Here is a 113,638-nt window from a genome sequence, read left to right as displayed (position 1 = left end):
CACACGGCTGTCCGCATCGGCCCGGCCGAAGCGGCGAAGAGCTATCTGTCCATTCCCGCGATCGTCCAGGCGGCGCTGGACACGGGCGCGCAGGCGGTCCACCCCGGTTACGGCTTCCTCGCGGAAAACGCGGAATTCGCCCGCGCCTGCGCCGAAGCCGGCCTGGTCTTCATCGGCCCGCCGGTCGAGGCCATCGACGCCATGGGCGACAAGATCCGCGCCAAGGCGACGGTGTCCAAGGCCGGGGTCCCGGTCGTGCCCGGAGCGTCCGATGTGGACATCCCTGATGGCGGTTTCGCCGCCGCCGCGGAGAAGGTCGGCTTCCCGCTGTTGCTCAAGCCGTCCGCCGGTGGTGGCGGCAAGGGGATGCGGCTGGTCACCGAACTGTCCGAATTGGACGCCGCGGTCGAGTCCGCCCGCCGCGAGGCCAAGGGTTCTTTCGGCGACGACACGCTGCTCATGGAGCGGTTCGTCACCACGCCGCGCCACATCGAGATCCAGGTGCTCGCCGACAAGCACGGCAACGTGATCCACCTCGGCGAGCGTGAGTGCAGCCTGCAGCGGCGGCACCAGAAGATCATCGAGGAGGCGCCGTCGGTGCTCCTCGACGAAGCCACGCGCGCGAAGATGGGCGCGTCCGCCGTCGAGGCCGCGCGTTCGGTCGGGTACGTCGGCGCGGGGACGGTCGAGTTCATCGTGTCGGCCACCGCGCCCGACGAGTTCTTCTTCATGGAGATGAACACCCGGCTGCAGGTCGAGCATCCGGTGACCGAGCTGGTCACCGGGCTCGATCTCGTCGAGTGGCAGGTCAAGATCGCCGCCGGCGACGTGCTCACCGTGGCGCAGGACGACGTCCGGCTGGACGGCCACGCCGTCGAAGCCCGTGTCTACGCCGAAGATCCCGCTCGCGGTTTCATCCCGACGGGTGGCACCGTGCTCGCGGTCCACGAGCCGTCCGGCGAAGGCGTGCGCGTCGACTCGTGGATGAGCGAGGGCGCGGTCATCGGTTCGAACTACGACCCGATGCTGGCCAAGGTCATCGCCTGGGCCCCGGACCGCGCGGCCGCGTTGCACCGGCTCGATCTGGCGCTGGCGGACACCGCGTTGCTCGGCCTCGGCACCAACGTCGCCTTCCTGCGCGGGCTGCTAGCCGACGATGACGTCCGTGACGGCAAGCTCGACACCGGCCTCGTCGACCGCCGACTGTCCACTTTGGTCTCCGAAGAGGTGCCGCCGGAGTTCTTCGTGGCAGCGGCGCTCGACCGGCTGCTTTCCCTGCAGCCGCAGGGAGACGTCGTCGATCCGTGGGACGTTCCGGACGGCTGGCGGCTCGGCGGTTCCGGCGGGATCGGCTTCGCGTTGAAGTCGGGCAGCTCCGAAGTCGTCGTCCGGGTGCAGGGCACCCCCGCGAACGCGCTCGTCAGTGTGGACGACGCCGAGCCGGTGAGGGTGTCCGCGCGGCGCCTCGGCGATCTGCTGGAAGTCCGTCATCCCACCGGTTTCCACCGCTACCGGCACGCGGCCGGGACCGGCCGGACGGTGTGGCTCGCGCGCGACGGGCACAGCTTCGCGATCGGCGAGCGTGAACGGCTGCGTTCGGCCGCCGGTGCCGCGGGCGGCGCCGGACCGGTCACCAGCCCGATGCCGGGGACCGTGCTCGTGGTCAAGGCCGCGGCCGGTGACGTGGTGACCGCCGGGACCCCGCTCGTGGTCGTCGAGGCGATGAAGATGGAGCACACGATCACCGCGCCGATCGACGGCGTGGTCAGCGAACTCCCCGTCCGGGCAGGCCAACAGGTCGCACTGGACGAGACGGTAGCCGTCGTGACACCCCAAAAGGATGAGCAATGATCGACTTTCGGCTGGATGACGAGTACGAGGCGCTGCGCAAGACCGTCGAGGAATTCGCGCGCTCCGAGGTCGCCCCGGTCATCGGCGACCTCTACGAGCGGGAGGAATTCCCGTACGAGATCGTCGCGAAGATGGCCGACATGGGCCTGTTCGGCCTGCCCTTCCCCGAGGAGTACGGCGGCATGGGCGGCGACTACTTCGCGCTCTGCCTGACCCTGGAGGAGTTGGCGCGCGTCGATTCCTCGGTCGCGATCACCGTCGAGGCGGGTGTTTCCCTGGGTGCCATGCCGATCTACCGGTTCGGCACCGAGGAGCAGAAGGAGAAGTGGCTTCCGGAGCTGTGCGCCGGCACCGCGCTCGGCGCCTTCGGGCTCACCGAACCCGGTGGCGGCTCGGACGCGGGCGCCACCCGCACGCGGGCGAAACTCGACGGCGACACCTGGGTGATCAACGGCAGCAAGTCGTTCATCACCAACTCCGGCACCGACATCACGAAACTGGTCACGGTCACCGCCGTCACCGACGTGAAGGAGAACGGGCGCAAGGAGATCTCGGCGATCATCGTCCCGTCCGGCACGCCGGGCTTCGCCGTCGCGCCGAAGTACTCCAAGGTCGGCTGGAACTGTTCGGACACGCACGAGCTCTCGTTCGACGACGTTCGCGTCCCGGCGGAGAACCTGGTCGGCGAACGCGGCCGGGGCTACGCCCAGTTCCTGTCCATTTTGGACGAAGGCCGGGTCGCGATCGCGGCGCTGAGCGTCGGGCTCGCGCAGGGCTGTGTCGACGAATGCCTGCGGTACGTCAAGGAACGCGAGGCGTTCGGGCACAAGATCGGCGAATACCAGGCGATCCAGTTCAAGATCGCCGACATGGAGGTGCGCACGCACACCGCGCGGCTGGCGTACTACGCGGCGGCGTCGAAGATGCTGCGCGGTGAGCCGTTCAAGAAGGAGGCCTCGATCGCGAAGCTCGTCGCGTCGAACGCCGCCATGGACAACTCGCGCGACGCGACGCAGATCTTCGGCGGGTACGGCTTCATGAACGAGTTCCCGGTGAGCCGCTTCTATCGCGACGCGAAGATCCTGGAGATCGGCGAGGGGACCTCGGAGGTGCAGCGCATGCTGATCGCGCGGCACCTCGGCGTGGCCTGACACCCTTGACCATGCCGATAACTATACCGGTATAGTTATCGGCATGGTCGAGTTGAAATCCGCCGCCGAGCTGGACGCCATGCGCGAGTCCGGCCGTGTCGTGGCGCAGACGTTGCAAGCGGCGAAAGAGTCGTCGGCGATCGGCGTGAGCTTGGAAGAGCTGGACGAGATCGCCGCGCAGGTGATCAGGGACGCCGGCGCGAAGCCGTCGTTCCTCCATTACCGCCCGCATTCCGCGCCGACCCCGTTCCCCGCCGTGATCTGCGCGAGCGTCAACGACGCCGTGGTCCACGGCATCCCGTCGGACTACCGCCTGCGCGACGGCGACCTGGTCAGCATCGACGCCGGCGCCTACATCGACGGCTGGCACGGCGACGCGGCGATCAGCTACGTCGTCGGCGAGGCCGATCCCGCCGACCTCGAACTCATCGCGACCACCGAACGCGCGCTGGCCGCGGGGATCGCCGCCGCGCAGGTGGGCGGCAAGATGGGCGACATCTCCCACGCTGTCGGCACCGTCGGTCGCGAAGCGGGCTACGGTCTCCTCGCGCACCACGGCGGCCACGGGATCGGCCGCAGCATGCACGAGGACCCGCATCTGCCGAACGAGGGGAAGCCGGGTCGCGGCATGCGTCTCCAGCCGGGGCTGGTGCTGGCGATCGAGCCGATGCTCATCGCCGACGGCCGCGACGCCTACCGGACCGACGACGACGGCTGGACGCTGCGCACCGTCCGCGGCGCCAGGGCCGCGCACGTCGAGCACACGGTCGCGATCACCACAGAAGGTCCGCGCGTCCTCACGATGTTGTAGAACGGGAGGATGAGCGACTTCATCATCCGCCAGGGTGGTTCTGGGGATTTCCAAACGTTGCTGGACATGTTCGACGAGGTCGTCGCGTGGCTCGCCTCGCGCGGCAGCGAAGGGCAGTGGGGAAGCGAGCCGTGGTCCACGATCCCGAAGCGGGTCGAGCGGGTCCGCGGGATGGCCGACGGACCTGGGCTGTACCTCGCCGAGATCGACGGCGAGGTGGCCGGGGCGATCATCCTCGGCGACCGTTTCCCGCATGTCTCACCGGTCGACGAGCCGGAGATCTACATCGGCCTGCTGCTGACCTCGCGCCGGTTCACCGGGCACCGGGTCGGCTCGCGGCTCATCGAGTTCGCGCTGGCGGAGGCGCGGGAACGCGGCATCGGGCTGGTGCGGGTCGACTGCTGGGCAGGCGGCGACGGCGACCTGCAGCGTTATTACGAGAGCCAGGGCTTCAAGCCGACGGAACGCTTCGACGTCAAGGGCTGGATCGGGCAGGTGTTCGAGCGACGTCCGTAGGACTGGCGTCGCCGCGGCTTCCGGTGCACCATAGTTGACACATCGCCAACAGTGCCCCGGACAGTGCAGTCGCAGAGGAGACCGGCATGGCCAAGCGTGAACGTTCCCTGGCGGGCAAGGTCGTCGTGATCACCGGAGCGGCGCAGGGCATCGGGGCCAGTACCGCGACGGCGCTGTCCCGGCTCGGCGCCAAGGTGGTCATCGGCGATCTGGACCAGGTCCTCGCCGAGAAGACCGCGGCCGAACTGGGCGCCGAGGCGCTGCCGCTCGACGTCACCGACACGAAGGGCTTCACCGAGTTCCTCGACGAGGTCGAGCGGCGCGTCGGCCCGATCGACGTGCTGATCAACAACGCGGGCATCATGCCGCTCGCGCCGCTCGACGAAGAGGACGACGCGGCGACCCGCAGGCTGCTCGAGATCAACCTGCACGCGGTCATCCACGGCACCAGGGAAGCCGTGAAACGGATGCGCCCGCGTGGCACCGGCCACATCGTCAACATCGCCTCGATGGCGGGGAAGGCCGGATTCCCCGGCGCCGCGACCTACTGCGCGACGAAACACGCCGTCGTCGGCCTGTCGGAATCGGTGCATCTGGAATTGCACGGGACCGGCGTGCTGGTGTCGTGCGTGATGCCGGCGGTGGTGCGCACGGAACTGGCCAGCGGGCTCGGCGAGGCGAAGTTCTTCAAATCGGTGCAGCCCGAAGATGTGGCGCAGGCCATTGTCGATGCGTTGCGCCGTCCCAAGTTCGACGTCTTCGTTCCCGCGTCGCTGGACGCCATGGGCAGGATCACACGACTGCTTCCGCGTCGCCTCGGGGAAGGCCTGCTCAGGGCCCTCGGCGGCGACAAGATTCTATCCTCCGCAACGCATTCCGCCGCCCGGGCGGAGTACGAATCGCGGGCCGCGCGGAGTGCCCCGGCGGCGGAAAAGGGCGCCGATTCTTAACTCGGACGGCCTAGCGACTGTCCGAAATGGACGGCGTGTGACGGCGGCGGTGTTGAGTCGTGCGCTCCCAAGCGGCAAGATTACGTCTTACCGCGTTGATTCCCCAGGAGGCACACCATGGCCACACCGCCGGCACGGCTCGCCGCCGCCGCGTCGAACGTCGTCGGGAAGGTGCTGCACGGTGGTGTCGCGGATCTTCGCCCGGTGCCGCGCGTCCTGATCGACCAGGGCCCGAATCGTTCCCTGTACCGGCTGACCAACGGTAAGGGAGCCCAAGAGGGCCCGCCGGTGCTGCTGGTGCCGCCGCTGGCCGCGCCCGCCCTGTGCTTCGACCTGCGCCGCGGGTGCAGTCTCGCCGAGCACCTGGTCGAGGGCGGCCGCAACACCTACCTGGTCGACTACGGGAACGTCGCCTTCTCGGACCGGCGCCTCGGCATCGAGCACTGGATCGAAGAGGTGCTCCCGCGCGCGATCCGCAAGGTCAGCGAGGACTCGGGCGGCCAGGGCGTGCACGTCGTGGCCTGGTGCCTCGGCGGGATCTTCTCCCTGCTGACCACCGCCGACCAGCCCGACCTGCCGATCGAGTCGATCGCCACCATCGCGTCGCCGTTCGATTTCACCGCGATCCCGCTGATCGCCCCGTTCCGCCCGCTGGTGGACCTCACCGGCGGCCACCTGCTGACCCCGTTCTACCGGGCGCTCGGCGGCGCACCGTCCTATTTGGTCAGCCGCGTCTTCCGGGCGACCGGGATCAGCAAGGAGATCACCAAACCCCTCGCCATCCTGAAGAATCTCGACGACCGGGACTATCTGGCGCAGATCGAGGCCGTCGACCACTTCATGGACAACATGATCGCCTACCCCGGGCGGACGTTCGGCCAGATCTATCACCGGTTCTTCCGCGCCAACGACCTCGCCGAGGGCACGGTCGACCTCAACGGCCGCATCATCGCGCTGTCCGGGGTGAAGGTGCCGACGCTGGTCATCGCCGGGCAGAACGACACGATCGCCCCGCGCGCCGCGGTCGAACGGCTCACCGAGCTGCTGGACAACTCGCCGTCGGTGACCTTCGAGACCGCGCCCGGCGGGCACCTGGGCGTCCTCACCGGCCGGAAGGCCCGCGGGACGACCTGGCGCTACCTCGACCGTTTCCTCGACGAACAGGCCGCCTGAGCCTCGTCGTCGTGCTGGGTGATGGCGCTGCGCAAGGACTGGCGCGGCGCGATCAGGTCCACCATCTCGGTGATCTGGCGCCAGGCGTCGGCGATCTCGGCCGTCGCGCGGTCGCGTTGCAGGACGATCGTGGACAACGTCAGCGCGGTGAGCCCGACGGTGGCGTCGTAGGCCTGGACGTGCAGCATCCTGGTCGCCAGCTCGTAGGAACCGTAGGGCCCGAGCCCTCGGATCGCGGCGAAGATCGTGACCGTGCAGACGCACAAGGAGCACAGCAGCGCTCCGGCTTGCCGGAAGCGCAGCGCCGCCCAGATGAGCACGGGGAAGACCACGAACAGCTTCGGCGTCGTCGTGGACGCGAGGGCGGCCGTGCCGAGACCGAAGAGCGCGAGCGCCGCCGCCTCACCCCAGCGGACGAGCGGAACCCGCCTGGGCAAACGGAACCTCGGCGCCAAGAGCAGCAGCGGCGTGATCGTCAGGACACCCATCGCGTCGCCCGTCCACCACACGAGCGCGGTCGCCCAGAACTCGCCGGGGCTCAGCGCGCCGCTGGAGACCAGCACGCCGGTGCCCAGGACGGCGCTGACGGCCGTGCCCCCGATCGCTCCGATCACCACCAGGAGGACGGCGTCGGGAAGCCGGTCGAGCTCGTTGCGGAAACCCAGCCGCCGCATGACCGCGTACGCCAGCATCGGGCCTGCCGTGTTTCCCAGGGAGATCACCAGCACCGTGCCCACCGAGGGCCCGAGCGCGATGTTCGTCAGGAGCGCGCCGAGGACGATCCCCGGCCAGAACCGCGGGCCCAGCAGCATCGGCGTGGCCAGCGCGACCCCCGCGGCGGGCCACAGCGGCGAGATCTGCTCCCGCACGATCGCCCACTGGATTCCGATCTGGGCGGTGGCGAAATAGCAGACCGTGACCCCGAGGACGATGAGACACCAGCGTGAGGCAGGGGGAAGCGGTCTCATCGCGACTCCTGCCTTCGCGGGCAAAGGAAAGTTCGAGAGTACCTCTGCCCGGGCGCCACGAAGGTGTTGTCGAAATGGTGGAAATAAACGGGCTCGTGGGCGGCAAGGACGATTGCCACCCACGAGCCTCGCTTCTTACTTGAGCTCCGCGCTCGTCTTGCCCAGGATCCGGCGCGCCACGATCAGCTGCTGGATCTGTTGCGTGCCTTCGAAGATGTCCAGGATCTTCGCGTCCCGGCTCCACTTCTCCAGCAGCGATTCCTCGGTGTAGCCCAGGGTTCCGGCCAGCTCGACGCATTTCAGCGTGATCTCGACGACCGACCGGCCCGCCTTCGCCTTGGCCATCGAGGCCTGCAGCGAGTTCGGCTTGCGGTTGTCGGCCATCCACGCCGACTCCATGGTCAGCAGGTACGCCGACTCGTAGTCCGCCTCCAGTTGCAGGAACGTGGCGGCCGCCGCGTGCTGGCTGTGGACGGGCTTGTCGTAGTCGATGGTCACGCCGGCGTCGGTGAGGATCTTCCGGGTCTCTTCCAGCGCCGCGCGGGCGACACCGATGGCCATCGCGGCGACCAGCGGGCGGGTGTTGTCGAAGGTCTGCATGACCCCCGCGAAACCCTTGGCGGTGTCGATCTCCGGCGTGCCGAGGAGATTCTCCTTCGGCACGCGGACGTTCTCGAAGCGCAGCACGGCGGTGTCGGAGGCGCGGATGCCGAGCTTGTGCTCGACGCGCACCACCTCGAAGCCGGGAGTGCCCTTCTCGACGACGAACGACTTGATCGCCGCGCGGCCCTTCGTCTTGTCCAGGGTGGCCCAGACGACGACGGCGTCGGCGCGCTCGCCCGCGGTCACGAAGATCTTCTCGCCGTTGATCACGTACTCGTCGCCGTCGAGGCGCGCGGTCGCGGTGATCGCGGCGGAGTCCGAGCCACAGTCCGGTTCGGTGATCGCCATCGCGGCCCACAGCCCGGAGAACTTCTTGAGCTGCTCGTCGGTGGCGACCGAGCCGATGGCGGCGTTGCCGAGCCCTTGCCGCGGCATGGACAGCAGCAGACCGACGTCGCCCCAGCACATCTCGATCGTGCCGAGCACGATGTTGAGGTTGGAACCGTTGCGGTTGCCCGGTTTCTCGTTCTTCTCGGACCGGCGGACCCCCGCCGCGCCCGCGCCGCCCTCGCCGGAGGAGTTCAGCCCGTCCAGCAGCGCGGCGAACATGTCCAGTTCGGCCGGGTAGGTGTGCTCGGCGCGGTCGTACTTGCGCGAGATCGGCCGGAACACCTCGGCCGCGGCCTGGTACGCCTGGTTGATCAGGGTGCCGGCCTTCTTCGGAACCTCAAGGTTGATCATGATTGCCTTTCGAAAGTCCTAGAGAAGGACGGCGCCTTCCATGACGCCGATCGCACGGAGGTCGCGGTACCAGCGCTCGACCGGGTGCTCCTTGACGAAGCCGTGCCCGCCGAGCAGCTGCACCCCGGCGCTGCCGATCTGCATTCCCTTGTCGGCGGCCAGTTTCCGGGCCAGCGCGACCTCGCGGGCGTACGGTTTGCCCTGTTCGGCGCGAGAAGCGGCGCGCAACGTCACCAGCCGCAGCCCTTCCAGCTCGATGGCGATGTCGGCCACCGAGAACGCGACGGCTTGGCGGTGGCTCACCGGTTCGCCGAACGCCTTGCGCTCGTTGACATACGGGACCACGTAGTCGAGGACGGCCTTCGCGGTACCGGCGGCCAGCGCGGCCCAGCCGAGCCGCGAGAGCCGGACGACCTCGGTGAAGACCTCGGCCTTGCCGCCGCCGAGCAGCGCTCCGGCGGGCAGCGCGACCTTCTCCAGGTGCAGTTTCCCGGTCGCCGCGCCGCGCAGGCCCATCGCCGGTTCGGACTCGATGGTGACACCGGCGTTCGAAGACTCGACGAGGAACAGCGCGGGGCCGCGGCCTTCGAGGTCGGCCGACACGATGAACAGTTCGGCGTCCGCCGCCCGGGGGACCAGCGACTTCACGCCGTCGAGCTGGTAGCCCTTCGGCGTGCGGCGGGCCTTGGTGGCCGGCTTGAACGGGTCGAACAGCGCGGTGCGCTCCTGCAGCGCGAGCGCCGCGGCCGGGACGTTCTCGCCGACGAACGCGGGCAGGTAATCCGCCTGCTGCTGCTCGTCGCCGTAGGACACCAGCGCGGTGCTGACCGCGGACGGCGCGAGCACCGCGACCGCGAGCCCCAGGTCGCCGTGCGCGAGGGCCTCGGCGACCAGCGCGTTCGTGACCACCGACCGCTCGGTGCCGACGCCGCCCAGCTCCTCGGGGATACCGACGAGCGTGATGCCGAGCTCGGCGGCGCGGCTCAGCAGACCCTCGGGGGCCTGGAGCTTCGCGTCGGCGTCGGCCGCTGCGGGCCGCAGCTGCTCGGCCGCGAACTCCGTCACGGTCTCGACGATGAGCTGCTGGTCCTCACTCGGGGTGAGGTCGAACAGTCCCGTGTCCTCGGCAGGCGCGAGCCGCGCGGGCTTGCCGAGCTTCTGGGCGGATTTGAAGGTCCGTCCCGCCGCGCCCGCGACCCGGAAGCCGTTGCGCGTCCCGGCACTGACCAGGTTCTGCACGGGCTTCCGAAGTCCGGCCCGTTCAATGACCTTGCTCCCGGCCAGCCGGGTGAGCGCGGACAGGCCAAGGCCCATCGCGTCTCGTTTCCTAGGCGCACCCACGGTGAGTCTCCCTGCCTCGCTTACCTACTCGTGAGTAGGTTAACTCTCCTCGGGCGGATGCGCCACCACGGGGGAGGCGAACGTCACGCCGATGAGTGATTCCGGGGGTGGAGGAGTCCCGGATTACTCACAAGCTTGCGCCTCTCGAGCAGCACCAGCGCCACCGCCGCCAGTGCCACCACGCCGACCAGCACGATCGCCGGCACCAGCTCCAGCAACGGCGTCGCCGCCAGCAGGAGCACCGCGAGCACCAGCCGTTGCACGTTCCACGAGCCCAGATTCCGCCGCCGCAGCCCGCTCAACGCGATCAGGTACAGCGCGAGCCCGCCGGTGAGCGCCCAGATCGGCGTCCCGTGCAGACCGTCGGAAAGGCTGTGGTGCTCGGTGTCGGACACGTACAGCAGCGACTTCTTCAGCCCCAGTGCCACGAGCACGATCCCGGCGATGAGCGGGAGGTGCAGGAACGTGTACGTGTCCGTCCCGATCCGCACCCGCTCGACGCCTTCGGCGCGCTTCAGATTGTGCTCGGAAACGTGCGAGACGACGGCGAAGTACATCCACCACATCGCCGAAGCGAGCGTGAGCCCGAAGACGGCAGCCAGTGTGATCGGCCACGACATCGGGTACGAGCTGATCCCGATGCCGATCGCCACGATCGACTCGCCGAGCGCGATGATCACGATCAGCCCGAACCGCTCGGCGAAGTGGCCGGGCTGGTGCAGCCGCCAGTCCGAGGAGCGGGTCCGGAAGACGTTGACGTAGTCGGCGAGCAGCGCGATGGCCCAGATGCCGAGCTGCACCCAGCCCGAGAAGAAGGCCGCGACGGTCAGCAGCGCGACGCTCGGCAGCAGCCCGACGAACATCTTCAGGACGACCTTGCGCAGTTCCGGATCGGTCCGGGCGGCGCCGAAGTACGCGGTGAGATGCAGCAGTCGCACCAGGAAGTAGCAGCCGACGAACATCAGCGGCGCGTACAGGCCGCCGGGCAGATCGGTGAACGCTTCCGGGATGGTCAGCGAGACCAGGAACATCGTCCCCATCGCGGCGAACATCGCGAGCTGCGCGATGCCACGGTCGACGTGCAGGGTGTTGGCCAGCCAGGCGTAGGCGCACCAGCACCACCACAGCACGGCGATCATCGCCACGCCCTGTCCGATGCCGAGCGGGCTGAGGTGATCGGCCATCAGCTGCGTGGTCTGGGTGATGGCGTAGACGAAGACCAGGTCGAAGAAGAGCTCCAGCGTGGTGACCTTGTGGTCTTCGTCCCGGGTCACCAGATGCAGGCCGCGTTTCGTGGGCACGCGCATATCGTGCCCGGCGGGTCTTTGCGGGACACGCGAGTTTGCTAAGAGCTGACTTTCAGGACCGCGTGCGTCAGCGTGGTCAGCTCGGCCTCGAAGTTCGGGCGGCCGTTGACCCGCCGGGTGCGCGCGAGGTCGTTCGCGATGGTCAGCGCCGCGTGCACGGTGATCTTCACTTCGCGCAGGCTCAGTTCCGGGTGGACTTCCGAAGTCAGCGCGATCCAGCGCGCGACGTAGTCACGCTGGACCCGGATCAGATCCGCCTTGTCGCGTTCCGGCAGCTCCATGGGGCTGCCGGAGAAGGACACCAGCAGTTCGGGCGTGCGCAGCAGCGTGTGCACATAGGACGCCGCCAGCCTGCGGAGCGCGTCGCGTTCGTCGTCGGTCCGCAACGCTCGTTCCGCGGCGAGCGCCAGCCGGTCGGCCGCTCGATGTCCGATCGCCACCATCAGCGCGGCCTTGCTGGGGAAGTGCCGGTACACGCTGGGCCCGGCGATTCCGGCCGCCGCGCCGATCTCCTCCATGCTGACCGAACGGAAGCCGCGTTGCCCGAACAGCCCGGTCGCCGCCGTGAGGATCTGCTCGCGGCGGGACGGCTCGCCGAGCGCCATCGACGGCGTCTCCTCCGGTGTCTCCTCGGGTTCGGGGAGTGTGACATGCAGCACCGACTCCGCCAGCTGCACGAGGATCTGCGCGAAGCGTTTCTTCGCCACCGACGTGTGATGCACGGAGACGCTGCCGAACACGCTCAGCCCCGCCCAGCACAGCAACTCGGCGTCGTCGGCGGTCAGTTCCGGACGCAACGCGCGCAGCGCCTTGGACCACGCTTCGAGTACCGCGCCGGACCGGCGGCGGATCTCGCGCCGTTCCTCACGGGGCAGATGCCTGCCCTCCCAGCGCCACAGCGCGGCGACCTCGCGCCGCTCCACCGCCTGTGCCGCGAGGGTGCCCAACAGGGCGTTGACCTGGGCGGGAACGGGAAGACCGTCGGCGAGCGTCTCGGTGGTGGCCGCCTCCATGTCGTCGATACCGGACAGCACGACGTAGGACAGCACGGCCTGCTTGTCCGCGAAATGCCGGTACAGCGCGGGCCCGGTGATCCCGGCCGCGGCGGCGATGTCGTTGATGCCGACGCCGTGGAACCCGCGGGCGCGAAAGAGCTCCGCGGCGAGGCCGGCCAGCTGGGCCTTGCGGTCGCGCGGTCGAGGGGAACGCTCGGTCGGGTGATCCATAGGTGAACCCACGATAGCGCCGGTTGCGTGCATCGCAACCCATTGACACCATGGGGTTATCGCGGTTTATGTTAATCGGCATTAGCATGACTACTGGCCGGTACGTTTCATCTTGATACAGCGCCGTACGCGGAGGAGTTTTTCTGTGAGTAGCGAGGCCTACATCTACGAGGCGATCCGTACGCCTCGCGGCAAGAACAAGGGCGGTGCCCTCCACGGCACCAAGCCGGTCGATCTCGTGGTCGGCCTCATCGAAGAACTGAAGGTCCGGCACCCGAACCTCGACCCCGCCGTGATCGACGACATCGTCCTCGGCGTCGTGTCCCCGGTCGGCGAGCAAGGCGCCGTGATCGCGCGCACCGCCGCGCTGAACGCGGGCCTTCCCGAGTCGGTTGCCGGTGTACAGCTGAACCGCTTCTGCGCCTCCGGCCTCGAAGCCACCAACACCGCCGCGCAGAAGGTGCGCTCCGGCTGGGACCAGCTGATCATCGCCGGTGGCGTCGAGTCGATGTCGCGGGTGCCGATGGGCTCCGACGGCGGCGCGCTGTTCATGGACCCCGCCACGGCGTACGACAACTACATCGTCCCGCAGGGCACCGGCGCCGACCTGATCGCGACCATCGAGGGCTTCTCCCGCGAGGATGTCGACGCGTGGGCCGTGCGTTCGCAGGAGAAGGCCGAAGCGGCCTGGTCCGGCGGCTACTTCGCGAAGTCCGTCGTCCCGGTGAAGGACATCAACGGCGTCACGATCCTCGACCACGACGAGCACCGTCGCCCGGGTAGCACCATCGAGGGCCTCGGCAAGCTCAAGCCCGCCTTCGCCGGTATCGGTGAGCTGGGCGGCTTCGACGCCGTCGCGCTGCAGAAGTACCACTCGGTCGAGAAGATCGACCACGTCCACACCGGCGGCAACTCGTCCGGCATCGTCGACGGCGCCGCGCTGGTCCTGGTCGGCAACGAGCAGATCGGCAAGGACTTCGGCCTGACCCCGCGCGCCCGCATCGTGGCGACCGCGACCGTCGGCTCCGAGCCCACGATCATGCTCACCGGCCCGACCCCGGCCACCGAGAAGGTCCTCAAGATCGCCGGCCTCACCCCGGACGACATCGACCTGTGGGAGCTGAACGAGGCCTTCGCCTCGGTCGTCCTCAAGTGGATCAAGGACCTGCACCTCGACGAGGAGAAGGTCAACGTCAACGGCGGCGCCATCGCGATGGGGCACCCGCTGGGCGCCACCGGCGCGATGCTGGTCGGCACCGTCGTCGACGAGCTGGAGCGTCGTCAGGCGCGCCGCGCCCTGGTCACCCTGTGCATCGGCGGCGGCATGGGCGTCGCGACCATCATCGAGCGGGTCTGAGGAAGAGACAATGACTGAAGCGAAGACCATCCGCTGGGAGCAGGACGCCGACGGCATCGTCGTGCTCACCCTGGACGACCCGAAGCAGTCCGCCAACACGATGAACGCCGACTTCCGCGAGTCGCTCGGCGTCGTCGTCGACCGCCTGGAGGCGGAGAAGGACAACATCACCGGTGTCGTCCTGACCTCGGCCAAGAAGACCTTCTTCGCCGGTGGCGACCTCAACGACCTGATCCAGGCCAAGCCGGAGCACGCCGCCGAGATCACCCAGAGCAGCTCCCTGATGAAGGGCCAGATGCGCCGGCTCGAGCAGCTGGGCAAGCCGGTCGTGGCCGCCATCAACGGCGCCGCGCTCGGCGGCGGCCTCGAACTCGCGCTCGCGACGCACCACCGCATCGCGGCCGACGTCAAGGGCAGCCAGATCGGCCTCCCCGAGGTCACCCTCGGCCTGCTCCCCGGCGGCGGTGGCGTGGTCCGCACCGTACGCCTGCTGGGCATCCAGAGCGCGCTGCTGAACGTGCTGCTGCAGGGCCAGCGGCACCGCCCGGCCAAGGCCAAGGAACTCGGCCTCGTGCACGAGCTCGTCGGCACCGTCGAGGAGCTGATCCCGGCCGCTAAGGCGTGGATCAAGGCCAACCCCGAGGGCGGCGTGCAGCCGTGGGACGTCAAGGGCTACAAGATCCCGGGCGGCACCCCGTCGAACCCGAGCTTCGCGGCGAACCTGCCCGCGTTCCCGGCGAACCTGCGCAAGCAGATCAAGGGCGCCAACATGCCGGCCCCGCGGGCGATCCTGGCCGCGGCCATCGAGGGTTCGACGGTCGACTTCGACACCGCGATCACCGTCGAGACCCGCTACTTCGTGCATCTCGCCACCGGTCAGGTCTCGAAGAACATGACGAAGGCGTTCTTCTTCGACCTGCAGAGCATCAACTCCGGCGGCTCGCGGCCGGAGGGCTTCGAGAAGTACACCGCCAAGAAGGTCGGCGTCGTCGGTGCGGGCATGATGGGCGCCGCGATCGCGTACGTCTCGGCGAAGGCCGGCATCGACGTCGTGCTCAAGGACGTCACCCTCGAAGGCGCCGAAAAGGGCAAGGGCTACGCGGTCAAGCTGGAGGAGAAGGCTCTTTCCCGCGGCAAGACCACGCAGGAGAAGTCCGACGCGCTGCTCGCCAGGATCAAGCCGACCGACAAGGCGGAGGACTTCGCCGGCGTCGACTTCGTGATCGAGGCCGTCTTCGAGAGCGTCGAGCTGAAGCACAAGGTGTTCCAGGAGATCGAGGGCATCGTCAACCCCGACGCCGTGCTCGGCTCCAACACCTCCACGCTGCCGATCACCGCGCTCGCCGAGGGTGTCCAGCGGACCGAGGACTTCATCGGGATCCACTTCTTCTCGCCGGTGGACAAGATGCCGCTGGTCGAGATCATCTGCGGTGAGAAGACCTCGCCCGCCACGCTGGCGAAGGTCTTCGACTACACGCTGCAGATCAAGAAGACCCCGATCGTCGTCAACGACAGCCGCGGCTTCTTCACCTCGCGTGTCATCGGCACCTTCCTCAACGAAGCCGTGGCCGCGCTGGGCGAGGGTGTCGAGCCGGCGTCCATCGAGCAGGCCGGTTCGCAGGCCGGGTACCCGGCGCCGCCGCTGCAGCTGATGGACGAGCTGACCCTGACGCTGCCGCGCAAGATCCGCAAGGAGACCCGCGAAGCGATCGAGGCCGCCGGCGGCACCTGGAACGCGCACGCGTCCGAGGGCGTCATCGACCGGATGGTGGAGGAGTTCGACCGCAAGGGCCGCTCCACCGGCTCGGGCTTCTACGACTACGACGAGTCGGGCAAGCGGACCGGTCTCTGGCCGGGCCTGCGCGACGCGTTCAAGTCGGGCAGCGCCGAGGTTCCCTTCGAGGACCTCAAGGAGCGCATGCTGTTCGCCGAGGCGCTCGAGACCGTGAAGTGCTTCGACGAAGGTGTGCTCACCACCGTCGCGGACGCCAACATCGGCTCGATCTTCGGCATCGGCTTCCCGGCGTGGACCGGTGGTGTCATCCAGTACATCAACCAGTACGAGGGTGGCCTGCAGGGCTTCGTCGACCGCGCGCGTGAGCTCGCGGAGCGCTACGGCGACCACTTCACCCCGCCCGCTTCGCTGGTCGAGAAGGCCGCGAAGGGCGAGATCTACGAGTAAGCACGTGCTATGAAAGGCCCCTTCATTGCGAAATTTGCAATGAAGGGGCCTTTCATGTCATCCGGGGGCTAACGCGACGCCGGTTCCAGCGCCACGTGCGGCAACCGCCGGTCCAGCCACCGCGGCAGCCACCAGGCGCGTTCCCCGAGCAGCCGCATCACCGCGGGCACCACGAGGCACCGGATCACGAACGCGTCCACCAGCACCGCCACCGCCAGTCCGAGCCCGAACTGCGCCAGCATCCGGTCGGGGTTCAGCAGGAACGCCCCGAACACCACGATCATGATCGCCGCAGCGGCCGTGATCACCCCACCGGTGGAAGCGAGCCCTTCGCGGACGGCATGACGCGCGTCGCCGGTGCGCCGCCACTCCTCGTGCATCCGGGACACCAGGAAAACCTCGTAGTCCATGGAAAGCCCGAACACGATCGCGAAGATCAGCACCGGCACGAAAGCCTCGATCGGTCCCGCCTGCGCCCCGAACAGGCCGTCGCCGAACACCGCCGTCATCACGCCGAGCGCGGCGCCGATGCTCAGCAGGTTCAGCACGGCCGCCTTGAGCGGGATCAGGATCGAGCGGAAGACGACCATCAGCAGCAACGCCGACAGGCCGACGACCACCAGCACGAACAGCGGCAACCGGTCGCCGACGGCGTCGGCGAAGTCCACCGCCGCCGCGACACTCCCGCCGACCAGATACTCGCCCGGCAGTCCCGGCAGCACCTCGGTCCGCAGCCGTTCCACCAGATCGGCGGTCGCCGCGTCCTGCGGTGAAGACGTGGGGAAGGCGAGAACCGTCGTGACCCCCTGGCCCATCGGTGGCGTCACCTTGGCGATTCCCGGTGTGGTCTCGAGTTTTCGTTGCAGCGCGGCGCCATCGCCGTTCTCGGTGACCACGATCAACGGCTCGCTGAACCCCGGGCCGAAACCCTCCGCCATCAGGTCGTAGGCCTGGCGGGTGGTCGACGTCTCCGGATCCGTGCCCGAATCGGCGAACCCGAGGCGCATGCCGAGCGCCGGCAACGAAAGTCCGATGAGGACGAGCAGCCCGATCGCGAGCGGCACCATCGGCCGCCGCTGCACCGCGTCCCCGAGCTTGCCCCACGCCTTGCCGTGTTCGCGTTTCGCGGCGTGCTTGCGGATGCCCTTTTCCAGGCGGCGCCCGAAAAGTGAGAGCAGCGCCGGAAGCAGGGTGATCGAGGCCAGCATCGTCACGAGCACGGTCAGCGCGACCGCGAGCGCGACCCCGCGCAGCGAACCGAGGCCGAGCGCGAGCAGGCCGAGCAACGCGATGATCACCGTGCCACCGGCGAACAGCACCGACCGGCCCGCGGTGTCCAGCGCCCGCCTCGCCGCCTGATCGCGGTCGAGGCCACCAAGGATTTCGCCGCGATAGCGGGAAAAGATGAGCAGCGCGTAGTCCACGCCGACGCCGAATCCGACCAGCATCATCAACGGCGCCGTGTAACTCGCGATGTCGACGAACCTGCTGACGAGCACGATGACGCCGAGTGTGCTGCCGACGGCGAAGATCGCCGTGATCACCGGGAGCCCGGCGGCGAGGATCGAGCGGAACAGGAAGACGAGGATCACCAGCGCGGCGAGCAGCCCGACGCCCTCCGACGGGCCGCCGCCCCCGCTGGTCCGCTTGATCGGGTCGCCACCGAGTTCGACCTGGAGCGCGGCCGTCTCCGCCTTCTTCGCGGTGTCGACGACTCGCACGATGTCGTCGTACGGCAGATCTTTCGATTCGAGGTCGAAAGCGACCGCCGCGTAACCGATCGTGCCCTCACGCGAGATGGCCGACGGGGTGTCGAAAGGGCTCGTCACCGACTTCACGTGCGGCTGGTTCCGCACTTCGGCGAGCATCGTGTCGATCGGCCCGCGTGCGGTCGCGAGTCCGCTCTCGGTCTTGAAGACGATTTCGGCCGTCGCGCCGGTCTGTGCGGGAGCCTGTGCTTTGAACAGGTCCATGATCTGCTGGGATTCGGTACCCGGCAGGGAATGGTCGTCGTGATAGGCGCTGCCCGCCAGTTGCGAGCCCAGCGTGACACCGACGAGGGTGAGCAGCCAGAGCGAAACGGCGAGCCAGCGGTGGCGCTGAGACCATCCCGCCAGCTTCGAGAGACCGCCCCCAGGCCGCCTCTCGGAGAGAGTGTTGGTGTCCATGCGGGACAGCATCGGCTTTCCCCGGCCGCATATCGTCGGGCTCGGGCGGGCACCCGGGCCGCAACTTCCGGCTACCCCTAAGGCGCTTCCCGTACTACCGGGGTTGTGGTCACGGGGTCAACCAGCGCGGGGTGACCATGCCCGATTCGTAGGCCAGCACGACAAGCTGCGCGCGATCACGGACGTCCACCTTGGTCATGATCCGGCTGACGTGCGTCTTCGCCGTCGCCGGGCTGAGCACGAGTTCCTTCGCGATCTCGTCGTTGGACAGTCCGGCCGCGACGAGGCTCATCACCTCGCGTTCCCGCTCGGTGAGCCGGTTCAGGGTGGGCGAGGGGGCGGGCCGGTCCACCCGCCCGGCGAATTCGGAGATCAGGCGGCGGGTGATCGACGGCGCGAGCAACGCGTCGCCCCTCGCGACCACCCGGACGGCGTGGATCAGTTCCTCCGGTTCGGTGTCCTTGACCAGGAACCCGCTGGCGCCCGCACGCAAGGCGCCGTAGACGTCCTCGTCGAGGTCGAAGGTGGTGAGGATGACGACCTTGGTCCCGGCCCGTGCCGGATCTCCGAGCAGATGCCGGGTCGCGGTGAGCCCGTCCATCACCGGCATCCGGATGTCCATCAGGACTACGTCGGGTTCGTGTTCGCGCGCGGCTTCGAGGGATTCACGTCCGTCGGCCGCTTCGGCGACCACGCTGATGTCGTCCTCACTGTCCAAAATGGATTTGAAGCCGGCGCGGACCAGCCGTTGATCGTCGACCAGCAGTACCCGGATCATCTCTTCACCCGCAAGGGAAGCCGGGCGCGTACCCGGAAGCCGCCGTCCTCGCGCGCGGCCGCGGTGAGCTCGCCACCGAGTGCCTCCGCCCGTTCTGTCATGCCGCGGATCCCGTTGCCGGGTACCGCCGCGCCTCCCCGGCCGTCGTCGTCGATCTGCACGGACACATCATGGGGCGTGTAGCCGATCCGCACCACGACGGTGTTCGCGGCGGCGTGGCGCGCGACGTTGGTCAGCGCCTCCTGGACCACGCGGAAGGCGGCGTGTTCGACATCGGGTGGCAGCTCCGTCGCCGTGCCGTCGATCTCGGTCCGGACGGTGAGCCCGTGCGCGCCCGCCGACTCGGCCAGTTCGGCGACCCTGGCCAGGCTCGGGGTGTCCGCCTGCCGCAGCATGCCCAGGGTGGCGCGGAGTTCGCGCAACGCCTCCTTGCTGGTCTGTTTGATCGTGGTCAGCGCCTCCTCGGATTTCGCCGGATCCTTGCCGTGCAGGGCCGCGCCGGCCTGGACGTTGATGAGCGCCAGGTTGTGGCCGAGGACGTCGTGCAGTTCGCGCGCGATCCGGAGACGCTCCTCGGTGGCCCTTCGCTGCGCCTCGGCCTCCTTGGTGCGCTCGGCTTCCCGGCGGTAGTACGTCACGGCGCCGACCGCGACCAGCGCGATGAACCAGCCCGCCATCAGCAGGAACGCGAAGTTGTCCACCTGCCGTGCCGCGCCGGCCCCCATCTCGCCGATCGCGACGCCGCCCATCGAGGCCGCCGCGACGACCGCCGCGCTCCGGATCCGCCCGGTCGAGGCGTTGTTGTACAGCGCGAAGGCGAACGCGAGCAGGACGAACCCGTCCGGATCGGTCTGCGGGTAGTAGACCGCGCAACACACCGCGGTGAAGATCGCGACGGGGAGCGGGTACCGGCGGCGCAGGAACAACGACGCGCACGCGAGCGCCACGCAGGTCCAGCCGACGGCCGCGTTGCGCGGTGTCTCCGCGTCGTCCCCGAGCGAGACCACGACGGAACCCGCGATCACCGCCACGGTGACCGCGATTTCCGCCGCGTACCGCCGCAGGATCGCCACACGACGAGAGTAGCGCGATCCGGGCCGATTGACAAAATGGATTTTTACGTTCAAACTGATTTTTGTGATCAAGGGTGTGGCGTCGTGAAGGATGTGGAGTACCTCGATCGGCTGGACCAGGCGGAGGCGTTGCTGAAACCGCAGCGGGTGGACGTCCTGCGGCAGCTGGCGGAGCCGCGGTCGTGCACCGAGGTGGCGACGGTGCTGGATCAGACGCCGCAGCGGGTCTATTACCACGTGAAACGACTGGTGGAAGCCGGTCTCGTGAAGCAGGTGTCGGAGCGGAAGGTGCGCGCCGTCAGTGAGGGCGTGTACCAGGCGACCGCTCGTTCGTACTGGCTGTCACCCGGGCTGGTCGGGCGGCTCGGCCCTCGGGTGGCGCGGGACGAGCTGAGCCTGGGCTACCTGGTGGACCTCATGGAGGAGGTCCAGGCGGACGTCGCCGCGCTCGACCGGGCCGCGCCGGAGCTGCCGTCGATCGGTGTTTCCGGCGAGATCCGGGTGGCGCCCGAGCGGCGCCAGGAGTTCCTCGACGAACTGAAGACGACTTTGCAGGACCTGTTCACCCGCTACGGCGGAGCGGAAGGCGACGCCTTCAAGCTCGCCGTGGCCTGTTACCCGAAGGGAGATGCCCGTGACTGAACCGACGAGGTTCCAGGTGCGCCTGCGTGCGCCGATCGACGAGGTCTGGCACGCGCTGACCGATCCCGGGGCGCTGCGCGAGTGGCTTTCCGAACACGCGGAAGTCGATCTGCCGTCCCGGTACGAGTTCTGGGGCCGCTACACGCCGGAGGGCGATCGTCCGCGCCAGCGACTGTTGCTGGCCGAGGACAACGTCCTGCGGTTCGCGTGGACCGTCGGCGGGAAGGAGACCGTCGTCGAGATCGCGCTGACGGAAGACGGGGACGGGACGTCCTTGTCGTTCAGCCAGAGCGGTCTGCCGGACTACACCGCGATGCTGGAAGACCCGGATTCGTCACTCGGCCTGATGTACACGTTCTGGGCGCTTTCCGTCTCGAACCTCGCCGACCACGTCGAAGGACGGCCGCTCACCGCCCGCTGCGACCTCACCTCCCCGCTGATGAGCGAAGAGGTGCGGATCGACGCGCCACGCGGTGAGGTCTACTCCTCGATCGCCGATCCCGCCGTGTTCACGCGCTGGTTCGGCGCCCGGATCGAGGCGGAGACCGAGGTCGGCGGCCGCTGGGCGATGGGGTCGCTGGAGAACGACCCGAATCCGGCGAAGATCGTCGACCTGGTGCCCGGCTCGAAGATGTCGCTCGCGTACCAGGACGGCGTCGTCGCCACGTGGGAGCTCGAGGATTCCGGCGGCGGCACCAAGCTCACGTTCGTCCAAAGTGGATTCTCCGACGAGAAGCCGCCCTACGGCTCGTGGATGGGCTGGCTCAGCGGTTTGGCGGAATTGCGCCGGTTCCACGAGATCGACCCGTGGCTCCCACTGTGGGCCGACGTTCAGCTGGAAGGAATGCCCGAAGGTCTCATCACACTGGATGGAAAATAGGAGGAAGCGATGTTGCTCGAAGGCAGGAACGCGATCATCTACGGTGCGGCGGGCGGGATCGGGAGCGCGGTGGCACGCGGATTCGCCAGGGAGGGCGCGACCGTCCACCTCACCGGCCGCACCCTGAAGAAGCTCGACGCGCTGGCCGACGAAATCCGGGCGGCGGGCGGGAAAGCGGAAACGGCGGAATTCGACGCGCTGGACGAAGCCGCCATCGTCGAGCATGCCGCTTCGGTGGCTTCCACGGCGGGCAGCGTCGACATCTCGATGAACGTGATCACGCACAATGACGTCCAAGGCACTCCGCTGGTCGAAATGTCGGTGGAGGACCTGGAAAGCCCGGTCCGGACGGCGGTGCGGACGAACTTCCTGACCGCGCGGGCGGCCGCCCGGCACATGATCGAGCAGGGGTCCGGGGTGATCCTGATGTTCGGCGGCGACGGTGATCCGCTGCCGGGACATCACCTTGGTGGGCTCCAGGTCGCGTTCAGTGCGCTGGAGGCGTTGCGGTGAGGGCTGGCGTGCGAGCTCGGACCGCAGGGCATCCGTGTCGTGACCCTGCGCACCGGCGGGATTCCGGAGACGATCCCGGCGGACGCCGGGCTCGAAGACGCGATCCGTGACATGGTCGACGCGACGATGCTCAAGCGGACGGCGTCGCTCGAAGACGTCGCCCGGGTGGCCGCCTTCGCCGCATCGGACCACGCGCGCAGCATGACGGCGACTGCGCTGAATATCAGTTGCGGCACGATGGTCGACTGACCCGCGGCCGCCGTTAACACCGGCGAACGATCTCCCGACTACGCGGCACTACCAGGTGCTGGGGAGGTTGTTATGCCGAAGAGCGCAACGAAGCTGGGCATGGCACTGGCGATCGGACTTCTGGTCGCCGGAGCCTGCGGGGTGGAGACCGTGCCCACCGGGCGGGTCACGCCGGCGAGCAGTCGGATGTCGACGCCGGCGACCAGCACGTGGACACCGCCGACGACCACGACCACGGCGACGCCCACGCCGACACCTCAGCAGTTCGTTCCGACGACCACAGCCGCGGTCGAGGTACCGAAGCAGGTCGAGCCGAAACCGACGAAGACGCGTCCGAAGACCACGCAGGCGACGCCGAAGGCACCGAATCCGGCGGAATGCGGAAGCGACTACTACCGCAACACCGACGGTGTGTGCGTCCATCGGCCGGCGAGCGGCCCCGGCGCGGCCGACGGTGCGACCGCCCTCTGCAAGGACGGTTCGTACAGCTACAGCCAGAACCGCCGCGGCACCTGCTCCGGGCACGGCGGGGTCCGTACCTGGCTGTGATCCCGTCCGTTGTTCATTCACTGGGAAGGGTGGTGCTGTGTAAGGTCGGATCATGGGATGCGCATGGTGAAACCGGCCGGACGGGCACCTTCGCCCCGGATCTTCGTGGTCGTGCTTGCCACCTGCGGGCTGGTGGCCTCGTTCATGCAGACGCTCGTCGTCCCGCTCATCCCGGCGTTCCCCCGGCTGCTCGACACGACCCCGTCGGACGCGTCGTGGGTGGTGACGGCGACCCTCATCGCCGGAGCCGTGGTGATGCCGGTGAGCGGCAGGCTCGGCGACCTCTACGGCAAGCGCCGGTTGCTGCTGATCAGCCTGGGGTTCCTGGTCGCCGGTTCGGTGGTGTCGGCGCTGACGAGTTCGCTCGCGCTGATGGTCGTCGGCCGAGGGCTTCAGGGCTGCGCGATGGGCGCGATCCCGCTGGGGATCAGCATCATGCGCGACGAACTCGCACCGGAACGGGTCGGCGCCGCGATCTCGGTGATGAGTTCGACGCTCGGTGTCGGCGGTGCCATCGGGCTCCCGGTATCGGCGCTGGTCGCGCAGAACGCCGACTGGCACGTCCTCTTCTGGGCGTCGGCGGGGCTCGGGCTCGTTTGCGGGCTGCTGATCCTCTTCGTGGTGCCGGAGTCGCCGGTGAAGACGCCGGCGCCGTTCGACTACCTCGGTGCGGTGGGGCTGACCGTCGGCCTGGTCTGCCTGCTGTTGCCGATCGTCAAAGGCAGCGAATGGGGCTGGGGTAGCGGCCGCACGCTGGCCTTCGGCGGGAGCGCGGTGGTGATCCTTCTGGTCTGGGGCGCCTACCAGCTGCGGCGCCGGGATCCGCTCGTGGACCTGCGGGTCTCCGCGCGGCGCCCGGTGCTGTTCACCAACCTCGCGTCGATCATGATCGGTTTCGCGCTGTACTCGATGGCGTTGTCGTTCCCGCAGCTGCTGCAGGCGCCCGCGTCGACCGGCTACGGCCTCGGCCTGACGATGGTGCAGGCCGGACTCTGCCTCGCGCCGAACGGTCTGGTCATGTTCATGCTGTCGCCGGTTTCGGCCCGGCTCATCGAGCGCTACGGACCGCGTACGACGCTGATGGTCGGTGCCACCACCATCGCGACCGGGTATGTCTTCGCGACCATGTTGATGGACAACGCTCTCGAGCTGATCACGGCGTCGATCATCATCGGCGGTGGCGTGGGCATCGCTTACGCGGCCATGCCCGCGCTGATCATGGGCTCGGTCCCGGTCACCGAAACCGCGTCCGCGAACGGGCTGAACTCGCTGATGCGCTCCGTCGGCACGTCGACGTCCAGCGCGGTGATGGCGTCCATGCTCGCGTCGCTGGCGATCACCGTCGGCGGGGTTTCCGTCCCGTCCGCGGCCGGATTCCGGCTGAGCTTCGTGGTCGCCGCCGGTGCGGCGCTCCTGGGGCTCGTCTTGACCGTTTTCGTGCCGAAGCAACGTCAGCCCGAGCCGCTGGTCGCTTCGGTCCACTAGCGCGCCTTGCGTTGCGATGAAAGGATTTCATCGCAACGCAAGGGCACTCCGCTCAGAACAGGGTCGGGACGATCGCGTCGATCAGGTGCGGTCCCGGCTCGGCCAGCGCGCGCTGGAACTGCTCGGCCAGCTCCTCCGCGGTCGTCGCCCTGGTCGCCGGGACGCCCATGCCTTCGGCGATCTTGACGAAGTCCATGTCGGGCCGGGAAAGGTCGAGCAGTTCGTTCGCTTTGGGGCCGTTGGCGTCCGCGCCGACCCGCTGCAGCTCCAGCCGCAGGATCGCGTACGCGCGGTTGTTCAGCAGGACCGTGGTGACGTTGAGATTCTCCCGGGCCTGCGTCCACAACGCCGAAATCGTGTACAGCGCGCTGCCGTCGGACTGCAGGTTGATCACCGGCCGGTCCGGCGCGGCGACGGCGGCGCCGGTCGCGACGGGCATGCCGTAGCCGATCGCGCCGCCGGTCAGGGTCAGCACGTCGTGCCGGGGCGCACCCGCGGTCGCGGCGGGCAGCAACAGCCCGGACGTGTTCGCTTCGTCGGCGATGATCGCGCGTTCCGGCAGCAGCGCGCCGATCACCTCGACCCAGTTCTGCGGGGTCAGCGGCCCGGAAGGCAGGGCGGGCCGGGCGGCCTCCTGCAGTACGGGCTCGGTCTCGGCCGCGACCAGTTCCGCCACGTCGGTCAGAGCCCGCGGCACGTCCTGCGCGACATCGGCGAGCACATGGACCTGTGCGCCTTCGGGCACCAGATTGCTCGCCTTGCCGGGGTAGGCGAAGAACGAAACAGGTGCCTTCGTGCCGGCGACGATCACGTGCTTGATCCCGTCGAGCTGGTACGCGACCTGCTCGGCGAGATAGCCCAGCCGCTCGATCGTCGGCAGGCCTTCGCCGCGTTCGAGCCGGGCGGGGAAGGTCTCGACGAACGTCTTCACCCCGGTCGCGGCCGCGATCCGGCTGGTCGCGCGCAGTCCGGCCTCGCGACAACCGCTGCCACCGACGAGCAGGGCGACCGGTTCACCACTGGTCAGCACTTCGGCGATGTTCTTCACCGTCGTCGCGTCGACGACCTGCGGGATCCGAGGCGGGATGGGCGCGCAGGTTTCGCCGCCCTCGCCCCAGGACGCGTCGGCAGGGAGGATCAGGGTCGCCACCTGTCCGGGGGCGTCTTGGGAGGCCGCGACCGCCGCGGCGGCATCGGCGCCGACGTCCTTCGTGTGCTCCGAGCGGCGGACCCAGCCTTCGAGCGAACCGGCGACCGCCTCGATGTCCGATTCGAGCGGGGCGTCGTACTGCTTGTGGTAGGTCGCGTGGTCGCCGATCACGTTGACGATCGGAGTGTGGGCGCGGCGCGCGTTGTGCAGGTTCGCCAGCCCGTTCCCGAGTCCGGGGCCGAGGTGCAGCAGCGTCGCGGCCGGCTTGTCGGCGATGCGCGCGTATCCGTCCGCGGCGCCGGTGACGACGCCTTCGAACAGGCCGAGCACGCCGCGCATCTCGGGCACGGAGTCGAGCGCGGCCACGAAGTGCATCTCCGAGGTGCCCGGATTCGAGAAGCACACGTCGACGCCCGCGTCGACGAGCGTGCGGATCAGGGACTGGGCGCCGTTCATCTCACTCACTTTTCAAGCCCTCTCAGCGAAAAGAACGCCGGGGTTGAGGATCCCGGCCGGGTCGAAGCTTTCCTTGATCCGGCGCATCAGCGCGATCTTCGCCGGGTCCTCCAGGTCGAGGAAGTAGCCGGCCTTGGCCCTTCCGAGGCCGTGTTCGCCGGAGATCGCGCCGCCGAGTTCCATGCCGAGCGCGAAGATGTCGGTCAGCAGCTGTTTCCGTTTGTCCGCGTCCTTGCAGAAGATGGCGAGGTGGACGTTGCCGTCGCCGGCATGGCCGCAGCCGAGCGCGCCCGCCTCGCGCGACAACGCCATTTCCCTCGCCTTGCGCAGGAACTCGGGCATGGCGGACCTCGGGACCACCACGTCGATGACGTCGTCGGCGCCGGCCGCCTTGGCCGTCCAGAACGCCTTTTCGCGTGCCTCGATGAGCTTGCGCGCCGAAGGGCCTTCGAGCACGTACACGTCCATCGCGCCGAGGTCTCCCAACAGCCCGCCGAGCTCCTCGATGTCGGAGTGCAGCCGGTCGCTGTCGCGGTTTTCCAGCGCCACCACCAGATAGGCCTGCGCGGTGTCCCGGATCGAGTCCGGCACGCCGAGGCTGAGTTTCTCGTTGTAGCTGATCGCGGCGAGCGTCAGGTTGTCGATGTACTCGAGGATGTGCGGCGCGAGCCCGCTGGAGATGATCTTCGGGACGACGGTCATCACCTCGTCGAAGGTCTCGAACGGGGCGAACACCGTGGCACCGTGCGGCAGGCGCGGGTACAGCTTCACGATGACCTCGGTGGCGATCGCGAGGGTGCCTTCGGAGCCGATGATCAGCTGGGTCAGGTCGTATCCCGTCGACACCTTCGAGGTCTTGCCGCCGGTCCGGATGATCTCACCGGTCGGCAGCACGGCCTGCAGGCCGACCACGTTGTGCCGCGTGACGCCGTATTTGACCGCACGCATGCCGCCCGCGTTGGTGCCGACGTTGCCGCCGACACTCGCGCTCAGTTCCCCGGGGTAGACGGTGTAGCCGAGTCCGGCTTCCGTGGTCTTTTCGTCCAAATCGGACAGTGTGACGCCGGGCTGAACGACGGCGACGTGGTTTTCGGTGTCGATCTCAAGCACGGCGTTCATCCGCTCGAAAGAGATCACCAGGCCGTCTTCGCGAGGCCGCGCGGCACCCGAAAGGCCGGTGCCCGAACCGCGCGCGGTGACCGGCACGCCGTGTTCGCCTGCCGCCTTCAGCAGCTCCGCGACCTCTTCGGTGCTTCCTGGTTTCGCCAGGTAGGCGGGCCTCTGCGCCGAGGTGGTCAGCGCCTCGTCGTGTGCGTAGTCCTCGGGGATCGCCTCGCCTGACAGCAAGTTCGCGTCCCCGACGATCTTGGCGAACCGTGCCGCAACATCGCCCATCGACTGCCCTTCCTCACGCTTCTTTGCCTGGTTACCGAAGCGTAGTACGTCGTGGGCGGGGATGGCCATGAATCATTTTCATGTTTGCTTCCGCTGGTCACAACCTCACGACAACCTCACTCGGTTACCCATGTCGCAGCGGGCCACGGCGGCCCGTCGGAAGGGGAGGACGCTCGATGGGATCAAGGATGAGGCGGATCGCGGCGCTGGGGGCGTCGCTCGCGATCGTGTTCGGGCTCGCGGTGCCGGTGGCCGAAGGCGGGGAAGCGGGCTGCACCGTGCCCGTGGTGAACGTCAGCGGCGTCAGCCAGGCCGAAGGGACAAGCGCCGGGTACACCACCCTTCTGTTCACCGTTTCACTCGCCGACGGCGGTTGCGCACCGCAGGGCTCGGTCGAGTACCGGACGATCGAGGGCAACGGCTCGCCGGTCGATTCGGCCTTCGTCGCGAAGGAGAGCGTCGATTATCTGCCGCGCGCGGGCACGCTGACCTGGGCCGGGCGGGCGGACACGCAGACGGTCGCGGTCAAGGTCCGCGCCGATTCCTTCGTCGAGAACGACGAGATGTTCTCGCTGCACCTCTACGGCGGGAAAGGCCTGCGGATCGGGCACAGCGTCGGCGTCGCCTGGGTGGCCGACGACGACAAGGTCAAGACCGTGCCGCTGGCCACCACCCAGGAAGGCGAGATCTGCTGGTCGATCCCGCCCAACTTCGCGCAGGCCGCCACCTGCAAGGTGCCGCTCGTGCTTTCCCGGCCGTGGCTCGCGGGACCGCTCACGATCCGCTATCGCACCGAAGGCTCCGCCCACGAGCCGGTGAAGGACGGTGTGGTCACCTTCCAGCGTGGTGAGACCAGGGGATACGCCGAGCTCGCGGTCGTGCCCGGGCAAACGGGGAAGGCGCGGGTCGAGTTCTTCGAGCCGTCGCAGGGCAGGCTCGTGTACGCGACCTCGACCGTGGTGATCAGCCCCGCCGGGTGACGAGGTCGGCGTCGGCCGTCGCGTTCGCCCGCCGGTACAGCTCGATCGCTCGAGCCCAGTGGGCGGCCGCGGCGGCCGTGTCCCCGCACCGTGTCTCCAGGTCGCCGAGGTCGCGGTGCAGATGAGCCTCCTCGTACGGATCAGGGACGCCCGCCCGGACCGCGATGCCGCGTTCGAGGCTTTCCCGCGCCGCCGCCAGATCGCCGAGCCCCAGATGGGCACGGCCGAGCCGGTCGAGCGCGGCCGCCTCGCTGTGCCGGTTCCCGACGTCCCGGCTGATCAGCAGCGCCTGGTCGAAGTCGTTCCGCGCGGCCCGGAAGTCCTTGCGGGCGAGGTGGACCTGGCCGGCGTGCAGCAGCGACTCCCACTCCTGCCAGCGGTCGCCGATCGCCCTGGACGCGGCCAGCGCCTTGCCGAGGTGGTCCAGCGCAACGTCGTGATCGCCGAGTTCCTCGTAGGCCTCGCCGAGCGTGTCCAGGGTGGCCGCTTCCAGCCGGGCGTTGCCGAGTTCGCGGAACGTCTCCAGCGCGGCCGTCAGGGGGCTGAGGCCGTCCATCGGCTGGCCGCGGCGAATATAGGCGTGGCCGAGGTTGCGCTGGGACAGGGCACGCCCGAGCCTGTTGCCCGCCGAGGTACATCGCTCCACGGCCAGCTGGTACGCGGTGATCGCCTCGTCGAACCGGCGAAGCGCGGCGTAGGCGTTCGCGGTGTTGTTGTAGATGTGCCCTTCGCCTTCGAGATCACCCGCCGCGCGGGCGGCCTTCAGCGCACGGGCGTTGGTTTCGAGCGCGTCCGTCAGCCTGCGGGTCATGAAGTAGGCCGCGCCCAGCGCACGCAGCATTTCCGCCTCCGCCAACGGATCGTCGAGCTCGACGGCCGCCGCGGCGCCCTCGCGGCAGAGCCCGATCCGCTCGTTCCAGCCGCCGGTGGTGTCGTAGAAACTGGTGAGCAGGTAGGTCAGCTGCCAAGCGGCGGTGTTGCGGCCGTGTTCGCGGGCGAACCGCACCACGGGCAGCAGATTCGCCCGCTCGGCCCCCAGGAACGCCAGCGCCGCGCGTCTTTCCGCCGGGAACGGCAGCCCGGGTGCCGGATGCCGCAACGCCAGGGTGACCAGATCGCGGTTCGGGTCGATGATCCGGTTCGCCTCGGCGGCGACGTGCAGGTACCAGTCGATCAGCCGGTCCGCCGCCTCGGCGCGGCTCGACGTCGTTTCGTCGGTGCGGGCGCACGCGACGGCGAACTCGCGGATCAGATCGTGGAGACGGTAGCGGTCCGGGCCGGCAGGGGTGATCAGGTGCGCCGCGGACAACTCGGCGGCCGCGGCCCGGCCCGCTTCGGCTGGCACCCCGCACAGCGCGCCGCCGAGCGCCACGCTGAACGATGTGCCAGGGATCAGCCCGGACAGCCGGAACAGCCGGGCCGAAGCACGCTCCAGCGGCAGGTAGGCACTCGCGAGGACGGTTTTGACGGTCCGGGAATCCCCTTGTACCGCAAGGGTTTCCAATCGTCCGGCGCCGGTCAGCTCACGGGTGAGCTCCGCGATCGGACGGCTCGGCTCGCCGGTCAGGCGCGCGGCGGCGATCCGCAACGCCAACGGCATCCCGTCGCACAGCCTGGCCAGCCGCGCGGCCTGCCCGGGTTCGCGGGCGACGCGATCGGCACCCAGAACCCGGGTGAGCAGGGTCATCGATTCCGGATCGGCCAGCGCGTCGAGGGCGAACACCCGCACGGCGTGCCTGCTGCCGAGCGCCGCCAGCGTCTGCCTGCTCGTGACGATCAGCATCGTCTTCGCCGTGCCGGGAACGAGCGGAAGGATCTGCTCGACGCCGCCCGCGTTGTCGGCGACGATCACGCAACGCCTGCCGTGCAGCAATGAGCGGTAGAGCGCCGCGCGTTCGGCCGTCGCGTCGGGCAGCCGGTCGTCAGGAAGGCCGAGCCCGCGCGACAGATGCGCGAGCGCGTCGCCCGGCGAGACCGCCTCGTGCGGGTCGTGCCCGGCCAGATCGAGGAAGAGCTGACCGTCGGGGAAGCGGTCCGCGATGCGGTGCGCCCACTGCACGGCGAGCGCGGACTTCCCCATCCCCGCCGCCCCGGAGATCACCACGACCGGCGGCTCGGCCTCGTCGAGAAGCTCGTCGAGTGAAGCGAGCTCCTGCTGCCGCCCGGTGAAGTGCCCGACACGGGCGGGGAGCTGTGCGGGCGCGGTGCCCCGGGCGGGTGCGTCGAGTTCGGGCGCGCGTCGCAGAATCGACGTGTGCAGTTCGACCAGTTCCGGTCCGGGATCCACGCCGAACTCGTCGGCCAGTCCTCTGCGTACGGCCTGGAACGTCTCCAGCGCCTCGGCATGCCTTCCGCAGCGATGCAGGGCGAGCATGTGCAGTGCTGCGAGCCGTTCGCGGTACGGCTGTTCGGCCCGGAGCCGCGGAAGTTCCCGGAGGACCTCCTCGTGTTCACCGAGCCGGAGCTCTGCGTCCCAAAGTTCTTCCCAGGCGGACAGCCGTAGCTCTTGCAGCCGCTCGACCTCGCGCAGGCCCCAGCCGTCGAGTTCGGCGTCCGCGAAGGCCTCGCCGCGCCAGAGCCGCAACGCCTCACGCAGCGCCGTCACCGCCTGACCGGGATTACTCCGCTTGGCGGCACGAAGTTCTTCTTCGAAGCGGAGAGCGTCGACAGAGGACTGTGCGATCGTCAGGACGTACCCGGGTTTGCGCGTCTGCAGGACCAGCGGGAATCCGCAGTCCTCCAGTGCCTGCCGGATCCGGGCGACATGGCTGTGCAGGGTCTTCACCGCGGTGCGCGGCGGATCCTCACCCCAGAGCACATCGACCAGCCGGGGGATCGGGACGACCGAGCCCGCGTGCAGGGCGAGAACGCCGAGCACGGCTCGCTGGCGGGCGCCGTGCAACTCCGCCCGCCCGGTGGGGCCGATCGCTTCGACCGGGCCCAGCACCCGCAGTTCCCCTGGCCCGGGCACCCTGCTCCCTCCGGCATGTGACCTCGGTGAGCGTATCCGGCCGAAGACCCACCGAAATCGGCCGATTAGGGCACACGATCTCGACAACCGCGCCACAACCGGTGTGGCCGACGGTCGACGGGTCGAACGTTTCGCCCAAGGAGGGGAACATGATCAGCAGGAATCCGCGGCGCAGGCGAACACTGCTCGCCTCGGCCGTCTTGGCCGCCGCGACACTGTTCGCGGGGGTCGCGCCGGCGGTGCAGGCCGCCCCGGCGGACCGGAGCGACGTCTTCATCCGCGACAACACGGCCGATGTCGGGTTCGAACCCTCGACCGGTTCGCTCTACTCCAGCCCCGACATCCGGGTGTGCAAGGGACAGATCCCTTGCGTCACCGACGCGCCGGTCGTCGCTGGAGAAACCGTCTACATCCACGTCAACCTGAACAACCCTGGTCCGTACGGGGACAAGCTCGAGAAGGGGACACTGCAGGTCTACTACACGAGCCAAGGCACCGTGGCCCAATGGCCGAGCCAGTGGAACTACATCGGTTCGCTTTCCAATGTGAGCGTTCCCTACGGCACCAAGACGGTCGTCATCCCGTGGAAGGTCCCGCTCGGCTCGCACTTCTGCCTGCTGGCACGGTGGCTTTCGCCGACCGATCTGCCGACCGAAGGCCTGAGTACGTCGGCGAACGCACGGAACAACAACAACATCGGCTGGCACAACGTGAACGTCCTGCCGTTCCGGATCAAGATCCCCGAGTACCGGCCGATCGTGTTCGGCTGGGACGGTCCCGACCCCACCGCGGTCGGCGACATCGTCTTCACCCAGCCGGGCAGGCCGTTCACCGGCCCGGGACGGATCACCATCGATCTCGGCCCCGACCTCGCCGCGCGCTGGCGGGCCGCCGGCGCGAAGGGTGAAGGTGTCGCACGGATCGGCGAGACCGAGCTGGCCATCGTCGATCCGCAGAGAGCCCGGATCAGCGGTTTGACGTTCAAGTCCGGCGAACAGGTGGGCGCCAGACTGAGTTTCACCGCGGGAGCGGAGGCGGCAGGGGGACAGCAGTACACCGTCAACGTGACCCAGGTCGACCAGCGCGGCGAAGAGGTCGGTGGCGTCGAGTACCGGCTCTCCGAAGCGCGACAGTAAGCCAGGGAGGGGTGCCGGCCCGTGGGCGGTGAGGGTGGAAACCCGCACCGCCCACGGGTTCACGCGCGGGCGAACGAAAGCGTCTCGCCCTCGACACCGCGCAGCCAGAGATCCTGCGCGGCTTCCGCCATCTCGGCCAGCCCCTCTTCGATCGTCGCGAACACGTTGCCGGGCACCCAGCCCGCGTCGCCGTTGATCAGCAGGTTGTTGCGGCCGTAGAAGATCGCGAGATCCGTCGCGCCCTGATCGCTGTGCGCCTCACTGCCCTCGTCGTAGCCGTACGCCGGGTTGCCGATCTCCCAAGCCTCGAAGCCGAAGTACACGACGTCCCCCGGAATCGGGGTCACCGTGGGGTTTTCGCGGCCCGGTTTCGGCTCGGCGAAGGGCGGCACGAGCGTGTAGACCTCGTTGCGCGCGTACTTCGCGTGGTATGCCGAACCACTCTGCGGCAACGCGTCCCACACCGCGCGGCAGGTTCGCGGGGCTTCGGCGTCGAGCAGCCGGGCACGGCAGGAGACCCCGCGCTTGTCCAGGGTGATCGTGATGTACCGGGCCATCACTCGACCCCCGCCACGACGTCGCCCCAGATCCGCAGCGCCTCGTCGACCTGTTCGGAGTCGACGATCAGCGGCGGCACCATCCGGACGACGTTCATGTACGCCCCGCAGGTCAGCAGAAGCAACCCGTTGGAGGACGCGGCTTTCTGTGCCGCCTGGGCCTTCGCCGTGTCCGGCTCGCCATCCGGCGTGGTGAATTCGGATCCGACCAGCAGCCCCAGCCCGCGTACGTCACCGATCGACGGCGACTTGTCCGCGATCACCCGCACGCCTTCCAGGAGCTGACGTCCTCGTTCGGCGGCGTTCTCGACCAGACCTTCGCGCTGGATCACCTCGAGTGTGGCGATCGCCGCGGCGCAGGCCACCGCGTTGCCGCCGTAGGTCCCGCCCTGGGAACCGGGGAGTGCCTTCGCCATCAGCTCCTCCGACGCGGCGATGCCCGAGATCGGGAAGCCGCTCGCGAGCCCCTTCGCGATGAGCACGATGTCCGGGCGTACCCCGAAGTGCTCGTGCCCCCAGAACCGCCCCGTCCGGCCGAAGCCGGTCTGGATCTCGTCCATCACCAGCAGGATCCCGTGCTTGTCGGCGCGTTCCCGCAACCCGGCGAGGAACTCGGCGTTCGCCGGGACGTACCCGCCTTCGCCGAGCACTGGCTCGATGAAGAACGCCGCCGTCTCGTTCGGCGCGCAGACCGTCGCGAACAGGTAGTCGAGCTCGCGCAGGGCGAACTTCGTCGCCGTCTCCTCGTCCCAGCCGTAGTGGAAGGCGTACGGGAAGGGCGCGACGTGCACGCCGGACATGAGCGGCGAGATCCCGGCGCTGAACCGGGTGCCCGACGTCGTCATCGTCGCCGCCGCGACGGTCCGGCCGTGGAACCCGCCCTGGAAGACGATGACGTTGGGCCGCTTGGTCGCCTGCCGTGACAGCCGGAGCGCCGCCTCGACCGCCTCGCTGCCGGAGTTCGCGTAGAAGAGTGAGTCCAGGCCCTCCGGCAAGACACCGCCCAGCTTCTCGGTCAGCTCCAGCATCGGCTTGTGCATGACCGTCGTGTACTGCCCGTGGATGAGTTTGCCGATCTGCTCCTGCGCCGCGCTCACCACGTGCGGATGACAGTGGCCGGTGCTGGTCACGCCGATACCGGCGGTGAAATCCAGGTGACGTTTGCCATCGGTGCCGTAGAGGTAAACCCCTTCACCGTGGTCGACCACGACCGGCGTTGCCTGCTTGAGCAGCGGTGATAGCTGGGCCATGGGCTGCGCTCCTAGGTCGGCTGAGCTGTTGTCGATTGTTGACAATATCCATAGCATGGCGTTCGGGACAACATGGAGGAGCGTTGGGATGAGCTCGATCAGTGAGGCCGGCGTGGTCACGTCGGTCGGCAAGGAACTGTTCATCGGCGGCAAGTGGGTGCCCGCAGCGGACGGGAAGACCTTCCCCGTTCTCGACCCCTCGACGGGTGAAGCCCTGTGCGAGGTGGCCGACGCGTCACCGGCGGACGGTGTCAGCGCACTCGACGCGGCCGTCGCCGCGCAGGCCGACTGGGCGAACGTCGCCCCGCGTGAACGCGGTGAGATCCTGCGCCGCGCCTACGAACTGCTGATCAAGCGCGCCGACGAACTCGCACTGCTGATGACCCTCGAGATGGGCAAGCCGCTCGCGGAGTCGAAGGGCGAGATCACCTATGCGGCCGAGTTCTTCCGCTGGTTCGCGGAGGAAGCCGTCCGGATCGACGGTGGTTACGCCGTCGCTCCCAACGGGACAGGCCGGTTCCTCGTGACCAAGCAGCCGGTCGGTCCGTGTCTGCTGATCACGCCGTGGAACTTCCCCATGGCGATGGGCACCCGCAAGATCGGGCCCGCGGTGGCGGCAGGCTGCACGATGGTCATCAAGCCCGCTGCTCAAACCCCCCTTTCGATGTTGGCCCTCGCGGCCATCCTCGCCGAAGCGGGATTGCCCGAAGGCGTGCTGAACGTGCTGACGACGTCGGACTCCGGCGGCGTGATGGAGCCGTTGATCCGGGACGGCCGCGCCCGGAAGCTGTCCTTCACCGGCTCGACCGGCGTCGGCCGGAAGCTGCTGGAACAGTGCGCGGACAAGGTGCTCCGCACTTCGATGGAACTCGGCGGCAACGCCCCCTTCCTCGTATTCGAAGACGCCGACCTCGACGCGGCGGTCGAAGGCGCGATGACCGCGAAGATGCGCAACATCGGTGAGGCCTGCACGGCCGCGAACCGCTTCTATGTCCAGCGGGGCATTGTCGACGAGTTCTCCCGGCGCCTCACCGAGCGTATGGAGGCCCTGCCCATGGGGCGTGGCACCGAGGAGGGTGTCGTCGTCGGCCCTCTCATCGACGAAGCCGCCGTCGAGAAGGTCAGCGGCCTGGTCTCCGACGCCACCGAGCGAGGAGCGCGCGTCCTCACCGGTGGGTCCACTGTGGACGGCCCGGGTAACTTCTATCAGGCCACGGTGCTTACCGACGTTCCGAAGGACGCCAGGCTCGCTTCGGAAGAGATCTTCGGGCCGGTCGCCCCGATCACTCCGTTCGACAGCGAGGACGAGGCCATCGCGGCGGCGAACGACACCGAATTCGGTCTCGTGTCCTATGTGTACACCTCCGATCTCAAGCGGGCTCTGCGGGTTTCGGAACGGCTGGAGGCCGGCATGATCGGCCTCAACCAAGGGCTGGTCTCGAATCCGGCGGCGCCGTTCGGCGGGATCAAGCAATCCGGACTCGGCCGCGAGGGCGGCACCGTCGGCATCGACGAGTTCCTCGAGACCAAGTACATCGCGGTGGCTCTGTGACTTCTTCGTATCGGATCGCGAGTATCCCCGGCGACGGGATCGGTGTCGACGTGACGGTCGAGGCCCGCAAGGTCCTCGACCGCGCGGCGGCATCGCACGATTTCTCCTTGTCCTGGACGGAGTTCGACTGGAGTTGTGAGCGGTACACCAAGACCGGCTCGATGATGCCGGACGACGGTATCGAGCAACTCTCCCGGTTCGACGGGATCTTTCTCGGTGCCGTGGGCTTTCCCGGTGTCCCGGATCATGTTTCGTTGTGGGGCCTCCTCATCCCGGTTCGGCGTGCGTTCGGTCAGTACGTCAACCTCCGGCCGGTCCGGCTGCTGCCGGGGACGACGTCGGCATTGGCCGGCCGGAGCGCCGACGAACTGGAGATGGTGATCGTCCGGGAGAACTCCGAGGGCGAGTACTCGGAGCTCGGTGGCAGGCACAATCGCGGTCTGGGCAACGAGTTCGTCTTACAGGAGTCCGTGTTCACGCGGGTCGGGGTGGAGCGGATCATCCGCTATGCCTTCGAGTTGGCGAAGACGCGGACGGGGCGGGTCTGCTCGGCGACCAAATCCAACGGGCTCATTCACTCGATGCCGTTCTGGGACGAGATCTTCGCCGAGGTCTCTTCGGAGTATCCGGACGTGCACGCCGAACAATGCCATGTCGACGCGCTCGCCGCGCGGATGGTGCAGGCGCCGGACCGGCTCGACGTCGTGGTCGCTTCCAATCTGTTCGGCGACATCCTGAGCGACCTGGCGGCGGCCGTGACGGGTGGGCTCGGGATGGCGCCTTCGGGCAATATCAATCCGACCGGTGAGCTTCCTTCCATGTTCGAGGCGGTGCACGGCAGCGCTCCCGACATCGCCGGACAGGGCATCGCGAATCCGGTGGCGCAGATCCTGGCGGGGGCGATGCTGCTCGAACATCTCGGGGAAACCGTTGCGGCACAAGATGTACGCGCGGCCGTGGAAAAGGTTCTCGAGGAGGGGACCGTGCAGACCCCAGACCTCGGCGGGAAGTCCACCACCGCCGAACTCGGGTCCGCGGTGGTCGCCGCTCTATCTTGAACCATCCTCCTGGTGGCGTGTCAAGTCCCGGATGTCATGAATGGTCCATTCACGATTTCGGTTAGTACGTTAAGGCCCCTTCGCTGCGTTTAACGCAAGGAAGGGGCCTTCACGGTCTAGATGTCGAGCGGGTTGGATTCACTTCGCAGGGCATGTAGTGCACGACAGGCCGCTGAAGGTTGCGAAAGCCACTTTCCCAACCTTCAGTGTTGCGAAAGTGGCTTTCGCAACACATCACGTTCGCCGTACCCCTCGATAGTGCCGACCCCCGCCGCGGCCCCGGCCGTTGAACTCCGCAGGTTCTTCCTTCTCGGCAATCAGCATATTTTCTCAAGACGAAAAACGTTGCCACTAAAGGGAATCTCGGCGCGAAGTCCAGTATGAAAGCCCGTTCGCCGCCCGTGCGCCGATCCGGGGTGTGGGTTTTTGTCGGTGCCGCGGTGCACAGTGTCGATCATCGGATTCGACGACTGGAGGAGTGCCGATGTGCTGGCATTGCGACAACCCCGGAAAGACCCGCGACGACTACCTCGTCGAGGAGGTCCGTCCCCTGATCCGCAAGTACGGCTGGATGGTGCAGACGGTCGAGCGCGGAATCGTCCAACCGGGCTTCGCGTACACGGTCGGGCTCACCGACGCCGGGCTTCCGGAGCTCGTCGTCACCGGCCTGAGAGAACGAAGATCCGGCCAGCTGCTGAATTATTTCGCCCAGCAGGTGGTCCGGTCGGGGCCGCCGGAGCCGGGAGAGGTACTGCCCGCGGAGGTGGGTTGGCCGTCGTTGGAGGTCGTCCCGCTCAGTTCTCCGTCGGCGCACCTGCTCACCGCTGTTCTGCTGTACGGCGAGAACTTCCGGGCCCTGCAACTGGTCTACGAGGACGAGCACGGCAATTGGCCGTGGGACAGGGAGTTCCGTGGCGGGACCGGTGGGCAACCGGTGCTGGGGGCGCGGGGCCGTGGCTGACTCTTTAAGGCACAGCGGGAGCTTCGCCCTCCCGCAGGCTGGTTCCCGGGGCCAGCCGTTGGACGGCGTCCTCCATATGGGCCTCCAGCAGCGAAAGCGCGGTCTCTTCGTCGCCCGCCCGCAGGGCCTCGATGATGCTGGTGTGCTCGGTGACCCGTTCTTCGACCTGCTGATAGGTCCCCTGCAGCGCGGTGAGGCACATCCTGGTCTCGATCAACAGGGTCCGCGCCATGCGCACGAGCCGTTTGCTGCCGGAGGCGGCGATTAGCGCCTCGTGGAAACGGAGGTCCGCCCAGGAGAGCGCGGTCGGGTCGTCCTCGTCCGCGGCGGCGGCCATGGCGCGCACGGCCTCCTCGAGTTCGGTGGCGACCCGTTCCCGGTCCCCGCGCAAGGCGCGCAGCATCGCGGCTCGTTCGATGGCCGAGCGTGCCGAGTAGATGTCGTAGACGTCGCCGGGTTCGAGGTCGATCACGAACAGTCCGCGGTGCCGCTCGCTGCGCAGGAGCCCTTCGGACACGAGATGCTGCATCGCCTCGCGCAGCGGTCCCCGCGAAACCTGGAACCGGGAGGCCAGATCCGTTTCACCGAGCTGGGTGCCGGGTGGGAGGGCGCCGGTCATGATCGCGTCCCGCAACTGGCGCGCGATGATCCCGGCGGTCGATTCCCGGCTGACCGGCTCGATATCCGGCAAGGACATGGCTCAGCTTCTCCTCTGTCCGAACAAGGCGCCCAAGGTGCGGACGAGCGGGGACTTCCCGGTGAGCCGCAGGCCCTCCCACACGGTGACCTGGTTGGCGGTCAGCACCGGCTTGCGGATCCGGGTTTCGAGTGTGTTGATCTCGCCGAGCGTCCGCATGGCGGTGTCGGGGACGAGCAGGGCGTCGGCGGCCGGATGGTCGCGGCTCACCGCGAGTTCGACGACGGCCTCCGGGCTGAGATCGCCGACTTCGGCGGCGGTGTCGATATCCGCGCTGCCCATCGAGACCACTTCGATCCCGCCCGCGCCGAGGAACTCGACGAACAGCCGGGCGACGTCGTCCGGGTAGCTGGCGGCGACCGCGACCCGCCGGACGCCGAGCGCCCGTGCGGCGTTGACGAAGGCGAAGGACGTGCTCGACGCCGGGACACCGGCGACGGCGGCCAGCCGGTCGGCCTGGTCTCGGGCGCCTTCCCAGCCGTAGACGAAACTGCCGCTCGTGCACGCCCAGACCACCGCGTCCGGTTCGTGCTTGGCGAGCAGCGCGGCGCCGTCGGCGAGCCGGCTTTCGCTGCCGAGGTCCAGTAGCTCGGGCACGGCGTGGAGATCGGTTCCGTAGATGTGCTCGACCGGCAGTTTGATCCCGGCCATGTCCCCGCCGAGGAGCTGTTCCGCGAGCGGGTAGTCGTCTTCGGCCGCGTGATCGGGGTAGATGAACCCGATGGTGGTCGTCTCGGACGGCGGCTCGGGTGGGGCGAACGGCGTGATGGGCACGGAACCTCCGGAGGGCAGATTGTCGACAATCGTAAGGGAAGAGGTCAGTCGACCTCCCGGAGCCACTTGCCGGGCCCGACGATCGGCAGGTTCATCCGCCGGAGGCAGGCCCACATCGTGAGCTGGTTGGCAGTGAGGACGGGTTTGCCGAGCGCGCTTTCGAGCGGCTCGATCAGATCGTAGGTGGGGAGGTTGGTGCAACTGACGAAGATGGCTTCCGCGTCGGCGTGGTCGGCGGCGAGGATGCGTTCGGCGATGGTCCGGTAGCTGACCTTCCAGATGCCGCCGCCCAGGCCGAGGTGGTCGCTCGAAACGGTGCGGACGCCGAGTTCGGCCAGGAAGTCGTGCAGCTTCCCGGTCAGGTCGCCGTCGTAGGGCGTCAGCACCGAGACCCGGTGGAGGTCGAGCTGATGCAGGACCTCCGCCAGCGCTCCGGACGTGGTGACGGCGTCCGTCGCGCCCGCGTCGCAGATCGCCTTGGTCAGAGAACGTTCGTAGTCCACACCGTTGACGAAACTGCCGGAGGTGCACAGATAGGCGACGACTTCGGGCTCCACGTGGAGCACGTCCCTCGTGGCGGCGGCGAGATGCCTGCTGTCGCTGACGAGCTGGGCCATCTCCATGCTGACGGGCACCGGCTCGTACGGCGTGCGCGCCAGATGGAGGGAGACCTCCATGGGTACCCAGCGCCATAGCTCGCGTTCCAGAGCGAGGTCGAAGGGGGCGATCACGCCGATACCGCGCTGCGCCAACGGGCCTTCGAACTCCAGTAAGTCGAAATCCAAGTCTCAGCCTCCGGAAAGCTTCTGCTGTCACAGGTCCGGTGCTCCGGGGGTCGTTCCTCGGATTGTTGACAATCATACGAGCCACTTTTACGGTGTCAACGTGATCGCCTCGGAGACCCCTGTGCTGGCGGTGCTCTGCGGAGACACGCGCCCACCGGACATGCGCGCTATCGAAGCCGAAGCGGTGGTTCGTTACACCGACGCGGCCGGGTTGGCCGACGCGTTATCCGGCGCCGACGCGTTCTTCGTCTACGACTTCCTCTCCACCGCCGTCCCGGGTGCCTGGCATGCGGCCGACCGTCTGCGCTGGCTGCACATCGCCAGCGCGGGCGTCGACCCGGTGCTCTTCCCCGGGCTGCAGGAGAGCGACGTCGTGCTCACCAACTCGCGTGGGGTGTTCGACGGGGCGATAGCCGAGTACGTGCTCGGGGTCGTCCTCACGTTCGCCAAGGATTTCGCCCGGTCGTGGGACCTGCAGAAGCAGCGGCAGTGGAAGCACCGGGAGAGTGAACGGATCTCCGGCCGCCGGGTGCTGGTGGTCGGCACCGGGCCGATCGGCCGGTCGATCGCGCGGATGTTGCGGGCGGCCGGGATGTCGGTGGCGGGTGTCGGACGCCGTCCTCGTGCGGGCGATCCCGACTTCGGTGACGTGTATGCGTCGTCGGAGCTGTCTCGGCATCTTCCCGGAGCGGACTACGTCGTCGCGGTCGCGCCGCTGACCGAGCAGACCAAGGGCATGTTCGACGCCGAAGCCTTCGGCGTGATGAAACCCGGCTCGCGGTTCGTCAACGTCGGACGCGGCGAACTGGTCGTCACGTCGGACCTGATCGGCGCGCTGCGGGACGGGCCGCTCGGCGGTGCGGCACTCGACGTCTTCGACACCGAGCCACTGCCCGCCGAAAGTCCTTTGTGGACTATGGAGAACGTGCTGATCTCGCCGCATATGTCGGGCGACTTCGTCGGCTGGCGTAATACTCTGGTAGAGGTGTTCGCGGACAACTTCCGTCGCTGGCGCGCGGGAGAGGCACTGCGCAACGTCGTGGACAAGCAGCTCGGATACGTGCCGTCGGAGACGCTTCGCCAAGGTTAGGGGCCGGATTGAACGACACCAAGTTGACCGCGAGTGAGCTCGTCGCCGCGTATGCCACCGGAGAGCTGTCACCGGTCGAGGCCACCCAGACCGCGTTGCGTGCCATCGAGGAGCGCGACGGTGAGACCAACGCCTTCTGCCTGGTCGACGCCGATGGCGCGCTCGAGCAGGCGAAAGCGTCCGAGGTCCGGTGGCGGGACGGTAATCCGATCGGCTGGCTCGATGGTGTCCCGGCCTCGATCAAGGACATGTTCCTGACGCAGGGCTGGCCGACGCTGCGCGGTTCGCGGTGCATCGACCCCGACCAGCCGTGGGACGTCGACAGCCCGGTCACCGCACGACTGCGTGAGAACGGCTTGGTACTGCTGGGAAAGACCACGACGCCGGAACTGGCGTGGAAGGGCGTCACCGACAACACGCTGACCGGGATCACCCGCAACCCGGTCGACCCGTCGACTACGGCGGGCGGCTCCAGTGGAGGCAGCGCCGCGGCCGTCGCGGCGGGGATGGGCGAGCTTTCCGTCGGCACCGACGGTGGCGGCTCGATCAGGATCCCGGCTTCGTTCTGCGGAATCGTCGGTCTCAAACCGACACACGGCCGGATCCCGCTGTTCCCGGCGAGCCCGTTCGGGCCGCTTTCGCACGCCGGCCCGATGGCGCGTTCGGTGGACGACACGGCGCTGCTCCTCGACGTGCTCGCGATGCCCGACTATCGCGACCCGGCCGCGCTCGCCCCGCCGGTCTCGACCTACCGCGAGGCTGTCCGCCGGGACGTGCGCGGGCTGATCGCGGCGTACTCGCCGACGCTCGGCTATGTCGACGTCGACCCGGAGGTCGCGGAGATCGTCAAGTCGGCGGTCCAGTCGCTCGGGGACGCGGGCCTGCACATCGAAGAGGCCGATCCCGGTTTCGCGGATCCCAAGCCCGCCTTCGACATCCTGTGGTCGACGGGGGCGGCCAAGTGGCTGGACACCTTCCCCGCCGGTTCGGAGACCAAGGTCGACCCCGGGCTGCGGAAGGTCTGGGAGCTCGGCAAGACCTTCTCGGCGAGCGACTACCTCGGCGCCAACGCCGAGCGGGCCGCGCTGGGCATCCTGATGGGCGAGTTCCACACGCGCTACGACGTGCTGATCACGCCGACCCTGCCGATCCCCGCCTTCGAAGCCGGGCACGAGGTGCCGCCGGGCAGTGGGCTGAGCGGCTGGCCGGACTGGACGCCGTTCACCTACCCGTTCAACATGACCCAGCAGCCCGCGATCAGCGTGCCGGCGGGCCGCACCTCCAGTGGCCTCCCGGTCGGTCTGCAGATCGTCGGCCCGCGGCACTCCGACGACCTGGTGCTCGCGGTCGCGAAGCTCCTCGAGGAGGTCCGCCCCTGGCCGTGACCTGCGGAAAGGGAGCAATGGACCTTTGCTACCACTTTCGCGGGCGGGTGGTCAGGGCTGGGCGGCGTGGGTCTTCCGGACCAGTCCGCGCACCTGACCGCTGCACAGGGCGAGACAGGTGGCGGCCACGACCAGGGCGGCGCACGCGAGCAGGGTCGTGCTGACTCCGAAGTGGTGCGCGGCGGGTCCGGCCGCCATCTGGCCGAGCGGCAGGGCGATGAAGGAACCGAGCATGTCGTAGGAGTAGACGCGCGCGAGTTTGTCCTCGGGCACGTTCTCCTGCAGCGAGACGTCCCACGCGACCACGAACTGCTCGATCGCCAGGCCGGAGACGAACATGGCCGCGAGCAGCAGCGGGAGCAAGGGCGCCTGGCCGAGAAGGATCAGCGGCGGTGCTTCGAGGAGGATCACCGCGACACCGACGAACAGCGCGCGCCGCGGCTGCCATCGGGCCACGAGGATCCCGCCGACGAGCGAGCCGATCGTCTGCGCGGCGAGGGCGAAACCCCAGCCGGAGCGTCCGAAGGTGCTGTCGGCGACGACGGGACCGAGCACCGCGATCCCGCCGGCGATGACGGCGTTCACCACCATGAACTGCACGACCACGACCCACACCCAGGTCCGTGACCGGAATTCGCGCCAGCCTTCGGCGAGCTCCGCCAGTGGACGGCTGCCGGGGACGCGTTCCCGGCGGTTGAGGCGGATGCACCGGTACGACAGGGCCGAACCCAGGAACAGGAGCGCGTTCCCGGCGAGCGCCCAGCCGGGGCCGACCGCGGTGACGAGGATGCCGCCGAGTCCGGCACCGGCGATCCGGCCGGAGTTCGACAGCAGCCTGGCCAGCGCGTTCGCCTGCGCGAGCTGGGTGGCGGGCACCGTCAGCGGGGTGAGTGACGCCGACGCCGGGGCCGAGATCGCGGCCACCGCGCCGTTGACCACGCTCAGGGCGACCAATAGCGGGATCGAGGCGAATCCACAAAGGACACTCGCGGCGATGACGGCCTGGGTCAGGGTGGCGGCGACTTCGGTACCTTGCAGGATCACCGAGCGCGGCAGCCGGTCCGCGAGCACCCCGCCGAACAGCAACAGCACCACGCTCGCCACCGAGCGGGCGCCGACGACGATGCCGATGTCGACGGCGGAACCGGTCAGGTCGATCACGGCGAACGCGAGCGCGAGCGGGGCGACGGCGTTGCCGAACTCCCCGAACGTGCGGCCGGCGATCAGCCAGCGGAAGTTGTGGTGGCGCAGTGGTTCGCGCAGGGTGGTCACGGTCGCCTCATCTCGAACATCGCCACCGTCGCGCTGACCGGGATCGTGCCGCGGGTGCGGGGTGGTTTCGCGGCCGAGTGCAGCAGATCGCTCAGTTCGCGAGCGTGTTCGAGCGCCTTCTCCCAGGTCTCGCGGTCGACCCACATCTCCGCGTCGCTGATCGACCCGCGTTCGTCCGGCAAGCGGAATTCGCTGCGGCGCTTGAGTTCTTCGACCATCGCCGCGATGAGAAGCTGCTCCTCGTCCGGATGCTTCGAGGTGAACCGCATCCCGGACTCCGGATCGTGGCGGTAGCGTTTCGCCAGCCCGCCCCGGATCCGGACCTCCTCGGCGACGTCGAGCAGCCCGGCCTCGTGCAGCCGTCGCACGTGATAGCTGACATTCGCTTGTGTCTCACCGAGTTCGCGCGCGGCTTCGGCCGCGCTCATCGCGACACCGGTCAAAAGCGACAGAATGCGCAACCGCAAAGGATGGGCGAGGACGCGAAGCCCATCGAGGCTGGGGGACTCGGACATGTCACGAGTATCGACTGCCGGGACGGCAACCGTCAAACAGTTATTTGGGGGTTTCATTGGCCGGGAGAACCGGTGCGGTGATCCGATGTCTGTGCTCTGCTGGAGTCATGCGTACGACGACATTGGGCAGGAGCGGCCTCGAGGTGTCGAGGATCGCCTTCGGCACCTGGCAGCTCGGCGGGGACTGGGGTTCGTTCGACGAGGACACGGCGATCGCCGCGATCCATCACGCCCGCGAACTCGGGGTCAACCTCTTCGACACCGCCCAGGCCTACGGTTTCGGGAAGTCCGAAGCCATGCTGGGAAAGGCGCTGCGCGAGGAGCTCAAGCGCGACCGGGACAATCTCGTCATCGCCACCAAGGGCGGCATCAAGCCGCGCTCCGAACGGCCACGCGACTCCCGGCGCGAGTGGCTGACGCAGGGCGTCGAGGACAGCCTTCGTTTTCTCGACGTCGACCACATCGACCTCTACCAGATCCACTGGCCCGACACCGACGCCCCGGCCGAGGAAACGGCGGGGATCCTGCAGGAGTTCGTCGACGCCGGGAAGATCCGGCACGTCGGCGTCTCGAACTACGACGCCGCCGGGCTGGCCGCCTTCGACGAGACCCGTCCGGTGGAAACCCTGCAGCCGCCGTATCACCTGTTCCGCCGGGACATCGAGACCGATCCTCTGCCGTACGCACGCGAGAACGACATCGGCGTGCTCGTGTACAGCCCGCTCGGCAGCGGTTTGCTGACCGGAGCCTTCACACCCGAGACGACGTTCGAGAAGACCGACTGGCGGTCCCGGTCGTCGGCGTTCACCGGAGACACCTTCCTGCGCAACCTCGCCGTGGTCGACAGGCTCAAGGAATTCGCCGCGGGCAAGGGGATCTCGGTCAGCCAGCTCGCGATCGCGTGGACGCTCGCCCAGCCCGGGGTACACGTCGCGATCGTGGGCGCGCGCAAGGCGGCCAACGTCGAGGCCAGCTTGGCCGCCGCCGACATCGACCTGTCCGCGGACGAGCTCGCGGAGATCGATCGTCTCACCGCCGACGCCGTTCCTGTTTCGGGAGCGAGCCCCGAAGGCGTTGCCTAGAGCTTGAATTCCGTACCGTCCAACGGAAGCGAGGCGCCGCCGGCCAGCACGGCGGCGTGTTCCGGCGAGGCCGGGTCGATCACCGGGTTCGTGTTGTTCAGATGCGTGTACACCCACCGTGGGCCCGGCCGGAGCTTCGCGAGGCTGCCGGTGATCGGCAGATGCCCCATCGCCAGCTGGGCGCCGTCGCCGACCTCGGCCGCGGTGGCGCCCGACATCTCATCCGGCGCGTAGAAGGTTCCGTCCAGCAGCACCAGGCCCGCGTCGCGCGTGAAGTCGTCGAATCCGTCCGGCCAGCTCTTCAGACAAGGTGCGTACACGAAGACGCCGCCGGTCTGGACGTCTTCGATCCGGTACGCCACCACCCACGGTCCGTCCTCAGTGGACGAACGGGCGTACTTCGGCCGCTTGTCGCTCACGGGAAGCATGCTCACGCGGAGACCGTCGATGGAGACATCCGACGACGGCAGCCACTCCCAGCCGCCATAGCCGTCGATGATCGCCCTCGCGGGAAACTGTTCGGACAAGGCGCCCAGAACGGCGTCAGGCGCCCACACGGGAAGTCCGCCCGCCTCCCGCAACAGAAGCAGGCCGAGCGAATGGTCGAGTTCGGCGTCGGTCAGCAACACCCCGCGCAGCGGGATCTCCCGCGGCCCCGGCCCGGCGCGCAAGGGCGGCGTAGCGAGGATCTGTGCACGGATGTCCGGGGACACATTGAGCAGGTACCAGCCCTCGCCGTCCGCGCTCACCGCGACACAGTCCTGGGTCCGCGGCGGCGCGTCCGACACGCAGAGCGCGCAGGCGCAGTTCCACTGCGGGAAACCGCCGCCCGCCGCGGTACCGAGCAGGATCACCCTCATCGCGGTGCCCGCATCACGAGTTCGTCCGTTTTCGTCGGCGTGGCGAGAATGAGGTCGACCACGCCGCGATGCGGTGAACGCGAGCACACCGGGTCCGTCGCCGTGGGGTCACCGGTGAGCTGGAACGCCTGGCACCGGCAGCCGCCGAAGTCGATCGCGCGCCGCTCGCAGGTGCCGCAGGTGTCCGACATCCAGTCCTCGCCGCGATAAGCGGTGAAGGAAGCGGACTCGTACCAGATCCAGGCCAGCGGCTTGTCCCGCACGTTGTCGAATTCCAGGGTCTCGATCGCCGTCGACGCGGGGCACGGCAGCACGTTCCCGTCGGGTGCCACCGTCAGTTGCCGCGCGCCCCAGCCGTACATGCACGGCTTCGGGTACTGCTCGTAATAGTCGGCGACGACGTAGATGATCTCCATGCGGCCGCGCAGCCGGTCGGTGGCCGCGCGCACGATCGGCTCGGCCTCCTCGAGTTGCCGCCGGGTCGGCATCAGGGCGTCGCGGTTGCGCAGGGCCCAGCCGTAGTACTGCGTATTGGCCAGTTCGAGCCGGTCCGCGCCCATTTTCTCGGCCAGGTCGATGATTCCGGCGAGCTGGTCGTGGTTCTGCCGGTGCAGGACGACGTTGACCGAAAGCGGCAGCCCGGCCTTCGTGATCAGTTCGGCGGTGACCAGCTTCCGGTCATGGGCGCGCGCACCGGCGAGCCGGTCCGCGCGGTCGGCGGTCGCGCCCTGGACGGAGAGCTGGACATGCGCGAGGCCACGTTCGACGAGGTCGTCCAATCTGGACTCTGTCAGCCCGAGCCCGGACGTCACCAGGTTGACGTAACACCCGAGTTTCGTGGCGTGCTCGACCAGGATGGGAAGATCCGGTCTGGCGAGCGGCTCGCCGCCGGACATGTGTACCTGGAGCACGCCGAGTTCCCGCGCCTGCGAGAGCACGGAAATCCATTCCTCTGTGGACAGTTCACCGTCACGGGCGATCAGCTCCACCGGATTCGAGCAATACGGGCAATGCAGCGGGCAGCGATGGGTCAGCTCGGCCAGCATGCCCAGCGGTGCCGCGGTGTTCAGGTCCATTCGACGATCCGCCGATCTCCGAGCCGGGACAGGACGTCCAGGATTTCTTCCTCGCGAACACCGGCGTAGCGCTCGCGCAACGCCGAAGCGATCGCCGCGACGTCCCCCACGCCGTCGCAGAGGGAAAGCACGGCCGCCGCCGTGGGATTGGGGACGAGCACGCCTTCGGGGAACAGGAGGACGTGCGTTTCCCTGGTCTGGTCGTAGCTCAGCCGGACTCCGCGCCGCAGCCGCGGCACCGAGCCCAGGTCGAGGGTGGTCATGGCTACTCCTTGGCCGCCGCGCGCTCGATGGCGTCGAGCATGGACCACAGCACGTCGGTCTTGAACGACAGCGCGGCGATCGCCTTCTCCTGCTGCTCACGGGTGACGGCGTGCCGCACCACGATGTCGAGCGTTCCCTTGCCCTCGCCGGAGACCTTGTCGATCCGGTTGGTGAAGTAGGCGAGGTCTTCCGGGGCGATCCACGAATAGTTCGCCAGCATGTCGGCGACCCGCCGCTGCATGAGATGGCCGGCGAACATTTCGGTCAGCCCCGAAGCGACCGCTTCGAGCCAAGGCTTCGTGCGGGCGAAAGTCACGTAGGCGTCGACGGCGAACCGCACGCCGGGGGCGACGTGCCGCTGATCGAGAACCTCTTCGCGATCCAGCCCGACCGCGGTGCACAACCGGAGCCATCGCTCGATTCCGCCGTCCCCGGCCTTCGCGCCGTCGTGGTAGACGATGCGGTCGAGCCATTCACGGCGGATCTCCGGCAGCGGGCAGTTGCTGATGATGGCCGCGTCCTTCTGCGGGAGCACACATTGGTAGTACCAGCGGTTCGCGGCCCAGATCTTCAGCTCGTACTCGGACAGCTCGCCGTTGTGCATCCGCACATGGAACGGGTGGGTGCCCCAGTAGCGGTGCGAAAGCCCGCGCAGAGCCGCGATGAACTCCGACGACGACATGACGGACACCGTGCTGCCTCCAACGGCTCGCTGATCGGGACGACGGCGCGGTGGTGGGGGACGGCCCCCACCACCGGATGCGGTTTCAGTCCTCCATGCGGGCCGCGTAAGCGGTGACCTCCATGGGGGTTTCGTACTCGACGAAGTCGGGCGTGGTCCATACCTCGATGGTTTCGGTCATTTCCTGCTCCTAACGTCCACATGGGATCGAACGGGGCCGAGCCCCGCCACCCTAGAAGCGTGTCCCCGATTCTGACCAGACGTAAGGGGCGACTTCCGCTGGCATTTTGTAAAGTTTCCTACCTATGGCCGATCGGGCCGCCCGATTCGTCACGCTCGGCGCACACAACGGTTAACAGCCCGCGCCGCCGATAGCCCGTCCAGTGGTGTCCGTTTCGTTATGTTGTGTGTTTCTATCCAACTTCGCGGGGCTCCAGGGGTGTAGCTGAAGGAGGCGTCCCATGTCCTTACGTCGTATTCTCGCCGCCACGTTCGCCGCGGCGACGGCCGTGTCGATCGCGGCCGTCCCGGCGGCCGCCGAAACGCCGCCGTCGGCCCAGGCGATCAGGCAGCTCGCGAGCGGCCTCAACCAGGCCTGGTCGATCGACTTCCTGCCCGACGGCACCGGCGTCTTCACGCAGAAGGACGCCAAGACGATCAGCAAGATCGACAAGGCGGGCAAGGTCACCACGGTCCAGACCATCCCCGGCGTGAGCGTCACCGCGGAGGCAGGCCTGCTCGGCATCGCCGTCTCTCCGAAGTACGCCACCGACGAGACGGTCTTCATCTACTACACGACCAGTTCCGACAATCGCATCGCCAAGCTGAAGCTGGGCCAGCCGCCGACGCCGATCGTCACCGGCATCCCGCGTGGCTCGCAGTACCACCACGGCGGGCGGATCCGCTTCGGGCCGGACGGCTACCTCTACGCGGGAACCGGTGACGGCCAGAACGGTGCCAACGCGCAGAACAAGAACTCCCTCGGCGGCAAGGTCCTGCGCGTCACCACCGACGGCGCGGCCGCGCCCGGCAACCCGTTCAACAGCCGCGTCTACTCCTACGGCCACCGCAACGTCCAGGGGCTGACCTGGGCGAACGGGCAGCTGTACATCTCCGACATCGGCGCGAACAAGCTCGACGAGCTGAACAAGATCGAGCCGGGCAAGAACTACGGCTGGCCGACCTGCGAAGGCCCGTGCAACACGGCGGGGATGACGAACCCGGTCAAGTCGTGGCCGACGTCCTCGGCGACGCCGAGCGGGCTCGCCGCGTACAAGGGTTCGCTGTACATGGCGTCGCTCAAGGGCGGCACGTACAAGCTCGACCTGAACGGCAACGGCGGCAAGCTCTGGACCAACCTCGGCCGCACGCGTGACGCGACCGCCGGCCCGGACGGCCAGCTGTACACGATCACCCCGGGCGGCCTGTACGTCTCCGACGGCAGCTAGCCCCCCCGGCGCGTTTAGTCCTCTGGATGCGGTGGGCTACCGCATCCAGAGGACTAAACGCGGGGCAGGGAGACCGCGTGTTCCAGTTCGACGAGCGCGGTGTCCAGGTGGGTCAGGATGCGCTGCAGATGCGGGACGCTCCGGCGGCAGCCGGTGACGCCGAAGTCGAGGTTGTCGCCGTTGCTGGTCAGCGTGATGTTCAGCGCCTGCCCGTCGAGCAGCACCGACGCCGGGTAGATGCCGTCGAGCGCGGCGCCGTTCCAGTACATCTGCTTGCGCGGCCCCGGCACATTGGAGATCACCAGGTTGAACGGCGGTTTCGTGTTGTTCACGAAACCGGGGATCGGTGAGATGCCGAGCTGCGCGACGTTGATCCCGGACAGCAGCAGCGTCTGCAGCGGGGTCAGCTCCGAGAAGAGCTTCTTGCCGTTTCGCATGGAGGCGTTGATGGTCGCGAGCCGCGCGGCCGGATCGGTCAGATGGGTGGCGAGGTTGCACAGCAGCGCGCCGATGTTGTTGCCCGCCGCGTCTCCGCTGTCCTTGCGCCGCAAGGAAACCGGGACCATCGCGGTGAGCGGCGCGTCGGGGAGCGCGTTCTGTTCGATCAGGTAGTCGCGCAGCGCGCCCGAGCACATCGCCAGGACGACGTCGTTGCGCGACACCCCGGCCGCGGTCGCCACCTTGCGCACCCGGTCCAGCGACCACGACTGCGCGGCGAACCGGCGGGCCCCGCCGATCGGCACGTTCAGCATCGTCTTCGGCGCCTGCGCCGGCAGCGTGAGCGTGTGCTCCTGGAACGCCTCCCGCGCCACCTTCATCGCGGCGGGCGCGATCCCGGCGAGCTGGTTGACCGTCTTGCCGAAAGCGCTGAGCACCGAGGGCGACGCCTTGCCGTTGCGGCCGCCGTCCGGTTTGGCGCGGCGTCCCCACGGCGGCGGGCAGTCGAGGTCGGCCGGGTCGTCCGACAGCGTGCCCTGCAGATGCCGCAGCGCCGAGACGCCGTCCATCAGCGCGTGGTGGATCTTGCTGTAGATCGCGAACCGGCCGTCCTGCAGGCCCTCGACCAGGTGGATCTCCCACAGGGGGCGGTGCCGGTCGAGCAAGGTGCTGTGCCAGCGTCCGGTCAGCTCCAGCAGTTCGCGGATGCGGCCGGGCTGAGGCAGCGCCGAATGGCGGAAGTGGTAGTCGAGTTCGAGGTCGGTGTCGGTCGACCAGGCGAGGTGGCCCGCGGTGTTGACCGGCCGGGCGGGACGGCGGCGGAACACCGAGCGCATGTTGTCGGACTCGAGCATGCTCTTGCGGATGTCGCGAAGGTAGTCGGGACCGGCGCCCTCGGGTTTCTTGAACAGTTGCAGTCCGCCGACGTGCATCGGATGTTCGCGGGTCTCCACGAGAAGGAACATCGAATCGGTCACGGGCATGAACGGCATCGTCGGGACCACCTTCCGCGCGGCGGCGTGCGGACACGCCGGGTGCCAGAGTCTACGCACACCGAAACCACCATCTCACGCTTTAGGGTGGCTCACATGACGATCCCGACCGATCCGCAGACGGGTGAGTTCCGTCGGTCCGCCAACCATTTCGACGCGCGTGTCACCGCCGACGGCCGCGACGGCTGGCCGGTGGAGGCGGGGAGATACCGGCTGGTGGTCAGCCGGGCCTGTCCCTGGGCGAGCCGCGGGCTGATCGTCCGGCGGCTGCTCGGCCTCGAGTCCGCGTTGAGTGTGGCCGTGGCCGACCCGATCCAGGACGAGAAGAGCTGGCGGTTCACCCTCGATCCCGGTGACCGGGACCCGGTGCTCGGGATCAAGTACCTCGCCGAGGCCTATCACGCGGCCGACCCGCACTATATGGGCGGGATCAGCGTTCCGGCCATTGTGGACATTCCGAGCAAACGGCTGGTGAGTAACGACTATCCCCAGATCACCCTCGATCTGTCCACCGAATGGACCAGCTTCCACCGGCCCGGCGCGCCAGACCTCTACCCAGAGCGACTGCGCGGCGAGATCGACGACGTCAACGCGGGGGTCTACGCCGACGTCAACGCCGCCGTGTACCAAGCCGGTTTCGCGACCAAGCAGGCCGCGTACGAGGACGCCTACACCCGGCTTTTCACCATGCTGGACGTGCTTTCCGAACGGCTCGAAAAGCAGCGCTACCTCGTCGGTGACACGATCACCGAAGCGGACATCCGGTTGTTCACCACGCTCGTCCGCTTCGACGCCGTCTACCACGGGCATTTCAAGTGCAACCGGAACAAGCTGGCCGAGATGCCGGTGCTGTGGGCCTACGCGCGCGACCTCTTCCAAACGCCGGGCTTCGGTGACACCGTCGACTTCGACCACATCAAGCGGCACTACTACGCGGTGCACGAGCAGGTGAATCCGACGCGGATCGTCCCTTTGGGACCGGACCTGTCCGGCTGGACGCCGCATCACCGGGAGCAGCTGGGCGGGCGCCCGTTCGGCGACGGCACGCCGCCGGGACCGCCGCCCGAGGACGAACGGATCGGGGACACGGATGGAGTCACTGCCTGAACGCACCGACGTCGTCGTGATCGGCGGCGGCATCATCGGGGTCGCCTGCGCGTACCGGCTCGCCGCCGCCGGGGTCTCGGTGCTGCTCCTCGAACGCGACACGCTGGGGGCGGGGTCGACGGCGAAGGCGGCGGGCGGGATCCGGTCGTCGTTCACCACCCGGGTCAACATCGAGATCGGGCTGCGCGGGCTGGCCGAGTACGCGTCTTTCGCCGAGACGTACGGGACCGAGATCGACTTCCGCCGCGACGGCTATCTGTACCTGGTCACCGACCCAGCGGATCTGCCCGAATTCGAACGCTGCGCCGAACTGCAGAACTCCTACGGCGTCCGCAGCCGTCTCGTCGAGCCCGCCGAGGCACGGCGGTTCTCCCCGCTGATCGACACCGAAGGCGTGGTCGCGGCGCTGTGGTCGCCCGACGACGCCAAGGCGACTCCGGACTCGGCGGTGCAGGGCTACGCGCGGGCAGCCCGCGGGCACGGCGCGGTGCTGAAGACCGGCGTCGAGGTCGTCGGGATCGAACGCGACGGCGACGAGATCACCGGTGTCCGGACGTCGGCCGGTTTCGTGCGGACGGACGCGGTGGTCTGCGCCGCGGGCGCGTGGTCGGGACGGATCGGCGAGCTGGCCGGTGTCGAGCTCCCGGTGCGGCCGTACCGGCGGCAGGTCGTGTTCACCGGACCGGTCACGGACTTGCCCGAGCGAGTGCCGCTGACCATCGAGATGCCCTCGGCGTTCTACTTCCACCGCGAGGGCCTCGGCCTGGCGATGTCCTTCTGCGACGGTGACGGCGACCCCGGCTTCGACACCCGGTATCAGCCGGGCGAGTGGCTGCCGAAACTCGCCGAGATCGCCGCGCGCCGGGTGCCCGCCGTGCTCGGCGCCGGGATCCGCGGCGGCTGGGCCGGGCTGTACGAGGTGACCCCCGACCGCAACCAGATCGTGGGGGAAAGCGTCCACCTGTCGAGGTTCTTCTACGCGACCGGGTTTTCGGGACACGGGTTCCAGATGGGCCCGGCCGTGGGGGAGCTCGTGCGGGACCTCTACCTGGGGCGGGTCCCGGCCATCGACATCACCGGGCTCGACGTCCGCCGGTTCGCCGGCGACCGGGCCGTGACGAGGGAGCACAACATTGTCTGAGTTCGTCGAAGTCACCACCGAGGCCGAACTGCGCGAGATCCTGCCGCCGCCGCTGGAGCGGACCGCGAACAAGGCGCGACCGAAGCTGCACGAGCTGGACCGGCAATGGCTCGCGGAGTCGCCGTTCGTGCTGATCGCGACCTCGGCGGCCGACGGCACCTGCGACGTATCGCCGAAGGGCGACCCGGCCGGGTTCACGCTGGTGCTGGACGACACGCGGATCGCCATCCCGGAGCGGCCGGGCAACCGGCGCGCCGACGGGTTCCACAACGTGCTGTCGAATCCGCACGTCGGGCTGATCTACCTGATCCCCGGCCGCGGCGACACGCTGCGGATCAACGGCCGCGCGCGGCTCGTGCGCGAGGCGCCGTTCTTCGACGACATGATCGTGAAGGGCAACCGGCCGAAGCTCGCGCTGGTCGTCGACATCGACGAGATCTTCCACCACTGCCAGAAGGCGTTCATGCGGTCGAAGCTGTGGTCGCCGGAGAGCTGGACGCCCGGCGCGCTGCCGTCGCGGGCGGCGATCTCGAAGACCTTTGAGCGGCCGGAGGAGAGCATGGCCGACCTCGAGGCGTACTACGAGCCGGGACGATACGCGGCGGGCCTGTACTGAGGGGCGTCCTGCTGCCGTAGCGGGGCCGATATCGGCGAGTGTGGAGGTCGGAACAGCCTCCGACGATGTAGGAATCGGGAACACTCAACGTCCTGATTCCTACACCGTCACCCTCCTGGCACACCGGGTAGCGCGATCCTCGCGCAGGTCAGGTGATTCGAGTGTGGAGGATTTGGGACATTCAACGTCCCGAATCCTCCACACTCGACGTGCCGGAGTGAGCTGGCGGAGCCTTCACACGCCGTGGCTGGTTGCTGGATCGTTGAACGATCTGGCACTATCGGCGGGGTGCCTGCACCCACCGGAGCCCAGCATCTCGCCGACGCGCTGACCGCTCTGGGGACCGAAGTCGTCTTCGGTCTCCCCGGGGTGCACAACCTGCCGTTATGGGAGGCGCTGGCCGATACGGACATCCGGCTCGTCGGGGTCCGGCACGAGCAGACGGCCGGGTACGCGGCCGACGGGTACGCCCGCGCCACGGGCAAGCTCGGGGTCGCGCTGGTGACCACGGGGCCGGGCGCGGCGAACACCCTCGCGGCGGTCGGTGAGGCCATGGCGTCGGCGGCACCGGTGCTGATCATCGCCACCGACATCCCGTCCACGCTGCGGCGGCACGGCGTGGTCCGCGGCGTCCTGCACGAGACGTCGGATCAGCAGGCGATGTTCGCGCCGGTCACGAAGGCCGGGTTCACCGTCACGAGCGCCGACCAGGTCGCCGCCACGCTCCACCGCGCGGCCCGGCTCGCGCTCCAGCCGCAGAGCGGGCCGGTCTACCTCGGCATCCCCACCGACTTCCTGTCCGAGCGCACGCCCGCGCGCCGTCCGCCGCGTTCGCACGCCCGGCCTGCCGAGATCCCGGATCTCACCGAGGCCGAGGCCCTGCTTGCCGCCGCGGACCGGCCGCTGATCTGGGCGGGCGGCGGCGCGCTGCGTGCCGAGGCGGGGGAGGCGATCGGGAAACTCGCCGAGCGGCTGGCCGCGCCGGTGCTCACCACGTTCGGCGCCCGCGGGCTCCTGTCGGTCGATCATCCCTGTCTCGCCCCGAATCCGGTGCACGCGCCCGAGGTCGGCGCGCTGTGGGACGAGGCCGACGTCGTCCTCGCGATCGGCACCGACTTCGACGGGCTGATGACGCAGAACTGGCTGATGCCGCGGCCGAAGAAGCTCATCGCGATCAACGTCGACCCGGACGACGCGGCCAAGAACTACCAGCCGGACATCACGCTGGTCGGCGACGCCCGGGTGCTCGTCGAGGCGCTGAAGGTCGAGGAGCGGTCCGGGATCGCGGCGCTCGTCGGCAGGCTCGCCAAGGTCTCCGCCCGGGTCCGGCAGCGGATCAAGGAAGAGGAGCCGCAGGCCGCGGACCTTCTGTCCACTTTGGACGAGGTATTGCCGCCCGACGCGGTGGTGGTCGCGGACATGTGCGTGGCCGGGTACTGGATCGGCGGATTCCATCGGGTCCGTGCGCCGCGCAAGCTCGCGTATCCGATGGGCTGGGGCACGCTCGGCTACGGTTTCCCCGCGGCGCTCGGTGCCGGCGCCGCGGGCGGCGGCCGCGCGATCTGTGTCACCGGGGACGGCGGCTTCCTCTTCGGCTGCGGTGACCTCCACACGCTGGCACAGGAACAGTTGCCGGTCACGACGATCGTCGTCGACGACGGCGGGTACGGGATGCTTCGCTACGACCAAGATCGCGCCGGGCTGCCGCGCCGGGGCGTCGATTGGGACAGCCCCGATTTCGTCGGCCTCGCGAGGTCTTTCGGCGTGCACGCGGATCGCGTCTCCGGGTTCGGGCGGGCGTTCCGGCGGCTGCTCGGCGAGTTCGTCGAGTCCGACGAGCCGAACGTGCTGGTCGTCCGCGCGAAAATGGCGCCGCCGCTCAACACCTCGCCGCGCTGGTACCGCAAGGAATCCCCGTGACCGGGCTTCGGGTCGGCGTGGACATCGGCGGTACGTTCACCGATCTCTGCGTGCTCGACGAAACCGGGGTCGTCGCCGTCGGCAAGGTGCTGACCACGCACGACGAGCCCGCCCGCGCGGTCGAGGAAGGTCTCAAAAGGACACTCGCCGACGCCGGGCTGGACGCGGGCGACGTCGAGCAGTTCGTGCACGGCACCACCCTGGTCACGAACGCGCTGATCGAACGCAAGGGTGCCCGCACCGCGCTGCTCGCGACCGCCGGTTTCCGTGACGTACTGGAGATGCGGCGCGAGCACCGGTACGAACTCTACGACCTGCTCATCGAACTCCCCGACCCGTTGGTCCCGCGTCACCTGCGCTTCGACGTCCCCGAGCGGATCCTCGCCGACGGTTATGTCCACACAGGACTGGACGAGGAGTACGTCGCGCGGCTGGGCCGCGAGCTCGACGCCCGCGGGATCGACGCGGTGGCGATCTGCTTCCTGCACGCCTTCACGAATCCCGTGCACGAACGACGCGCCGCCGAGGTGCTGAGAGAGGTCGCGCCCCGGTTGAGGGTCGCGCTGTCGAGTGAGGTCGTTCCCGAGATCCGCGAGTTCGAGCGTGCCTCGACCACGGTCGCGAACGTCTACGTCCAGGACCTCACCGAGCGCTATCTGCGTGACCTGGAACGGCGTTTGCACGAGGCCGGAGTGCGGCCGTCGCCGCACATCATGCTTTCCAACGGCGGGATCGCGACCGTCGACACCGCCGCCCGCCATCCGATCCGGATCCTCGAATCCGGCCCGGCGGGTGGTGCGCTGGCCGCGTCCGCGATCGGGGCCGCGGCCGGTGTCGGCGACCTGCTGGCCTTCGATATGGGCGGCACGACGGCGAAGCTGTGCATGATCTCCGGCGGCGCGCCGCTGGTGACGCACGAGTTCGAAGTGGACCGGAAGTACCGGCTGCTGCCGGGATCCGGGCTGCCGGTCAAGGTGCCGGTCACCGACATGATCGAGATCGGCGTCGGCGGCGGCTCGATCGCGCGTATCGACGCGCTCGGCCTGCTCACCGTCGGCCCGGATTCGGCTGGGTCCGAGCCAGGGCCGGTCTGCTACGGACGAGGCGGCACCGAGCCGACCGTGACCGACGCCGACCTCGTGCTCGGCTACCTGGATCCGGGTTATTTCCTCGGCGGCGGAATGACTTTGGACGCCGAGGGCGCGCGTGAGGCGATCCGCTCGAAGATCGCGGGGCCGCTCGGCGTCAGCGTCGAAGAGGCCGCTTGGGGTATCCACACCAGTGTTAACGAGGACATGGCCAACGCCGCCCGCGTCCACGCCGTCGAGCGCGGCAAGGATCCGGCGAAGCTGCCGATGTTCACCTTCGGCGGCGCCGGACCGGTGCACGGTGTCGGCGTGGCACGGGCGCTCGACGCGCCCGAGGTGGTCGCACCGCCCGCCGCGGGGGTGCTGAGCGCGGCGGGATTCCTCACTGCGCCCCTGGCCTTCGACTTCGTCCGTTCGGCGCGTTCGGCGGTGCTCGATCTCTCCTGGGACCAGGTCGACGCCTTGTTCGCCGAGATGGAGGCCGAGGGCGCGGAACTGCTGCGGAAGTCCGATGTGGAGGATGTGACGCATCGCCGGATCGCCGAGATGCGGTATTCCGGGCAGGGCTACGAGATCCGCGTGCCGGTCGAGCGGGGAAACTGGCCGGAATCTCTGATCGGCGCGTTCACCGAGACCTATCGGGCGCTGTACCGGCGGACCGGGCCGGACGTCGGGATCGAGGTGCTCAACTGGCGGGTCGTCTCCAGCGGGCCGGCGCCCGAGGTCACGCTGAAACTGGCGGGTGCCAAGGCCGAGGGCGACGCGCGCAAGGGGAGCCGCCCGGCCTACTTTCCCACCGCGGGTGGATTTGTCGACACGGCGGTGTTCGACCGGTACCGGCTCAAGCCCGGTGACCGCGTCGACGGGCCCGCCATCGTGGAGGAACGAGAGTCCACTGTGGTCGTTCCGCCGGGCGCGCGCTGCGTCGTCGGCGAAGACGCCGGCCTGGTGGTGACGGTATGAGCGTCGACCCGATCCTGGTGGGTCTGCTGGGGAACCGGCTGCACTCGATCCTGGCGGAGCAACAGAACGCGCTCGTCAACACGGCTTTCTCGTCCGTGGTGCGGGAATCGCTCGATCTGGCCTGCGCGGTGTTCGACTCGCGCGGTGAGATGATCGGCCAGTCCGTCGGCGGGACCCCCGGCCACATCAACGCGATGGCGACCGGGATGCACCACTTCGTCGCCGCGTATCCACCGGAGACCTTGGCGCCGGGCGACGTCCTGCTCACCAACGACCCGTGGCAGACCGCCGGGCAGATCAACGACATCACCATCGCGACGCCGGTGTTCCTGCGGGGCAGGCTGGTCGCCTGGTTCGCTTCCTGTTGCCACGCCCCGGACATCGGCGGGCGGCTGGTCTCCGCCGAGGCGCACGAGGTCTTCGAAGAGGGGCTGCGCCTGCCGATCATGAAGTTCCTCCGCGCGGGCGAGGTCAACGCGGATCTCGAACTGCTGATCCGCGCGAACGTCCGCACCCCCGAGGAGACCATCGGCGATCTGTACGCCCAGGTCACCGGGAACGAGGTCGGTGCCGCCGGGCTGGTGCGGCTGCTGGAGGAATTCGGTCTCGATTCGCTGGACGACGTCGCCGCGGAGATCATGAACCGCTCCGAACGGGCGCTGCGCGACGCGCTGGCGAAACTGCCGGACGGCACGTACACGAGCGAGTTGGCGACAGACGGTTTCGACGACGAAGAGGTCGTCCTCAAGGTCGCGGTGACCATCGACGGCGAGGACATCCACCTCGACTTCGCGGGATCGTCGCCGCAGAGCCGCCGCGGGATCAACGTGGTTCTGAACTACACCAGGGCGTACGCGTCGTTCGCGGTCAAGGCGGCCATTTCGCCGGAAGTACCGCACAACGCGGGTTCGTTCCGGCCGGTACACGTCACCGCGCCGGAGGGATCGGTGCTCAACTGCCTGCCGCCCGCGCCGGTCGCGTCGCGGCATCTGATCGGGCACTTCCTGCCCTCGCTGCTGATGAGCGCTCTGCCCGGCAAGGCCATGGCGCACAGCGCGGACGCGTTGTGGATGACGATCTGGCGCGGTATCGACGCCGAGGGCGGCGAGTTCATGCTCAACGTCTTCCAAACCGGCGGTATCGGCGCTCGATCCACAAAGGACGGACTCAATACGACCGGGTTCCCGAGCGGCCTGCGCTCGACGCCGACGGAGGTCATCGAGACGATGGCTCCGCTGATCCAGCGCGAACGCGTGCTGCGCTCGGACTCGGGCGGCGCCGGAAAGTGGCGCGGCGGCCTCGGCCAGCGCACGACCATGGCCGCCCGCGGGGAGATCTCGTGGAGTGTCAACGGGAATGTCGACCGGTTGCACCGCCCGGCGTCCGGTGTGGACTCCGGGCACGACGGGGCGGCCGGCCGGTTCGAGCTCACCCGTGGTGCCCTGCCGTCGAAGAGCCGGGTGAACCTGCGGCCGGACGACGTGGTGAACGTGGTCCTGCCCGGTGGCGGCGGTTACGGCGACCCGAGGGAGCGGGCCACGGAAGCCGTGCTCGCCGACGTCGTCGACGGATACATCTCGGTGGAGGCGGCGCGCGAGCTGTACGGCGTCGAGGTCACCTATCACGGGGAACCCGGGGCGCTGGTGCGTCTTCCGGAGGATTACACGGCGGTTCCGTCGAGAGGGAGGAAATGAGCATGGGCCGGCTGGCAGGCAAGGTCGCGGTGGTCTTCGGGGGAGCGAGGGGTATCGGGCTCGCCACCGTGAAGGAGTTCGTCGCCGAAGGCGCGACCGTGTTCTCCAGTGACATCCGCGAACCCGCGGAGGCTGTCGAAGGGGCGCGACACTCCCTTGTGGACGCGACCGACGAAGGACAGGTCGACGAGTTCGTGCGCGGCGTGGTCGCCGAGACCGGCCGGGTCGACGTGCTGTTCAACAACGTCGGCATCCACCTCGGGAAACCGCTGGCCGACACGACGTTGGCGGAATTCGACAACATCTTCGCGCTGAACGTGCGGGCCGCCTTCCTCGGCACGCGGGCCGTGCTGCCGCACATGATCGCGAACAAGGCGGGCAGCATCGTCACGACGTCGTCCAACGGCGGCGTGATGGGCCGCCCCGGCGACCCGGTGTACAACGCCACCAAGCATGCGCTGGTCGGCATGATGAAGTCGATCGCCGTCGCGCACGCGCACCAGGGGATCCGGGCGAACACGGTCAACCCCGGCGCGATCGACACGGACATGCTGCGCGGCACGCTCGCGTCGCCGGAGGACTTCGAAGCCAAGCAACACCAGCTGGTCGCGAGCACGCCCGCCGGGCGGGTCGGCGAGGCGTGGGAGGTGGCGAAGGCCGTGGTCTTCCTGGCCAGCGACGAATCCCGGTTCGTCAACGGGGTCGCACTCCCGATCGACGGCGCGAAGGCCGCCGGTGCCATGCCGGGCAACCGGTACAGCCTCGACTTCGAACTCGGCGTCAGGTAGCGCCGTGTCCACCTCTGCCGCCGAGGAGACGCTGGCCCGCGACAGACCCTTGCTCGAACGGAGCGGGACCGCGGAACGGGTCGCCGAGATCCTGCGTCAGCGCATCACCGAAGGCGTCTTCCCGCCGGGGTCGAGGCTTTCCGAACCGTCGATCAGCGCCGCGCTGGGCGTTTCGCGCAACACCCTCCGCGAGTCCTTCCAGCTGCTGGCGCACGAACGGCTCGCGGTGCACGAACTCAACCGCGGCGTGTTCGTCCGCGAGCTGACCGCGCAGGACATCTCGGATCTGTACGTGATGCGGCGCGTCACCGAATGCGGTGCGCTGCGGCGCGCGGCCGAACTGTCCACTGTGGATCTTTCGGCCGTCGCGGCCGCGGTGCGGGACGGCCGTGCCGCGGCCGACGAAGGCGACTGGCAGGCCGTCGGGACCGCGAGCATCGCGTTCCACCAGGCGGTGGGCGACCTGGCGGGCAGCGAGCGGGTCAGCACGACGATGCGCCAGGTGCTCGCGGAGACGCGGCTCTTCTTCGTGCTGGCGGAGAACACGCGCGCGTTCTTCGAACCGTTCTTGGAACGGCACGAGCGGATCCTGCGGGACCTTGAGCGGGGACGTTTCGGGCCCGCCGAGACCGCGCTGGAGAAGTACCTGCGGGAGGCCGAGAAGCAGCTTCTGGCCGCTTACGACCGCCGGGACTCGTGAGTCGGCGACTACAAGCCGGACAAGTCCGCGGCGCGAACTGTGCACGATGGAGTGGTCGCGTCCCGGGCGGATCCGGGTGAGGATGGGGGCACGAGCACGAGGAGGAAGATCATGGTTTCGTCGGCGTCCGCGCGCAATCCGCTGTGGCACCCCTTCGCGGACATGGGAGCGGTCGACGGCGACCGGCTCGTCATCACCCGCGGTGAGGGTTCCTACGTCTGGGACGACGAGGGCAAGCGGTATTTCGACGCGACGGCGTCACTCTGGTACGCGAATTTCGGGCACGGGCGCGAGGAGATCGCTCAGGCCGTCGCGGACCAGCTGCGGACGCTCGACTCGTACAACCTGTTCGGCTACAACGCCAACGAGCCCGCGCTGAAGCTCGCCGAGCGCGTTTCCGCGCTCGCCCCCGAACCGGGCTCGAAGGTCTTCTTCGGATCGGGCGGCGGTGACGTCATCGACACCGCGGTCAAGATCGCCCGTTCGTATTTCGCGCACACCGGGCGCCCGGAGAAGGTGCACGTCATCGGCCGGGTGCAGGGTTACCACGGCACCCACGGTTTCGGCACGGCCGTCGGCGGGATCGCGGCCAACGCGGCGGGCTTCGGACCGCTGCCCGGCGACATCTCGCACGTTCCCTATGACAGCGCCGAAGCGCTCGAAGCGGAGATCCTGCGGGTCGGCCCGGAGCGGGTCGCGGCCTTCTTCTGCGAGCCGGTGATCGGCGCGGGCGGCGTCCTGCTTCCGCCGGACGGGTACATCGAGACGGTCGCCGGGATCTGCCGCAAACACGACGTGCTGTTCGTCGCGGACTGCGTGATCGCCGCGTTCGGGCGGCTCGGGACCTGGTTCGGGATCGACCGGTGGACGGTGAAACCGGACATGATCACCACCGCGAAGGGCATCACCGGCGGAACGATCCCGCTGGGCGCGCTGATCGTCGCGCCCCGGGTGGCCGAGCCGTTCTTCACCGGCGCGCCGGGTGCGCCGGTGCTGCGGCACGGCGCGACCTACGCCGGGCATCCGGTGGCCTGCGCCGCGGGGAACGCGACGCTGGACATCTACGAGCGCGACGGGCTCATCCCGCGCGGGCGGGAACTGGAGAAGCCGTTGGCGGACGCGCTTTCCGGGCTGGCTTCGCATCCGCTGGTCAAGGAGGTCCGGGCCGGGCTCGGCTTCCTCGGGGCGGTCGAACTGAAGGCGGACGTCGTCGCGGCGAACCCCGGCGCGGCGAACCGGCTGCAGCGGCTGGCGCGGGACGAAGGTGTCCTCGTGCGGAACCTGGCCAAGGGGATCGCGGTGTCGCCGCCGCTGATCGCCGGGGAGACCGAGCTCGACCTGCTCGCGACGGCGTTGCCGCGCGCACTGGACAAGCTCGCCTAGGCGAAAGCCTCGTGAGTGGTAAGGACGGTGGCTCACCGTCCTTACCACTCACGAGCCGCGCACGAGGGCCGCGCGCTCGGTCATGAAGGGCACAGCCGACGGGACCAGGTCCCTTCATGACACCCCCAGTGACGGGCCCTCGTGGGCCCGCCTCAGGAGAGGCAGAGTTCGTTGCCTTCCGGGTCCGCGATCGTGATCCACTCGGCGGGACCCTGCTTGCCACGGTGCAGGAACGTCGCACCGCGCGCGGTCAGCCGCTCGAGCTCGGCCTCGATCTTGTCCGCCCCCATCCGGATGTCGAGATGCAGCCGGTTCTTGACCGTCTTCCCCTCCGGCACCAGCTGGAAGAGGAACCGCTGCTTCGTCTCCGGATGGACGATCGCCGCGCCGTCCTTCCACACCAGGACACCGTTGTGCGTGGTGGTCGCCTCTTCCGGGGCATACCCCTTCGCGACCATCTCGCGGATGAACTCCTCGTTGCTCCCCTCGACCTGCCAGCCGAGCATCTCGGCCCACCAGTCGGCGAGGTCGTGCGGATGAGCGGAGTCCACGGTCACCTGGAAGTCATACGCCATACCGGCACATTAACGACCCGCCCCGACAATTCCGGGCGCTCATGCCCGCTGACCACGGTGAACCGCCATTTGTCGACCCCGCCGCCGATGATCTCGGCGTAGCGCCGGGCGCCGTCCGCGTTCGCGAAACGCACCTGCTGCCCGTTGGTGAGATGGGTGATCTTGACCGCCATCCGTGCCTCCCTGAAGTCCGGTGCCGGCCCGCGGAGCTTCCCCCTCCGGGACCGGCGCGGACAGTAGAACACATGTTCGATGTCCGTCGTCAACCCAGGCCCCCCACGCGGGTGGCTTCGCGTGATCGAAGCCGGAACTCGCGTGATTGAAGCCGCAACTCGCGTGATCAGAGGCGCAACACCGAGTGCGGCGTCCAATCACGCGAGTTACGTGCCTGATCACGCGAGTCACGGCGCCGAATCCGGACATCGCGTCGCCCGAGATCGCCTCCGTGCGGGTTACCGGCGCATGGTCACCCGAGGCCACGCGTCCAGGCCGCGGGCGATTTCGTGCTCGCGGACGGCCCGCAGACCCTCCGTGAGACTCGCCTCGTCGAGTGTCGCGAAGCCGAGGCGGGCGTAGTACGGCGCGTTCCACGGCACCTCGGCGTACGTCGTCAGCGTCAGCCCGGCGAGCCCTTCGCGCGCGGCCCACTCCGCGGCGTGCTCGATCAGCCGCCGCCCGAGGCCTCGCCGCGCGTGATCGGGATGGACGGACACCTGCTCGATGTGGCCGTGACCGTCGAGGACCTCGGCGAGCAGGTATGCCACCGGGCCGCTGCCGGTGTCCCAGACCCAAGCCCGGCCGTCGAGCTGGAAAGCCGCGAGGTCCGCGATCGACGGCGGATCGTCGTCGGCGATCGCGGCCATGCCGAGCGCGCGGAACGGTTCGCCCGCGGCGCGTTCGACATCCTGGAGCGCGGGCAGGTCTTCGGGAGTGGCGAGTCGGATCACGGATCGAGTTCTACCCCGCCGCGGTGCGCGGCCGCCCGTGATTTACAGCGAGAACGACGAAACGGCTCGGTGGATCCTGCTCGCGTACGACTGGAGTGTGACGATGGCGGCCCGTTTCGCGTCGTCGCCGATCCGGGTCGCGGGGGCGGCCAGGGTGAGCACCGCGGGCCGGTGCCCGGTGCTCGGGATCGGCACCGAACACGACCAGACGCCGTCGTCCAGTTCGCCCCAGCTCACCGAATACCGGTTCACCCCGGCGCGTTTGACCTCTTCCCGCACGCTCGGACCGCGGCGCTGGACGATCGAGGAAAGCCGTCTCTCGCGTTCGGCCTCCGGCAGCATGGCGAGCAGCATCTTGCCCGACGCGCCGGTGCCGAGCGGCACGGAATGCCCCGGCTGGAAGGTGAAGCGCATCGCGCGTTCGCATTCGACCCGGTCCGCGCAGACCGCGGAATCGCCGAAATGCTGGAACAGCAGCACCGTCTCGCCGAGGTCGCGGGCGGCCTCCTCCATCGACGGCCGGGCGAGGCGGGCGAGATCGTTGGCCAGCTGCGCGGCCCGCGCGAGCGGCATCACCTGGCTCGTCACGTGATAGCGCCCCGTCTTGCCCTCCTCCAGGAGCTGGAGTTCCTTCAACAGCGCGACATAGCGGTACGTCGTGGCGACCGGGGTGCCGATCCTCGCGGCCAGTTCGGCGACGCTCGCGTCCCAGCGGCGTTCGGAAAAGGAGAGCAGCAGCTGGAGGACCTTGCGTGAACTGCTGGCGCCGGGAGTGCGTTTCGGCGGGGCGGTGGTGTCCAGGGATCGTGCGGCAGGCGTCATCTCGACCTCTCGCCGGGGAATCACGAAGAGTCAAGAAAGTAGCACATTGTGTGAATTGCGGACCAGGGACTTTGGTCCACGAACAAGCGGACTTCTTGCTAGGTTCGGACCATGGAAAAGCCATTGGCGGGCAAGATCGCGTTGGTCGCCGGGGCGACTCGCGGAGCAGGCCGGGGAATAGCGGTCCAGCTGGGTGCCGCCGGCGCGACCGTTTACGTGACCGGCCGCAGTACCGCTTCCCGGCGGTCGGAAATGAATCGCCCGGAGACGATCGAGGAGACGGCGGCGCTCGTCGACGAAGCGGGCGGGCGCGGGATCGCGATCGGTGTGGACCATTTGGCGGCGGACCAGGTCCGCGAACTGGTGGAACGGATCGACGCCGAACAGGGCGCGTTGCACGTGCTGGTCAACGACATCTACGGCGCGCCCATCGAATGGGACAAGACCGTCTGGGAGTCCACTTTGGACATCGGGCTGCGGACGCTGCGGCTCGCGATCGACACGCATGCGATCACCAGTCATTTCGCGCTGCCGCTCATGATCAGGAATCCGGGCGCGCTGGTCGTCGAGGTCAACGACGGCACCACCGAGTACAACTCGGAGAACTACCGGGTTTCGTTCTTCTACGATCTCGCGAAGACCGCGGTGAACCGGATGGCGTTCGCACTCGGGCACGAATTGGCACCGCATGGCGGTACCGCGGTGGCCGTCACGCCGGGGTGGTTGCGTTCCGAAGCGATGCTCGACGCTTACCGGGTGACGGAAGAGAATTGGCGCGACGCGACGAAGGTGCAGCCGCACTTCGCCATTTCCGAAAGCCCCGCGTTCGTCGGCAGGGCGGTCGCGGCGCTGGCCGGTGACGCGGAAGTCGCCCGCTGGAACGGGAAATCGATGTCCAGTGGCGAATTGGCGAAGGAATACGGATTCACCGACCTCGACGGCAGCAGGCCCGACTGCTGGCGTTATCTCGTCGAAGTCCAGGATCCCGGCCTGCCCGCGGACGTCACCGGCTATCGCTGAGCATCCCGGCGAAGGAAGGGCGTGAGCAGACCGGGCGCGGCCCGCTCGGCCATCGCCAGCCCGGCCGATTCGCCGACGTCGACCACCTGATAGCCGCCCTTGCCCGCCGCGATCGGGGCCGTCACGGTGATCAACCCGGCGCGGCGCTGGAAGAACGAGCGGCTTACGACGACCCCGGTGAGGCCCTCACGCCGGATCGCCACCGTCGCCCGCGCCAGCGAACCGGACCGGCTGACCAGGTAGCGCCCGACGATCGCGTGGCCGAGGTTGCGGTAGCGGTCCCAGCCCACCAGGGCGGCGAACGGCACCAGGCCGAGCGCGACCCGCCACATCCACGACGGCAGGAAATCGATCCAGGCGAACCCGAACAGCGCCGCCGCGAGCAGCAGCACGCCGCCGATCGCGCGGGTCAGCCGTCTTGTCAGCGCCCGTCGCGGATGCCGGTTCAGCGGCACGGTGGCCGGGTCGAAGTTCTCCCGCAGCACCTCGGCCGCGACCTCGTGGACCCGGCCGACGGGGGCGGGCGGCAGCAGGAGCCCACCGCCCTTGTCCCCGCCCTTGCCCTCGCGCAGCCCGCCCGCGATCGCGGTGAGCCGCGCCCCGCCCGCGATCCGCAGCGGCAGCGGCTCCTTCACCTCGACGCCACGAAGCCGTTCTTCTTCGATGGACACCGAACGCGTGGTGATCAGCCCGCGCCGGACGTGGAGGGTGCCCTCGGATTCCCTGGTGAGCTTGAAGTTCCAGAACGAGAGCACGTAGCCGCCGACGGACAGCAGCGAGACGACCACGAGCAGGCCGGCCGCCGCGACGACCACGATCAGCCACAGCGCCGTGTTCGCCAGATCGTCCAGGAGATCCCGCAGCGGCCCGACGTTCTCCGGGGCGATGTTCAGCTGGTGCGCGAAATGCCAGACCGCGGCGAACATCGCGCCCACCACGGCGAGCCCGGATAGCGTGAACGGCGCGTATCGCACCCACTTCCGGTCGACCTCGGCCACGACCTGTTCCGGCGGCGGGGCGGCCGCGGAGATCTCCTTGCGGTGCAACAGAACCGTGCGCAGCCGGTATGCCTCGGCCTGGCTGACGGCGTCGAGCACGAGCTGGTCGTCGCCCGCCCCCTGGGCCAGCGAATGCCGTCCGGTGCCGATACGCACGGCGCTGAGGGAGAACAAGCGGTGCTTCGGTTCCGACGTGACGTCGACCGTGCGGATCCGGTCCAGCGGGATCGCGCGATGTTTGCGCAGCAGCAGGCCCGTGGTCCATTCCACCTGGCCGTCCGCGACGCGGTACCGCGACGTGAGGACATGGGAGACGCCGACGAGCACGGTCAGCGCGGTGACGCCCAGGCCGAACCACTCCCAGCCGTTGCCCTGGCCGAGGATCACCGTCCCGATCAGGACCGGCAGCGATTTGACGACGTCGAGGACGGGGCGGATCAGCAGCATCCGGCGGTCGAGCCGATGCCACCGGCCGACTTCGGTTCCCGGTGGTGCCTCGGTGCTCATGTCGCGTCACCCGGCGTGGCCTGCGTCGTCCTGGTGAGTTCCGCGACCAGCGCGAGCGCCTGGGCGTGGTCGAGACCGGAGATCTTGACCGGGCCCGCGGCCGACGCCGTCGTCACGGTGATCTTCGCCAGCCGGAACAGCTGCTCGACCGGGTCGCGCTCGATGTCGACGGTCTGGATCCGCGAGATCGGCGCGATCCGCCAGTCCTGTTTGAGCCAGCCCTCCTGGGTGTACACGGCCTCGCCGGTGACCTCCCAGCGGTGGATCCGGTAGCGCCACTGCGGCATGACCAGCAGATGCAGGGGCGCGAGCACGCACGAGATCGTCAACGTCACCGTCAGCCACGTCGGCGCGTCGTCGCTCGTGAACACGAACACCGCTTGCGCCGCGACGAAGATCACCCAGCCGACCGCGGCCCATACCGTCCAGTAGCCGATGGCGCGCCTGCTCACCCGGTTGGCGGGCGGGCGCAGGCTGAGGGTCTCTTCCGTCACCCCTCCACCCTGCACCACCTCGATGCGGACCGCCCACGACACCTGTCACGGACCGATAGGATTTCGGCCACGGCCGGCGGAATGGATACCCCCTATCGGGGCGTTGCCACCCGTAGACGGTTGCACGCACGAAACCTGGAGGATCTGGTGGCGCTGGACCCGGAAGACCTGTACGAGGTGGACTCGGACGTCCCTGACCTCGGCGGGGCCGTGCTCCTGCACTACTTCGACGGCTTCATGGACGCGGGGTCCGCGGGCAAGCTCGTCGCCGAGCAGCTCCTGAACTCGTCCGAGCACCGCGTGATCGCGCGGTTCGACGTCGACCGGCTCATCGACTACCGCTCGCGGCGCCCGACGATGACCTACTCCATCGACCACTGGGAGGCCTACGACGCCCCCGAGCTGGTCGTCCACCTGCTGCACGACGCCGACGGCGTGCCGTTCCTGCTGCTCACCGGGCCGGAACCGGACCACGACTGGGAGCGGTTCTGCGCGGCCGTGCGCGGGCTGGTCGAACGCTGGGACGTCCGGCTCACCACCGGTTTCCACGGCATCCCGATGGGCGCGCCGCACACCCGCCCGCTCGGCGTGACCGCGCACGCGACGCGGAACGAGCTGGTCGGCGAACACCGGCCGCTGCCCAACCGGATGCAGGTGCCGGGCAGCATCGCCGGACTGCTGGAGTTCCGCTTCGGCGAGTGGGGGCACGACGCGTCCGGGTTCGCCGCGCACGTGCCGCACTACCTGGCGGACTCGACGTATCCGAGCGCCGCGCTGAACCTGCTCGGCGCCGTCGCCGCGGCGACCGGGCTGAACCTGCCGGACGGCGAGCTGCGGGAGGCGTCGCACGAGGCGGAGGCCGAGATCGCCCGCCAGGTCGCCGGCTCGGAGAAGGTCGCCGACGTCGTGCGCGCGCTGGAGCAGCAGTACGACACGTTCATGGAGGCGTCGGGCAAGGAAAGCCTGCTCGCGGAGTCGGTCGAGCACATGCCGACCGCCGAGGAGCTGGGCAACCAGTTCGAGCGGTTCCTGGCCGAGCAGAACGGCGGGGACTCGCCGGAGCGCTGAGTCACGCTCGCTCACGCCGCGCCTGTGTGCCTAGTCCGTGAAGGCCTCCTTGAGGGACTCAGGGTCCCTCAAGGAGGCCTTCACGGACTTCGGACCGGTAGTCCAGACGGACAGAGTTGGCTCTGACTCGAATCGCCACTCACGACCACCTGTACGGAACGGTGGTTTAGCGTGATTGAGCGGACGGCACGTGTGATCCGAGGGACGACACACGTGACTGGATGGACGACACGGCCGTGGCGGAGCCTTCGCCGTGAGGCGTCCGTCCAGACACTCGTGTCGTCCGTGGGATCACGTGTGTCGTCCATCCAGTCACGCTAGACCGCCAGTAGGTATCAGTAGTCGACGGCGACCATCGACTTCGAGTGCGCCGGCCGCTCGATCTCGTCGACCAGCGCGACCGCGAGATCCGCGTAGGAGAACGGCTTCGTGTCGGCCTCGCGCGGCAGCACCCGGTGGTCCCCGCTGCGGTACTCGCCCGTGCGCCCGGCGTGTTCGTCGAGCATCACCGGCGGCGGCGCGACGATCACCCAGTCGAGCCCGCCGCCGGACGCACGGAAGACCTCCAGCTCCGCCGTGTGCCCGAGCGAGAACTCGCGGTGTTCGGGCGGCCAGCCCGGCTGGTCGTGGAAGGCGACGCCCGGTTCGATCTCCAGCACCGATCCGACACCGACGACGACCAGCCTCCCGACGCCGGCCCGTCCGAGGCCGTCGATCAGCGCGTGCGCGGCGGCCGGGTAGTACTCGCGGGACGGGAGATCCGCACGGTAGACGGAACTGATCGCGGCGTCGTGCCCGGCGGCGGCCTTCGCGACGTCGTCCGCGTCGGTGACGTCGGCGGCGACCAAGGCGACGTTGTCCCCGGCGAGATCCGCATGGCGGCCGGGATCCCGCACCGCGGCGGTGACCAGGTACCCGCGGCTCACGGCTTCGGCGACGGCACGGCGTCCCGCGCGTCCGCCCGCCCCGAAGATGACGATGCTGCTCATCGTGCTCCTTTTCTCCTTGCCGGTACCCGAGTACCGGCTGCGAACGCGATGCTAGGAGCGGACCCCTCGGTTACCGCAACGAAACCGGGTCCGGGGCGTTCTGGTCCCGTTCACTCGAACGGTGCTGGTGTATCGTCCCGGAATGCGTCACCTGGTACCCCATTCAGCTCTGAAGACCTTGGGCCGTTCGGCCCGCGGAACGTTCGGCCGGGGCCTGCACCGGCTCGCCCGGCGATTCCACGATCCTTATCCGGCGGAACTGGAACGGGTCGCCGCGGAATTGCGGGCGGAGATCATCCGGCAGGGGGACCGCTGTTTCGATCGGATCGTCGAGTTCGAAATCCGGAGCCGTCGCGACATCATCTACGCGGGCGACCAGGACGCGGCCCGGGACAGCAACCGGTTCGCCCGTGAGCATCTCACCGGGACCAAACACTTCGCGCGTCCACAGGAGACTCTCGCGTACGCGCTTTCCCTTGCCCCGTCAGGGGGAATGGCTCTCGAATTCGGTGTCGCGAGCGGGAACACGCTGCGCGTGATCGCCGAGGCCCGCGGCGGCGTCGAGACCTACGGGTTCGACTGGTTCCAGGGTTTGCCGGAGAACTGGCTCAACGGCATGCCCGCCGGTTCGTTCGCGCGCGACGACCTGCCGGACGTCCCCGGCGCCGAACTCGTCGTCGGGCTGTTCGCCGACACGCTTCCCGGCTTTCTCGAGCGGCACGAAGGCGCCGTCGATTTCCTTCACGTGGACGGCGATCTGTACAGCTCGGCGAAAACCGTGCTCGACCTGGCGGGGCCGCGGCTGCGGTCCGGCAGCATCGTGCACTTCGACGAGTTCTTCAATTATCCCGGCTGGCAGCGGCACGAGCACCGGGCGTGGCTGGAATACGTCGAACGCACCGGTGTCGAATTCGAATACGTGGCTTACACGTATGCCGACAACCAGGTCACCGTGCGGATCTCCTAAAGCATCTCGCGGACCTCGATCGTCCCGATCGCGGCCCACGGGTGGGCCTTCGCCGCCTCGACGGCTTGTTCGCGGCTCTCGCATTCCAGGATGGCGATGCCGCCGATCTGTTCCTTCGTCTCGGCGAACGGGCCGTCGGTCAGCAGTGCCTCGCCGCCACGGACGCGGACGGTCGTCGCCGACTCGGGCGGGTGCAGGCCCATCCCGGTGACGTGCAGGCCGCGCCGCGTCAGCTCCCCGGCCCAGGCGTGGCAGGGTGCGGTGATGTCCGTGTCGAGAGCTTCCTCGCCGATGGTTCCGCCGAGCATGAGCATGTAGCGCACCGGTCCTCCTAGTCCGTCAGTCCGTCTTCGTACGCGCGAAGGGTGTCGATGAACGTCCGGCGCTCGGCCGGGCTCAGCGGCGCGAGCGCCTTCTGCCAGGCCCGGGCGCCCTGCGCGAGCCAGCCGTCGATCGCGGGCCGCATCCGGTCGGTGATGGCGACGATCCGCCGCCGCCGGTCCGCCTCGTCCTCGCGCCGGTCGAGCACGTCCTTCTTGCTCAGTTCGCCGACCATCAGGCTCACCGTGGTCGGGGCGACCTCGAGCCGTTCGGCCAGCTCGTTCACCGTCATCGGACCGTCGAAGAGCAGGTACGACAACAGCGACAGGTGCCGCGGAGCCAGCGACAGCGACTGGAGTTCGCCGGGGATCTTGATCCGCTTCGCCCGCCCGACCATCCGCGGCATGAGCAGCAGCAAGGCCCGCACGGCGTCGTCGACTTCCATGTCCTCGGTTGACACCGGCCACCCCTCCGAATACCTTTGCAAGCAAAGAGGCTTTGCTTGCAAAGCAAAATAGCTTTCATGCTGATGCTACCTGGGGAGTTCCGTTGCTGATGACCACCGCGGACGCCGAAACGGGGCGTCCTCGCATCACTCGCGTCGCTTGCCGTCCTTCCGGGAGCCGGTACCTGGTGTTCGCGCCGGACGACGCTTCGCCTTGGTATCGCGACCTTCTTGCCAGTCCACAAGCGACACTCGAGATCGACGGCGTTCCGCACGCCGCGCGGGCCGTGCCGCTCGAAGGCGATGAACGCGGCTTCGTGTTGCACCTGCTGGAAGTCGACGCCGCCCGCGGTCGCGCGATAGCCGATCAGCTGCTCGTCCATCACGGCGAACTCAGGAAGACCTTGGCGGCGGCACGGGCCGAACTCGACGGCGGCCCGGTAGCGGACCGGTCGGGCCTGCGGCGCGAACTGCTCGGCCATTGCGTGACCTTCTGCAACGACCTGCGGATGCATCATCTGCGCGAGGACGGCGCGTTCACCGCGATCCGGAAGGCCCATCCCGGGCTCGCGCCGGCGCTGGAACGGCTCCGCCGGGAGCACGAGACCGTATCCCGCGCGCTGCTCGATCTCGACGCTTTGCTTCAGGGCAGGGGAGACCTCGGCGCCGTGCGCGAGAAGTTCGAGCGGGTCGCCGCCGGGCTGGAGGAACATTTCGCCTACGAGGAGGCGAATCTGCTTCCGGCGCTTCGCGGGAGCGGGGTGCCGGCCGCCCCGGTTACTCCGAGCGGGTGAGGCCGGCGGCCCACTTGGCGGGAGACGCCGGTAACGAACGTCCGTCGCCGGGCGACTGATCGTTGTCCGCACCGATCGGCGCGACGCCCCCGACCGGAAGAGTGAGAACCGAATGAAGCTTCGAAGAGCCTCACTTCTGTCTCTGGTGGCCGCAGTGGCCACGATCATGCTCGTGGCGCCCACCTCCGCTCTCGCCGCCCCGCCGACCAGCGCGGTGGAGGTCTCGCCGACAACCGTCCAACGTGGACAGACGTTCACCGTGACGCAGACCGTGTACAACGCCGACGCGACGTCGACGATCGAGGGCGGCAAGGCGACGCTCTACGGCAAGGAATCCTCGCTGCCGGGGATGGTCGACCTGGTGTCCTGCCCCGGCGCCTTCGCCTGCGACGTGCTCGGTGGCAGCATCCGCGGCGGCGTCGGCACCGTGACCCCCGGGCAGAGCAAGACCGTGGTGTTCACGCTCCGGGTCAAGGACGACGCGCCGCTGGGCGATGTCACGCTGCAGCACCAGTTCGTCGGTGACAACTACAGCTTCGAGATCCTCGACGGCCCCGTGCTGACCATCACCGGCACGCCGAGCGCGGCCGACCTCGGGGTCACGCTGACCGCGTCCCCGCGCGGGATCCTGACGTCGTCGATCGACTACACGGTCAAGGTCACGAACGCGGGCCCGGCCGCGGCGTCCGGCATCCGGGTGGTGTCGACCCTCGGCAACGGGCTGCGCTTCACCGGCTCGTCCGTCTGCTCGAACCCGAGCGGCACGAAGGTCGTCAATTGCGACTTCTCCTCGCTCGCCTCCGGAGCCAGTGCGACGGCGAAGTTCTCGGTGGCCGCGGGATTGCTGAGCGTCGGGCCGGTCAAGACGACCGCGAAGATCACGCAGAGTTCGGTCGCCGACCCGAACGCGGCCAACGACACCGCGTCGTCGACCTGCACGGCGATCACCGGTCTTCTGCTCACCTGCTGAGTCCCGCCGTCCGGCACCCGCTCGCGAGCGGGTGCCGGACGGCGTCAGCGCAGGCGTTCGGCGCGAGCGTGGAGATAGCGCCGGTGGGGCAGTCCGGTCGCCAGCCGGGCGGCGTCCACATAGGACTCGATGGCTTCGGCGGTGTCCCCGGCCATTTCGAGCAGATGCGCGCGGGCGGCGTGGAAGCGGTGGTCGCCGGAGATCCGGTCACCGAGCTTTTCCAACGCCGTCAAGCCTTCTCGTGGCCCCTCGGCCATCCCGACGGCGACGGCGTGGTTCAGCGCCACCACGGGATTGTCGGAGAGCCGCAGCAGAAGTTCGTAGAGTGCCACGATCTGCGGCCAGTCGGTCTCCGCCGCGCTCGGCGCCTCGTCGTGCAGCGCCGCGATCGCCGCCTGGATCTGGAACTGCCCGGTCGGCCCCTTCGGCAGCGCTTCGGACAGCAGCGCGATGCCCTCGGCGACGTACCCGGCGTTCCACCGGCCCCGGTCCTGTTCGGACATCGGGATCGGCGCGCCGTCCGGCCCCGTCCTCGCCGGACGGCGCGCGTCGGTGAGCAGCATCAGCGCGAGCAGGCCGGTGGCCTCGCCGTCGTCCGGCACCAGCCGGTGGACGATCCTGGCCAGCCGGATGGCTTCGGCGGAGAGATCGCTCCGCACCAGATCGGGGCCGGACGTGCTGGCGTAACCCTCGTTGAAGATCAGGTACAGCACGTGGAGCACCGCGTCGAGCCGTCCCGGTTCCGCAGGCAGGGCGAACGGGACACCGCTGGCCTTGATACCCGCCTTCGCGCGGCTGATCCGCCGGGTCATCGTCGCCTCGGGGACCAGGAACGCGCGCGCGATCTCCGCCGTGGTGAGCCCGCCGACCGCCCGCAGCGTCAGCGCGATCTGCGACGCGGGCGAGAGAGACGGGTGACAGCACAGGAAGAGGAGGACGAGCGTGTCGTCCGAGTCGGCCGCCCGCCGGTCCGCCGCGGGCGCGAGGTGCTCCTCCGGCAGCTTCCACTGGACGACGGTGTCCTCGCGGCGACGCCGTGCCTGCTCGGCGCGGAGCAGGTCGGTCAGCCGCCGTGAGGCGACGGTGATGAGCCACGCGCGCGGATTCTCGGGGCGCCCTTCGGCCGGCCACTGCGTCGCGGCCGCGAGAAGCGCCTCCTGCGTCGCGTCCTCCGCCAGGTCGAAATGACCGTAGCGGCGGACGACGGCGCCGAGGACCTGCGGCGAAAGCTCGCGCAGCAGGTCTTCGACGCCGCTTTCCGGCACTTAGAGCTCCAGCTCTTCGAAGCTGTCGGCGCACGGCCGGATGTCGACGTACCAGTCGCGGCCGAGGTCGCTGCCCTCCGGATGCGGGGTGTTCGCCAGCCGGGCCGCGATCTCGGTCGCGCGGTCGTAGCTCGCGCAGTCGACGGTCGTGTACCCGACCAGGACCTCCTGCGTCTCGGCATACGGCCCGTCCGTGACCACAGGGGCGCCGTCACGCAGGGAGACGCGGCGGGCGTGCGCCGGCTGGGAAAGGCCCTGCGCGTCGACGAACTCGCCCGATTCGACCAGGTCGTTGTTCCACTTGGCCATGAACTCGTGCAGGGCCTTGACCTCGTCGGCGCTCCAGGCGCCGCCGATGTCCGCGAGGTCCTTCTGCGACCCGAACATCATGATCATGTACTTCACGGTTCTCTCCTCTCGGCCGGCACCGTTTCGGCGCCTTCTGCCGGGGACGTCGGAGCCGCCGGACCGGACCGGACATCGTTCCCCGCGAATTCTCCCTCAGCTTCGGTCGGCCGCCGTGTTCATCGCGTCGGCCGGTGCCAAAGTCCGCCCGCCGGTGATCTTGGCGTAGAGGTGCGCGCCGCCGAGGACCGGCGGATATTTCGGCGGGTTTCCGGCGGACTGGCAGGTCGGGAGGCATTCGAACCGCGCGTCGTGGTCGCCGTCGAAGAAGAACGCCACGCTGCGCCGTCGTGACGGCCCCGGCCCGGACGGCGGCACGACCCGGTGGAGGGTGGAGCGCCAGCGGTCGTTGGTCCACTGCGCGGTGAGGTCGCCGAGGTTCACGACCAGCGCGTCTTCGGCGGGGATCACGTCGTGCCATGCGCCGTCGGGGCCGTGGATCTGCAGGCCGGGGACGGGATCGGCGTAGAGGACGGTGACGATGCCGTAGTCCGTGTGCGCGCCGAGCCGCATCTGGCCGGGCAGGGGTTCGGGCGCTCCGGCCCGGCGCTCGAAGTGATTCACCCGCAAGGTGCGTGTCGGGTGCCGGGTGTACGCGCCGAGGTAGCCGTCGGGAAGCCCGAGCGCCTTCTCGAAGATCTCCAGCAGCACCCGCGCGACGCGGTGGGCTTCGTCGGCGTACTCGGTCAGCGCGGGCCGCAGGTGCTCCGGCCGGTCGGGCCAGATGTTCGGCACGAAGAAGCCGTACGGGTCTTCGCCGTCGATGTGCTCCGCGCCGATGACGAACGATTCCGACAGGTCGGGAGGTGTCGTCTCACCGAGGCTGTACGCCAGCCCTTCGGTGCCTTCGGCGGCGTATCCGCGATCCGAAGCGCGGTCGGCTGGCGCGGAACGGAGCTTCTCCTCGACAGGGAGCGCGAAGAAGGCCGCGGTCGCTTCGCACATGGCGTCGATCGTCGCCCGCGGGATGCCGTGCCCGACGACCTGAAGGAACCCCACCCGCGTCAACGCCTCGTCGACGGAGTGAGCGAGTTCCGCGCGGTCGCCGTCTTCCCAGGTGCTCAGATCGACCGTCGGTACGAGTGTCATGACGCGACGGTAGCCAGGGTGACGCCGATGATCACCGGGTCACGGTCATCCGATCGGGCGATCTGTCCTGCCCGATCGGCCCGCGCAGGCTCACCGCGCACACCACGCCGACGAGCAGCACGCCGGCGGGAAGCAGGAAGGCCACCTTGACGGCGTCCGTGAGCGCGGCACCGGTGACCTGGGCGACCAGCTCCCTGGCCTGGACGGGCAGATCCGCGGCGGCCTCGGGGACGCCGCCGAACTCGCCGGCCGCGACCGCCGAACCGGCCTCTCCGGCGAATCCGTCGATGAACCGCTGCCGGGACTCGGCGGGCAGCGCGGCCGCCGCTTCGTTCGCCCGGGCCATCATCGAGGCGCTGGTCCGCGCCTCCATCAGGACTCCGACGGCCGCGGCGCCGAGCACCCCGCCGACCTGGCGCGCGGTGTTGAAGATGCCCGACGCGCTGCCGATCAGCGACCGCTCGACGGAGTTGATGGTCACGTTGTTCATCGGGGAGAAGGTGAACCCGACGCCGAGCCCGCAGAGCAGCAGTCCGGGGAGCAGGGCCTGCGGCGAGCTCGCCGGGATGAGCACCTGCGAGACGACGCAGAGGCCGCCGCTCAGGGCGAGCATCCCGGACATCAGCAGGTACTTGGGGTTCACCCGGTCCGACAGCCTGCCCGCGAACGGCGCGACACCGCCGGACACCACGGCGAGCGGCGCGATGAGCAGGCCGGCGTCGGCCGGGGACAGGCCGAGCACCGATTGGATGTAGACGACGAACACCAGGAGCATGCTGGTCATCGTGAAACCGACCGTCACCGCCGACGCGGTACCGAGGGAGAAGTCGCGGTGGCGGAAGATCCACAACGGCAGCAGCGGTTCGCGGCGGTTGGCCCGCTGCCACAGCACGAAAGCGCCCAGCAGCAGCACACCGGCCCCGATGATGTCGAAGGCCGTCCCCCAGCCGTACGTCTGTCCATTTTGGATACCGAAGACGACGCAGACGAGGCCTGCGCCGAAGAGCAGGATCCCGGGAACGTCGAAGCGGTGCGAGTTCCCCGGTCGCCAGTCGGGGACGAGGATGACGGTGAGCACCAGCGCCATCAACCCGACCGGGACGTTCGCGAAGAAGATCCACTCCCAGCCGAACTGATCGACGAGCAGACCGCCCAGCACCGGGCCGGCGATCATGGCGAGACCCGCGACACTGCCCCAGGCACCCATGGCCGGGCCTCGTTCGTCCGGCGGGAACAGATGCGTGATGAAGGCCGTGGTTTGCGGGGTCATCAACGCGGCGCCGAAACCCTGCACCGCCCTGGCGAGGATCAGCGTCTCCACGTCGCCGGAAAGCCCGCACCACAGCGACGCGGCGGTGAACACGAGCAGCCCGGCGACGAAGACGCGCTTCGGCCCGAAGCGGTCGCCCAGCCTGCTGGCCGGCAGGATCGGGACGGCGTAGGCGAGCAGGTACACGCTGGTCACCCAGATCACCGCGGTCAGCTCGGTACCGAGTTCGCGCACCATCGACGGCACCGCGATGTTCACGATGCTGATATCCAGCATGACCATGAAGAAACCCAGGCACAGCGCGAAAAGCGCGGACCAGGGCCGGGTTCGCTTCGGCATCCGTCCTCCTGTTCCCGACGCCGGAAGGGTGGGACGACGAGCGGGTCCACCCGCCGTCCACCCCGGGAGTCACCCTGCTTGCGCGACCATGGCGACGGCGGGCGCGCGGGTGCTGCCCGGACGTCCGATGCCCTGGTAGGAGAGCCCCGTCCTGGCCACGGTGAGCGGGTCGAGCAGATTCCGGGTGTCGATGACGGCCCGGCCGTGGAGCCGGTCGGCGATCCGCCCCCAGTCGAGGTCGCGGAACTCCGGCCATTCGGTCAGCAGCACGAGCGCCGCCGCGCCCTTCGCCGCGTGATAGGCGGTCCCGGCGATCCGCACGTCGTCGGTCACGCCCGGCACCGGCGCGTGGACGCTGGGGTCGTAGCCGGACAGCTCCGCGCCTTCGGCGGCCAGCCGGGCCGCGATCGCCAGCGAGGGGGAATCCCGCAGATCGTCCGTGCCGGCCTTGAACGTCAGGCCGAGCAGGCCGATCCGCACCCCGGCCAGGTCGCCGCCGGCGGCCTTGCGCACCTTGGCGACCACCAGTTCCTGCTGTTTGACGTTGGTGTCGATCGCCGCACGCAGCAGGGCGAAATCGCTGCCCGCCGACTCCGCGGTGCGCAACAGCGCGAAAGTGTCCTTCGGCAGGCAGGAGCCACCCCAGCCCGGCCCCGGCCGCAGGAACGCCTTGCCGATCCGGTCGTCGTAGCCCATCCCGGCCGTCACGTCGTCGATACTCGCGTCGAGGTACTCGCACAGTTCGGCGACCGTGTTCACAAAGGACAGACGCGTCGCGAGATAGCAGTTGGACGCGTACTTGATCAGCTCCGCGCTCGAGGAGTCGGTCACCAGGACGGCGGTGTCGAGGTGCTCGTACAGTGCCGCGACCCGCCTGGCGGGGACCGGGTCGCGATCCGCGGAGCCGACCACGATCCGGTCGGGATTCAGGAAGTCGTGGACGGCGAACCCCTCGCGCAGGAATTCGGGATTGGACACGACCGCGACGTCGGCGCGGTCGATCAGCGCCGAGACGTGGGCCGCCGTGCCGACCGGGACCGTCGACTTGTTCACCACGACGCATCCGTGCGGCAGCAGATCCCGCACTTCGGTCACGACGGATTCCAGCGCGGTCAGATCCGCCGCGCCGGTCGCGCCCATCGGCGTCGGCACGCACAGGATCACGATGTCCGCGCCCGCCGCCGCCGCGCTCGCGCCGAGCACGAACTCCAGCCGCCCGGACGCCAGCCCGTCCACCACGAGTTCGCAGATTCCCGGTTCCCTGATGGTCGCCTCGCCGCGCCGCAACGCGTCGACCTTCTCCTGGTCGACGTCCGCGCAGACGACGTGGTGTCCCAAGGACGAAAGGCACGCGGCCGTGGTCAGCCCCACGTAGCCCGCGCCGATCACGGCGACCGTGACCCCCGATGTTGCACCCATTCTCTTACCCTCCAGTTTCGATGCCGCCGGGCGGCGCGGAGTCGCCCCGCCCGGCGGCATCGCGAGATACGGATTTCGTGTTCAGCCGGAAAAGCCGTGTGTCACTTGGCGTGCGGGATGGCGCGGATCCCCTCGTACGGGGTCTCCTTGCCGAGGTAGTCCACCGTTTCGAACAGGCCGATCGCGTGCATCGGGTACCGGGCGCCCGCTTCCGCCGCGAAGACACAGGGAAGGATCTGCTTCCGCTCGGACGCGGCGGCCTGGCCGCCCTTGCGGATGTGCTTGTGGGTGTGGATCAGGATCGGCATGTAGCCGCCGCCGAGGAACGAACCCGACTGCAGGACCGCCCCGCCGACGCAGTCGATCACGCAGCCCTTGCCCAGGATCGCGTCGCGGCCCTGGTAGTAGTACGACGGCGTGGCGAGCGTGCCGTGCTCCACATGGAACACACCCGCCGAGAGGCCGATGATCGAGCGGCCGCAGGTGCGCAGCACCGAGCGGTAGAAGTCGACCAGGATCGGCCGGACGGTCGTGTCCGGAAGCGAGAACTCGCCGCACATCAGGGTGATGCGCACCAGTTCCGCGAGCGTGAGGCCGGAGCCGTGCTCGCCGGGGAACTCCTGGTCCCACGGCACCAGGTAGTCCGACGGCGCCACCATCGTGGTCCCGACGTCTTCCAGGATCAGCCGTTCCGCGTCGCCGACCTCCTCCGCCGGCACGGCACCGTTCGCGAGGACACGCACGGCGAGCAGGTGCCTGCTCTCCAGCGTCTTCGCCCGGCTGGCCGCGATCAGCAGGTTGAGCCTGCCGGTCACCGTTTCCGGGATGTCGAAGAGGTGGTCGATACCGTCGGTGGGGACGGCGATCTTCGCCTGCAGGCCGCGTTTGGGCAGCGGCTCGTAGGAATCGACGACGTCCTGGAGGGCGCCGGTGAACTCGCCCGCCCCGACCTGCACGAGCCTTTCCGCGGCCAGCGCGCGGTAGTCGAACGGGATCGAGGTCGACGTCGACAGCACGACGTCGGCGAGCAGGGCGCGATAGCGGTCGTCGTCCAAAGAGGACGCCGCCAGTTCCAGGGACAGGTAAGGGGATTCGTCGCCGGGGCCGTGGATCCAGCTCGCGGTGTAGGGCGCCTCGAACCGGCACGCCTTCGCGAACAACGCGCGGGCGGCGTCGTCGTTCTTGACCTGGCCGGTGACCTCGGCCAGCGCCACGTCGCGCTCCGCGACCTCGGGCAGCATGTCCTTGGCCGGCCGCAACAGTGTCGAAAGATCCTCGATGCTTCGCGTCATGCTTCGCTCCCAATTCGTGCGTACTTCTCGGTTTCCGTTGTCTGCGGGAAGGTTCCGGTGAACATCGCCGAACCCAGCGCGGCGAGGAACCGGTGCTCCGCGGGGCGGACCACCGTGGTGCCCTCGTCGAGGTGCCGCAAAAGGTCCAGCTGCGTCAGAAGCGCCTCCTTGAAATGATTGACGGCGATGAGGAAATGGCCTGCCGGTGCCGTGTCCCGGACGTGGACCGCGTGGATGTTCTTGTAATCGGGGTCCGCGCCGAAGAGGGGCTCGAAGACCAACGTGGCGTGTTTCCCGGACTGGAGCTCCACGTCCGCGAAGCGGTACCGGAACTCGGAGCCGTACGGGATGGCCGCCGGGGCGATGAAGTTCCTCGAAACGCTTTCGGGGAAAGCGAATCCGGCCAGCTCGGGGAAGGCGATGGCGCCGGTCGACGACGTGTAGAGCTCGACGTCGGGCAGGCCCGGGGCCGCGGTCCGCACCCGCATCTCCGCGGTCACCGAGGAGGGCACCGTGCGCAGATAGGCCCGGTACTGCTCGGCGGGGAGGAGCGAACGCAGAATGCTCAACATGTGGAAGCCCTCGTAGCCGGCTTCGCCGTATTGGGTGTCGACGAACCTGCCGTTCGCGACGTCGAGTTCCCGGTTCTTGGTGAACTCGATGGTGATCTTCCGGATGGGATCGGACTCGCGGAGCTCCCGCACGGACGCCGCGAAGCGCCGCACGGCTTCGCTGTGCGAATACACGTCGTTGACGATGATCCGGGCGCGGGGATGACGCCGGACCGTGCGGCCGAGACCCGCGAGGTCCTCCGGGTAGCAGGCCGGTTTCTCCAGCAGGACACGGGCATCGGGCTGCCGCCGCAGGATCTCGTCGACGACCGCGAGATGGGTCGCCGTCGGGGTGGCGACCACCCAGGCGTCGACCGACGCCGGATCCGGCACCTGGGCGACCCGCTCCCAATCGGCTCCGTCGCCGATGTCCACGGTGCGGATCCGGTGTCCCGCTTGGCCGTAACAAGCGGCGTACAGCGACCCGATCTTGCCGAGCCCGACGATGACGATCGTCTCCTCAGCCTGCGACGGTGCCGACACGGGCTTCCCCTTCCCGTGCTCGGATGGCGTGCCGGGCGGCGGACGTGCCCGCCGCCCGGCCGAGTACGGCACCCGCCATCAGGCCGGTGCCGCCCGGATAGCCCTGGTCGTAGAGACCGCCGACGATCACGCCCGCGGCGTAGAGGCCGCTGATCGGCTCGCCGCCGCCGCGCACTTCGGCGTCCGGGGTCACGGAGAGCCCGCCGTAGGTGAAGGTCAGCCCGCAGACCACCGGGACGAACAGGTACGGCGGGGTGTCGAGCCGCTTTTCGTCCTGGTCCGCGTGCAGCCGCTCGATCTCGGCGGTCAGGTTCGCGGCGTCGATCCCGAGCCGCCGGGCGCCTTCCTCGAGGGAGGAGACGGTCACCGACGCGGGATCGCCGACATAGCCCTTGGGGAGCGAGCCCGCCGAGACGACCTTGTCGTCGAAGATCTGGAAGGCCGTCCTCCCCGGCTGCTCCTGGATCTTCTGGCCCAGCGTGACGTAGGTGAGGTTGCTGTAGCCGCCGGATTCGTCGAAGAACCGGCGTCCCTCCCGGTTGACCACGACGCCCAGCGGATAGGCGTACCGGGCGAGGCCGTGGGATTTGTGCATCTGCCCCGGCAGCATGTGGTCGGGCAGCTCGATGCCCTGCGGCGTGGTGTGGCACTTCTCCCAGTTGCCCGCCGTGTCCGCGCCGAGTCCGACGGCCGCCGTCAGGGGAGCGCCTTCGTTGAACGGGACCCCGCGCAGCTTCACGTCCCGCCATGCCTCGCCGAGGTGACGTTCACGCAGCCGGTCGTTCGCCTCGAAGCCCGCCGACGCCAGCACGAGCGCGTCGGCGATCGCCGGGAACGCGGGACCGGAACCGTGGAGCAGGTACCGGCCGTCGGCGGTCCTCTCGAAGCCGGTGACCGCGCTGTCGTAAGAGACCGCTCCGCCGAGCCGTTCGAACCGGTCGAAGTTCCGGTCCTGCAGGCTCTGGCCGCCGCCGTCGAGGACGATCGGCACGTCACCGGGAAGCGGCGTCGGTCTCGGCGCCCAGCGCTGCCCGAAGTCGCGCATCCAGGCGATCGTGTCCGTCGAACGGCGGATGATCGACTCGATGAGCGCGACGTCCACCTGGTCGCCGGACACCCGCAACCAGTCTTCGAGGTATTGCTCGTCGGTATAGCCCGAGCGGCCGGCCAGAATCTCTTCGACCCGCTCCTTGTCCGCCTGCCGCAGCAGGCCGGCGATGAACGGGCTTCCCTGCCAGGAGAAACGCATGGTCCTGGTCAGGGAACTGTTCCCGCCGCGCAGTTCTTTCGGCGCGGCTTCGAAGACGCCCACGGCGGTCGCGCCCGCCTGCAATGCGGCTATCCCCGCGCAGAGCCCCGCATTACCCCCGCCGACGACGGCTACCTGCCATTCGGCCGTATCATTTTGACCGTTTCGCATCAACAACGCTCCACAATCCGGTGTTCGCCATTCAGGGACGACCGCGTTCGAACAGGACCGATCCATATCGCAGGAGGACAGCGCGAATGCTTATGTCGACGCACGGTCATCGGGCGAATACAGGTCTGTTCCGTGAACAAGTGGTCTGCTGCTGGATTCGCAGCCTTCGTTCCTCGCGTGTGCTCAGAAAGGCGGCGCACGAGGATGATTCTTCGGAATCAGTGGCCGACACCGGATTCTGGTGGCGGCAGACGTCATCCGGTCTTCAGAACGGAGATTTCAGTGGACGCCTTCCGAGATGAACCAGGTGTTTCCGCCGGGTTCACCGTCGCCCTTGACGATGGTCGTACGGATTCCTCTGGTTTGCTCATTTTCTCCGGCCCGGCATTTCCGGGCCTCCCCAGTCGTGACCGGCTTGTGGGCCGGCTGAGGCCAGCCTGACTTCCTGACCAGCGCAGGGGCAACCTTCGGGTAGTTCGGCCTTGTTCGAAATCGTTCGAGTGGCCCGAACAGCAGATTCCGGCGCCGCTGAATGGCGGTATCGCGGCTCAGATCGCCTCAGTCAATCTAGAGCGATGATCGTTGAAGAGGGGGACGGCGACGGGGAGTCGCCGACGACGGTTCACCCACCGGACTCCACGGCTTCACCGGCTGAGTTCACGGCGGCACTGCGTGTATTGAGAACGTGGTCCGGATTGACTTATCGGCAGCTGGCCGGACGGGCTAAAGAACTCGGGGGAACACTTCCGGCGAGCACGGTCGCGACCACCCTCGGCCGCACCACACTGCCGCGCGAGTCGTTCGTGGAGACGTTCACGCGCGCGTGCGGGTTGAACGACGAAGAAGTACGGCGGTGGCTCGACTCCCGGACACGGATCGCGATGGGGGCTTCGCCGCGGCCGGCCGACGAGACGAAAGTGGAAGCCGTCGCGCCGCCGGAACCCGAAGCGGCACCCCGCCGCCGGCGCTGGCGGGCGCCGATGATCGTGGCCGCGTTCATGAGCGTCGTCCTCGTCGGGACCTTGGGCTATCTGACGCGCTCCTTCGGGGCGTCCTCCAAGCCGAAGGAGACCGCGGTCGTGGTACCCGGGCTGGACGTGCGGGAGGTGGGCAGCTGGGTGCGGATCCGGCCCGCGCGCTCACCCGAGTTCTGCCTGGCCGAAGGGACGGACCGGACCCGTCTCTACCCCGGCAAGATCGTCGCCCAGCAGACCTGTGGCGGTGACGCGTCGCCGCATCTGTTCCTCGACCCCGTCGGAGAAGAGAACGCCGTGCAGATCCAGTGGCATCATCCGGAGACCGGGGTCGGCTGTGTCACGGTCGTGAACGAAGGGCTGGGACACGACCTGCTCGAACCCCGCGACGACTGCGACGACGATGGTATGGACCAGCTGTTCACCATCGGCTCGGCCGGTCCGGCGGAACCGGGTCGGTTCGTCATCCGGCCCGCCGGCACCAGCCAGTGCCTCGGCCTGCGCGATCTGGACACGGTGGCGGGTACCGAGGTCGTGCGGGAACGCTGTTCCGGGGCGCCGGACCAGACGTTTCTCATCGAGTTGATTCCGCCTCCGTGAGTGCCTGGTGCGGTCTCGCGTGATCCGGCGGACGACACGCGTGTATGGACGGACGACTCGCGTGTCTGGACGGACGACTCGCGGCGGAGCTTGACCGCGGATGTGTCGTCCATCTGGTCACGTGTGTCGTCCGTCGGATCACACGTGACGTCCGACCGGTCACGGGAAGCCCGCTTCCGGCTAGGTCGAAGGCTCCTTTCGTCGCATCGGACTCGGCGAAGGGAGCCTTCAGCCCACTACCGGCCCCCGCACGCGACAGGTTCTAACCGTCTTTCTCACTCACGAGGATTTGGCGAAGCCGGGAACCGAAGACGACCTTTCGACGACTTGTGGGGCTGAATCGTGCGGCCCGGCGAGCGGAGAGAGATGCACTGGTACGAGGACGACGACCTGTGGGTCGGCTTCGCGGACGTGATGTTCCCGCCCAGCCGGGCCGAGGAGGCCGAACGCCTGACGGCCACGTCGCCGCTGCTGGAAGTCGCCGACGGCGCGAGAGTGCTCGACCTGGCGTGCGGTCCGGCGATCCACGTCGTGCCGCTGGCCAAGAGGGGCGCCGACGTGACCGGCGTCGACCTCAGCCCGGCGATGCTCGAACGCGCCCGCGAGGCCTGCGAAAACGCGGGCGTCGCCGCGAAGCTGATCCAGGCCGACATGCTCGAATACACCGAGCCCGGCGCGTACGACCTGATCATCAACATGTACACGTCGTTCGGCTACTTCACCGACCCCGGCGACAACCTCACGGTGCTGCGCAACGCCCACGCCAGCCTCGCGCCCGGCGGCAGGCTCCTGATCGACGTGCTCGGCAAGGAGGTGCTGGCCGGCTGGGTCGGCAGGCCGAAGGCGGTCGACGTCGACGGCGGGACGGTGTTCATGCGCGACTCCATCCTCGACGACTGGACCCGCCTCGAAACCGAGTGGACCCTGGTTCGCGGCGGAGAGGCGAAGAAAGCGTCGATCGTCTCCTTTCTCTACAGCGCCGCGGAACTGAAGGCGCTGTTCGAGACGGCGGGCTTCACCGGCGTCGAATGCTTCGGCGACTTCGACGGCTCGCCGTACGACAACCACGCGCGCCGCCTGATCGTGCGTGGTGAACGTGCCTGAGCCGCTCCGCCTCTTCGCGGAACCGGACGACGAAACCTCGCGGCCACTCCGGCTCACCGGTCCGGTGCTCCTGCTTTCGGCCGCGCTGGCGCTCTCGCTGATCGCGGGCATCGCGCTCGGCCCGTCGAACGTCGCGCTCGCGGATGTCCTGCGCTACCTGGGAAAGGCGATCACCGGCGGCACCATCAGCGGCGACGAGGTCACCGGGTACTCGATCGTCTGGCAGGTCCGCGCGCCGCGGGTGCTGCTGGCGGCCGTGGTCGGCGCGGGGCTCGCGGTGGTCGGGGTGGCCGTGCAGGCGCTGGTCCGCAACGCCCTCGCCGACCCGTTCGTACTGGGGATCTCCTCCGGCGCCTCGGTCGGCGCCGCGGCCGTCGTGGTGTTCGGCCTGTTCGCCGGGCTCGGCGTGCTGGCGCTGTCGACGGCCGCGTTCCTCGGCGCGCTCGGCGCGACCGCGCTGGTGTATCTGGCCGCCCGCAGCAGATTCGGCCTGACGCCGTTGCGTCTCGTGCTCACCGGGGTCGCGCTCACGTATGCCTTCCAGGCGGTGATGAGCGTGCTCGTGTACCTCTCGCCGAACGGCCAGGCCGCGCAGACCGTGCTGTTCTGGCTGCTCGGCAGCCTCGGCTCCGCGACGTGGGCGTCTCTGCCGCTGGCGGCGCTCGGCGTGGCCGTCGCGGTCGTGGTCCTGCTGCGGTACGGCACCGCGCTCGACGTCCTGTCCATGGGCGACGAGACCGCGATGAGCCTCGGTACCGACGCCGCCGCCTTGCGCCGCTGGCTCTTCCTGCTCACCGCGGTCGTCACCGGGTTGCTCGTGGCGGTCAGCGGTTCGATCGGGTTCGTCGGGCTGGTCCTGCCGCATGTGGTGCGGATGATCGCCGGTTCGGGGCATCGCCGGGTGCTGGCGCTCGCACCGCTGGTGGGCGCGGTCTTCCTGGTGTGGGTCGATCTGCTGGCCCGCACGCTCGTCGCGCCCGAGGAACTGCCGCTCGGCGTGATCACCGCGCTGATCGGCGTTCCGGTGTTCCTCGTCGTGATGCGGCGCCGCGGCTACGCGTTCGGAGGCCGCTGATGCTGTCGCTGCGCGAACTTTCCGTCGAGGTGGCCGGGACGACGTTGCTCCGTGAGCTGCGTTTGGACGTCGGCTTGGGTGAGGTCGTCGGCCTCCTCGGCCCCAACGGCAGCGGCAAGTCGACCGCGTTGCGTTGTGTCTACCGCGCGCTGGCCCCGTCCGGCGGCGCCGTCCTGCTCGACGGGACCGACATCGCGGAGCAGGGCCTGCGCGACACCGCCCGCCGGATCGCCGCGCTCACCCAGGACAGCCGGGCGGATCTCGACTTCACCGTCGAAGAGGTCGTCGCGCTCGGCCGGTCGCCGCATCAGCGCGGCAACCTCCGGCTTTCGGCCCGTGAACGCGCGCTGTGCCGGGAAGCGTTGCGGCGGATGGACATCACCCATCTCGCGCAGCGCAGTGTGCTGACGCTTTCGGGCGGCGAACGGCAGCGGGTGCTGGTGGCGAGGGCGCTCGTGCAGGAACCGGAGGTACTGGTCCTCGACGAGCCGACCAACCATCTCGACGTCCGCCATCAGGTGGAACTGCTGAAATTCCTGCGTGACTGCGGGCTCACCGTGCTCGTCGCACTGCACGATCTCAACCTCGCCGCCGCCGTCTGCCACCGGATCGCGTTGCTGCGCGCCGGATCGCTTGCCGCCTGCGGCACGCCGGCGGAGGTGCTCACGCCGGAAACGGTCCACGCCGTGTTCGGCGTCGAGGTCACTCAGGTGACCCATCCCGTGACCGGTGCGCTCCAACTGCTCTACGACCTTCCCGCCGACGAAACCGAGGGGATCTCACGATGAAGCCGTCCAGGGTGACCGCGCTCTTCGCCGCGGCACTGCTCCTGAGCGCCTGCGGTGCCCAGGTCGAGGCAGGTCCGGCCGCGCAGGCAGAGGCCACGGTGACCAACTGCGGCGCGCAGGTCACCTTCCCGGCGCCGCAACGTCCGGTGGCGTACGACGTTTCCGGTGCCGAGAAGCTGTTCGCGCTCGGGCTCGCCGGCCGGATGCGCGGCTACGTGATGAATTCGCTCGGCGACCCGTCGATCGCCGGATCGCCGTGGAAGGACGATTACGCCAAGGTCGAACGGCTCGGCACCTCGCGGGTCACCCGCGAGATCCTGGTGAACGCCAAGGCGGATTGGGTGATCGCGGGCTGGAACTCCGGATTCAGCGAGGAACGCGGCATCACGCCGAAACTGCTGGAGCAGGTGGGCATCCGCAGCTACCTGCACACCGAGACCTGCTGGGAGTACCCCACCGCGAAGTCGGAGGTGACGCCGCTCGAAGCGCTCTACACCGACTTGCGCAACCTCGGTGACATCTTCGGCGTCCGCCAGCGGGCCGACGAACTGGTCGCGGAACTCAAGGGACGCTTCGACAAGGTCCGCGCCGGAGCGCCGAAATCACCGCCCGCCAAGGTGTTCGTCTACGATTCCGGCACCGATCAGCCCTTCACCGCCGGAAAACACGCCGCTCCCAACGACATCATCGAGGCCGCGGGCGGCACGAACGTCTTCCGCGAGTTGCAGGACGGCTGGGGCAGTGTCGGCTGGGAAGCGGTGGTGAAGGCCGAGCCCGAGGTGATCGCCGTGGTGGACTACGCCGACCGGCCCGCGCAGGACAAGATCGCGTTCGTGAAATCGTCGCCACAGCTGAAGAACACGCCCGCCGTGCGCAACAACCGGTTCCACGTCATCTCCTACGGTGATCTCGTGAGCGGACCGCGCAACGCGGCGGGCGCCGAATCGCTGGCCGCGTACCTGCGCTCGATCGGCCGGTGACCGCGATGTCCGCGCTGGTCCACGAACACGTCACCGACGCGATCAAGACGCCGTCGCTGATCCGGCTCGAACCGAACGTCGTGCTGATCCGCTTCGAAACGCTGAAGGTCTACGCCGCGCTCGGCGCCGTGCGGTCGCTGCTCGCCGACGGAACTGTCCGAAAGGGACAGACGCTGATCGACAGCTCCAGCGGGATCTACGCGCTCGCGCTGGCGATGGCCTGCCACCGCTACGGCCTGCGCTGCCATATCGTCGCGTCCACCACCGTCGACCTCACGATGCGTTCGCAGCTGGAGATCCTCGGCGCGACGGTGGATCAGATGCCGCCGTCGGACGACCTCCGCCTCGACCAGCGGCGCCGGGTCGCGCGCGTGCGCGAACTCCTGGACCGGCATCCGGACATGCACTGGATGCGCCAGTACCACGATCCCGTGCACTACCTGGGTTATGCCGAGGTCGCCGACCTCGTCGCCCGCGCCCTGCCGTCCGGGCCGATCACCGTCGTCGGCAGCGTGGGCACCGGCGCGTCGACCGGCGGGATCGCCCGCTCGTTGCGCGAACGCGATCCGGACGTCCGGCTGACCGGGGTCCAGCCCTTCGGCAGTGTCACCTTCGGCAGCGAGCGGTTCACCGATCCGGACGCGATCATCGCCGGCATCGGCTCGGCCATCCCGTTCGACAACGTCGACCACGAGCTGTACGACCGGATCCACTGGCTGGATTTCGTGCACGCCATGGCCGCGACCGTCGGCCTGATGCGTGAGCACGCCGTGTTCGCCGGGTTGTCCACCGGCGCCGCGTATCTCGTCGCGGGCTGGGAGGCGGCGCGGAATCCGGACCGGACGCATGTGGTGATCGGCGCCGACACCGGGCACCGTTACACGGCAAGGGTCTTCTCCCGGCATCGGGAGGCGGTCGACCCGGCCTCACTCGCGCCGCGTGAGATCGCGTCGCTGGACGACCTCGCCCTGCCGTGGGCCACGATGGACTGGCGGCGCCGCCGCTTCGGGAAACCCTCGCTGCCGTTGTACCGGAAGGAGCGGGCGTCGTGACCGTCGTCCTGTTGGAAGCACTCACCTTCGGCCTGGGCAGGCTGGCCGACGCGGCGGCGGAGGCCGGGCGGAAACTGGTGCTGTTCACCGGAAACCGCGACATCTACCGCTACGAACTCGGCACGCTCGGACCGGACAGGGTCGAGGTCGTCGACATCGACACCACCGACATCGAGGCCTGCGAAGCCGCCCTGCGCGCCATCCCGGACCTCGCCGGGATCATCAACTCGACGGACACCTGGGCGCTGCCGGGCGCGGAACTCACCGCCCGGCTCGGCCTGCCCGGTCCGGACGCGGCCGCCGTCCGGGTGCTGCGGGACAAGGGCGCGGTACGTGATCTGCTGTACGAACACGGGCTCACCCGCGGCAGGCCGGTGCCCGTGATGGTCGCCGAGGAGCTCGGATTTCCTTTGGTGGTCAAGGACTCTTCGGGAACGTCGTCACGTGGGGTGTGGCTCGTCCGCGATCAGGCGGAACTCGACCGGGCGAGGCTGGAGGCGAAGGAAACGCCGCTCAAGGGGCATCTGATCGCCGAACCGTATTTCGCCGGACCGCTCTACAGCGCGGAAACCGTGACCTGGCAGGGAAGGACACGGCTGCTCGGGATCCTCTCCCGTCAGCTGTCGCCGGAACCCGTCCGGCGGGAGGAAGCCGCGGCGTTCCCGGTGGCCTTCCCCGAAGCCGAGTACGCCGGGCTCGCCGACTGGATCGGCCGCGTGCTCAAGGCCGCCGGACACGAGCAGGGCTTCGCGCACACCGAATTCGTGCTCACCGCCGACGGTCCGGAGGTCGTCGAGATCAACATCCGGATCGGCGGGGCGATGCTCGGCGAGGCGTTGTGCCGGTCGTTGGGCACCAACGTCTACTCCGCGATGATCGCCATGGCGCTGGGCGAGGAACCCGCCCTGCTCACCCAGAAGATCGGGGGAGGGCCGGGGATCGGGTTCGTCCTGGCGTACCCGGCCGCGGAAGGCGTGCTGAAGGGCTGGTCGGGGCTCGACAGGCTGCCCGGCCTGCCCGGCGCGCCGGAGTGGTACCCGACGGTGAGCCCCGGCGACGAGATCCGGCATCTCACCGATCAGCGTTCGTGCACCGGGATCGTCCTCGCCGAAGGGCCGACGGCGGAACTGGCGCTGCATCGCGCGCTCGCCGCGGCGGGCGGGATCACGCCGGAGCTCGATTCTTGAGAGGTCTCTCAGACGGATAGTCCTACTTTCTGTTTTGGAAAGTGTGACTATCCATCTGGAGGGAACTGTGGGCGAAGCAGTGGGCAGGCGCGCGGTGCTCGGGGGCGCGGCGGCGGCCGGGGTCGCGATGCTGGCGGCGAACACGGCCACGGCGGGGGAAGACCGGCGGCGGTTCGCGGGCAAGGTCGTGATCGTCACCGGGGCGACGTCGGGGATCGGCCGTGCGGCGGCCATCGCCTTCGCCGCGTCCGGGGCCAAGGTCGGTTTCTGTGGCAGGCGGGAAGAACTCGGCCGCGGGGTCGAACGGGAGATCCGCCGCGCGGGCGGGGAGGCGACCTATTTCCGGGCGGACGTCCGGGTCCCCGAACAGGTGCAGGCCTTCGTGGACGGCGTCGCCCGCCGGTACGGCGGGCTCGACATCGCGTTCAACAACGCAGGCATCCATCTCGGCAAGCCGCTGCACGAGATCTCCGTCGACGAATGGGAGGACGTGCAGCGCACCAACGCGCGGGGCGTGTTCCTCTCGATCAAGTACGAGGTGCCGCATCTGCTGAAGGCGGGCGGCGGGGTGATCGTCTGCACCGCTTCGGCGCAGGCCGACCAGACCAGGCCGGGGCACGCCGCCTACACGTCGAGCAAACGCGCCGTGCAGGGTCTCGTGCGCGCGGCGGCGCTGGACTACGGGGCGAAGGGCATCCGGGTGCTGTCGATCGATCCGGGAACGACCGACACTCGGCTGGTGCGGCCGCCGGGTATTCCGGACGATTTGTGGGCACAGTTCAAGAAGGCTTGGGGGCCGTTGAACGTCCATGGCCTGCCGCGGATGGGCGAGGCGGGCGAGATCGCTTCGGCCGTTCTTGCTCTGGCGTCGTCGGATTTCGGCTACCTGACCGGGACTTCGGTTCTCGTCGACGGTGGGTTGAATGCCGGGCGGCCGATGGTGATGCCGCCCGGCTTCACCCCGCCTGCCTGAGTGGGCCGGGAGCACGGGAGGCCGACCCAGGCGGTGGTGAAGGCCTCCTTCCCTACTCTGAAGGTAGGGAAGGAGGCTTTCGCAACGTGCGCGGACGCGGCTTGGTGAGTCACATGGGTCCGGAGATGTGTCGCGAAAGCCACTTTCGAGACGTGTGATGTCCCGAAAGTGGCTTTCGCGACATGCGATCACAGACGGCCCCGAGCTCCTTAAGCGGGGGCCGCGCATTTCTTGGCCTCCGCGGCGGCGGCCATCAGCTCCGGCGTCTCGATTTTGAGCGCGGGCATGAGGTCGGGGGTTTCCGTGATCGGTTTCTGGGTGGCGTCCATCGCCTTGATGGCCGCGTCCATGGCGGCTTCGTTCCCGGACTTCTCCAACCGCTGCTTGCCCGCGGCCGCCGCGTCCCTCGCGGCGGCGTATTGGTCCACAAGGGACTTCTTCACCGCGTCGCCGCCGGGAATCGGCGACGGGGGCAGCGCGGCCAGGTCGTCGACGACCTTGCCCGCGAATCCCGCGCGGACCCCGAGTTCTTCCTTCAGCGCACCGCGGGTCACTTCGGTTCCCGATCGTTGCTTGCTCGCGTAGTCGTTGGAAGCCTTCATGTAGCCGTACACCGCGCCGCAGACTCCGTCGAGCCAGGCGACGGTCTTGGCGTCCGGCCCGGCGGGCGCCGAGGACGGCGGGGTGACGGTGGTCGTCGCGGGAGCCGCCGGTGGCTCTCCGGAACAGGCCGTCGTCACGAACAGGGTCAGGGCGATGAGCAATGGTTTCGTCTTCATAGGTTCCCCTCCGGGGTGTACACGCGCCGGAGGGGTGGAGGGTTGCCCTCAGCCGCAGCCGCCCATGATCCTGGCCAGTTCGGCGGGCCGCAGCGGGGGCTCCGGTAGCGGGTTCGCGGCGGGCGCCCGCATCCCGTCGAACAGCAGCGCGAGGTGGCGTCGCCAGACCTCCGGGCGGACGGTCGCGGTCGCTTCCACGGTGCGCGCGATGCCCCAGGTCGCGAAGGCCATGTCCTCAAGGGTGAAATCGTCGCGCAGGGCGCCGCTCTCCTTGGCGCGTTCGACGATCCGGGTCATGAGTGCGTAGCCGCGTTCGAGGTCTTCGGCCTGCGGCGGCCGCGTCGAGGCCAGTTCGTTGTAGCCGCGGTCGGCGGCCTGCAGTTCGCAGACCCGTTCGACGAACGACGTCAAGCCGATCCAGGCGTCGTCGAGGGAAAGCGCGTGTTCGGCCAGTTTCGCGACGGTCTCGGTCCGGTCGGCGAACACGGCGTTCACCAGATCCGCCCGCTGCGGGAAGTGGTTGTACAGCGTGCCGATGCTGACGCCCGCGGTCTTGGCGATCTCTTCGAGCGGGACGTCGAGGCCGCGCTCGGCGTAGAGCCCCCGGGCCGCCTCGATCAGCAGGTCGCGGTTGCGCCGGGCGTCCTTCCGCAGGGGTTTGGTCATGACGGCATCGTAACCAAGTTGAAGGCATCCTCAAGTTACGGGTATAAGTTGAGGAAGACCTCAACTTAACTCTGGAGGACATATGACCAAGACACTCGCGATCTTCGGCGCCGGACCGGTGCTGGGACTTTCGCTAGCCCGCCGGTTCGGCCGAGAGGGCTTCCGGATCGCCCTCGTCGCGCGCACCACCGACAACCTCGACGCGCTCGTCGCCGCACTTGATCGCGACGGCATCGAAGCGAGCGGCTTCGTCGCCGACGTCTACGAGCCGGCCCAGATCGCGTCCGCCGTTACCGCCATCGGCCGGATCGACGCGGTCGCGTTCAACCCCGGCGGCGGGACCATGGGCGAGGGCATCGTGCCGGTGCTCGACGTGGCTCCGGAGAACCTCCGGCTCATCCTCGACCGGTTCCTGGTCTCCGCGGTGGCACTCGTGCGGGCCGTCCTGCCGGACATGACCGAGCGCGGCGAGGGCGCGATCCTGTTCACCGCCGGGCAATCCGGGCTGTACCCGGCGCCGTTCCTCGGCAACGTCGGGATGGCGCAGGCAGCGCTGCGGAACTATTTCCACAACCTGAACGCGGTGCTCGCGGAGAAGGGGATCTACGCCGGGGCCGTCAACGTCGGCGCGCTCATCGAGGGCAGCGTGCCGCACCGGGCACTCACGGCGAGCCCGATGGACTTCGAGCCCGAGGTGATCCACCCGGACGTCTTCGCCGATGCCTTCTGGAAGCTCTACTCGACGCGCGAAGCTCCCGAAGCACTGGTCGGGTCTTTCGGGAGGTGACCGTCATCCCCACGGGGTACGGCCGGATGTACCACTGTGGACGGATGTGTGCGCCCGCCCCCGTGCCCACAATCGGGGAAACGGACAAGGGAGGCCCCGGTGGGGAAGACGATCGTCGACATCAGCCAGTCGCTGGACGGATACGTGGCGGGCGAAGGCGTCGGTGTGGACGCGCCGTTCGGGACCGCGGGACAGCGGCTCACCGCGTGGAGCATGGAGGATCCGGACGACGTCGACAAGGCGGCGGCCCGGGTGATGTTCGAGAACACCGGCGCGTTCGTCATCGGCAGGACGCTGTTCGACGTCGGCATCGGGTTGTGGGGAGAGGACGGGACGTGGGGGATGCCGGTGTACGTCGTCACTCATCGGCCGGGACCCGATCTGGTGAAGGGACCGACCCGGTTCTCGTTCGTCGCCGGGGTCGAGGAGGCGCTCCGGCGGGCACACGAAACGGCGGCCGGGCGTGACGTCGTGATCGCGGGCGGGGCTTCGGTCGTCCAGCAGGCGCTCGCCGGTGGCCACGTCGACGAATTGCGGCTGCACCACGTGCCGGAGATGGTCGGCGGCGGCACCCGCTTGTTCGAGGGCGTGAGTCCCGCGTCCCTTGTCCAGGTGAGCGCGGCCGAGGGGAGGGGCGCGGTCCATGTGACCTACCGGGTCTAGTTCACCGGCCGGGCTCGGGTGGGCTGACCAGGCCGTGTTGATAGGCCATGGCGACCAGCTGAGCCCGGTCGCGCGCGCCGAGTTTGCCCAGCGCGCGGCTGACGTGGGTCTTGGTCGTCGCCATGCTGATGAACAACCGGGCGGTGATCTCCGCGTTGCTCAGCCCTTCGGCGACCAGCGCGACGACTTCCCGTTCCCGCGCGGTGAGTTCGGCGAACACCGTGTCGTCCACCGTCGCCCGCGCGGGGGTGACGAGCCGCGCGATCAGCCTGCGGGTCAGCCCGGGGGCCAGCAGCTCCTCACCGCCCGCCACCACCCGGATGCCGTGCAGAAGCTGGGCGGGCGCGGTGTTCTTGAGCAGGAAGCCGCTCGCGCCCGCGGTGATGCCCGCGACCGCGTACTCCTCGGTGTCGAAAGTGGTGAGGATGAGGACGCGCACCGCCGACAGCTCCGGGTTCGCGGTGATGCGCCGGATGCCCTCGATCCCGTCGGTGCCGGGCATCTGCACGTCCATCAGGACCACGTCGGGGCGGAGCCGCTCGGCGAGAGCGGCCGCGGTGGCCCCGTCTCCGGCCTCGCCGACGACCTCCATGTCGTCCTCGGATTCCACCAGCACGCGGAAACCCGCCCGGACCAGGGACTGGTCGTCGGCGATGAGCACTCGGACCGGCATCAGCGGTCCACCGCCGGCGTGGGGAGCGTGGCCGTGACTTCGAACGTGTCCCCGGTCCGCGTCGCGTGCAGGGTTCCGCCCAAAGCCTCGGCCCGCGAGCGCAGTCCGGCGATCCCGTTGCCACCAGCCGGAGACGGGGCGCTTTCGCCCGCTCCGTCGTTGCGAACCCCGATCTCCAGCACGTCGTCACCATAGAGCAGCGAGACCCGGATCGACGTCGGCCGCGCGTGCCGCCGCGCGTTGGTCAGCGCTTCCTGGACGGTCCGGAACGCGGCCAGGTCCACCCTCGGCGGCAAGGAGCGGCGTTCGCCCCGCACCACCAGTTCCACTTGGACGCCGGTCGCCCTCGTCACGTCCAGCAGGGTGTCCAGCCGGGCGAGGCCGCCGCGGTCGGCCGCGGTCCCGTCGATACGAAGCATGCCGAGCAACGCTTGGACTTCGGCCAGCCCCTCGTCGCTGATCGTCTTGATGGTGCGCAGTGCCGCGGCGCCCTGATCGGGGTTCCGTGCCAGCACATGGGTCGCGACGCCCGCCTGCACGCTGATCGTCACCATGGTGTGGCCGACCACGTCGTGCAGTTCGCGGGCGATCTCCAGCCGCTGTTCGGTTTCCCGCAACCGGAGCCGCAGTGCCTCTTCCCGCGCGCCCTTGGCGTACGCGCGGTGGTAGTGGACCGCGGAACCGAGCGCCACCGCGGCCAGTTCCAGCGAAAGCGCGTTCACCGCCCGGTCGTCGAACCACGCCACGCCAAGGGTTCCGTGCACCACGACGGTGGACACCGCGGCGGTGACCGCCCAGGCCGCCGCGCCGAGCCGCCAGCCGCGTTCGGCCGCGACGGTGTAGCAGGCGATCAGCGCCGCCACCGTGATCAGCCTGCCGGGGCAGTCGAGGACGAACCACGCCGCGACGACCGCGTTGACGGCCACCAGCACCCCGAACGGGAAGATCCGGCGTGCGCTGATCAGCGCGGCCAGCAGGACGAGCAGGACGGCACCGGCCGGGCCGAGCGTTCCTTCCGGTCCGCTCGGCCCGATCCGCGTCACCGCCGAGACGGCCACGAGCGCCGCGGCGCCGATCCCGGTCGCGGTCTCGGCCGCCGTGGGTCGTCTCACGCTCATCAGGACCTCTGTGATGTCAGGCAACGCGCACCAGGGCACGTGCGCCGCGCAGCGCCAGCGGTTCCCCGGTTCGCAGGTCGCGCACCCAGGTGACCAGCGCGTACTCGCCGGGAGGGAGCGCCGTGGTGAGTATCGCCGAACGCCATGGCGACAGCGGCACGACCCCCGTCGGCCGTCCGGTGAACGGGCTCGGCCCGGTGCGGGCGAAGAAGGCGTCGAGGTCGGCGAGCGCGGTCCCCGGCCGCACCGGCAGCAGCATGGCTTCGGTGAACTGGCCGGACGCGTTGAGCACGAACACCGGCGCGCCGGACGTGAGGGAACGCGGCGCGAGGAATCCGTTGTCGGTCGCGATGATCGCCGCCGTCGCGTTGGTCGCTTTCGGCGACGTCCCCGGGCCGATCCGCAGCGGCCGGATCCGCGAGACGAAGTCCGGCTCGGCGACGTCACGGAAATCCACCAGGTGGTAGTCACCCGGGGACACGGCGATCTCGGCCGCCGCCGGGACGGCGCCCACGGCGACGCCGCCGAACATCTCCGCGTCGGCGGTGACGGCCCTGCCACCCGCCATCGCGTCGGCGGGGTCGTCGGACATCGCCTGTTTCAGGTGCCGCGCATAGGTTTCGAGCGCGACTCCCGGGCGCAGCCGCACCAGGCCCACCCACGCGCCCGCCGGGTCTTCCGACCGCACCGCCAGGGTGAGGGCGCCCGCACGGACGGCCGACGGGGCGGTGAAACCCGCTGGGGTGACGGTGAGATCGAGTCCGCCCGGCTCGGCCAGCGCGGGCGAACCGGTCAGGAAAGCGGTGACGGCGATCGCCGTCGTGAGGAGTTTTCTCATGGTGGCGACTCTGGCCGAGCCCGCCCCGCCGCGCGTCCGCCCTCGACGGGCAACGGGGCTACCGCACCGGGATGACGTACCGCGCCGGTCGGATCTCCCGGAGTACCGTTCCCGGCCGACGCGCCGGGCGCCCGCTCGCCGAGATCATCGCGGCATGGACCGACGTTCCTTCTTGAAGCTCGGCGCCCTCGTGGCCGCCGGTACCGTCGTCGCGGGCTGTTCGTCGGGGACCGCTCATCGGCCCGGAGCGTTCGCCAATCGCCTGCGGATACCGCCGCTGCTGTCGCCGGACCTGGACGCCTCCGGTACCCGCCGGTTCGAGCTCACCCTCCGCACGGGAAGCACCGAACTGATCCCGGGCCTGCGGGCGAGCACGTGGGGGATCAACGGCGACCATCTCGGACCGACGCTCCGCATGCGCCGCGGCGACCGGGTGGCGATGGCCGTCACCAACCGGATCGGCGAGCCGACCACCCTGCACTGGCACGGGATGCGCCTGCCGGCGCGGATGGACGGCGGTCCACATCAGACGGTCGCTCCGGAGGCGACCTGGCGTCCGGAGTGGACGATCGACCAGCCCGCCGCCACCGGCTGGTACCACCCGCATCCGCACGAACAGACCGCCCGCCATGTCTATCGCGGCCTGGCGGGGATGATCCAGATCGTCGACCCCGAGGCGGACGCTGCCGGTCTGCCGTCGGACTACGGCGTGGACGACATCCCCCTGATCCTCCAGGACAAGCGGCTCGACTCGGACGGACAGCTCGTGGAGGACTTCGACGGCACCTTCGGGTTGATCGGCGACACGATCCTGGTCAACGGCACGTTCGATCCGTTCGTCGAGGTGCCCGCCGGCCGGATCCGGTTCCGGGTGCTGAACGCGTCGAACGCCCGGATCTACTTCCTCGAATTCGCCGACGGCCGCGAGTTCCACGTGATCGGCACCGACGGCGGTCTCCTGCCCGGACCGGCGGCCGTCCGGCGGGCGGTGCTCAGCCCCGGCGAACGGCTGGAGATCGTCGCCTCCTTCGCTGCCGGGGAGCAGGTGGTCCTCCGAAGCGTCGGCGAGCGCACCGACGCGGCGACGGACATCGAGGAGGGCGACTTCGATCTGCTCAAGATCATCGCGGCGGGTCCGCGACGGGACGTGTCACCGTTGCCCGCGCGGCTCTCCTCGGCCGCCTTGCCCGAGGCGCCGCCCGGAGCCCGGGTCCGGCGCATGACGCTGACCGGTTCGGAGATCAACGGCAAGGACATGGACATGACGCGGATCGACGAGGTCGTCGCGGCGGGCGCGCGTGAGATCTGGGAGATCCACAACACGACCTACACGCACAACTTCCACATCCACGAAGTCGCGTTCCGTGTTCTCGAGATCAACGGTGCGCCGCCGCCCGCCTATCTGCGCGGCCCGAAGGACACCGTCTACGTGCCGAAGCAGGCCACAGTGAGACTCGCCGTCGAATTCGGGCGCCACGCGGATCCGGCGGCGCCCTACATGTACCACTGCCACATCCTGCGCCACGAGGACAAAGGGATGATGGGCCAGTTCGTCATCGTCGCCCCCGGCACCGAAGACCGCGTGTCACGGCTGCTTCCGATGCCGGGCCACGACCACGGCGGCGGTTGAGCTACTTCTCGATGGCGTAGGCCTCGATCTCGACCTTCATCTTCGGGTCGAGCAACGCCGAGACCTCGACCATGGTGGCCGCGGGCAGCACGTCACCGAAGGCTTCCCGGTGCGCCCGTGCCACCAGGTCGGCGTCCTTGATGTCGGTGACGTAGGTGACCGTGCGGACCACCGCGACCAGGCTCGACCCGGCGTCCCGCAGCGCGGTCTCGATGATCGAAAGCACGGCCACGGCCTGCTCGTACGCGTCACCCGAGCGGGCGGGTTCACGCGCCGTGGTCCCGGAAACGTGGATGTGCTCGCCGACGCGCACCGCCCGGCTGTAGCCGAACACGGTCTCGTAGTCGCCACCGGAGGAGATGTTCACCCGTTCAGTCATGACCCGAACGAAAGCACATGCGGCCCTGCCCCGGAACACCGGTACAGGGCCGCCTGCCCCTTACTGCTCTTCCTTGTCCTCAGGCGGTGTCTCTTTCGTGGCGGGCGGGATGGCCTTCGTCAACTCGACGATGGTCTTCCCCGCCATGCCCGACGCACCGTAGGTCGGGTCGCTGAGGATTTTGAGCCCCTTCTCGAGCTTGTCGAGCGCGTCCGCCGCCTTCGGGAACCTCGTTTTCAGGTCGCCGATCGGGAAGCTGTTCCAGTAGTCGTACCTTTCCAAGATCTTCTTGGCGTCGGGATGCCCCTCCAGCTCCTTCGCCAGCTTCTCGCGCACCACCCTCGGGGGTATGTCGCTGAGCTTCTCCGGTTTGGGCTTCGGAGCGTCGGGCGTCGCGTCCGGAGTGCTGTCGCCCGGCTTCGGGGGCGGGCCTTCGATCGGCTTCTTGCCACCGGGCATCGGTGTCCCGCCACCGGGCTTCGGCTTGGGCAGGGTGATCTTGCCGCCGCCGAGGGTCAGCTTGACGACGTCGTCGGCCGCGCCGCGGGTCTTCGCCAGGATCTTGAGCATCTCGGCGAGCTTCTTGGCGACGTCGGCGATCTGCTTGGCGATCTTGGCGATCGCCACCGCGACCGTGCTCATGATGGAGGTGATCGCCGCGATGATCGAACCGCCGAAGGTGACCGGCGCCAGCGCCACCGCGACGATCGCCGCCTTGAGGATGCCCGCCAGCGTCATGGCGATGATGTCGCGGACGATGCCGCGGACCGCGCCGATGACGGCACCGGCGATCCCCATCTGCTTGCCCGCGAATTCGATGTATCCGGCGAGCGCCTCGATCTGGGCGGCGACGCCTTCCATGTCGGCGCGGAAGGTGTCGGCGGCCTCGCCCGTCCACTTCTCCGTGAACTTGGCGGTGGCGGCGGCGTGGTCCTTCGCCCACTCCCGCACCTCCGCGCCCTCTTTGTAGATCGCGGTCTTGGCCGCCTCGATGCCCTTCGGGTCTCCCAGCAGGAAGTCCAACGGCCAGCGGAAGATGACGATGTGCTCGATCAGCCAGCCGATGCCGGCGGTGAGCAGCGATCCGATCGGATCGGCGACCATGCCGAGGATCTCGATCGCCATCCCAGCCGAGGCCAGTCCGATGCTGAGGCTGTCCCCTTCGTCGACGGCCTTCTTCAGCGAGAACGCGGAATCGAAGAAGCCCGCGCCCGTGGTGTCGCCGCTGCCCGCGAGGAAGCTGTTCTTCTCGTCCTTGAAGTCGCTGGCCTTGGTGCCGGTGTTGTTCCCGAAATCGTTGCGGTGGTACTCGTCGCTCACTTGACCTTCACCTCGTCGATCCCCTTGCCGGCTTCGGTGATCAGCCTCTCGGTCTCCTGCTCGTTGGCGTTGTACTGCTTCGCCGCCTCGCGCACCCTGTCCGAGAACTCCTGCACGTTCTCCGAGTACTTGTTCAGCTGGTCCCGCGCCTTCCCGCAGTGCATGCTCGCGCCGGCGCCGTAGATCTGGCCGCCGAAAATGCCGAAGATGCCGGGATCCGCCACGCAACTGCCCACCATGTCGGCGCTCTTGCGCAGCGCGTCCTCGAGCCTGCCGAGGTGACCGGTGAACTCGGTCAGGTCTTCCGTCTTGACACCGAATCCGGTCACCACGGGCTCATTTCATCGTCGTCGGGGGAGGCCGGTCGCCGGGTTCGCGGCGCCGGGGGGTTCGGCGGCCGCACGGGACGGCCGGGCTGCGGCGGGCCCGCCTGCGGGGGTGGCGGCGGCCGGTACCCCGCCTGAGGACGCGGCGGCTCGTTGTGCGCCTCGGGCGCCCACTTGTCCTGTTCCGGGTTGTCCGGCGTCTCGTCCTCGACCTTGGGCAGGAAGGTGCGGACCAACTGGGCGGCCTCGTCTTCACCGTTGATCTCGGTGTAGGACTCGGTGACCTTCTCGACGGTCTTGCGCTGCGCCTGGCGCACCGTCTGCATGACCAGCGAGGAGAGCCGGGCGGGCCCCAGCGAGGTGGCCCGGTTGCCGAACTCGATGGCGCTCAGCGAACCGTTGGCCTCGACCGTCACCGTCACCGAGCCGTCGGGGGAGGTCACCGTGGACGCCGAGGCGGTGAACGCGGCCGTCAGTGCTTGGGCCTTTTCCTCGAGTTTCCTGGCCTCTCGCTCCAAAAGGAGTGCGAAGTCCTCACCTGCGTCGAAATTGGGTTGCATGCGTCGCCTTGGCTCGATGGGCTGGGTCGCGATTCGGGGGAAATTGCGAGAGGTCGCGAGGTGCGATCGCCCGTATCGTTACCACCGGACGTGCACTGGGACAAGCCTGATGATCAGAAACTGCCCGAAAGGGCCTCCGGGGCGTCGGATCGGGACAGGCGACGGGAAACGGACCGATCGTGCGGGACGCGGATCGCGACGACGTCATGGCGATCTGCCGCTTCAGCTAGGAGCACGGTCTCGGCGGCGGTAAGCACGTGATCCGCAAGCTGTACACGCTTCCTCGGTATCGCGGATCGGGCCCGTGGTTGCTCGAAGTCCTCATCGGACGGTTGCCCGCAGACGTCGGACGGGTGTACGCCGAACATCTCTTGGTGGACGAATTCGCTGGACTCTTCTTCGAGCGCGGGGGTTTCACGGTGGAACGGATCGAGCCGGGTGGCGTCGTGCGGCGGGCCCGGCCCCGCCCGGATATCCCCGCTACCGGTGTTCAGCCGCCTCCTTGAGGTCCTTAAGCCAGATTTCGAGGCCCTGTCCGAGCATCTCGGTGGAGCCGGGCACGTCCTTGTCGACCTGAGGGCCGGTGTGGCTCTCCTCGGTGCGGACGATGACGCCACCGGGCACCTTGACGAAGTTCCAGACGTGGACGCCGTCGATGTGCATGCCGCCGGGGCCGTCGAGCGGTCCGGTCCAGCGGATGCATTTACCGGTCTGGAGTTGCCGGACGGTGGAAACGATGGTCACGTCGCCGGGCGGGTAGGGCATGCCTGGCGGGACGGGGATGGTCCACTGGAAGCGGGAATGCTTGCGCAGCGGGCCGTCGTCCAGTCGCTTCATGGTGACGGGGATGACCGGGTTCTGCCAGGACGGCCAGGCCTCCACGTCGGTCTGCAGATTCCAGATCTTGCGCAGCGGCGCCTTGATGAAGGTCTCGGTCCGGTAGTGCACCTTGGCCGATCGGTCGATGCCTTTTCCTTGGCAGGTAAGCGAAGTCGGTTTGGTGTGGTGGGCGGGGGCGGCCTGGGCCGGCGCCGTGACGCCGAGGACGGCCGCGATGGCCAGCGGGATGGTGAGCAGGGCCGCACGCTTGCCGAACATGGTGCTTCTCCTTCGCCTGTTGTTATCGCTTGTTGCGATAGTTAGAGTCTATAGCGAGGCCGCGGCGAGCATCAAGGAGAAGGTGAGAACCTCTAACCGAACGGGCAGATGTCCGTGAAGGGCCCCTTGAGGGACCCAGGGTCCCTCAAGGGGCCCTTCACGGACCGCAGGATCGGCGCGGTGCGCGGGCGGCGTGAGGGGGTGTGTGGAAATAGAGACATTGAACGTCCCTATTTCCACACACCCCTCACACGCGGTGACCCACGCGTGCCCGCTACCTCAACGAGACGTCACAGCCATTCCGCATCGGTCGCGATGCGGATCGCGTGCACCCGGTTGCGGGCGTTGAGCTTCGTGACGATCGCAGCCAGATAGTTCCGGACCGTGCCCGGCGACAGGAACAGTTCGGCCGCGATGTCGGCGACGGTGCGCCCGCGCGCGGTCACCCGGAGGATCTCGATCTCGCGGGTGGTCAGCGGGCAGTCGTCGGTTTCCCAGGCGGCGAGCGCCAATTCGCTGTCGATCACCCGGCGGCCGATCGCGACCGAGCGCACCGCGTTGGCCAGTTTGTCCGACGGCGCGTCCTTGAGCAGGAAGCCGTTGACCTTCGCGTCCAGCGCGCGCCGGACCGTGCCGGGGCGGCCGAGGCTGGTGAGGATCAGCGTATGGCAGCCTGGCAGGCTTTCGCGGATCTCCATGGCCGCGGTCAAACCGTCCTTGCCCGGCAGGTCTATGTCGAGGATCGCGACGTCGGGCCGTACGGATTTCGCCGTCGGAAGGATCTGGTCACCCGCGGCGACTTGGGCGACCACTTCGATATCGGATTCCATGTTCAGCAGGGCGACGAGCGCCCCGCGAACCATGTGCATATCTTCGGCAAGCAGCACTTTGATCACCACGAAGCACCTCGCACCCCAGTTCAGTGGCTCCGTCGCCATCCTACGGGATTCGCAGTGCTCAGAGCACATCCAGTTCTCGCGGCCATTCGACGGGTTCCCTGCTGAGCCCGAGCAACTCGAATTCCGAGCGTCCCCAATCGATCCGCACCCGGATCGCGAGCGCCGGCGCGACGGTCAACAGGAAGCGGCCGGGACCGCCGCCGACTTTGAAAACACCGTAGGTCAGGAAGGCGGATCCGTCGCAGACGGCGAACAACGCGGTGAAAACCGTCGCGCGTTCGCTTTCCGGAATCGGATCCAGGCATTCCAGCCCGCCGGTCAGTACCAGCCGCACCGCCATCCGTGCCTCCTCGCCGCACCGGCTTCCAGCTTGGCCGCCGCCGAGGGCATGGGGCGTCTCGAATCCTGCGCCGGACGCGCTGAAGGGGACGCCCCGTGCGGGACGTCCCCTTCAGCGAAGAGCTTGCTGTCAGCCGGCCTGCTGGTAGCGCTTGAGGTACTCGCCGGTCAGTGAGCTTTCCGCGGTGAGGAGTTTCTCGGGCGGGCCGGTGAAGACGATCTCGCCGCCGTTCTTGCCGCCGCCGGGCCCGAGGTCGATGATCCAGTCCGCCTGTTCGATCACCGCCAGGTTGTGCTCGATCACCACCACCGTGTTGCCCGCGTCGACCATGCCGTTGAGCAGACCGAGCAGCATGTCGATGTCGGTCATGTGCAGGCCGGTGGTCGGCTCGTCGAGGATGTAGACGTTGCCGCCGCCGGAAAGCCGGTCCGCCAGCTTGATCCGCTGACGTTCACCGCCGGACAGCGTGCTCAGCGCCTGACCCAGCCCGAGATACCCGAGCCCGGTCTCGATCAGCGCGTTCACCTTCGCCAGCACCGGGGCCTCGGTGAAGTACTCCGCCGCCTGTTCCGCGGACAGCTCCAGTACGTCGGCGATCGACTTGCCCCGCAGCTTGTGCGCGAGCACCTCGTCCTTGAAGCGGCGCCCGTCACAGCTCTCGCAGTGCGTGGTGATCGGGTCCATATAGGACACTTCGGTGATCAGCACGCCACGGCCCTGGCATTCCTCGCAAGCGCCTTGGGAGTTGAAGCTGAACAGCGCCGCGTTCGCGCCGCTCGCCTTCGCGAAAAGCTTGCGCACCGGGTCCATCAGGCCGAGGTACGTCGCCGGAGTCGAGCGGGACGATGCCGCGATCGGCGTCTGGTCCACGAAGATGGCGTCCGGATGCGCCTCGCGGAAGACACCGGAGATCAACGAGCTCTTGCCCGAACCCGCGACACCGGTGACGGCGGTGAGCACACCGGTCGGGATGTCGACCGACACGTTCTTCAGGTTGTGCAGGGAAGCCCGCTTGATCGACAGCTTCCCCTTGGCCCGCCGAGGATCCTCCTTGACGACACCCGAACGCGCCAGCCCGGCCCCGGTCAACGTCTTGCCGGCGCGCAGCTGCCGGTACGTCCCCTGGAAGACGACCTCGCCGCCGTGCACGCCCGCGCGCGGCCCGATCTCGACGATGTGATCGGCGATCTCGATGACGTCCGGGTCGTGTTCGACCACGAGGATCGTGTTCCCCTTGTCCCGCAACGCCCGCAGCAGATCGTTGAGCCGTCCGACATCGCGGGGGTGCAGGCCGACGCTGGGCTCGTCGAAGATGTAGGTCAGCCCGGTGAGGTCGCTGCCCAGGTGCTTGACCAGCTTGAGCCGCTGCCCTTCACCACCGGACAGCGACGTCGTCGCCCGGTCCAGCGAAAGATAGCCGAGTCCGATCGCCTCGATGCGTTCGAGCGCGGCCAGCACGCCCTGCGCCATCGCGGCGGTCTGCTTGTCCTTGATGGACTTGATCAGCTCGATCAGATCGGTGATCTGCAACTCGCACCACTGCGCGATGTTCTTGCCCGCCAGCTTGGTCGCCAGCGCCGCCTCGCTCAGCCGTCCGCCGCGGCAGGCCGGGCAAGGCCCCTCGGTGATGAACTTCTCCGCCTGGGCGCGGGTCTTCTCGCTCATCGACCCGGTGTCACGCTTGAGATGGCGGCGGGTGAAGTTCGCGACCAGGCCCTCGAACGTCAGGGTCTGCGTCTTGCCGTTCTTGAAGGTGAGCTGGACCTTGCCCTCCTTGCCGTGCAGGAGGGTGTCCATCTCCTTCGCGGTGTACTTGTTGAGCTTCTTGGCCGGGTTGATGGCATCGTGGTTGGCGTAGAACTGCCAGCCGGGGCTGCCGACCGGATAGCCCGGCACCAGGATCGCGCCCTCGTCGAGCGACTTCGTCATGTCGAGCATCAGCTCGGGGTCCGGGCGCAGCGCGCGGCCGATGCCCTCGCAGTCGGGGCACATCCCGTTGGGATCGTTGAACGAATACAGCGAGGGATTGCCCGCACTGGGCTTTCCCTGACGCGAGAACAGCACCCGCAGCAGCGGGTGGATGTCGGCGACCGTGCCGACCGTCGAGCGCGCGTTCCCGCCGAGCGGGCGCTGGTCGACGATCACCGGGGTGGTCAGGTTCTCGATGCTGTCCACGTGCGGGCGTTCGTGTTTGGGCAGCTGGTTGCGGATGAACCAGGGGAAGGTGGCGTTCAGCTGACGCTGCGCCTCGACGGCGATCGTGTCGAACACGACGGAGGACTTTCCGGAACCCGAAACCCCGACGAAAACCGTGATCTGGTTCTTCGGGAGTTCGAGTGAGACGTCCTTCAGGTTGTTCTCGTGAGCGCCGGTGACGCGGATTCCCTCACCCGCCGGTTGCTTGGTCTTGCGGGCTGCGGCAGTCACAGAATTTCCTTTCCTCGCCGGTGCGCGTCAATGACCGCGCCTGCTCACCAGTATCGCAGCGCCGCCGAATGCCCGGTAGTCGATTCGTGTGTGATCGGGCCATGATCTCGTCACGACGGAACAGTGAAATTTTCACGGTCCCCGTGAATTCAGGCGCGGGTGTAGACGGCGCCGATGACCCCGGTTTTCAGCGCGTTCGCGCGGGTGAGCTTCAGCGGGATCTCCTTGCCCGTGCCGTCGAACAGTTTCGCGCCCTCGCCTGCCACCAGCGGCATGATGTTGAGCGCCAGTTCGTCCAGGAGTCCTTCGGCGAGCAGCCATTGGACGAGCTTCGGGCTGCCGGGCACCCGGATCGTCTTGCCGGGGCCTTCCTTCAGGCGGGTGATCTCGCCGGCGATGTCACCGGTGATCAGGCTCGTGTCCGGCCAGGTCAGCGAGGCTTCGTCCAACGTCGAAGAAACGACGTATTTGTGCGTGCCGTTGAGGAACGTCGCCATCGGATTGCTGTCACCCTGCGGCTTCCACATCTCTTCGAAGGCGAGGTACGTGTCCTTGCCCATCAGAATGGCGTCCGAAGCGGCGAGGCTTTCGGCGATGCCTTCGCTCATCTCGTCGGACCAGTACTGCCCCATCCAGCGGTCGGGCCGTTCGGCCACCCCGTCCAGGGACATGAACAATCCCGCGGCGATTTCACGCATGACGAACTCCTTTGTTGTCCTCCAGGCCTGTGTTCAGGCCGCGGGCCGATCTTCCCACCGCCGTGCGCGACGCTCCAAAGGATCGAGCACACCGGAAGAAGTCCAGCGGACCGGCAGCGCGGACAATGCGCGCATCGTCGGGGAGACGGTCCATTCCAGGGAATCTTCGGGTACGGCGAGGCAGAGTTCCGGCGCACGCCGGGAAAGCGCACGCAGCGCGGACTGGATCTCGACCCGCGCGAGGTGGGCGCCGATGCAATGGTGCGTCCCGTGCCCGAACGACAGATGCCTGCCGTTCCGGTCCATCGCGAACCGGTCCGGATCGGTGAAGACGTCTTCGTCGCGGTTGACCACCGGCAGGAGCGCGGTCATCAGATCGCCGGGCTCGATCCGGGTGCCCGCGATGGTGACCTCCTCCGTCGCGACCCGGGTCATGCTGAAGTTCACCGCCGGGCTGTACCGGAGCGTTTCCTCGACGGCCGCGTCCAGCAGCGCCGGGTCCGCGTCCAGCGAGGCCAGCAGGCCCGGCCGGGAGATCAGGCAGAACACCGCGTTGGCGATCTGCGCGGCCGCCAGCGCGTGCCCGTCGAAGAACAGCGACGCCGCCAGCCCGGTCAGTTCCGTTTCGTCGAGCGCGCCCGAGCGGTGTGCCTCGATGAGCTCGGCCATCAGCCCGGACGGCGGGTCCTCGGTGTCGGCGAGCATCATCGCGACCTCGTCGTGCAACAGCAGTTCGCCCTGGTAGACGGCGGATCGCGGGGAGCCCGGCTTGCCAAGCCGCGCGTTCGCGCGTTTGCGGACGGCTTCGCGCCGCGACGGCGGAACACCCAGCAGCTCGGCCTGCGCGGTGAAGGTCAGTGGGGCGCAGAAGTCGGCGATCAGGTCCGCGGTGGGATCCGTGTCGATCAGCCTGTCGAGCAACCCGACGGCGGTGGTTTCGACGTAGTCGCGCAGCTGCTCCGCACGGCGGGCGGAGAACGCGCCGCCGATCAGCTTCCGGATCCGGGTGTGCCTCGGCGGGTCCAGATCGGTCACCGACATCCGGGTGGCCGGACCGCGCGGATGGGTCGTCTCGGCCAGCACGGCCCGGCTGAACCGCCTGTCGCGCAGGAAATCGCGCGTTTCGGAATAGCCGCTCACCAGCCATTCACGGCGCCCGTCGCGCTGTCGTGAACCGAACGGGCAACCGTCGGGGATGTCGTCCCCGACGAGCTGCCGCCGCTGCCGCCCTTCGGCGAAGTCCGAGCCTCCGCGACCCCCTGTTACGTCGCCCATCGGGTCCATCCTCCGATCATTGATTCCGTGCGGGCACGCGCAGTGCGAGCAGGCAGACCGCGACCGAGGCCACGGACAACGCCGCGATGGCGACCCGCAGGTCGGTGTGCCCGGCGATCTGGCCGACCACCGCCGGGCCGAGCAAGAGGCCGACACTGGCCAGTGACGCCGCCGAGCCGATCACCGCGCCGCGGTCCTCCGCGGTCGCGCCGCGCCCGATCAGCCCGTAGACGGTGGGCGTCGACACCGAGATCGCCCCGCCCACCACGGCGGTGCCGAGCAGCCCGTGCACCGGCGCGTCGGCCATCGACAGCATCAGCACGCCCACCCCGGAAAGCGCGCCGGAGGTGAGCAGTACCAGGCGATCCGACGCGCGGCCGGACAACCAGTGCCCGCCGAACCGGCCCAGCGCCATACCGGCGGCGAAGATGCCGGGCGCGGCCGCCGAGATCCCGACCGGCGCCCGGGTGATGTCGGCGAGGAACACCGCGCTCCATTGCTGGACACCGCTTTCCACGACCATCGCCAGCGCCGCCAGCAGGCACAGCAGCAGGACCGCCGGGCCGAGCCGCAGGCGCCGTCCCGGTTCGCGGCCCTGCCGCACCAGCCGTCCCGGCACGGAATTCCGTGCCGCGATCGCACCGAGCACGACCAGTGCCGAAAGCGTCAGCGCGATCACTTCGGCAGGCACTCCGGCGGTCCGGGCCGCTCCGGTGCCGAGGCTGCACGTCAACAGGCCGATGCTGAACAACGCGTGCGCGCGATTCATCACGCGGGGCCCGTCGCCCGCTTCGGCGGACGCCGCCAGCGCGACCACGACGACATTGCAGGCACCCGAACCGAATCCGAACAATCCCAGGGTCAGGAACAAGGCCGGAACGGATCCGGCCAAGGCCGGTGTCGGCGCGATGAGCGCGAATCCGGCGAAGGTCGAGACCGCCACCGGGCGGCCGAACCGGTCGAGCAGGCGGCCGATCGCGAACATCGCCGGCATCGCGGCGAGCGCGCCGATCAGCAGCGCGGCGCCCAATTGCGCTTCACCGGCGCCGGTGGCGTGGCGGACGTCCGGCAGCATCGAAAGGTACGGACCCCACAATGCGCCGTACGCGGCGAATCCCGCGAAGACCGTGCTGGTCCGCGGGGCTGCGGTGACGACGGCGACCATGAGACGTGACGGTCCTTCCCGTGCTGATCTGCGGTATTTCGCCGAGAGGCGGACATTCGCAGGTTAGCAGCGGTATTCGGGAACGGGCCACGATTATTTACCGCATTTATGGAGAAGGACGCCGGAGCATCCGGTCGGTATTCTCGGCGAAGGTGCGGTTTTTTCACGATGGGATAATCATCCCAAAAATGAAGAATTCATACCCGGAAGGTTAACCATTCACTGCTCCCACGCCGCACTTCCTCGCATGATGTAACCGCACGAGAGTGTCTCCGTTGTGAGGAACAGGAAGGTAGTGCGTCATGTTGCAGAACGTCGAACCCGCGACCGCGTCGAGGGCCGGCCCGCGGGGGACCGAGACTGAATTCGCGATCCACGCCGAAGGGCTGGTGAAACGGTTCGGCGAGACGACCGCGCTCGACGGGGTCGACTTGACCGTCCGCTCGGGCACCGTGCTCGGGGTGCTCGGCCCGAACGGCGCCGGGAAGACCACCACGGTCCGGGTCCTGTCCACGCTGGTGACACCGGACGAGGGCCACGCCACCGTGGCCGGGTACGACATCGAGAAGGACGCCCACCAGGTGCGGCAGCTGATCGGCTTGACCGGTCAGTACGCGTCGGTGGACGAAAGCCTGACCGGCGTCGAAAACCTGCTGCTGATCGGACGGCTGCTCGGCCTCTCTCGGCGGGCGGCCAAGGCCCGCGCGCACGAGCTCCTGGAGCGGTTCTCCCTCACCGAGGCGGGTGGCCGGGCGGCGAAGGGTTACTCGGGCGGTATGCGCCGTCGGCTCGACCTGGCCGCCAGCCTGGTCGGGGACGCGCGACTGCTGTTCCTGGACGAGCCCACCACCGGTCTCGACCCGCGCAGCAGGCTCGAACTGTGGGACGTCGTACGCGGCCTGGTCGCCGACGGCGTCACGGTGCTGCTCACCACGCAGTACCTGGAGGAGGCCGACGCGCTCGCCGACGAGATCGTGGTCGTCGACCACGGCAAGGTGATCGCCAAGGGCACCCCGGACGAGCTCAAGGCCAGCACCGGCGCCCAGCGCCTGACGGTGCGCGGCGCCCAGGCGGGCGACCTCGAGAAGGTCGTGCGGCTGGTCGGCGAGATCGCCGGCGCGACGCCGGACGTCTCGGGCCAGGTCGTCAGCGTCCCGGTCACCGACCCGGCGGCCCTGCCCGCCGCGGTCCGGCGGCTGGAGGAGGCGGGCATCGTCATCGGCGAGCTGTCCCTGCGCAGCTCCAGCCTGGACGAGGTGTTCCTGAGCCTCACCGGGCGTCCGGCCGAGGAGCCCGCCGAAGAGACCGAGGAGGAGATCCGATGACCGCCGCGACCACGACGCTGCCACCGCGGCAGTTGTCGGCCAGGGTCGGGTTCTTCCAGGGCATCTCGCAGATGTTCACGCTGGCCTGGCGCAGCACCGTTTCGGTCAAGCACGAGCCGAAGCAGCTGGCCGACATCAGTTTCCAGCCGATCATCTTCACGCTGCTGTTCACCTTCGTGTTCGGTGGCGCGATCTCCGGTGACCGGAGCGCGTACCTGCAGTTCATGATCCCCGGCATGCTGGTGATGAGCATGCTGTTCGCGACCATCAACGTCGGCATCGGCCTCAACACCGACCTGTCCCAGGGCGTGTTCGACCGGTTCCGTTCGCTGCCGATCGCGCGCTGGGCGCCGCTGGCCGGCCGGATCATCGGCGACCAGTTCAAGCAGGTCTGGTCCGTGCTGCTGGTGGTCGGTGTCGGGCTGCTGCTCGGCTTCCGGCCGGAGAAGGGCTTCCTCGGCGTGCTCGCGGCCGGGTTGCTGCTGCTGGTGTTCGCGATCGCGTTCTCCTGGGTGCCCACGCTGGTGGGTGTCGCCGCCGACCAGGCGGAGAAGGTCCAGGTGTTCGCGTTCGCGGTGATCCTGCCGCTGAACTTCGTCAGCGGGGTGTTCGCGCCGGTCGAGACGATGCCGTCATGGCTGCAGGCGTTCGCCGAGGTCAGCCCGGTGGCGATCCTGCTCGAGGCGTGCCGCGGACTGATGAACGGTGGTGACAACGTCACCTCGGCGGTGATCTGGTCCCTGGTCTGGGCGGCCGTGATCGCGATCGTGTTCGGGGCGCTTTCGGTCCGTGCCCTGAAGAAGCGGATCTGACCAAACGCCGCTCGATCACCGGAGCCGTGACGCGTGCGCGCGCCACGGCTCCGGTGTTTCGGGGGCACTGCCCGGGGAGCGCCGATGGACGAGCTGGACTACAACACCTGCAACGCCACCTTCCGCAGCCTCACCGACCAGCAGCGGCTGATGGTCGAGGAGACGTCGAGGCTGATCGGTGCGGACGCCGATCTCGAACTGACGTCGTACGGCTGCGGGTTCGGCATGTTCGAACTGGAGCTCATCGCGCGCGTGCCGCGGAGAACGGTGTGGTTCCAGGGCCTCGACACCAACGGCGAAGCGGTCGAACGACTGCGCGCGACGCTGGCGGAGCTCCCGAAGGTCCGCGGCCATCGTGTCCTGACGGCGAGCATGGCCGACGTCGCCGACCTCCGGATCACGCCGACCGAGTACGGCCTGTTCGTCCAGTCGCTGTGCTACCTCGGCGCGGACGAGGGTATGGCGGTGCTGAAGGAGGCGCGCAACCGGCACCGGCGGCTGATCGTCGCGGTGCCCCCGTTGAACCGGCTGAACGGGCCCTTCGCGGAATCCCTTGCGCGACAAGGAATCGTGCGGCCGTTGTTCGCGCGGACACTGGCGGAGGAACTGACGCGGTTCGGCGTCGAGTTCCGGTCCGCCACGGTGGGCGCGGAGATCACGGTGCCGGTTTCCGAGCCGGCGCACCGTCTTCTGGAGTTCCTGACCTTCGCACGTCATCAGCCCTGGCGCGGCGGGACGGGGCGGGCCGAGCTGCTCGACGCGGTCGCCGGGCTGGGCACGGTTTCCGCGGGGTGCGTGCGGATTCCGCATCCGGTCGAGGTTTTCAGCATCGGCTAGGTGCGCGGTGCGGCCGTGTTTCAGGGTCACGGGGGTCGTGAGTGGCGTTTCGGGTTCTAACCCGAAACGCCACTCACGACCCACCGGACAGGGCGGAACCCGGGCCCTGAGGAGGGGAGGCCCGGGTTCCGAATGGGGGAGGGGATCAGACAGTGCCCGGCTTCGGCAGCTGCTGTTTGGCCGGAGTGTTCTGATAGGACGCCAGCTGCCACGCGCCGTCCCGCTTGACGACGGTCCACGAGGCGCGGATCGACTGGGAGTCCGCGACCTCGGTCTCGCCGGGGCCGAGCACCCCGCCCTGGGTGATCAGGACGCCGGAGTCCGGCGTGAAGAAGCGGATCTCCAGCGGACGCCCGGTGACCTGCGTGCCCTTGTAGTTGCCCGCGAAGGATTCCACCAGGAACGCCCGGATGTCGTCGCGGCCCTTCTTGAACACACCGGGAAGGATCATCGTGCCGTCCTCGGTGAAGACGCCGGCGAAGGCGTCGGCGTCGTGGTAGGCCCACGCGGCGATCACCTTCTGGGTCAGCGCCGCGATCGCCGCCTGGTCGGCGGCCGTGCCGGTTTCGGTCGTGGTCATCGGAGGATCCTCCTAGATATAGAGGGTGTTGGGCTCGAGCCCGCAGAGCACGCGGCCGTACAGCTCGGTGTTGGTGTTGGGGTGCATCAGCGCGTGGAGGTTGACCGCGGCGACGTCGCGGGCGATGCGCTGGATCGGGATGCCGTGGTAGATCGACGAGCCGCCGGAGGCGGACGCGAGGATGTCGATGCCCTCCTTGGCACGGCGGACCACGGCGCCGAGGTCGGCCCGTGCGATCGCGCGTTCCTCGAGTTTCCACGGGGTGCCGTCCTCGGTCTTCGTGTCGACCAAAGTGGACAGACGGTGCGCGTGGAACCCGGCCTCGTCGATCTTCAGCGCCGCTTCGGCCACCTGGTGGTGCGTGATCGGGGCCTCGCGCTGGGAATCGTAGGCGGTGTAGGTGATCTTGCGGTCCGGCAGGCGCTTGAGGAAGGTGTCCTGCGCGCTCCGCGCCATCCCG

At 68.8% G+C, this 113,638-nt stretch carries 108 protein-coding genes and 1 pseudogene (2 of these 109 running past the window's edge); 50 read left to right on the top strand and 59 right to left on the bottom strand.

Annotated elements, in window-relative coordinates:
* The 6 genes from AORI_RS74715 to AORI_RS74690 form a co-directional block, all read left to right on the top strand.
* Positions 1-1,851, top strand: partial view of an acetyl/propionyl/methylcrotonyl-CoA carboxylase subunit alpha gene (locus tag AORI_RS74715; protein ID WP_016337023.1) — the 3' portion only. The gene continues 135 nt to the left of window position 1, outside the view; only the last 1,851 of its 1,986 coding nucleotides appear in the window; its start codon lies beyond the left edge, outside the window; the stop codon is at positions 1,849-1,851.
* Complete coding sequence (locus AORI_RS74710) at positions 1,848-3,002, top strand: acyl-CoA dehydrogenase family protein (RefSeq protein WP_016337022.1); 1,155 nt, start codon at positions 1,848-1,850, stop codon at positions 3,000-3,002. Before AORI_RS74715 ends, AORI_RS74710 begins: the two co-directional genes overlap by 4 nt.
* A gap of 43 nt (positions 3,003-3,045) precedes the next feature.
* On the top strand, positions 3,046-3,813 hold the full coding sequence (gene map, locus AORI_RS74705) for a type I methionyl aminopeptidase (RefSeq protein ID WP_016337021.1): 768 nt from the start codon (positions 3,046-3,048) through the stop codon (positions 3,811-3,813).
* A gap of 9 nt (positions 3,814-3,822) precedes the next feature.
* Positions 3,823-4,329, top strand: a complete 507-nt coding sequence (locus tag AORI_RS74700; protein WP_016337020.1) for a GNAT family N-acetyltransferase — start codon at positions 3,823-3,825, stop codon at positions 4,327-4,329.
* An 86-nt stretch (positions 4,330-4,415) separates the two neighbouring features.
* Positions 4,416-5,279, top strand: a complete 864-nt coding sequence (locus tag AORI_RS74695; protein WP_016337019.1) for an SDR family oxidoreductase — start codon at positions 4,416-4,418, stop codon at positions 5,277-5,279.
* 117 nt (positions 5,280-5,396) lie between these two features.
* On the top strand, positions 5,397-6,452 hold the full coding sequence (locus tag AORI_RS74690) for an alpha/beta fold hydrolase (RefSeq protein ID WP_016337018.1): 1,056 nt from the start codon (positions 5,397-5,399) through the stop codon (positions 6,450-6,452).
* On the opposite strand, the gene AORI_RS74685 is transcribed toward AORI_RS74690, so the two are convergent.
* The 5 genes from AORI_RS74685 to AORI_RS74665 form a co-directional block, all read right to left on the bottom strand.
* Positions 6,416-7,420 carry an MASE1 domain-containing protein gene (locus AORI_RS74685; RefSeq protein ID WP_016337017.1) on the bottom strand — a complete coding sequence of 335 codons (1,005 nt, stop codon included), beginning with the start codon at positions 7,418-7,420 and terminating at the stop codon, positions 6,416-6,418. The two genes, AORI_RS74690 and AORI_RS74685, sit on opposite strands and share 37 nt — an antisense overlap.
* Positions 7,421-7,555: 135 nt before the next feature.
* Positions 7,556-8,764, bottom strand: a complete 1,209-nt coding sequence (locus tag AORI_RS74680; protein WP_016337016.1) for an acyl-CoA dehydrogenase family protein — start codon at positions 8,762-8,764, stop codon at positions 7,556-7,558.
* A gap of 18 nt (positions 8,765-8,782) precedes the next feature.
* Positions 8,783-10,078 (bottom strand): acyl-CoA dehydrogenase family protein, encoded by a 1,296-nt coding sequence (locus tag AORI_RS74675; protein ID WP_016337015.1) that lies wholly within the window; start codon positions 10,076-10,078, stop codon positions 8,783-8,785.
* 110 nt (positions 10,079-10,188) lie between these two features.
* The gene (locus AORI_RS74670) at positions 10,189-11,412 is read right to left on the bottom strand and encodes a low temperature requirement protein A (RefSeq protein WP_016337014.1); all 1,224 of its coding nucleotides are present in this window, start codon (positions 11,410-11,412) and stop codon (positions 10,189-10,191) included.
* Between the two features lie 38 nt (positions 11,413-11,450).
* Positions 11,451-12,638, bottom strand: a complete 1,188-nt coding sequence (locus tag AORI_RS74665; protein ID WP_016337013.1) for a TetR/AcrR family transcriptional regulator — start codon at positions 12,636-12,638, stop codon at positions 11,451-11,453.
* A 145-nt stretch (positions 12,639-12,783) separates the two neighbouring features.
* Between AORI_RS74665 and AORI_RS74660 the strand changes: the two genes are divergently transcribed.
* Positions 12,784-13,995 carry an acetyl-CoA C-acetyltransferase gene (locus tag AORI_RS74660; RefSeq protein WP_016337012.1) on the top strand — a complete coding sequence of 404 codons (1,212 nt, stop codon included), beginning with the start codon at positions 12,784-12,786 and terminating at the stop codon, positions 13,993-13,995.
* A gap of 10 nt (positions 13,996-14,005) precedes the next feature.
* Positions 14,006-16,177 carry a 3-hydroxyacyl-CoA dehydrogenase NAD-binding domain-containing protein gene (locus tag AORI_RS74655; RefSeq protein ID WP_016337011.1) on the top strand — a complete coding sequence of 724 codons (2,172 nt, stop codon included), beginning with the start codon at positions 14,006-14,008 and terminating at the stop codon, positions 16,175-16,177.
* Between the two features lie 68 nt (positions 16,178-16,245).
* On the opposite strand, the gene AORI_RS74650 is transcribed toward AORI_RS74655, so the two are convergent.
* The 3 genes from AORI_RS74650 to AORI_RS74640 form a co-directional block, all read right to left on the bottom strand.
* Positions 16,246-18,345, bottom strand: a complete 2,100-nt coding sequence (locus tag AORI_RS74650) for an MMPL family transporter (protein WP_043849159.1) — start codon at positions 18,343-18,345, stop codon at positions 16,246-16,248.
* A gap of 109 nt (positions 18,346-18,454) precedes the next feature.
* Positions 18,455-19,123, bottom strand: a complete 669-nt coding sequence (locus AORI_RS74645) for a response regulator (RefSeq protein WP_016337009.1) — start codon at positions 19,121-19,123, stop codon at positions 18,455-18,457.
* On the bottom strand, positions 19,120-20,196 hold the full coding sequence (locus AORI_RS74640) for a sensor histidine kinase (RefSeq protein WP_016337008.1): 1,077 nt from the start codon (positions 20,194-20,196) through the stop codon (positions 19,120-19,122). The genes AORI_RS74645 and AORI_RS74640 overlap by 4 nt, the downstream gene beginning before the upstream one ends.
* Positions 20,197-20,280: 84 nt before the next feature.
* Here AORI_RS74640 and AORI_RS74635 point away from each other — a divergent pair, with 84 nt between their 5' ends.
* From AORI_RS74635 to AORI_RS74615, 5 genes and pseudogenes are all read left to right on the top strand, one after another.
* Entirely contained in the window at positions 20,281-20,838 is a 558-nt protein-coding gene (locus AORI_RS74635) for an ArsR/SmtB family transcription factor (protein ID WP_016337007.1), read from the top strand.
* On the top strand, positions 20,831-21,718 hold the full coding sequence (locus AORI_RS74630) for an SRPBCC family protein (RefSeq protein ID WP_016337006.1): 888 nt from the start codon (positions 20,831-20,833) through the stop codon (positions 21,716-21,718). The genes AORI_RS74635 and AORI_RS74630 overlap by 8 nt, the downstream gene beginning before the upstream one ends.
* A gap of 9 nt (positions 21,719-21,727) precedes the next feature.
* Positions 21,728-22,480: pseudogene (locus AORI_RS82295) on the top strand (SDR family NAD(P)-dependent oxidoreductase).
* A 72-nt stretch (positions 22,481-22,552) separates the two neighbouring features.
* The gene (locus AORI_RS74620) at positions 22,553-23,029 is read left to right on the top strand and encodes a DUF3761 domain-containing protein (RefSeq protein ID WP_016337005.1); all 477 of its coding nucleotides are present in this window, start codon (positions 22,553-22,555) and stop codon (positions 23,027-23,029) included.
* Between the two features lie 57 nt (positions 23,030-23,086).
* Positions 23,087-24,514, top strand: coding sequence for an MFS transporter (locus tag AORI_RS74615; protein WP_016337004.1), 1,428 nt, complete (start codon positions 23,087-23,089; stop codon positions 24,512-24,514).
* Positions 24,515-24,566: 52 nt separating this feature from the next.
* Here the strand turns inward: AORI_RS74615 and AORI_RS74610 are convergent, their stop codons facing one another.
* Together AORI_RS74610 and AORI_RS74605 are read right to left on the bottom strand one after the other, a co-directional pair.
* Positions 24,567-26,120: an acetolactate synthase large subunit gene (locus AORI_RS74610; protein WP_016337003.1), complete on the bottom strand. Its 1,554-nt coding sequence runs from the start codon at positions 26,118-26,120 to the stop codon at positions 24,567-24,569.
* 12 nt (positions 26,121-26,132) lie between these two features.
* Positions 26,133-27,515 (bottom strand): FAD-binding oxidoreductase, encoded by a 1,383-nt coding sequence (locus tag AORI_RS74605; protein WP_016337002.1) that lies wholly within the window; start codon positions 27,513-27,515, stop codon positions 26,133-26,135.
* Between the two features lie 188 nt (positions 27,516-27,703).
* Between AORI_RS74605 and AORI_RS74600 the strand changes: the two genes are divergently transcribed.
* Positions 27,704-28,495 carry a Calx-beta domain-containing protein gene (locus tag AORI_RS74600; RefSeq protein WP_016337001.1) on the top strand — a complete coding sequence of 264 codons (792 nt, stop codon included), beginning with the start codon at positions 27,704-27,706 and terminating at the stop codon, positions 28,493-28,495.
* Here the strand turns inward: AORI_RS74600 and AORI_RS74595 are convergent.
* Positions 28,479-31,466 carry a BTAD domain-containing putative transcriptional regulator gene (locus AORI_RS74595; RefSeq protein WP_228688241.1) on the bottom strand — a complete coding sequence of 996 codons (2,988 nt, stop codon included), beginning with the start codon at positions 31,464-31,466 and terminating at the stop codon, positions 28,479-28,481. The genes AORI_RS74600 and AORI_RS74595 overlap by 17 nt on opposite strands.
* 149 nt (positions 31,467-31,615) lie before the next feature.
* Here AORI_RS74595 and AORI_RS74590 point away from each other — a divergent pair, with 149 nt between their 5' ends.
* Positions 31,616-32,602 (top strand): hypothetical protein, encoded by a 987-nt coding sequence (locus AORI_RS74590; RefSeq protein WP_043849158.1) that lies wholly within the window; start codon positions 31,616-31,618, stop codon positions 32,600-32,602.
* Positions 32,603-32,661: 59 nt separating this feature from the next.
* Here AORI_RS74590 and AORI_RS74585 read toward each other — a convergent pair whose 3' ends face one another.
* Together AORI_RS74585 and AORI_RS74580 are read right to left on the bottom strand one after the other, a co-directional pair.
* Positions 32,662-33,159: a DUF3830 family protein gene (locus AORI_RS74585; protein WP_007033814.1), complete on the bottom strand. Its 498-nt coding sequence runs from the start codon at positions 33,157-33,159 to the stop codon at positions 32,662-32,664.
* Entirely contained in the window at positions 33,159-34,409 is a 1,251-nt protein-coding gene (locus tag AORI_RS74580) for an aspartate aminotransferase family protein (RefSeq protein ID WP_016336998.1), read from the bottom strand. Before AORI_RS74580 ends, AORI_RS74585 begins: the two co-directional genes overlap by 1 nt.
* Positions 34,410-34,497: 88 nt before the next feature.
* Between AORI_RS74580 and AORI_RS74575 the strand changes: the two genes are divergently transcribed.
* The 3 genes from AORI_RS74575 to AORI_RS74565 all read left to right on the top strand — a co-directional run bounded on the left by AORI_RS74575 (position 34,498) and on the right by AORI_RS74565 (position 37,980).
* On the top strand, positions 34,498-35,961 hold the full coding sequence (locus AORI_RS74575) for an NAD-dependent succinate-semialdehyde dehydrogenase (protein ID WP_016336997.1): 1,464 nt from the start codon (positions 34,498-34,500) through the stop codon (positions 35,959-35,961).
* Positions 35,958-37,019 (top strand): tartrate dehydrogenase, encoded by a 1,062-nt coding sequence (locus AORI_RS74570; RefSeq protein ID WP_016336996.1) that lies wholly within the window; start codon positions 35,958-35,960, stop codon positions 37,017-37,019. The genes AORI_RS74575 and AORI_RS74570 overlap by 4 nt, the downstream gene beginning before the upstream one ends.
* Positions 37,020-37,503: 484 nt before the next feature.
* A complete protein-coding gene (locus tag AORI_RS74565; protein ID WP_016336995.1) occupies positions 37,504-37,980 on the top strand; it encodes a DUF4262 domain-containing protein in 477 nt (158 codons plus the stop codon).
* 4 nt (positions 37,981-37,984) lie between these two features.
* Here AORI_RS74565 and AORI_RS74560 read toward each other — a convergent pair whose 3' ends face one another.
* Genes AORI_RS74560 through AORI_RS74550 form a run of 3 tightly spaced genes read right to left on the bottom strand, consistent with a single transcriptional unit; the run spans position 37,985 to position 40,236 of the window.
* Positions 37,985-38,677, bottom strand: a complete 693-nt coding sequence (locus tag AORI_RS74560; protein WP_016336994.1) for a GntR family transcriptional regulator — start codon at positions 38,675-38,677, stop codon at positions 37,985-37,987.
* 3 nt (positions 38,678-38,680) lie between these two features.
* Positions 38,681-39,451: a maleate cis-trans isomerase family protein gene (locus AORI_RS74555; protein WP_016336993.1), complete on the bottom strand. Its 771-nt coding sequence runs from the start codon at positions 39,449-39,451 to the stop codon at positions 38,681-38,683.
* Positions 39,452-39,495: 44 nt separating this feature from the next.
* Positions 39,496-40,236 (bottom strand): maleate cis-trans isomerase family protein, encoded by a 741-nt coding sequence (locus AORI_RS74550; protein ID WP_016336992.1) that lies wholly within the window; start codon positions 40,234-40,236, stop codon positions 39,496-39,498.
* A gap of 100 nt (positions 40,237-40,336) precedes the next feature.
* Between AORI_RS74550 and AORI_RS74545 the strand changes: the two genes are divergently transcribed.
* Together AORI_RS74545 and AORI_RS74540 are read left to right on the top strand one after the other, a co-directional pair.
* Positions 40,337-41,326 carry a D-2-hydroxyacid dehydrogenase gene (locus AORI_RS74545; RefSeq protein WP_016336991.1) on the top strand — a complete coding sequence of 330 codons (990 nt, stop codon included), beginning with the start codon at positions 40,337-40,339 and terminating at the stop codon, positions 41,324-41,326.
* 8 nt (positions 41,327-41,334) lie between these two features.
* The gene (locus AORI_RS74540; protein WP_016336990.1) at positions 41,335-42,711 is read left to right on the top strand and encodes an amidase; all 1,377 of its coding nucleotides are present in this window, start codon (positions 41,335-41,337) and stop codon (positions 42,709-42,711) included.
* 51 nt (positions 42,712-42,762) lie between these two features.
* Here the strand turns inward: AORI_RS74540 and AORI_RS74535 are convergent, their stop codons facing one another.
* Positions 42,763-43,983, bottom strand: coding sequence for an MFS transporter (locus AORI_RS74535; RefSeq protein ID WP_016336989.1), 1,221 nt, complete (start codon positions 43,981-43,983; stop codon positions 42,763-42,765).
* Entirely contained in the window at positions 43,980-44,498 is a 519-nt protein-coding gene (locus AORI_RS74530; RefSeq protein ID WP_016336988.1) for an ArsR/SmtB family transcription factor, read from the bottom strand. Before AORI_RS74530 ends, AORI_RS74535 begins: the two co-directional genes overlap by 4 nt.
* A 107-nt stretch (positions 44,499-44,605) precedes the next feature.
* On the opposite strand from AORI_RS74530, the gene AORI_RS74525 reads away from it, so the two are divergent.
* The gene (locus AORI_RS74525; protein ID WP_046199858.1) at positions 44,606-45,580 is read left to right on the top strand and encodes an aldo/keto reductase; all 975 of its coding nucleotides are present in this window, start codon (positions 44,606-44,608) and stop codon (positions 45,578-45,580) included.
* On the opposite strand, the gene pqqB is transcribed toward AORI_RS74525, so the two are convergent.
* From pqqB to pqqA, 5 genes are all read right to left on the bottom strand, one after another.
* A complete protein-coding gene (pqqB, locus tag AORI_RS74520) occupies positions 45,577-46,440 on the bottom strand; it encodes a pyrroloquinoline quinone biosynthesis protein PqqB (protein ID WP_016336986.1) in 864 nt (287 codons plus the stop codon). The two genes, AORI_RS74525 and pqqB, sit on opposite strands and share 4 nt — an antisense overlap.
* Positions 46,437-47,516, bottom strand: a complete 1,080-nt coding sequence (pqqE, locus tag AORI_RS74515) for a pyrroloquinoline quinone biosynthesis protein PqqE (protein WP_016336985.1) — start codon at positions 47,514-47,516, stop codon at positions 46,437-46,439. Before pqqE ends, pqqB begins: the two co-directional genes overlap by 4 nt.
* The gene (gene pqqD / locus AORI_RS74510) at positions 47,507-47,779 is read right to left on the bottom strand and encodes a pyrroloquinoline quinone biosynthesis peptide chaperone PqqD (RefSeq protein WP_016336984.1); all 273 of its coding nucleotides are present in this window, start codon (positions 47,777-47,779) and stop codon (positions 47,507-47,509) included. The genes pqqE and pqqD overlap by 10 nt, the downstream gene beginning before the upstream one ends.
* 2 nt (positions 47,780-47,781) lie before the next feature.
* Positions 47,782-48,462 carry a pyrroloquinoline-quinone synthase PqqC gene (gene pqqC / locus AORI_RS74505; RefSeq protein WP_043848361.1) on the bottom strand — a complete coding sequence of 227 codons (681 nt, stop codon included), beginning with the start codon at positions 48,460-48,462 and terminating at the stop codon, positions 47,782-47,784.
* A gap of 85 nt (positions 48,463-48,547) precedes the next feature.
* Complete coding sequence (gene pqqA, locus AORI_RS74500) at positions 48,548-48,643, bottom strand: pyrroloquinoline quinone precursor peptide PqqA (protein WP_043848360.1); 96 nt, start codon at positions 48,641-48,643, stop codon at positions 48,548-48,550.
* 280 nt (positions 48,644-48,923) lie between these two features.
* On the opposite strand from pqqA, the gene AORI_RS74495 reads away from it, so the two are divergent.
* Positions 48,924-49,910, top strand: a complete 987-nt coding sequence (locus AORI_RS74495) for a PQQ-dependent sugar dehydrogenase (RefSeq protein WP_016336982.1) — start codon at positions 48,924-48,926, stop codon at positions 49,908-49,910.
* A gap of 53 nt (positions 49,911-49,963) precedes the next feature.
* Here the strand turns inward: AORI_RS74495 and AORI_RS74490 are convergent, their stop codons facing one another.
* Positions 49,964-51,340, bottom strand: a complete 1,377-nt coding sequence (locus tag AORI_RS74490; RefSeq protein WP_016336981.1) for a WS/DGAT/MGAT family O-acyltransferase — start codon at positions 51,338-51,340, stop codon at positions 49,964-49,966.
* Positions 51,341-51,436: 96 nt separating this feature from the next.
* Here AORI_RS74490 and AORI_RS74485 point away from each other — a divergent pair, with 96 nt between their 5' ends.
* From AORI_RS74485 to AORI_RS74445, 9 genes are all read left to right on the top strand, one after another.
* Positions 51,437-52,447 carry a glutathione S-transferase family protein gene (locus tag AORI_RS74485; RefSeq protein WP_016336980.1) on the top strand — a complete coding sequence of 337 codons (1,011 nt, stop codon included), beginning with the start codon at positions 51,437-51,439 and terminating at the stop codon, positions 52,445-52,447.
* Complete coding sequence (locus AORI_RS74480) at positions 52,431-53,588, top strand: NAD(P)/FAD-dependent oxidoreductase (protein ID WP_016336979.1); 1,158 nt, start codon at positions 52,431-52,433, stop codon at positions 53,586-53,588. The genes AORI_RS74485 and AORI_RS74480 overlap by 17 nt, the downstream gene beginning before the upstream one ends.
* Positions 53,581-54,204, top strand: a complete 624-nt coding sequence (locus AORI_RS74475; protein ID WP_016336978.1) for a pyridoxamine 5'-phosphate oxidase family protein — start codon at positions 53,581-53,583, stop codon at positions 54,202-54,204. The genes AORI_RS74480 and AORI_RS74475 overlap by 8 nt, the downstream gene beginning before the upstream one ends.
* A gap of 288 nt (positions 54,205-54,492) precedes the next feature.
* Positions 54,493-56,124, top strand: coding sequence for a thiamine pyrophosphate-binding protein (locus AORI_RS74470; RefSeq protein WP_016336977.1), 1,632 nt, complete (start codon positions 54,493-54,495; stop codon positions 56,122-56,124).
* Positions 56,121-58,175 carry a hydantoinase/oxoprolinase family protein gene (locus tag AORI_RS74465; RefSeq protein WP_016336976.1) on the top strand — a complete coding sequence of 685 codons (2,055 nt, stop codon included), beginning with the start codon at positions 56,121-56,123 and terminating at the stop codon, positions 58,173-58,175. The genes AORI_RS74470 and AORI_RS74465 overlap by 4 nt, the downstream gene beginning before the upstream one ends.
* Complete coding sequence (locus tag AORI_RS74460) at positions 58,172-59,869, top strand: hydantoinase B/oxoprolinase family protein (protein WP_016336975.1); 1,698 nt, start codon at positions 58,172-58,174, stop codon at positions 59,867-59,869. Before AORI_RS74465 ends, AORI_RS74460 begins: the two co-directional genes overlap by 4 nt.
* A 2-nt stretch (positions 59,870-59,871) precedes the next feature.
* The gene (locus AORI_RS74455; RefSeq protein WP_016336974.1) at positions 59,872-60,657 is read left to right on the top strand and encodes an SDR family NAD(P)-dependent oxidoreductase; all 786 of its coding nucleotides are present in this window, start codon (positions 59,872-59,874) and stop codon (positions 60,655-60,657) included.
* A 4-nt stretch (positions 60,658-60,661) separates the two neighbouring features.
* Complete coding sequence (locus AORI_RS74450) at positions 60,662-61,357, top strand: GntR family transcriptional regulator (protein WP_016336973.1); 696 nt, start codon at positions 60,662-60,664, stop codon at positions 61,355-61,357.
* Between the two features lie 111 nt (positions 61,358-61,468).
* Positions 61,469-62,740, top strand: a complete 1,272-nt coding sequence (locus AORI_RS74445; protein ID WP_016336972.1) for an aminotransferase family protein — start codon at positions 61,469-61,471, stop codon at positions 62,738-62,740.
* 152 nt (positions 62,741-62,892) lie between these two features.
* On the opposite strand, the gene AORI_RS74440 is transcribed toward AORI_RS74445, so the two are convergent.
* The 4 genes from AORI_RS74440 to AORI_RS74425 all read right to left on the bottom strand — a co-directional run bounded on the left by AORI_RS74440 (position 62,893) and on the right by AORI_RS74425 (position 65,084).
* Positions 62,893-63,315, bottom strand: coding sequence for a VOC family protein (locus tag AORI_RS74440; protein WP_016336971.1), 423 nt, complete (start codon positions 63,313-63,315; stop codon positions 62,893-62,895).
* A complete protein-coding gene (locus tag AORI_RS74435; RefSeq protein WP_007028443.1) occupies positions 63,294-63,488 on the bottom strand; it encodes a hypothetical protein in 195 nt (64 codons plus the stop codon). Before AORI_RS74435 ends, AORI_RS74440 begins: the two co-directional genes overlap by 22 nt.
* Before the next feature lie 279 nt (positions 63,489-63,767).
* A complete protein-coding gene (locus AORI_RS74430; protein WP_016336970.1) occupies positions 63,768-64,262 on the bottom strand; it encodes a GNAT family N-acetyltransferase in 495 nt (164 codons plus the stop codon).
* Positions 64,263-64,304: 42 nt separating this feature from the next.
* Positions 64,305-65,084, bottom strand: coding sequence for an IclR family transcriptional regulator (locus AORI_RS74425; protein WP_016336969.1), 780 nt, complete (start codon positions 65,082-65,084; stop codon positions 64,305-64,307).
* A 111-nt stretch (positions 65,085-65,195) separates the two neighbouring features.
* On the opposite strand from AORI_RS74425, the gene AORI_RS74420 reads away from it, so the two are divergent.
* Positions 65,196-66,104, top strand: coding sequence for an SDR family oxidoreductase (locus AORI_RS74420; RefSeq protein WP_043848359.1), 909 nt, complete (start codon positions 65,196-65,198; stop codon positions 66,102-66,104).
* On the opposite strand, the gene AORI_RS74415 is transcribed toward AORI_RS74420, so the two are convergent.
* Together AORI_RS74415 and AORI_RS74410 are read right to left on the bottom strand one after the other, a co-directional pair.
* A complete protein-coding gene (locus AORI_RS74415) occupies positions 66,095-67,609 on the bottom strand; it encodes a PH domain-containing protein (protein WP_016336967.1) in 1,515 nt (504 codons plus the stop codon). The genes AORI_RS74420 and AORI_RS74415 overlap by 10 nt on opposite strands.
* Positions 67,606-68,145, bottom strand: a complete 540-nt coding sequence (locus AORI_RS74410) for a PH domain-containing protein (protein WP_016336966.1) — start codon at positions 68,143-68,145, stop codon at positions 67,606-67,608. Before AORI_RS74410 ends, AORI_RS74415 begins: the two co-directional genes overlap by 4 nt.
* Before the next feature lie 105 nt (positions 68,146-68,250).
* On the opposite strand from AORI_RS74410, the gene AORI_RS74405 reads away from it, so the two are divergent.
* A complete protein-coding gene (locus tag AORI_RS74405; protein WP_016336965.1) occupies positions 68,251-69,171 on the top strand; it encodes a proteasome assembly chaperone family protein in 921 nt (306 codons plus the stop codon).
* A gap of 335 nt (positions 69,172-69,506) precedes the next feature.
* Here AORI_RS74405 and AORI_RS74400 read toward each other — a convergent pair whose 3' ends face one another.
* On the bottom strand, positions 69,507-70,160 hold the full coding sequence (locus AORI_RS74400) for an NAD(P)-dependent oxidoreductase (RefSeq protein WP_016336964.1): 654 nt from the start codon (positions 70,158-70,160) through the stop codon (positions 69,507-69,509).
* Positions 70,161-70,302: 142 nt separating this feature from the next.
* Between AORI_RS74400 and AORI_RS74395 the strand changes: the two genes are divergently transcribed.
* Positions 70,303-71,127, top strand: coding sequence for a class I SAM-dependent methyltransferase (locus tag AORI_RS74395; protein WP_228688240.1), 825 nt, complete (start codon positions 70,303-70,305; stop codon positions 71,125-71,127).
* On the opposite strand, the gene AORI_RS74390 is transcribed toward AORI_RS74395, so the two are convergent.
* A complete protein-coding gene (locus AORI_RS74390) occupies positions 71,124-71,441 on the bottom strand; it encodes a YciI family protein (protein ID WP_123799137.1) in 318 nt (105 codons plus the stop codon). The genes AORI_RS74395 and AORI_RS74390 overlap by 4 nt on opposite strands.
* A 17-nt stretch (positions 71,442-71,458) precedes the next feature.
* Positions 71,459-71,893 (bottom strand): MarR family winged helix-turn-helix transcriptional regulator, encoded by a 435-nt coding sequence (locus AORI_RS74385; RefSeq protein WP_016336961.1) that lies wholly within the window; start codon positions 71,891-71,893, stop codon positions 71,459-71,461.
* A 110-nt stretch (positions 71,894-72,003) separates the two neighbouring features.
* Here AORI_RS74385 and AORI_RS74380 point away from each other — a divergent pair, with 110 nt between their 5' ends.
* Positions 72,004-72,687 (top strand): nitroreductase/quinone reductase family protein, encoded by a 684-nt coding sequence (locus AORI_RS74380; protein ID WP_016336960.1) that lies wholly within the window; start codon positions 72,004-72,006, stop codon positions 72,685-72,687.
* 154 nt (positions 72,688-72,841) lie between these two features.
* A complete protein-coding gene (locus AORI_RS74375) occupies positions 72,842-73,657 on the top strand; it encodes a DUF11 domain-containing protein (protein ID WP_016336959.1) in 816 nt (271 codons plus the stop codon).
* A gap of 44 nt (positions 73,658-73,701) precedes the next feature.
* Here the strand turns inward: AORI_RS74375 and AORI_RS74370 are convergent, their stop codons facing one another.
* From AORI_RS74370 to AORI_RS74335, 8 genes are all read right to left on the bottom strand, one after another.
* Positions 73,702-74,922: an RNA polymerase sigma factor gene (locus AORI_RS74370; protein WP_016336958.1), complete on the bottom strand. Its 1,221-nt coding sequence runs from the start codon at positions 74,920-74,922 to the stop codon at positions 73,702-73,704.
* Positions 74,923-75,318: a YciI family protein gene (locus tag AORI_RS74365; protein WP_228688427.1), complete on the bottom strand. Its 396-nt coding sequence runs from the start codon at positions 75,316-75,318 to the stop codon at positions 74,923-74,925. It lies immediately after the preceding gene.
* 105 nt (positions 75,319-75,423) lie between these two features.
* Entirely contained in the window at positions 75,424-76,416 is a 993-nt protein-coding gene (locus AORI_RS74360; protein WP_016336956.1) for an isopenicillin N synthase family dioxygenase, read from the bottom strand.
* A gap of 31 nt (positions 76,417-76,447) precedes the next feature.
* A complete protein-coding gene (locus tag AORI_RS74355; protein ID WP_016336955.1) occupies positions 76,448-78,025 on the bottom strand; it encodes a DHA2 family efflux MFS transporter permease subunit in 1,578 nt (525 codons plus the stop codon).
* A 69-nt stretch (positions 78,026-78,094) separates the two neighbouring features.
* On the bottom strand, positions 78,095-79,444 hold the full coding sequence (locus AORI_RS74350) for a UDP-glucose dehydrogenase family protein (RefSeq protein WP_016336954.1): 1,350 nt from the start codon (positions 79,442-79,444) through the stop codon (positions 78,095-78,097).
* Between the two features lie 101 nt (positions 79,445-79,545).
* Complete coding sequence (locus tag AORI_RS74345) at positions 79,546-80,736, bottom strand: hypothetical protein (RefSeq protein WP_016336953.1); 1,191 nt, start codon at positions 80,734-80,736, stop codon at positions 79,546-79,548.
* Positions 80,733-81,830 (bottom strand): Gfo/Idh/MocA family oxidoreductase, encoded by a 1,098-nt coding sequence (locus AORI_RS74340; RefSeq protein WP_016336952.1) that lies wholly within the window; start codon positions 81,828-81,830, stop codon positions 80,733-80,735. The genes AORI_RS74345 and AORI_RS74340 overlap by 4 nt, the downstream gene beginning before the upstream one ends.
* Complete coding sequence (locus AORI_RS74335; RefSeq protein WP_081809735.1) at positions 81,808-83,250, bottom strand: FAD-binding protein; 1,443 nt, start codon at positions 83,248-83,250, stop codon at positions 81,808-81,810. Before AORI_RS74335 ends, AORI_RS74340 begins: the two co-directional genes overlap by 23 nt.
* Before the next feature lie 575 nt (positions 83,251-83,825).
* Between AORI_RS74335 and AORI_RS74330 the strand changes: the two genes are divergently transcribed.
* The 8 genes from AORI_RS74330 (at position 83,826) to AORI_RS74295 (ending at position 91,983) form a co-directional block, all read left to right on the top strand.
* Positions 83,826-84,824 carry an XRE family transcriptional regulator gene (locus AORI_RS74330; RefSeq protein ID WP_123798631.1) on the top strand — a complete coding sequence of 333 codons (999 nt, stop codon included), beginning with the start codon at positions 83,826-83,828 and terminating at the stop codon, positions 84,822-84,824.
* Between the two features lie 366 nt (positions 84,825-85,190).
* A complete protein-coding gene (locus AORI_RS74325; protein WP_016336948.1) occupies positions 85,191-85,928 on the top strand; it encodes a class I SAM-dependent methyltransferase in 738 nt (245 codons plus the stop codon).
* On the top strand, positions 85,912-87,003 hold the full coding sequence (locus tag AORI_RS74320; protein ID WP_043848357.1) for a FecCD family ABC transporter permease: 1,092 nt from the start codon (positions 85,912-85,914) through the stop codon (positions 87,001-87,003). Before AORI_RS74325 ends, AORI_RS74320 begins: the two co-directional genes overlap by 17 nt.
* Positions 87,003-87,791 carry an ABC transporter ATP-binding protein gene (locus AORI_RS74315; protein ID WP_016336946.1) on the top strand — a complete coding sequence of 263 codons (789 nt, stop codon included), beginning with the start codon at positions 87,003-87,005 and terminating at the stop codon, positions 87,789-87,791. Before AORI_RS74320 ends, AORI_RS74315 begins: the two co-directional genes overlap by 1 nt.
* On the top strand, positions 87,788-88,771 hold the full coding sequence (locus tag AORI_RS74310) for an ABC transporter substrate-binding protein (RefSeq protein ID WP_016336945.1): 984 nt from the start codon (positions 87,788-87,790) through the stop codon (positions 88,769-88,771). The genes AORI_RS74315 and AORI_RS74310 overlap by 4 nt, the downstream gene beginning before the upstream one ends.
* A complete protein-coding gene (locus AORI_RS74305; protein WP_016336944.1) occupies positions 88,768-89,823 on the top strand; it encodes a cysteine synthase family protein in 1,056 nt (351 codons plus the stop codon). Before AORI_RS74310 ends, AORI_RS74305 begins: the two co-directional genes overlap by 4 nt.
* Positions 89,820-91,010 (top strand): ATP-grasp domain-containing protein, encoded by a 1,191-nt coding sequence (locus AORI_RS74300; RefSeq protein ID WP_016336943.1) that lies wholly within the window; start codon positions 89,820-89,822, stop codon positions 91,008-91,010. Before AORI_RS74305 ends, AORI_RS74300 begins: the two co-directional genes overlap by 4 nt.
* Before the next feature lie 67 nt (positions 91,011-91,077).
* Complete coding sequence (locus AORI_RS74295) at positions 91,078-91,983, top strand: SDR family NAD(P)-dependent oxidoreductase (protein WP_016336942.1); 906 nt, start codon at positions 91,078-91,080, stop codon at positions 91,981-91,983.
* A 209-nt stretch (positions 91,984-92,192) separates the two neighbouring features.
* Here AORI_RS74295 and AORI_RS74290 read toward each other — a convergent pair whose 3' ends face one another.
* The gene (locus AORI_RS74290; protein ID WP_016336941.1) at positions 92,193-92,762 is read right to left on the bottom strand and encodes a hypothetical protein; all 570 of its coding nucleotides are present in this window, start codon (positions 92,760-92,762) and stop codon (positions 92,193-92,195) included.
* A gap of 48 nt (positions 92,763-92,810) precedes the next feature.
* Positions 92,811-93,428: a TetR/AcrR family transcriptional regulator gene (locus AORI_RS74285; RefSeq protein ID WP_016336940.1), complete on the bottom strand. Its 618-nt coding sequence runs from the start codon at positions 93,426-93,428 to the stop codon at positions 92,811-92,813.
* An 82-nt stretch (positions 93,429-93,510) separates the two neighbouring features.
* On the opposite strand from AORI_RS74285, the gene AORI_RS74280 reads away from it, so the two are divergent.
* Positions 93,511-94,215 carry an SDR family NAD(P)-dependent oxidoreductase gene (locus tag AORI_RS74280; RefSeq protein ID WP_016336939.1) on the top strand — a complete coding sequence of 235 codons (705 nt, stop codon included), beginning with the start codon at positions 93,511-93,513 and terminating at the stop codon, positions 94,213-94,215.
* 99 nt (positions 94,216-94,314) lie between these two features.
* Entirely contained in the window at positions 94,315-94,878 is a 564-nt protein-coding gene (locus AORI_RS74275; protein WP_016336938.1) for a dihydrofolate reductase family protein, read from the top strand.
* Between the two features lies 1 nt (position 94,879).
* Here AORI_RS74275 and AORI_RS74270 read toward each other — a convergent pair whose 3' ends face one another.
* Genes AORI_RS74270 through AORI_RS74260 form a run of 3 tightly spaced genes read right to left on the bottom strand, consistent with a single transcriptional unit; the run spans position 94,880 to position 97,507 of the window.
* Positions 94,880-95,551 carry a response regulator gene (locus tag AORI_RS74270; RefSeq protein WP_016336937.1) on the bottom strand — a complete coding sequence of 224 codons (672 nt, stop codon included), beginning with the start codon at positions 95,549-95,551 and terminating at the stop codon, positions 94,880-94,882.
* Positions 95,551-96,669 (bottom strand): sensor histidine kinase, encoded by a 1,119-nt coding sequence (locus AORI_RS74265; protein ID WP_016336936.1) that lies wholly within the window; start codon positions 96,667-96,669, stop codon positions 95,551-95,553. Before AORI_RS74265 ends, AORI_RS74270 begins: the two co-directional genes overlap by 1 nt.
* A gap of 16 nt (positions 96,670-96,685) precedes the next feature.
* Positions 96,686-97,507: a hypothetical protein gene (locus AORI_RS74260; protein ID WP_016336935.1), complete on the bottom strand. Its 822-nt coding sequence runs from the start codon at positions 97,505-97,507 to the stop codon at positions 96,686-96,688.
* Between the two features lie 154 nt (positions 97,508-97,661).
* Between AORI_RS74260 and AORI_RS74255 the strand changes: the two genes are divergently transcribed.
* The gene (locus tag AORI_RS74255) at positions 97,662-99,137 is read left to right on the top strand and encodes a multicopper oxidase domain-containing protein (protein WP_016336934.1); all 1,476 of its coding nucleotides are present in this window, start codon (positions 97,662-97,664) and stop codon (positions 99,135-99,137) included.
* Between the two features lies 1 nt (position 99,138).
* Here AORI_RS74255 and AORI_RS74250 read toward each other — a convergent pair whose 3' ends face one another.
* The 11 genes from AORI_RS74250 to AORI_RS74200 form a co-directional block, all read right to left on the bottom strand.
* Positions 99,139-99,516, bottom strand: coding sequence for a RidA family protein (locus AORI_RS74250; protein ID WP_228688239.1), 378 nt, complete (start codon positions 99,514-99,516; stop codon positions 99,139-99,141).
* Between the two features lie 60 nt (positions 99,517-99,576).
* On the bottom strand, positions 99,577-100,836 hold the full coding sequence (locus AORI_RS74245) for a WXG100 family type VII secretion target (protein ID WP_016336932.1): 1,260 nt from the start codon (positions 100,834-100,836) through the stop codon (positions 99,577-99,579).
* Positions 100,833-101,168 (bottom strand): hypothetical protein, encoded by a 336-nt coding sequence (locus tag AORI_RS74240; protein ID WP_016336931.1) that lies wholly within the window; start codon positions 101,166-101,168, stop codon positions 100,833-100,835. The genes AORI_RS74245 and AORI_RS74240 overlap by 4 nt, the downstream gene beginning before the upstream one ends.
* Positions 101,162-101,722: a YbaB/EbfC family nucleoid-associated protein gene (locus AORI_RS74235; RefSeq protein ID WP_043848356.1), complete on the bottom strand. Its 561-nt coding sequence runs from the start codon at positions 101,720-101,722 to the stop codon at positions 101,162-101,164. Before AORI_RS74235 ends, AORI_RS74240 begins: the two co-directional genes overlap by 7 nt.
* 480 nt (positions 101,723-102,202) lie before the next feature.
* Positions 102,203-102,820, bottom strand: coding sequence for an SRPBCC family protein (locus tag AORI_RS74230; protein ID WP_016336928.1), 618 nt, complete (start codon positions 102,818-102,820; stop codon positions 102,203-102,205).
* Between the two features lie 290 nt (positions 102,821-103,110).
* Positions 103,111-103,716, bottom strand: coding sequence for a response regulator transcription factor (locus tag AORI_RS74225; RefSeq protein ID WP_043849150.1), 606 nt, complete (start codon positions 103,714-103,716; stop codon positions 103,111-103,113).
* 61 nt (positions 103,717-103,777) lie between these two features.
* Entirely contained in the window at positions 103,778-104,059 is a 282-nt protein-coding gene (locus AORI_RS74220; RefSeq protein ID WP_016336926.1) for a DUF6235 family protein, read from the bottom strand.
* 129 nt (positions 104,060-104,188) lie between these two features.
* Positions 104,189-106,486: an ATP-binding cassette domain-containing protein gene (locus AORI_RS74215; RefSeq protein WP_016336925.1), complete on the bottom strand. Its 2,298-nt coding sequence runs from the start codon at positions 106,484-106,486 to the stop codon at positions 104,189-104,191.
* 149 nt (positions 106,487-106,635) lie between these two features.
* Positions 106,636-107,184, bottom strand: coding sequence for a dihydrofolate reductase family protein (locus AORI_RS74210; RefSeq protein WP_016336924.1), 549 nt, complete (start codon positions 107,182-107,184; stop codon positions 106,636-106,638).
* A gap of 33 nt (positions 107,185-107,217) precedes the next feature.
* On the bottom strand, positions 107,218-108,459 hold the full coding sequence (locus tag AORI_RS74205) for a cytochrome P450 (protein WP_016336923.1): 1,242 nt from the start codon (positions 108,457-108,459) through the stop codon (positions 107,218-107,220).
* 16 nt (positions 108,460-108,475) lie between these two features.
* Positions 108,476-109,624 carry an MFS transporter gene (locus AORI_RS74200; RefSeq protein WP_016336922.1) on the bottom strand — a complete coding sequence of 383 codons (1,149 nt, stop codon included), beginning with the start codon at positions 109,622-109,624 and terminating at the stop codon, positions 108,476-108,478.
* 302 nt (positions 109,625-109,926) lie between these two features.
* Between AORI_RS74200 and AORI_RS74195 the strand changes: the two genes are divergently transcribed.
* The 3 genes from AORI_RS74195 (at position 109,927) to AORI_RS74185 (ending at position 112,598) form a co-directional block, all read left to right on the top strand.
* Positions 109,927-110,949 (top strand): daunorubicin resistance protein DrrA family ABC transporter ATP-binding protein, encoded by a 1,023-nt coding sequence (locus AORI_RS74195; protein WP_016336921.1) that lies wholly within the window; start codon positions 109,927-109,929, stop codon positions 110,947-110,949.
* Positions 110,946-111,761 carry an ABC transporter permease gene (locus AORI_RS74190; RefSeq protein WP_016336920.1) on the top strand — a complete coding sequence of 272 codons (816 nt, stop codon included), beginning with the start codon at positions 110,946-110,948 and terminating at the stop codon, positions 111,759-111,761. The genes AORI_RS74195 and AORI_RS74190 overlap by 4 nt, the downstream gene beginning before the upstream one ends.
* A gap of 84 nt (positions 111,762-111,845) precedes the next feature.
* Entirely contained in the window at positions 111,846-112,598 is a 753-nt protein-coding gene (locus AORI_RS74185; protein WP_016336919.1) for a class I SAM-dependent methyltransferase, read from the top strand.
* Positions 112,599-112,743: 145 nt separating this feature from the next.
* On the opposite strand, the gene AORI_RS74180 is transcribed toward AORI_RS74185, so the two are convergent.
* Both AORI_RS74180 and AORI_RS74175 read right to left on the bottom strand, forming a co-directional pair.
* On the bottom strand, positions 112,744-113,178 hold the full coding sequence (locus AORI_RS74180) for an SgcJ/EcaC family oxidoreductase (RefSeq protein ID WP_016336918.1): 435 nt from the start codon (positions 113,176-113,178) through the stop codon (positions 112,744-112,746).
* 12 nt (positions 113,179-113,190) lie between these two features.
* Positions 113,191-113,638, bottom strand: partial view of an acyl-CoA dehydrogenase family protein gene (locus AORI_RS74175; RefSeq protein WP_016336917.1) — the 3' end only. The gene runs 722 nt beyond the window's last position; the window shows 448 of its 1,170 coding nt (coding positions 723-1,170); its start codon lies beyond the right edge, outside the window; it ends in the stop codon at positions 113,191-113,193.

This window comes from Amycolatopsis keratiniphila (assembly GCF_000400635.2).
In the GTDB taxonomy this organism is placed as follows: domain Bacteria; phylum Actinomycetota; class Actinomycetes; order Mycobacteriales; family Pseudonocardiaceae; genus Amycolatopsis; species Amycolatopsis keratiniphila.
Note: the sequence above shows the minus strand (reverse complement) of the source record. Positions and strands in the feature narration are given on the sequence as shown.

Bases quoted from the DNA above. Each gene is read 5' to 3' on its own strand.
- pqqC (WP_043848361.1), bottom strand. From the start codon at position 48,462: ATGTCGTCGTCGGAGTTCATCGCGGCTCTGCGCGGGCTTTCGCACCGC.
- AORI_RS74665 (WP_016337013.1), bottom strand. From the start codon at position 12,638: ATGGATCACCCGACCGAGCGTTCCCCTCGACCGCGCGACCGCAAGGCC.
- AORI_RS74495 (WP_016336982.1), top strand. From the start codon at position 48,924: ATGTCCTTACGTCGTATTCTCGCCGCCACGTTCGCCGCGGCGACGGCC.
- AORI_RS74415 (WP_016336967.1), bottom strand. From the start codon at position 67,609: ATGAGCACCGAGGCACCACCGGGAACCGAAGTCGGCCGGTGGCATCGG.
- AORI_RS74615 (WP_016337004.1), top strand. From the start codon at position 23,087: ATGCGCATGGTGAAACCGGCCGGACGGGCACCTTCGCCCCGGATCTTC.
- AORI_RS74455 (WP_016336974.1), top strand. From the start codon at position 59,872: ATGGGCCGGCTGGCAGGCAAGGTCGCGGTGGTCTTCGGGGGAGCGAGG.
- AORI_RS74420 (WP_043848359.1), top strand. From the start codon at position 65,196: ATGGAAAAGCCATTGGCGGGCAAGATCGCGTTGGTCGCCGGGGCGACT.
- pqqA (WP_043848360.1), bottom strand. From the start codon at position 48,643: ATGACCGAAACCATCGAGGTATGGACCACGCCCGACTTCGTCGAGTAC.
- AORI_RS74265 (WP_016336936.1), bottom strand. From the start codon at position 96,669: ATGAGCGTGAGACGACCCACGGCGGCCGAGACCGCGACCGGGATCGGC.
- AORI_RS74185 (WP_016336919.1), top strand. From the start codon at position 111,846: ATGGACGAGCTGGACTACAACACCTGCAACGCCACCTTCCGCAGCCTC.
- AORI_RS74490 (WP_016336981.1), bottom strand. From the start codon at position 51,340: ATGCCGTTCATGCCCGTGACCGATTCGATGTTCCTTCTCGTGGAGACC.
- AORI_RS74620 (WP_016337005.1), top strand. From the start codon at position 22,553: ATGCCGAAGAGCGCAACGAAGCTGGGCATGGCACTGGCGATCGGACTT.
- AORI_RS74400 (WP_016336964.1), bottom strand. From the start codon at position 70,160: ATGAGCAGCATCGTCATCTTCGGGGCGGGCGGACGCGCGGGACGCCGT.
- map (WP_016337021.1), top strand. From the start codon at position 3,046: ATGGTCGAGTTGAAATCCGCCGCCGAGCTGGACGCCATGCGCGAGTCC.
- AORI_RS74700 (WP_016337020.1), top strand. From the start codon at position 3,823: ATGAGCGACTTCATCATCCGCCAGGGTGGTTCTGGGGATTTCCAAACG.
- AORI_RS74645 (WP_016337009.1), bottom strand. From the start codon at position 19,123: ATGATCCGGGTACTGCTGGTCGACGATCAACGGCTGGTCCGCGCCGGC.
- AORI_RS74315 (WP_016336946.1), top strand. From the start codon at position 87,003: ATGCTGTCGCTGCGCGAACTTTCCGTCGAGGTGGCCGGGACGACGTTG.
- AORI_RS74585 (WP_007033814.1), bottom strand. From the start codon at position 33,159: ATGGCCCGGTACATCACGATCACCCTGGACAAGCGCGGGGTCTCCTGC.
- AORI_RS74655 (WP_016337011.1), top strand. From the start codon at position 14,006: ATGACTGAAGCGAAGACCATCCGCTGGGAGCAGGACGCCGACGGCATC.
- AORI_RS74235 (WP_043848356.1), bottom strand. From the start codon at position 101,722: ATGCAACCCAATTTCGACGCAGGTGAGGACTTCGCACTCCTTTTGGAG.
- AORI_RS74330 (WP_123798631.1), top strand. From the start codon at position 83,826: ATGATCGTTGAAGAGGGGGACGGCGACGGGGAGTCGCCGACGACGGTT.
- AORI_RS74250 (WP_228688239.1), bottom strand. From the start codon at position 99,516: ATGACTGAACGGGTGAACATCTCCTCCGGTGGCGACTACGAGACCGTG.
- AORI_RS74210 (WP_016336924.1), bottom strand. From the start codon at position 107,184: ATGCGTGAAATCGCCGCGGGATTGTTCATGTCCCTGGACGGGGTGGCC.
- pqqB (WP_016336986.1), bottom strand. From the start codon at position 46,440: ATGAGGGTGATCCTGCTCGGTACCGCGGCGGGCGGCGGTTTCCCGCAG.
- AORI_RS74365 (WP_228688427.1), bottom strand. From the start codon at position 75,318: ATGATCATGATGTTCGGGTCGCAGAAGGACCTCGCGGACATCGGCGGC.
- AORI_RS74385 (WP_016336961.1), bottom strand. From the start codon at position 71,893: ATGGAAGTCGACGACGCCGTGCGGGCCTTGCTGCTGCTCATGCCGCGG.
- AORI_RS74605 (WP_016337002.1), bottom strand. From the start codon at position 27,515: ATGGGCGATGTTGCGGCACGGTTCGCCAAGATCGTCGGGGACGCGAAC.
- AORI_RS74285 (WP_016336940.1), bottom strand. From the start codon at position 93,428: ATGACCAAACCCCTGCGGAAGGACGCCCGGCGCAACCGCGACCTGCTG.
- AORI_RS74600 (WP_016337001.1), top strand. From the start codon at position 27,704: ATGAGGCGGATCGCGGCGCTGGGGGCGTCGCTCGCGATCGTGTTCGGG.
- AORI_RS74230 (WP_016336928.1), bottom strand. From the start codon at position 102,820: ATGTTCGGCAAGCGTGCGGCCCTGCTCACCATCCCGCTGGCCATCGCG.
- AORI_RS74200 (WP_016336922.1), bottom strand. From the start codon at position 109,624: ATGGTCGCCGTCGTCACCGCAGCCCCGCGGACCAGCACGGTCTTCGCG.
- AORI_RS74650 (WP_043849159.1), bottom strand. From the start codon at position 18,345: ATGGACACCAACACTCTCTCCGAGAGGCGGCCTGGGGGCGGTCTCTCG.
- AORI_RS74530 (WP_016336988.1), bottom strand. From the start codon at position 44,498: ATGTCCGAGTCCCCCAGCCTCGATGGGCTTCGCGTCCTCGCCCATCCT.
- AORI_RS74435 (WP_007028443.1), bottom strand. From the start codon at position 63,488: ATGGCGGTCAAGATCACCCATCTCACCAACGGGCAGCAGGTGCGTTTC.
- AORI_RS74690 (WP_016337018.1), top strand. From the start codon at position 5,397: ATGGCCACACCGCCGGCACGGCTCGCCGCCGCCGCGTCGAACGTCGTC.
- AORI_RS74220 (WP_016336926.1), bottom strand. From the start codon at position 104,059: ATGGCGGTGCGGCTGGTACTGACCGGCGGGCTGGAATGCCTGGATCCG.
- AORI_RS74685 (WP_016337017.1), bottom strand. From the start codon at position 7,420: ATGAGACCGCTTCCCCCTGCCTCACGCTGGTGTCTCATCGTCCTCGGG.
- AORI_RS74440 (WP_016336971.1), bottom strand. From the start codon at position 63,315: ATGGCGTATGACTTCCAGGTGACCGTGGACTCCGCTCATCCGCACGAC.
- pqqE (WP_016336985.1), bottom strand. From the start codon at position 47,516: ATGGACCTGAACACCGCGGCACCGCTGGGCATGCTGGCCGAGCTGACC.
- AORI_RS74395 (WP_228688240.1), top strand. From the start codon at position 70,303: ATGCGTCACCTGGTACCCCATTCAGCTCTGAAGACCTTGGGCCGTTCG.
- AORI_RS74610 (WP_016337003.1), bottom strand. From the start codon at position 26,120: ATGAACGGCGCCCAGTCCCTGATCCGCACGCTCGTCGACGCGGGCGTC.
- AORI_RS74360 (WP_016336956.1), bottom strand. From the start codon at position 76,416: ATGACACTCGTACCGACGGTCGATCTGAGCACCTGGGAAGACGGCGAC.
- AORI_RS74255 (WP_016336934.1), top strand. From the start codon at position 97,662: ATGGACCGACGTTCCTTCTTGAAGCTCGGCGCCCTCGTGGCCGCCGGT.
- AORI_RS74710 (WP_016337022.1), top strand. From the start codon at position 1,848: ATGATCGACTTTCGGCTGGATGACGAGTACGAGGCGCTGCGCAAGACC.
- AORI_RS74590 (WP_043849158.1), top strand. From the start codon at position 31,616: ATGATCAGCAGGAATCCGCGGCGCAGGCGAACACTGCTCGCCTCGGCC.
- AORI_RS74460 (WP_016336975.1), top strand. From the start codon at position 58,172: ATGAGCGTCGACCCGATCCTGGTGGGTCTGCTGGGGAACCGGCTGCAC.
- AORI_RS74445 (WP_016336972.1), top strand. From the start codon at position 61,469: ATGGTTTCGTCGGCGTCCGCGCGCAATCCGCTGTGGCACCCCTTCGCG.
- AORI_RS74575 (WP_016336997.1), top strand. From the start codon at position 34,498: ATGAGCTCGATCAGTGAGGCCGGCGTGGTCACGTCGGTCGGCAAGGAA.
- AORI_RS74565 (WP_016336995.1), top strand. From the start codon at position 37,504: ATGTGCTGGCATTGCGACAACCCCGGAAAGACCCGCGACGACTACCTC.
- AORI_RS74290 (WP_016336941.1), bottom strand. From the start codon at position 92,762: ATGAAGACGAAACCATTGCTCATCGCCCTGACCCTGTTCGTGACGACG.
- AORI_RS74670 (WP_016337014.1), bottom strand. From the start codon at position 11,412: ATGCGCGTGCCCACGAAACGCGGCCTGCATCTGGTGACCCGGGACGAA.
- AORI_RS74270 (WP_016336937.1), bottom strand. From the start codon at position 95,551: ATGCCGGTCCGAGTGCTCATCGCCGACGACCAGTCCCTGGTCCGGGCG.
- AORI_RS74350 (WP_016336954.1), bottom strand. From the start codon at position 79,444: ATGGGTGCAACATCGGGGGTCACGGTCGCCGTGATCGGCGCGGGCTAC.
- AORI_RS74195 (WP_016336921.1), top strand. From the start codon at position 109,927: ATGTTGCAGAACGTCGAACCCGCGACCGCGTCGAGGGCCGGCCCGCGG.
- AORI_RS74180 (WP_016336918.1), bottom strand. From the start codon at position 113,178: ATGACCACGACCGAAACCGGCACGGCCGCCGACCAGGCGGCGATCGCG.
- pqqD (WP_016336984.1), bottom strand. From the start codon at position 47,779: ATGACCACCCTCGACCTGGGCTCGGTGCCGCGGCTGCGGCGCGGAGTC.
- AORI_RS74380 (WP_016336960.1), top strand. From the start codon at position 72,004: ATGACCACCGCGGACGCCGAAACGGGGCGTCCTCGCATCACTCGCGTC.
- AORI_RS74525 (WP_046199858.1), top strand. From the start codon at position 44,606: ATGCGTACGACGACATTGGGCAGGAGCGGCCTCGAGGTGTCGAGGATC.
- AORI_RS74310 (WP_016336945.1), top strand. From the start codon at position 87,788: ATGAAGCCGTCCAGGGTGACCGCGCTCTTCGCCGCGGCACTGCTCCTG.
- AORI_RS74580 (WP_016336998.1), bottom strand. From the start codon at position 34,409: ATGGCCCAGCTATCACCGCTGCTCAAGCAGGCAACGCCGGTCGTGGTC.
- AORI_RS74335 (WP_081809735.1), bottom strand. From the start codon at position 83,250: ATGCGAAACGGTCAAAATGATACGGCCGAATGGCAGGTAGCCGTCGTC.
- AORI_RS74480 (WP_016336979.1), top strand. From the start codon at position 52,431: ATGGAGTCACTGCCTGAACGCACCGACGTCGTCGTGATCGGCGGCGGC.
- AORI_RS74675 (WP_016337015.1), bottom strand. From the start codon at position 10,078: ATGGGCCTTGGCCTGTCCGCGCTCACCCGGCTGGCCGGGAGCAAGGTC.
- AORI_RS74205 (WP_016336923.1), bottom strand. From the start codon at position 108,459: ATGGGCGACGTAACAGGGGGTCGCGGAGGCTCGGACTTCGCCGAAGGG.
- AORI_RS74560 (WP_016336994.1), bottom strand. From the start codon at position 38,677: ATGTCCTTGCCGGATATCGAGCCGGTCAGCCGGGAATCGACCGCCGGG.
- AORI_RS74425 (WP_016336969.1), bottom strand. From the start codon at position 65,084: ATGACGCCTGCCGCACGATCCCTGGACACCACCGCCCCGCCGAAACGC.
- AORI_RS74695 (WP_016337019.1), top strand. From the start codon at position 4,416: ATGGCCAAGCGTGAACGTTCCCTGGCGGGCAAGGTCGTCGTGATCACC.
- AORI_RS74280 (WP_016336939.1), top strand. From the start codon at position 93,511: ATGACCAAGACACTCGCGATCTTCGGCGCCGGACCGGTGCTGGGACTT.
- AORI_RS74260 (WP_016336935.1), bottom strand. From the start codon at position 97,507: ATGAGAAAACTCCTCACGACGGCGATCGCCGTCACCGCTTTCCTGACC.
- AORI_RS74485 (WP_016336980.1), top strand. From the start codon at position 51,437: ATGACGATCCCGACCGATCCGCAGACGGGTGAGTTCCGTCGGTCCGCC.
- AORI_RS74680 (WP_016337016.1), bottom strand. From the start codon at position 8,764: ATGATCAACCTTGAGGTTCCGAAGAAGGCCGGCACCCTGATCAACCAG.
- AORI_RS74190 (WP_016336920.1), top strand. From the start codon at position 110,946: ATGACCGCCGCGACCACGACGCTGCCACCGCGGCAGTTGTCGGCCAGG.
- AORI_RS74325 (WP_016336948.1), top strand. From the start codon at position 85,191: ATGCACTGGTACGAGGACGACGACCTGTGGGTCGGCTTCGCGGACGTG.
- AORI_RS74345 (WP_016336953.1), bottom strand. From the start codon at position 80,736: ATGACGCGAAGCATCGAGGATCTTTCGACACTGTTGCGGCCGGCCAAG.
- AORI_RS74390 (WP_123799137.1), bottom strand. From the start codon at position 71,441: ATGCTCATGCTCGGCGGAACCATCGGCGAGGAAGCTCTCGACACGGAC.
- AORI_RS74355 (WP_016336955.1), bottom strand. From the start codon at position 78,025: ATGCCGAAGCGAACCCGGCCCTGGTCCGCGCTTTTCGCGCTGTGCCTG.